This is a genomic window from Acidovorax sp. FG60 (genome assembly GCF_057808995.1).
In genome coordinates this window covers 168942-276245 of the sequence record NZ_JBMDJC010000009.1, presented here as the reverse complement: position 1 = coordinate 276245, position 107304 = coordinate 168942, and the positions used below count along the sequence as shown (strand labels likewise).

The 107304-nt window shown below is 62.4% G+C and carries 99 protein-coding genes, 5 tRNA genes and 2 pseudogenes (1 of these 106 cut by a window edge); 46 read left to right on the top strand and 60 right to left on the bottom strand.

All coding sequences use genetic code 11. The features are described from left to right. Nucleotides 1–195 precede the first annotated feature (195 nt). On the top strand, nucleotides 196–1497 hold the full coding sequence (locus ACODS0_RS15895) for a UDP-N-acetylglucosamine 1-carboxyvinyltransferase (protein WP_488835942.1): 1302 nt from the start codon (nucleotides 196–198) through the stop codon (nucleotides 1495–1497). Between the two features lie 14 nt (nucleotides 1498–1511). On the opposite strand, the gene ACODS0_RS15890 is transcribed toward ACODS0_RS15895, so the two are convergent. After that, nucleotides 1512–2576 carry a sensor domain-containing diguanylate cyclase gene (locus ACODS0_RS15890; RefSeq protein ID WP_121507372.1) on the bottom strand — a complete coding sequence of 355 codons (1065 nt, stop codon included), beginning with the start codon at nucleotides 2574–2576 and terminating at the stop codon, nucleotides 1512–1514. 22 nt (nucleotides 2577–2598) lie between these two features. After that, nucleotides 2599–3783, bottom strand: coding sequence for an S-methyl thiohydantoin desulfurase domain-containing protein (locus ACODS0_RS15885; protein ID WP_488835941.1), 1185 nt, complete (start codon nucleotides 3781–3783; stop codon nucleotides 2599–2601). 268 nt (nucleotides 3784–4051) lie between these two features. Here ACODS0_RS15885 and ACODS0_RS15880 point away from each other — a divergent pair, with 268 nt between their 5' ends. The 3 genes from ACODS0_RS15880 (at nucleotide 4052) to ACODS0_RS15870 (ending at nucleotide 5991) form a co-directional block, all read left to right on the top strand. After that, nucleotides 4052–4738, top strand: coding sequence for a DUF3334 family protein (locus tag ACODS0_RS15880; RefSeq protein WP_218298656.1), 687 nt, complete (start codon nucleotides 4052–4054; stop codon nucleotides 4736–4738). Between the two features lie 283 nt (nucleotides 4739–5021). Beyond that, on the top strand, nucleotides 5022–5528 hold the full coding sequence (locus tag ACODS0_RS15875; RefSeq protein ID WP_488835940.1) for a phytanoyl-CoA dioxygenase family protein: 507 nt from the start codon (nucleotides 5022–5024) through the stop codon (nucleotides 5526–5528). A 136-nt stretch (nucleotides 5529–5664) separates the two neighbouring features. Then, entirely contained in the window at nucleotides 5665–5991 is a 327-nt protein-coding gene (locus tag ACODS0_RS15870; RefSeq protein WP_228898665.1) for a plasmid stabilization protein, read from the top strand. Between the two features lie 98 nt (nucleotides 5992–6089). On the opposite strand, the gene ACODS0_RS15865 is transcribed toward ACODS0_RS15870, so the two are convergent. The 3 genes from ACODS0_RS15865 to ACODS0_RS15855 all read right to left on the bottom strand — a co-directional run bounded on the left by ACODS0_RS15865 (nucleotide 6090) and on the right by ACODS0_RS15855 (nucleotide 11793). Next, on the bottom strand, nucleotides 6090–7022 hold the full coding sequence (locus ACODS0_RS15865; RefSeq protein ID WP_488835939.1) for a DMT family transporter: 933 nt from the start codon (nucleotides 7020–7022) through the stop codon (nucleotides 6090–6092). An 89-nt stretch (nucleotides 7023–7111) separates the two neighbouring features. After that, on the bottom strand, nucleotides 7112–8182 hold the full coding sequence (locus ACODS0_RS15860) for a response regulator (protein ID WP_488835938.1): 1071 nt from the start codon (nucleotides 8180–8182) through the stop codon (nucleotides 7112–7114). Further along, nucleotides 8182–11793 carry a hybrid sensor histidine kinase/response regulator gene (locus ACODS0_RS15855; protein ID WP_488835937.1) on the bottom strand — a complete coding sequence of 1204 codons (3612 nt, stop codon included), beginning with the start codon at nucleotides 11791–11793 and terminating at the stop codon, nucleotides 8182–8184. The genes ACODS0_RS15860 and ACODS0_RS15855 overlap by 1 nt, the downstream gene beginning before the upstream one ends. A gap of 224 nt (nucleotides 11794–12017) precedes the next feature. Here ACODS0_RS15855 and ACODS0_RS15850 point away from each other — a divergent pair, with 224 nt between their 5' ends. The 9 genes from ACODS0_RS15850 to ACODS0_RS15810 all read left to right on the top strand — a co-directional run bounded on the left by ACODS0_RS15850 (nucleotide 12018) and on the right by ACODS0_RS15810 (nucleotide 17923). Continuing rightward, on the top strand, nucleotides 12018–12320 hold the full coding sequence (locus ACODS0_RS15850) for an urease subunit gamma (RefSeq protein ID WP_055399013.1): 303 nt from the start codon (nucleotides 12018–12020) through the stop codon (nucleotides 12318–12320). A gap of 41 nt (nucleotides 12321–12361) precedes the next feature. Then, entirely contained in the window at nucleotides 12362–12976 is a 615-nt protein-coding gene (locus ACODS0_RS15845; protein WP_291518597.1) for a HupE/UreJ family protein, read from the top strand. A gap of 25 nt (nucleotides 12977–13001) precedes the next feature. After that, on the top strand, nucleotides 13002–13307 hold the full coding sequence (locus tag ACODS0_RS15840; RefSeq protein ID WP_121507378.1) for an urease subunit beta: 306 nt from the start codon (nucleotides 13002–13004) through the stop codon (nucleotides 13305–13307). 90 nt (nucleotides 13308–13397) lie between these two features. After that, complete coding sequence (gene ureC, locus ACODS0_RS15835) at nucleotides 13398–15116, top strand: urease subunit alpha (RefSeq protein WP_487255643.1); 1719 nt, start codon at nucleotides 13398–13400, stop codon at nucleotides 15114–15116. Nucleotides 15117–15128: 12 nt separating this feature from the next. After that, nucleotides 15129–15617, top strand: a complete 489-nt coding sequence (locus ACODS0_RS15830) for a GNAT family N-acetyltransferase (protein WP_228898679.1) — start codon at nucleotides 15129–15131, stop codon at nucleotides 15615–15617. A 70-nt stretch (nucleotides 15618–15687) separates the two neighbouring features. Next, nucleotides 15688–16362 (top strand): urease accessory protein UreE, encoded by a 675-nt coding sequence (ureE, locus tag ACODS0_RS15825; protein ID WP_488835936.1) that lies wholly within the window; start codon nucleotides 15688–15690, stop codon nucleotides 16360–16362. Between the two features lie 11 nt (nucleotides 16363–16373). Next, nucleotides 16374–17084: an urease accessory protein UreF gene (locus ACODS0_RS15820; protein WP_488835935.1), complete on the top strand. Its 711-nt coding sequence runs from the start codon at nucleotides 16374–16376 to the stop codon at nucleotides 17082–17084. Nucleotides 17085–17134: 50 nt separating this feature from the next. Continuing rightward, complete coding sequence (gene ureG, locus ACODS0_RS15815) at nucleotides 17135–17815, top strand: urease accessory protein UreG (protein WP_488835934.1); 681 nt, start codon at nucleotides 17135–17137, stop codon at nucleotides 17813–17815. 18 nt (nucleotides 17816–17833) lie between these two features. Continuing rightward, nucleotides 17834–17923: transfer RNA gene (locus ACODS0_RS15810), tRNA-Ser, on the top strand. 149 nt (nucleotides 17924–18072) lie between these two features. On the opposite strand, the gene ACODS0_RS15805 is transcribed toward ACODS0_RS15810, so the two are convergent. From ACODS0_RS15805 to ACODS0_RS15780, 6 genes are all read right to left on the bottom strand, one after another. Next, nucleotides 18073–18804, bottom strand: a complete 732-nt coding sequence (locus ACODS0_RS15805; protein WP_488835933.1) for a hypothetical protein — start codon at nucleotides 18802–18804, stop codon at nucleotides 18073–18075. Nucleotides 18805–18876: 72 nt separating this feature from the next. Beyond that, nucleotides 18877–19284 carry a hypothetical protein gene (locus ACODS0_RS15800; RefSeq protein WP_488835932.1) on the bottom strand — a complete coding sequence of 136 codons (408 nt, stop codon included), beginning with the start codon at nucleotides 19282–19284 and terminating at the stop codon, nucleotides 18877–18879. A 7-nt stretch (nucleotides 19285–19291) separates the two neighbouring features. Beyond that, nucleotides 19292–20212, bottom strand: a complete 921-nt coding sequence (locus ACODS0_RS15795) for a hypothetical protein (protein ID WP_488835931.1) — start codon at nucleotides 20210–20212, stop codon at nucleotides 19292–19294. Next, on the bottom strand, nucleotides 20209–21546 hold the full coding sequence (locus ACODS0_RS15790) for a tyrosine-type recombinase/integrase (protein WP_488835930.1): 1338 nt from the start codon (nucleotides 21544–21546) through the stop codon (nucleotides 20209–20211). The genes ACODS0_RS15795 and ACODS0_RS15790 overlap by 4 nt, the downstream gene beginning before the upstream one ends. Then, a complete protein-coding gene (locus tag ACODS0_RS15785; protein ID WP_488835929.1) occupies nucleotides 21543–21800 on the bottom strand; it encodes a hypothetical protein in 258 nt (85 codons plus the stop codon). The genes ACODS0_RS15790 and ACODS0_RS15785 overlap by 4 nt, the downstream gene beginning before the upstream one ends. A 328-nt stretch (nucleotides 21801–22128) precedes the next feature. Beyond that, nucleotides 22129–22626: a DUF1643 domain-containing protein gene (locus ACODS0_RS15780; protein ID WP_121943641.1), complete on the bottom strand. Its 498-nt coding sequence runs from the start codon at nucleotides 22624–22626 to the stop codon at nucleotides 22129–22131. A 119-nt stretch (nucleotides 22627–22745) separates the two neighbouring features. On the opposite strand from ACODS0_RS15780, the gene ACODS0_RS15775 reads away from it, so the two are divergent. Continuing rightward, the gene (locus tag ACODS0_RS15775; RefSeq protein ID WP_063463050.1) at nucleotides 22746–22979 is read left to right on the top strand and encodes a helix-turn-helix domain-containing protein; all 234 of its coding nucleotides are present in this window, start codon (nucleotides 22746–22748) and stop codon (nucleotides 22977–22979) included. 275 nt (nucleotides 22980–23254) lie between these two features. Here the strand turns inward: ACODS0_RS15775 and ACODS0_RS15770 are convergent, their stop codons facing one another. Further along, nucleotides 23255–24376: a hypothetical protein gene (locus tag ACODS0_RS15770; protein ID WP_488835928.1), complete on the bottom strand. Its 1122-nt coding sequence runs from the start codon at nucleotides 24374–24376 to the stop codon at nucleotides 23255–23257. Nucleotides 24377–24750: 374 nt separating this feature from the next. On the opposite strand from ACODS0_RS15770, the gene ACODS0_RS15765 reads away from it, so the two are divergent. Continuing rightward, entirely contained in the window at nucleotides 24751–25461 is a 711-nt protein-coding gene (locus ACODS0_RS15765; protein WP_488835927.1) for an MOSC domain-containing protein, read from the top strand. A 456-nt stretch (nucleotides 25462–25917) separates the two neighbouring features. Here the strand turns inward: ACODS0_RS15765 and ACODS0_RS15760 are convergent, their stop codons facing one another. Beyond that, on the bottom strand, nucleotides 25918–27351 hold the full coding sequence (locus ACODS0_RS15760) for an AAA family ATPase (protein ID WP_488835926.1): 1434 nt from the start codon (nucleotides 27349–27351) through the stop codon (nucleotides 25918–25920). 126 nt (nucleotides 27352–27477) lie between these two features. Continuing rightward, nucleotides 27478–27738: a hypothetical protein gene (locus tag ACODS0_RS15755; RefSeq protein WP_488835925.1), complete on the bottom strand. Its 261-nt coding sequence runs from the start codon at nucleotides 27736–27738 to the stop codon at nucleotides 27478–27480. A 562-nt stretch (nucleotides 27739–28300) separates the two neighbouring features. On the opposite strand from ACODS0_RS15755, the gene ACODS0_RS15750 reads away from it, so the two are divergent. Genes ACODS0_RS15750 through ACODS0_RS15740 form a run of 3 tightly spaced genes read left to right on the top strand, consistent with a single transcriptional unit; the run spans nucleotide 28301 to nucleotide 30448 of the window. Further along, a complete protein-coding gene (locus ACODS0_RS15750; protein WP_488835924.1) occupies nucleotides 28301–28972 on the top strand; it encodes a hypothetical protein in 672 nt (223 codons plus the stop codon). Further along, nucleotides 28953–30167, top strand: coding sequence for an XRE family transcriptional regulator (locus tag ACODS0_RS15745; RefSeq protein WP_488835923.1), 1215 nt, complete (start codon nucleotides 28953–28955; stop codon nucleotides 30165–30167). The genes ACODS0_RS15750 and ACODS0_RS15745 overlap by 20 nt, the downstream gene beginning before the upstream one ends. Nucleotides 30168–30199: 32 nt before the next feature. Then, nucleotides 30200–30448, top strand: coding sequence for a DUF2188 domain-containing protein (locus ACODS0_RS15740; RefSeq protein WP_121943646.1), 249 nt, complete (start codon nucleotides 30200–30202; stop codon nucleotides 30446–30448). A 149-nt stretch (nucleotides 30449–30597) separates the two neighbouring features. Here the strand turns inward: ACODS0_RS15740 and ACODS0_RS15735 are convergent, their stop codons facing one another. Both ACODS0_RS15735 and ACODS0_RS15730 read right to left on the bottom strand, forming a co-directional pair. Beyond that, nucleotides 30598–32280 (bottom strand): hypothetical protein, encoded by a 1683-nt coding sequence (locus tag ACODS0_RS15735; protein WP_488835922.1) that lies wholly within the window; start codon nucleotides 32278–32280, stop codon nucleotides 30598–30600. 163 nt (nucleotides 32281–32443) lie between these two features. After that, nucleotides 32444–33409: a hypothetical protein gene (locus tag ACODS0_RS15730; protein WP_488835921.1), complete on the bottom strand. Its 966-nt coding sequence runs from the start codon at nucleotides 33407–33409 to the stop codon at nucleotides 32444–32446. Between the two features lie 37 nt (nucleotides 33410–33446). Between ACODS0_RS15730 and ACODS0_RS15725 the strand changes: the two are divergent. Together ACODS0_RS15725 and ACODS0_RS15720 are read left to right on the top strand one after the other, a co-directional pair. Continuing rightward, nucleotides 33447–33641, top strand: a pseudogene (locus ACODS0_RS15725) (urease accessory protein UreG); the annotation flags it as partial. Between the two features lie 19 nt (nucleotides 33642–33660). Beyond that, nucleotides 33661–33748: transfer RNA gene (locus ACODS0_RS15720), tRNA-Ser, on the top strand. A gap of 63 nt (nucleotides 33749–33811) precedes the next feature. Here ACODS0_RS15720 and ACODS0_RS15715 read toward each other — a convergent pair. Both ACODS0_RS15715 and ACODS0_RS15710 read right to left on the bottom strand, forming a co-directional pair. Next, complete coding sequence (locus ACODS0_RS15715; protein WP_488835920.1) at nucleotides 33812–33994, bottom strand: hypothetical protein; 183 nt, start codon at nucleotides 33992–33994, stop codon at nucleotides 33812–33814. A 357-nt stretch (nucleotides 33995–34351) separates the two neighbouring features. After that, nucleotides 34352–36103, bottom strand: a complete 1752-nt coding sequence (locus ACODS0_RS15710; RefSeq protein WP_055399028.1) for a GGDEF domain-containing protein — start codon at nucleotides 36101–36103, stop codon at nucleotides 34352–34354. A 317-nt stretch (nucleotides 36104–36420) separates the two neighbouring features. Between ACODS0_RS15710 and ACODS0_RS15705 the strand changes: the two genes are divergently transcribed. Then, complete coding sequence (locus ACODS0_RS15705) at nucleotides 36421–36750, top strand: I78 family peptidase inhibitor (RefSeq protein WP_082437489.1); 330 nt, start codon at nucleotides 36421–36423, stop codon at nucleotides 36748–36750. 80 nt (nucleotides 36751–36830) lie between these two features. Here the strand turns inward: ACODS0_RS15705 and hemW are convergent, their stop codons facing one another. From hemW to ACODS0_RS15680, 5 genes are all read right to left on the bottom strand, one after another. Further along, a complete protein-coding gene (gene hemW, locus ACODS0_RS15700; RefSeq protein WP_228898689.1) occupies nucleotides 36831–38081 on the bottom strand; it encodes a radical SAM family heme chaperone HemW in 1251 nt (416 codons plus the stop codon). Nucleotides 38082–38097: 16 nt separating this feature from the next. Further along, nucleotides 38098–38697: an RdgB/HAM1 family non-canonical purine NTP pyrophosphatase gene (gene rdgB, locus ACODS0_RS15695; protein WP_055399032.1), complete on the bottom strand. Its 600-nt coding sequence runs from the start codon at nucleotides 38695–38697 to the stop codon at nucleotides 38098–38100. Between the two features lie 76 nt (nucleotides 38698–38773). Further along, entirely contained in the window at nucleotides 38774–39508 is a 735-nt protein-coding gene (gene rph / locus ACODS0_RS15690) for a ribonuclease PH (protein WP_121507388.1), read from the bottom strand. A 203-nt stretch (nucleotides 39509–39711) separates the two neighbouring features. Next, a complete protein-coding gene (locus ACODS0_RS15685; RefSeq protein ID WP_431152021.1) occupies nucleotides 39712–40614 on the bottom strand; it encodes a PP2C family protein-serine/threonine phosphatase in 903 nt (300 codons plus the stop codon). Between the two features lie 28 nt (nucleotides 40615–40642). Next, nucleotides 40643–41659, bottom strand: coding sequence for a serine/threonine protein kinase (locus ACODS0_RS15680; RefSeq protein ID WP_008905072.1), 1017 nt, complete (start codon nucleotides 41657–41659; stop codon nucleotides 40643–40645). 75 nt (nucleotides 41660–41734) lie between these two features. On the opposite strand from ACODS0_RS15680, the gene ACODS0_RS15675 reads away from it, so the two are divergent. The 4 genes from ACODS0_RS15675 to ACODS0_RS15660 all read left to right on the top strand — a co-directional run bounded on the left by ACODS0_RS15675 (nucleotide 41735) and on the right by ACODS0_RS15660 (nucleotide 45909). Continuing rightward, complete coding sequence (locus ACODS0_RS15675) at nucleotides 41735–42652, top strand: YicC/YloC family endoribonuclease (RefSeq protein ID WP_121422508.1); 918 nt, start codon at nucleotides 41735–41737, stop codon at nucleotides 42650–42652. 36 nt (nucleotides 42653–42688) lie between these two features. Then, entirely contained in the window at nucleotides 42689–43309 is a 621-nt protein-coding gene (gene gmk / locus ACODS0_RS15670) for a guanylate kinase (RefSeq protein ID WP_055399040.1), read from the top strand. A gap of 17 nt (nucleotides 43310–43326) precedes the next feature. Beyond that, nucleotides 43327–43530, top strand: a complete 204-nt coding sequence (gene rpoZ / locus ACODS0_RS15665) for a DNA-directed RNA polymerase subunit omega (protein ID WP_005794722.1) — start codon at nucleotides 43327–43329, stop codon at nucleotides 43528–43530. 96 nt (nucleotides 43531–43626) lie between these two features. Further along, nucleotides 43627–45909 (top strand): RelA/SpoT family protein, encoded by a 2283-nt coding sequence (locus ACODS0_RS15660; RefSeq protein WP_488835919.1) that lies wholly within the window; start codon nucleotides 43627–43629, stop codon nucleotides 45907–45909. Between the two features lie 71 nt (nucleotides 45910–45980). Here the strand turns inward: ACODS0_RS15660 and greB are convergent, their stop codons facing one another. The 4 genes from greB to hrcA all read right to left on the bottom strand — a co-directional run bounded on the left by greB (nucleotide 45981) and on the right by hrcA (nucleotide 48041). Then, nucleotides 45981–46547 (bottom strand): transcription elongation factor GreB, encoded by a 567-nt coding sequence (gene greB, locus ACODS0_RS15655; protein WP_488835918.1) that lies wholly within the window; start codon nucleotides 46545–46547, stop codon nucleotides 45981–45983. A gap of 78 nt (nucleotides 46548–46625) precedes the next feature. Beyond that, nucleotides 46626–46702, bottom strand: a tRNA-Arg gene (locus ACODS0_RS15650). Nucleotides 46703–46908: 206 nt separating this feature from the next. Next, nucleotides 46909–46985: transfer RNA gene (locus ACODS0_RS15645), tRNA-Ile, on the bottom strand. A 51-nt stretch (nucleotides 46986–47036) separates the two neighbouring features. Next, a complete protein-coding gene (gene hrcA, locus ACODS0_RS15640; RefSeq protein ID WP_055399047.1) occupies nucleotides 47037–48041 on the bottom strand; it encodes a heat-inducible transcriptional repressor HrcA in 1005 nt (334 codons plus the stop codon). A gap of 28 nt (nucleotides 48042–48069) precedes the next feature. Between hrcA and ACODS0_RS15635 the strand changes: the two genes are divergently transcribed. The 3 genes from ACODS0_RS15635 to rapZ are packed head-to-tail and all read left to right on the top strand — an operon-like array spanning nucleotide 48070 to nucleotide 51502. After that, nucleotides 48070–48966, top strand: a complete 897-nt coding sequence (locus tag ACODS0_RS15635) for an NAD kinase (protein ID WP_055399049.1) — start codon at nucleotides 48070–48072, stop codon at nucleotides 48964–48966. A 2-nt stretch (nucleotides 48967–48968) separates the two neighbouring features. Beyond that, nucleotides 48969–50639, top strand: coding sequence for a DNA repair protein RecN (gene recN, locus ACODS0_RS15630; RefSeq protein WP_488835917.1), 1671 nt, complete (start codon nucleotides 48969–48971; stop codon nucleotides 50637–50639). After that, entirely contained in the window at nucleotides 50639–51502 is an 864-nt protein-coding gene (gene rapZ / locus ACODS0_RS15625; RefSeq protein ID WP_121422498.1) for an RNase adapter RapZ, read from the top strand. Before recN ends, rapZ begins: the two co-directional genes overlap by 1 nt. 27 nt (nucleotides 51503–51529) lie before the next feature. On the opposite strand, the gene mutY is transcribed toward rapZ, so the two are convergent. The 3 genes from mutY to mutM form a co-directional block, all read right to left on the bottom strand. After that, a complete protein-coding gene (gene mutY / locus ACODS0_RS15620) occupies nucleotides 51530–52600 on the bottom strand; it encodes an A/G-specific adenine glycosylase (RefSeq protein WP_488835916.1) in 1071 nt (356 codons plus the stop codon). Then, nucleotides 52597–54558, bottom strand: coding sequence for a dynamin family protein (locus tag ACODS0_RS15615; RefSeq protein ID WP_055399056.1), 1962 nt, complete (start codon nucleotides 54556–54558; stop codon nucleotides 52597–52599). Before ACODS0_RS15615 ends, mutY begins: the two co-directional genes overlap by 4 nt. Nucleotides 54559–54664: 106 nt before the next feature. After that, nucleotides 54665–55480, bottom strand: coding sequence for a bifunctional DNA-formamidopyrimidine glycosylase/DNA-(apurinic or apyrimidinic site) lyase (mutM, locus tag ACODS0_RS15610; protein WP_431152016.1), 816 nt, complete (start codon nucleotides 55478–55480; stop codon nucleotides 54665–54667). 29 nt (nucleotides 55481–55509) lie between these two features. On the opposite strand from mutM, the gene ACODS0_RS15605 reads away from it, so the two are divergent. From ACODS0_RS15605 to pth, 7 genes are all read left to right on the top strand, one after another. After that, nucleotides 55510–57288 carry a tetratricopeptide repeat protein gene (locus tag ACODS0_RS15605; protein ID WP_488835915.1) on the top strand — a complete coding sequence of 593 codons (1779 nt, stop codon included), beginning with the start codon at nucleotides 55510–55512 and terminating at the stop codon, nucleotides 57286–57288. 44 nt (nucleotides 57289–57332) lie between these two features. Then, a complete protein-coding gene (locus ACODS0_RS15600) occupies nucleotides 57333–57824 on the top strand; it encodes a lipoprotein insertase outer membrane protein LolB (protein ID WP_488835914.1) in 492 nt (163 codons plus the stop codon). Between the two features lie 30 nt (nucleotides 57825–57854). Then, complete coding sequence (gene ispE / locus ACODS0_RS15595) at nucleotides 57855–58712, top strand: 4-(cytidine 5'-diphospho)-2-C-methyl-D-erythritol kinase (RefSeq protein WP_488835913.1); 858 nt, start codon at nucleotides 57855–57857, stop codon at nucleotides 58710–58712. A gap of 30 nt (nucleotides 58713–58742) precedes the next feature. Continuing rightward, nucleotides 58743–58819: transfer RNA gene (locus tag ACODS0_RS15590), tRNA-Gln, on the top strand. 46 nt (nucleotides 58820–58865) lie between these two features. After that, nucleotides 58866–59840: a ribose-phosphate pyrophosphokinase gene (locus ACODS0_RS15585; RefSeq protein ID WP_055399067.1), complete on the top strand. Its 975-nt coding sequence runs from the start codon at nucleotides 58866–58868 to the stop codon at nucleotides 59838–59840. A 171-nt stretch (nucleotides 59841–60011) separates the two neighbouring features. Continuing rightward, complete coding sequence (locus ACODS0_RS15580) at nucleotides 60012–60647, top strand: 50S ribosomal protein L25/general stress protein Ctc (RefSeq protein WP_055399069.1); 636 nt, start codon at nucleotides 60012–60014, stop codon at nucleotides 60645–60647. A gap of 157 nt (nucleotides 60648–60804) precedes the next feature. Then, nucleotides 60805–61413 (top strand): aminoacyl-tRNA hydrolase, encoded by a 609-nt coding sequence (gene pth / locus ACODS0_RS15575; RefSeq protein ID WP_055399071.1) that lies wholly within the window; start codon nucleotides 60805–60807, stop codon nucleotides 61411–61413. 118 nt (nucleotides 61414–61531) lie between these two features. Here the strand turns inward: pth and ACODS0_RS15570 are convergent, their stop codons facing one another. Then, nucleotides 61532–61789, bottom strand: a complete 258-nt coding sequence (locus tag ACODS0_RS15570; protein WP_055399073.1) for a YfhL family 4Fe-4S dicluster ferredoxin — start codon at nucleotides 61787–61789, stop codon at nucleotides 61532–61534. Between the two features lie 208 nt (nucleotides 61790–61997). Between ACODS0_RS15570 and ACODS0_RS15565 the strand changes: the two genes are divergently transcribed. The 8 genes and pseudogenes from ACODS0_RS15565 to ACODS0_RS15530 form a co-directional block, all read left to right on the top strand. Continuing rightward, nucleotides 61998–62960: an ABC transporter permease gene (locus ACODS0_RS15565; RefSeq protein WP_055399075.1), complete on the top strand. Its 963-nt coding sequence runs from the start codon at nucleotides 61998–62000 to the stop codon at nucleotides 62958–62960. A 7-nt stretch (nucleotides 62961–62967) separates the two neighbouring features. Further along, complete coding sequence (locus ACODS0_RS15560; RefSeq protein ID WP_488835909.1) at nucleotides 62968–63840, top strand: ABC transporter permease; 873 nt, start codon at nucleotides 62968–62970, stop codon at nucleotides 63838–63840. A 33-nt stretch (nucleotides 63841–63873) separates the two neighbouring features. Then, nucleotides 63874–64908 (top strand): ABC transporter ATP-binding protein, encoded by a 1035-nt coding sequence (locus ACODS0_RS15555; RefSeq protein WP_488835907.1) that lies wholly within the window; start codon nucleotides 63874–63876, stop codon nucleotides 64906–64908. Beyond that, nucleotides 64905–65774: an ATP-binding cassette domain-containing protein gene (locus ACODS0_RS15550; protein ID WP_488835905.1), complete on the top strand. Its 870-nt coding sequence runs from the start codon at nucleotides 64905–64907 to the stop codon at nucleotides 65772–65774. Before ACODS0_RS15555 ends, ACODS0_RS15550 begins: the two co-directional genes overlap by 4 nt. A gap of 102 nt (nucleotides 65775–65876) precedes the next feature. Then, entirely contained in the window at nucleotides 65877–67367 is a 1491-nt protein-coding gene (locus ACODS0_RS15545; RefSeq protein ID WP_488835903.1) for an ABC transporter substrate-binding protein, read from the top strand. 263 nt (nucleotides 67368–67630) lie between these two features. Next, nucleotides 67631–69034, top strand: coding sequence for an amidase (locus ACODS0_RS15540; protein WP_487255632.1), 1404 nt, complete (start codon nucleotides 67631–67633; stop codon nucleotides 69032–69034). Nucleotides 69035–69137: 103 nt separating this feature from the next. After that, nucleotides 69138–69746 (top strand): hypothetical protein, encoded by a 609-nt coding sequence (locus tag ACODS0_RS15535; protein WP_055399085.1) that lies wholly within the window; start codon nucleotides 69138–69140, stop codon nucleotides 69744–69746. 23 nt (nucleotides 69747–69769) lie between these two features. Next, a pseudogene (locus ACODS0_RS15530) lies at nucleotides 69770–71107 on the top strand (tetratricopeptide repeat protein); the annotation flags it as partial. A 581-nt stretch (nucleotides 71108–71688) separates the two neighbouring features. Here the strand turns inward: ACODS0_RS15530 and ACODS0_RS15525 are convergent. From ACODS0_RS15525 to ACODS0_RS15490, 8 genes are all read right to left on the bottom strand, one after another. Continuing rightward, nucleotides 71689–72360: a histidine phosphatase family protein gene (locus ACODS0_RS15525; protein ID WP_209817548.1), complete on the bottom strand. Its 672-nt coding sequence runs from the start codon at nucleotides 72358–72360 to the stop codon at nucleotides 71689–71691. A gap of 132 nt (nucleotides 72361–72492) precedes the next feature. Then, nucleotides 72493–72711 carry a hypothetical protein gene (locus tag ACODS0_RS15520; protein ID WP_218298679.1) on the bottom strand — a complete coding sequence of 73 codons (219 nt, stop codon included), beginning with the start codon at nucleotides 72709–72711 and terminating at the stop codon, nucleotides 72493–72495. A gap of 84 nt (nucleotides 72712–72795) precedes the next feature. Then, a complete protein-coding gene (locus ACODS0_RS15515; protein ID WP_488835900.1) occupies nucleotides 72796–73644 on the bottom strand; it encodes a DUF429 domain-containing protein in 849 nt (282 codons plus the stop codon). Continuing rightward, complete coding sequence (locus ACODS0_RS15510) at nucleotides 73641–74522, bottom strand: EamA family transporter (protein ID WP_488835898.1); 882 nt, start codon at nucleotides 74520–74522, stop codon at nucleotides 73641–73643. The genes ACODS0_RS15515 and ACODS0_RS15510 overlap by 4 nt, the downstream gene beginning before the upstream one ends. A 208-nt stretch (nucleotides 74523–74730) precedes the next feature. After that, complete coding sequence (locus ACODS0_RS15505; RefSeq protein ID WP_055399097.1) at nucleotides 74731–75153, bottom strand: BLUF domain-containing protein; 423 nt, start codon at nucleotides 75151–75153, stop codon at nucleotides 74731–74733. Nucleotides 75154–75155: 2 nt separating this feature from the next. After that, on the bottom strand, nucleotides 75156–75884 hold the full coding sequence (gene folE, locus ACODS0_RS15500) for a GTP cyclohydrolase I (protein ID WP_055399357.1): 729 nt from the start codon (nucleotides 75882–75884) through the stop codon (nucleotides 75156–75158). Nucleotides 75885–76081: 197 nt separating this feature from the next. Further along, on the bottom strand, nucleotides 76082–77320 hold the full coding sequence (clsB, locus tag ACODS0_RS15495) for a cardiolipin synthase ClsB (protein ID WP_488835895.1): 1239 nt from the start codon (nucleotides 77318–77320) through the stop codon (nucleotides 76082–76084). Nucleotides 77321–77453: 133 nt separating this feature from the next. Next, nucleotides 77454–78191 (bottom strand): endonuclease/exonuclease/phosphatase family protein, encoded by a 738-nt coding sequence (locus ACODS0_RS15490; RefSeq protein WP_055399101.1) that lies wholly within the window; start codon nucleotides 78189–78191, stop codon nucleotides 77454–77456. A 176-nt stretch (nucleotides 78192–78367) separates the two neighbouring features. On the opposite strand from ACODS0_RS15490, the gene ACODS0_RS15485 reads away from it, so the two are divergent. After that, a complete protein-coding gene (locus ACODS0_RS15485; RefSeq protein ID WP_488835893.1) occupies nucleotides 78368–80128 on the top strand; it encodes a tetratricopeptide repeat protein in 1761 nt (586 codons plus the stop codon). 32 nt (nucleotides 80129–80160) lie between these two features. Here ACODS0_RS15485 and ACODS0_RS15480 read toward each other — a convergent pair whose 3' ends face one another. From ACODS0_RS15480 to ACODS0_RS15455, 6 genes are all read right to left on the bottom strand, one after another. Beyond that, nucleotides 80161–81006, bottom strand: coding sequence for an aldolase/citrate lyase family protein (locus ACODS0_RS15480; RefSeq protein WP_488835891.1), 846 nt, complete (start codon nucleotides 81004–81006; stop codon nucleotides 80161–80163). Nucleotides 81007–81016: 10 nt separating this feature from the next. Next, complete coding sequence (gene hpaH / locus ACODS0_RS15475) at nucleotides 81017–81832, bottom strand: 2-oxo-hept-4-ene-1,7-dioate hydratase (protein WP_121507406.1); 816 nt, start codon at nucleotides 81830–81832, stop codon at nucleotides 81017–81019. 148 nt (nucleotides 81833–81980) lie between these two features. After that, entirely contained in the window at nucleotides 81981–82976 is a 996-nt protein-coding gene (locus ACODS0_RS15470) for a Bug family tripartite tricarboxylate transporter substrate binding protein (protein WP_488835889.1), read from the bottom strand. Between the two features lie 59 nt (nucleotides 82977–83035). Next, complete coding sequence (locus ACODS0_RS15465) at nucleotides 83036–83995, bottom strand: fumarylacetoacetate hydrolase family protein (protein ID WP_488835887.1); 960 nt, start codon at nucleotides 83993–83995, stop codon at nucleotides 83036–83038. Next, the gene (locus ACODS0_RS15460; protein ID WP_488835885.1) at nucleotides 83992–84873 is read right to left on the bottom strand and encodes a DODA-type extradiol aromatic ring-opening family dioxygenase; all 882 of its coding nucleotides are present in this window, start codon (nucleotides 84871–84873) and stop codon (nucleotides 83992–83994) included. Before ACODS0_RS15460 ends, ACODS0_RS15465 begins: the two co-directional genes overlap by 4 nt. A 33-nt stretch (nucleotides 84874–84906) precedes the next feature. Continuing rightward, on the bottom strand, nucleotides 84907–86382 hold the full coding sequence (locus ACODS0_RS15455) for an aldehyde dehydrogenase family protein (RefSeq protein ID WP_488835883.1): 1476 nt from the start codon (nucleotides 86380–86382) through the stop codon (nucleotides 84907–84909). Nucleotides 86383–86537: 155 nt separating this feature from the next. Here ACODS0_RS15455 and ACODS0_RS15450 point away from each other — a divergent pair, with 155 nt between their 5' ends. Next, nucleotides 86538–87443, top strand: a complete 906-nt coding sequence (locus ACODS0_RS15450) for a LysR family transcriptional regulator (protein WP_488835881.1) — start codon at nucleotides 86538–86540, stop codon at nucleotides 87441–87443. A 47-nt stretch (nucleotides 87444–87490) separates the two neighbouring features. Here the strand turns inward: ACODS0_RS15450 and nudB are convergent, their stop codons facing one another. From nudB to serA, 15 genes are all read right to left on the bottom strand, one after another. Beyond that, nucleotides 87491–87958 (bottom strand): dihydroneopterin triphosphate diphosphatase, encoded by a 468-nt coding sequence (nudB, locus tag ACODS0_RS15445; protein WP_055399114.1) that lies wholly within the window; start codon nucleotides 87956–87958, stop codon nucleotides 87491–87493. Between the two features lie 18 nt (nucleotides 87959–87976). Then, the gene (locus ACODS0_RS15440) at nucleotides 87977–88792 is read right to left on the bottom strand and encodes a CsgG/HfaB family protein (protein ID WP_370628622.1); all 816 of its coding nucleotides are present in this window, start codon (nucleotides 88790–88792) and stop codon (nucleotides 87977–87979) included. Nucleotides 88793–88946: 154 nt separating this feature from the next. Further along, nucleotides 88947–90749: an aspartate--tRNA ligase gene (aspS, locus tag ACODS0_RS15435; protein ID WP_121507410.1), complete on the bottom strand. Its 1803-nt coding sequence runs from the start codon at nucleotides 90747–90749 to the stop codon at nucleotides 88947–88949. Between the two features lie 40 nt (nucleotides 90750–90789). Beyond that, nucleotides 90790–91413 (bottom strand): DUF502 domain-containing protein, encoded by a 624-nt coding sequence (locus ACODS0_RS15430; protein ID WP_055399363.1) that lies wholly within the window; start codon nucleotides 91411–91413, stop codon nucleotides 90790–90792. A gap of 9 nt (nucleotides 91414–91422) precedes the next feature. Next, nucleotides 91423–91767 carry an FmdB family zinc ribbon protein gene (locus ACODS0_RS15425; RefSeq protein WP_488835878.1) on the bottom strand — a complete coding sequence of 115 codons (345 nt, stop codon included), beginning with the start codon at nucleotides 91765–91767 and terminating at the stop codon, nucleotides 91423–91425. A 141-nt stretch (nucleotides 91768–91908) separates the two neighbouring features. Beyond that, nucleotides 91909–93639: a group II intron reverse transcriptase/maturase gene (ltrA, locus tag ACODS0_RS15420; protein WP_295937568.1), complete on the bottom strand. Its 1731-nt coding sequence runs from the start codon at nucleotides 93637–93639 to the stop codon at nucleotides 91909–91911. A 1098-nt stretch (nucleotides 93640–94737) separates the two neighbouring features. Then, nucleotides 94738–96189, bottom strand: a complete 1452-nt coding sequence (locus ACODS0_RS15415; RefSeq protein ID WP_488835875.1) for a high affinity choline transporter 1 — start codon at nucleotides 96187–96189, stop codon at nucleotides 94738–94740. 171 nt (nucleotides 96190–96360) lie between these two features. Next, entirely contained in the window at nucleotides 96361–97926 is a 1566-nt protein-coding gene (gene ubiB / locus ACODS0_RS15410) for a ubiquinone biosynthesis regulatory protein kinase UbiB (protein WP_488835873.1), read from the bottom strand. Next, a complete protein-coding gene (locus ACODS0_RS15405) occupies nucleotides 97923–98534 on the bottom strand; it encodes a ubiquinone biosynthesis accessory factor UbiJ (protein WP_121507413.1) in 612 nt (203 codons plus the stop codon). The genes ubiB and ACODS0_RS15405 overlap by 4 nt, the downstream gene beginning before the upstream one ends. A gap of 54 nt (nucleotides 98535–98588) precedes the next feature. Further along, entirely contained in the window at nucleotides 98589–99602 is a 1014-nt protein-coding gene (locus ACODS0_RS15400) for a Tim44 domain-containing protein (RefSeq protein WP_055399128.1), read from the bottom strand. A gap of 36 nt (nucleotides 99603–99638) precedes the next feature. Beyond that, entirely contained in the window at nucleotides 99639–100370 is a 732-nt protein-coding gene (ubiE, locus tag ACODS0_RS15395) for a bifunctional demethylmenaquinone methyltransferase/2-methoxy-6-polyprenyl-1,4-benzoquinol methylase UbiE (RefSeq protein ID WP_121507415.1), read from the bottom strand. A 214-nt stretch (nucleotides 100371–100584) separates the two neighbouring features. Continuing rightward, nucleotides 100585–101007, bottom strand: coding sequence for a gamma-butyrobetaine hydroxylase family protein (locus tag ACODS0_RS15390; RefSeq protein WP_488835870.1), 423 nt, complete (start codon nucleotides 101005–101007; stop codon nucleotides 100585–100587). An 80-nt stretch (nucleotides 101008–101087) separates the two neighbouring features. Beyond that, on the bottom strand, nucleotides 101088–101519 hold the full coding sequence (locus ACODS0_RS15385; RefSeq protein WP_488835868.1) for an HIT family protein: 432 nt from the start codon (nucleotides 101517–101519) through the stop codon (nucleotides 101088–101090). After that, nucleotides 101519–105445: a DUF3683 domain-containing protein gene (locus ACODS0_RS15380; RefSeq protein ID WP_488835866.1), complete on the bottom strand. Its 3927-nt coding sequence runs from the start codon at nucleotides 105443–105445 to the stop codon at nucleotides 101519–101521. The genes ACODS0_RS15385 and ACODS0_RS15380 overlap by 1 nt, the downstream gene beginning before the upstream one ends. Nucleotides 105446–105517: 72 nt before the next feature. Beyond that, a complete protein-coding gene (gene serA / locus ACODS0_RS15375) occupies nucleotides 105518–106747 on the bottom strand; it encodes a phosphoglycerate dehydrogenase (protein WP_306553523.1) in 1230 nt (409 codons plus the stop codon). A gap of 299 nt (nucleotides 106748–107046) precedes the next feature. On the opposite strand from serA, the gene ugpB reads away from it, so the two are divergent. Then, nucleotides 107047–107304: the start of a sn-glycerol-3-phosphate ABC transporter substrate-binding protein UgpB gene (ugpB, locus tag ACODS0_RS15370; protein WP_055399138.1), read on the top strand. It continues 1059 nt past the right edge of the window; 258 of the gene's 1317 nt are visible here — the first part of the coding sequence; the start codon lies at nucleotides 107047–107049; its stop codon lies off the right edge, out of view.

Below are 107304 nucleotides of genomic sequence, written 5' to 3'. Positions count from 1 at the left end.
AGACTGGGGGTCGCCCTTTCTTTGGTGACTTTCTTTCGGCGACGCGAAAGAAAGTTACCGCGCTGCCGGGCGCGCTCCCCGGCCTCCGCCCACAAACCAGGCACCCCGCCCCTAAACACACCAAAACCCCAACCCAGTTAGAGTATCGACCTCGCGCAACCCCTGGCCCGTCCAGGCCTCTTCTCCTCCCTCCCCATGTCCAACCTCGTCGTCCACGGCGGCACCCCGCTGCGGGGCCGCATCACCCCTTCTGCCAACAAGAACGCGGTACTGCCCGTGCTGTGCGCCACGCTGCTCACCAACGAGCCACTCAGGCTGCTCGGCGTGCCCGACATCACCGATGTGCGCAAGATCCTCGACATCTTCCGCACGCTGGGCAGCGATGTGCAGATGGACCACGCCACTGGCACGCTGAACCTGCACCACCACGCCACCACGTTCGACGCGGCCCACCACCGCCTGCCCGAGGAAATGCGCTCGTCCATCATGCTGGTGCCCCCGCTGCTGGCGCGCTTTGGCGTGGCGCGGCTGGAAGACAACGTCAAGGGTTGCACCCTGGGCGTGCGCGAGATCGATCCGCATGTGGAGGTGTTCCACCGCTTTGGCGGGCGCGTGGAACGGGCCGAAGGCTCGCTGCTGATCCGCTGCGACGGCAGGCTGCAGGCCAACCACCACTGGCTGGACTACGCATCGGTCACCACCACCGAGAACTTCGTGCTGTGCGCCGCCACGGCCGAAGGCACGTCGGTGCTGACCAATGCCGCGTCGGAGCCGCATGTGCAGGAGTTCTGCCGCTTCATGACCATGATCGGCGTGCGCATTGAGGGCATGGGCACGTCGCGCATCACTGTGCACGGCGGCACCACCCTGCGCGGTGGCGAGTTCCGCTTTGACGAAGATTTTCACGAGATCACCACCTTCCTCGCCTTGGGTGCGATCACGGGGGGCGACGTGGTGGTGAAGAACAGCGCGCCCGAGAACTTTCCGCTCATCGACCGCACCTTTGCCAAGTTTGGCGTCACGATCACGCACGAGGACGGCTGGTCGCGCGCGCACTGCGCGGGCCCGCTCAAGGTGCAGACGCCGTTCACCAGCAATGTGCTGACCAAGGTGGAGGCGGCGCCCTGGCCGTACTTTCCGGTGGACCTGCTGCCCATCTTCATCGCCCTGGGTGTGCGGGCCGAGGGCAATGCGCTGTTCTGGAACAAGGTGTACGACGGCGCTTTAGGCTGGGCGGGCGAGCTGTCGAAGTTTGGCGCGCATGTGTTCCAGTCCGACCCGCACCGGCTGGTCACCTTTGGCGGCAACCCGCTGACCCCGGCCGTGGTCGAGAGCCCCTACATCATCCGCGTGGCGATTGCGCTCTTCATGGTGGCGGCGAGCACCCCCGGGCGCTCGGAGATCCGCAACGCCACACCCATCCGCCGCGCCCACCCGCACTTCGTGGAGAACCTGCGCAGCCTGGGCGTGCAGGTGGAGTGGACGAGCGAGGAGTGAGGAGCGGACTGTGCTCAGGCGGTGACAACGCCGTCTGCGTCTGCGTCTTCGTCCGGCTCGATGAGTACATGGACCGCAGGGGCCCCACCCTGCTGCACATCGGCGCAGTACACGGCGTTGCGCCCCGTGCCCTTGGCGCGGTACAGGGCCTTGTCGGCACGGTTGACCAGCTCTTCAAAGCCGATGCCCGAGCCCTTGTGCATCGTGGCCACACCGATGCTCACGGTGACCGAAGCGCTCGCACCCTGCTCATTCACGGGCACGCTCAACGCGGCCACATCGTGGCGCAGTGATTCGGCCACACGCAAGGCGCTGACGCCATCGGTTTCGGGCAATACGATCACAAACTCCTCGCCCCCGAACCGCGCCACGATGTCCACACCGCTGCGCTTGCGCGCCGCGCAGGCCTGGGCCACGGCGCAGATCACGCGGTCTCCCGCAAGGTGCCCCCAGGCGTCGTTGACCGTCTTGAACAGGTCAATGTCCACCACCAGCAGGGACAGCGGGTGGTCAAAACGCTCGGTGCGTTTGCATTCGTTCGCGCCCAGTTCCATCAGCGTGCGCCGGTTTGCCAGGCCCGTCAGCGAGTCATTGGCGGCCAGCAGCTCCAGCGCGGTATTGAGCTCTTGCAGCAGCTTGTTCTGCTCCAGCAGCTGCTGGTTGATCTGCGCAATCTCGTCTTCCTTCTGCTTGCGGTCATGGATGTTGAAGGTGACGCCAATCAACCGCTTGCCGGGCGTGGCGCTGCTTCGGTCCATGATGCGGCCGTAGTTGGCAAACCAGATCCACTCGCCCGCCTTGGAGCGCAGCCGGAACTCGGCACGGTATTGCGGTGTGATGCCTGCCACGTGGTCGGCCACCGCCTGCTTGACGCTTTCCAGGTCGCCAGGGTGGAACAGGCCAAAGATGTCCTGCACGCCCGTCACGATTTCGTCCTGGGTAAAACCCAGCTCCTCAAAGGTCTTGGTGGCCTTGTGGGTGACCTGGCCGCTGACCAGATCGTTCTCCCACAGGTCCAGCCCGGCGGCCTCCAGCACCAGCTCCAGCCGCTCCTTGTTCAGGTCTGCTTCATCACCCATGGCGGCAAAAACCCTTGATTCTTCAGGCCGACGGCATCGCCCCGGCGTAACCCATGTTGCGCAGCAAACCGGCAAACGACGCCACGACTCCCGGGGTGTTGTAAAGCTGGGGGGCCGTCTGTACGGCGATCACGCTCACCATCTGGCCCGTGCTTTTGCCCGTGGCGGCGTCAAAGTACAGGGCCAGGTCGTCGCTGGCGTTGGAGAAGCCGCGGCCCGTGCTTTCCGAGTAGTAGCAGATGGAGTCGGGGGCGATGACATCGGGCGCCACGCTCGCAGACGAGTACATGATGAGGTTCTCGTTCAGGTTGTACAGATAGTGCGTCTCGGTGCTCAGGCTCGGGTCCTGTGTGTTGTCCAGGCGGATGATGCCCGAATCCAGCGACGCGCTGGAGGTGGACTGCGTGACCGAGGTGATGAAAAAATTGGTCACCACCGCGCTGGCTGGGCGGCCGGTGATCATGGTAATCACGTCCGCCACGGCAGCAGTGGCGGGCGGCGTGGCGGCCTGCAGCAGAAACTGCCCCAGCCCCCGCGCCTGCTCCAGCGTGCCCGGTATGTAGCTGCCCGACAACGCAAAGCCGTTGCCCGCGTTGGAGGGCCACATGGCAATGCCCGAATACCCGCCAAACCCGGCCACCACGCCACCCGCCAGGGTCTCCACGCGCGCAGCGGTAGAAGCGCCCAGCACGGCGGATTCCAGATCCACCCGCGTAGAGGCATCGCTGGCCAGCACAGCGGGGCACGGCGCAAGCTGCGCACCGCCGGTGAAGGTGGTCTGGGGCAGTTCGGGCACGGCACGGCCGGCGCCATCGCCGTTGACCACCCAGACCGCGCCCTGCGACATGGCTGCGCCAATGAGCGGCACCAGCGAATTGATGGGCCCGATCTCCACAGGGATCAAGGCGCCCAGCAGGGCACCGGTACTGGCCTCCATCACGGCCACGGTGTTGCTGACCGAGTTTTGCACCGCAGACAGCGTGAGGCTGTCGGCCGCATCGGGCGAGCCCATGATGGCGAGCACACAGGCGTTGGTGGCGCCGTCATAGTCCTGCACCGTGACCGTGCCGCTCCAGCCCTGACCAGCCAGCTCCTGAAGGATCGAACAAGCGTCGTGGTAGCTGCCGCCCCCCCCACTGGCCAAAACCGCTGCGCCCGCCGCAATCGATTGGAAATCGGCCAACCCATAGTTATAGACAACACCCATCTGGCGCCCCTCTCTTTTGGTATGGGAGGCACGATACGCCTGCCCGGTTGGTTGTCAATCCGCTGCATCCCATGCGGGCCCAGGGCACCAACGTGGTATGACCCGGATCAAGGGCACGCAAGTTCCACGCCCAAGAACCGCACGGCCAACACCCGCAGCTGAGCGCACCAGGGCGGAAAGCACTCTGGCCTCGCGGTGCGCCATCGCCTATGCTCTGTCTGCGTTGCAGTTTTGTTGTTGTTTTTCCTGGCAGATGCCTACCCACACCATGAGCCTCCCCGATAAATCCCCCGTCTACGGCACCGAAGATCTGCTGATCAGCCTGTGCAACTCCGTCACCCGGGTCTTGAACGTGGCCACCCACAGCCAGATCCACTACTCCGGCATGGTGCAGCGCATCAGCAAGACGTGCCTCAAGCCCGACATCGGCTGTTTTGTGCTGTTCGATGGCGGCTTCTCGGGGCTGGTCATCATCAACTTCTCGGCCCAGGCCGCGATGGAGCTGTATGCCAACTACCTGCTGAACATGGGCATGTCCAAGGACGATCTGGTCAGCTCCTACACGTCGGACGAAGTGAGCAATGTGATGGGCGAGCTGATGAACCAGGTGGTGGGCGACTTCACCGGCAAGGTGCGCCGCGAGCTGCAGACCCACATCACCCAGAACCAGCCCAAGATGCTGGTGCTGAACAAGCAGGTGATGCTGAGCGTGGACGCCAACCTGGACAAGCCCGAAGCCCGGCGTGTGACCTTCTACACCAGCAACAACAACATCTTCTACCTGGAACTGGCCATCGACCGCACCGAGTTCATCAAGCTCTACGACTTCGAGGCGCAGGAAGTGCCGGATGCCGACGCGCTGATGGCCCAGTCGCAAGAAGCCCCTCCCGTGCCTGCGCCACCGCCTGCAGGGCAGGATGACACGGAGGCGTTGCTGAAGTCGCTGGGGATGTAGTTGTTCAAAAACGATAGCTGCTAGCGCCTGTTATATAAGCGCTAAAGGCATATTTCAGCCATATTCTTTTGTCCACAAACCGGTGCAGCACAGTGCTGGAGACCCAGGGCTTCGTGCTGCTGCCCGGCCTGCTGACACCCGATGACTGCGAAACCCTAGCAGCGGAGGTTGACAAGTACCTCCCGCTGCGGGACGGCAACACCCCACGCCCCCCAGCTCTGGCGGCCAGCGCAACCTGCTGAAGTACCCCTGGTGCAAGGCCCTGGCAGAACGGCTGCAGGGAATGCCTGCGATTGCGCCCCTTCTACCCACATCGTCTGTCGCGGTGCAGTGCACCTACTTCGAGAAAACGCGAGCGCGCAATTGGCTCGTTCCACTGCACCAGGACCTGAGCATTCCAGTCGCTGAGCGGGTGGAGCATCCCGCGCTCCGAGGCTGGTCTGAAAAGGACGGCGCTCTTTTTGTGCAGCCCCCCGCCCGCTTGCTGCAAGAGTTGCTGGCGGTGCGCCTGCACCTGGACCCGTGTCAAGGTGAAAATGGCCCGCTGCGTGTGGTGCCCGCCACGCACCAACTGGGTGTATTGACGCCACGGAACGCCCAGGCGCTGCGCGATGCCAGCGGCGAAGTCCTCTGCGTTGCAGACCTGGGCACCGCGCTGGCGATGCGCCCGCTGCTGCTGCACGCCTCGTCCAAGTCCACGAGCAACCGTCCACGGCGCGTGCTGCATTTTGTATTTGGCCCGGCTACCCTGCCTTGGGGCCTGGCTTGGTCCAAGGCAGTGTTCAGCTGAAACCCGTCGGGCGCAAAGTCCTACAAGGCTGTACCGGTGCAGCCTACGGCTGAGCGCCGCTGACTGCATAAATTGTAGGCAACGCAGTCGCCCTCAGCCCGCGCTGCATTCCAACCGCATCCTGAGGAAAACCACCATGCCCCGAGGCACCTGGAGCGCCAAGCGCGAACGACAATACGAACACATCAAGGACAGTCTGCTGGACCGCGGCAAAGGTCAGGAAACAGCGGAGGAAATTGCCGCCCGCACCGTGAACAAGGAGCGGGCCCAGCATGGTGAGAGCAAGACGGCCAACCCCAAGACGCTGCGGGATACACCCGCGCCCGTGCGCGGTGGCAAGCGTTCACACCAAGGCGCACAAGGCCGCACCAAGGAACAGTTGTACGAGGAAGCGCGGCACCAAGGCATTGCGGGGCGTTCCAAGATGAACAAGCAGCAACTGGAGCAGGCCTTGAAACGGTGACATCTGCAGGCCACATCGAAAATCGAAATTGATAGCTGCCAGCGCTTTATCTATAAGCGCGGGAGGCTAAAAAGACCCAATTTTGAGCACCGCCTTCGTCAGCGCCGCGGACCCAACCGCTCTGCGATCCAGATGCCGCCAAGCACCATCGCCAGCGCCACCGCGTGATAGGCACCCACGGGCTCACTCAGCACCCACACAGCCAAGGCAGGCCCAAACACGGGGTTGAGGTTGAGGAACACGCTGGCACGCGCCGGGCCGATCAGCTCCACCGCGCGGATAAACAGGATCTGCGAGACGAACGACGGCAGCAGACCCACATACAGCAGGATGAGCCAGCCCTGCACCGTGGGCCAGAAAAAATGTCCGGTTGCCACTTCGGCCGCCAGCAGCGGCAACGAAGCCAGCGCCGCGACGCCCGCCACCGCCGAGAAGAAAACCAGGGGCGGCACCACAGGGCGGGACCGCAGCCCCAGCGTGTAGCCGGCGTACAGCACACAGGCCAGCAAAATCCACAGGTCGCCAATGTTGAAGTCAAGCGCCGCCACCACCGCCCAGGTGCCGCGCGAGGCGACGATGGCCACACCAGCGAGCGTGATGACCACCCCCAGCATCTGCAATGCGGTAACCCGCAGCCGCAAGAACAACACCCCGGCCAGCAACACCAGCACCGGAATCATCCCCTGAATCAGCGCCAGGTTGACGGCGGTGGTGTGGTGGGCGGCGGCGTAGAACAGCGCATTGAACGCGGTAAAGCCGCTCACACCCATGAGCGCCAGATACGTCCAGCGCCCCCGCAATGCGGGCAGGTGCTGCACCACCTGCTGGCGTGCGACAAACCACAGCGCAATGCAGGCAATGCTCCAGCGGGCCGTGGTCAGCATCATGGGAGAGACGTTCCCCACAGCCAAACGCGCCGCCACCGCATTGCTGCCCCAGATGAGGGTGGTGACGATGAGGAGAAGTGCGGGGCGCTGATAGAGACTGCGCCAAAAGGCACCGCGTGTGGCGGCAGAGGAGGATGCGGGCATGGGCACGAGGGTAGCAAACTCAATGGGTGCTGCTGTCCTGCGCCCTCTTCAGCGCGAAGACCCATGCGACGGGCCGAACCAACGGTTGCCTATCCCTCAAACTGCGGATGCAGCTGCCGAATGCGGTTCATGGCCATGCCTGCCGCTGCCGTGCGCGTCTCCACCCCCAGCTTGGCAAACACGCGCTCCAGGTGTTTTTTGACCGTGGCGGGGCTGGCACCCAGAATGTCGCCGATGTCGCGATTGATCTTGCCCTTGACGACCCAGTACAGCACCTCGGCCTCGCGCGCGGTGAGTTTGAACGATAGGCTCATGGATTCGATGATCTTCGCGTCGGACACCTCGCGCATCACGATGAGCCAATCGCCGCCGCCTGCACTGTCGCCCGCCTGCTGGTGCAGCCGGAAGGTGAGGCGGCGCGCGCCCTGCTCCACGGCCAGGCGCGGGGGTTCGGCCAGCGAAGCGGCCAGCAGCTCGGCGGCGTTGTCGGCCAGAACATGGCGGCGCAGCCAGGCCTGCACGGGCTCGGGCGCCCATTGGCCAAAGGCGGTGGGCGCGCCGTCCGGGCCCACTTCGCCAAAGTAACTTTGCAGCAGCTCGCGCGCCAGCGGGGTTTGCCAGACGATGCGGCCGTCCGACGCACGCACGGTGATGCTGGCGTAGCCAAACGCATCGAGCGCGTTGCGCGCCTCGCGGGCCTGGCGGGCGTCCTGCCGGGCCTTACGGGCTGCGCCCAGGTGCACGCCCATGCGCGCCATCACCTCGCGGGGCTTGATGGGCTTGGTGACGTAGTCCACGCCACCCGCCTCCAGCGCGGCCACGAGGTGCTCGGTCTCGGTCAGGCCGGTCATGAAGATGATGGGGATGTGCGCCGTGGCGGGCGATGCCTTCAGGCGCCGCGCCACTTCAAAACCGTCCATGCCGGGCATCATGGCGTCGAGCAGCACAATGTCGGGCAGGGCCTGCGCGGCACGCTGCAAGGCCGCCTCGCCATGCGTGGCGACCAGCACGGTGTAGCCCGATTCATCCAGCGCGTCGTGCAGCACGGCCAGGTTGTCGGGCACGTCGTCCACGATCAGCACCACGTCGCTGTCGGTGCGGTCCAGCGCTGCACCGGGCGCTGCAGACGCGTGCAAGGAAGATGGGTTGGCGGTGGTCATCACGAGGGTGCCTGCTCCAGGATCTGGCCCATGGCATCGAACTGGAACTGCTTGGCCAGCTGCCGCATGGTGCCCACAAAAGCGCTGTGCGCGGGCTGGCTGCGTTCAATGTCGTCCAGCGTGTTGAGGATGCCACGGTAGTAGCCCAAAGACACCGCCTGGGCCAAGGCGGCAAGGGCGGTGGTGTCGGGGTATGTGAGGGGCGCATCCGCTGCCGCAGGCAAGGCGGGGGTCGTATTGGCTTCGCCGTATTGCCACTGCAACCCCAAACGGCGCTCCAGCCAATCGAGCAGCTCGCTGTGGCGCACGGGCTTGACGATGAAGTCTTCGGGGCGGATCTCCACGTCGTTGTCCAGCGCCTTGTCAAACGCATTGGCGGAAACAATGGCGCAATGCACGTTCGGCAACCGCATCTGCCGCACGCGCCGCAAAGTCTCCCACCCGTCGATGCCCGGCATGGCCAGGTCCATGAAGATGGCGTGCGGCCGGTAGCCGGTGGCCAGCAGATCCAGCGCATCATGGCCGCTGGCCGCCTGGCGCAGCTCAAAGCCCAGGGGTTCGAGCAGTTGCACCAGCAGCTCGCGGTCGGGCTCTTCGTTGTCCACGACCAGGATGCGGCGGCGCTCGCCGGCATACCCTCTGCGCGCGCGCTGGGCTTGCACAGCCACAGGCGCCGCCGCCTTGCCCAGCGCATCCCCATGCACCTCGGGCAGGAACAGCTTGACGTGGAACACCGAGCCCACGCCTGGGGTGCTGCTCACCGTCAGCTCGCCGCCCATGAGCGCGGTGAGCATCTTGGCAATGGTCAGGCCCAGGCCTGCGCCCGGCGCGGCCGCGGTGTTGCCACCGCCCGAGCCGCCGCGCGCAAAGGGCTCGAAGATGCGCTCGATCTCCTCGGACGTGAGGCCTGGTCCGGTGTCCTGCACCTCGATGCGCGCCATTTCGCGTGCATAGCGCACGCGCAGCGTGACGGTGCCGTGCGCGGTGAACTTGACGGCGTTGCCCAGCAGGTTGATGAGGATCTGGCGCAGGCGCTTTTCGTCGGCACGCACCACTTCCGGAATCACGCCCAGCACATCAAACTGGAAGGCCAGGCCCTTGGCCGCGGCCTGCAGTTCAAACAGGCTGGCCATCTCATGCAGGCCATCGGCAAAACGCATGGGCGTCACGTCCAGCGTGAGCTTGCCGGATTCGATGCGCGCGATGTCGAGCGTGCCCTCGATGAGCGAGAGCAGGTGCTCGCCCCCCCGGCGGATCACATGTACCGCCTGCTTGCGGTGCGGGGGCACGCCCGCGTCCTCGCCCATCAGCTGCGCGTAGCCCAGGATGGAGTTGAGCGGCGTGCGGATCTCGTGGCTGATGGCGCTGATGTAGCGGCTTTTGGCGTGGTTGGCCTGGTCGGCAGCGCGCTTGGCTTCTTCGGCCACCTGGCGCGCCTGCTCGGCCACGCTGCGCGCGGTCTGCAGGGCCTCGTCGGTCTGGCGGTGTAGCTCGATCTCGCGCACCAGAAGGCCGGTCTGGCGGTTGGATTCCTCCTGAGCCACCTGGCGGCTTTTGTGCGCCAGCACCAGCCACCAGGCCACGATGCCCGAAATGACCAGCAGTGCAAGATAGGCCTTGAGCAGGCCCGAGCGCAGCGCCACTTCGGGTGCCGCCATCACCTCGGTGTCAGTGGCCGCCTGGGCGATGGTGTTGAGCTCCTGGTGGTACAGCAGCCCCATCACCGAGGCCAGCAGCGGCGCTATCACCAGCATCAGCAGCAGGAAGTGACCCAGGCCCGTGTCCAGGTAGCGCCACATGGCGCGCGGCAGCACCCAGCGCAGCGCGGCCGACCACTGCACCGCCATGCTCGCGTGGGGTTTGCACAGGTCGCCGCAGCGCGCATCGAGCGTGCAGCACAGCGAGCAGATAGCCCCCCGGTAAGCAGGGCACTGGGCCATGTCCGGGGCTTCGTACTCGCGCTCGCAGATCACGCAGCGCTGCACGGTGTAGCGCACATAGCTGCCCAGGTCAGCACCTTGTTTGCCGCTGACCGGACCGTGCATGGGCACCGCCACCACATCGGTCACCGCAGTGGGATCGGGCTGGCGCGCAATGTAGTAGCGCCCTCCAGTGGCCCAGGCAATGAGCGGTGCGGTGACAAAGGCCACCGCCATCGCAATCACCGCCGAGAACGCCTGCGGCAGCGGTCCGAACAGGCCCAGGTGCGCGCTGATGGACAGGATCGACGCGAGCGCCATCGAGCCCACGCCCACCGGGTTGATGTCGTACAGGTGCGCGCGCTTGAACTCGATGCCCTTGGGCGACAGGCCCAGCGGCTTGTTGATGACGAGGTCGGCCACCACCGACATGATCCAGGCGATGGCGATGTTGGAGTACAGCCCCAGCACCTCGCCCATGGCGCGGAACACGTTCATCTCCATCAGCATGAAGGCGATGAGGGTGTTGAACACCACCCACACCACGCGCCCCGGGTGGCTGTGGGTAAGGCGCGAGAAGAAGTTCGACCACGCCAGCGAGCCTGCGTAGGCGTTGGTCACATTGATCTTGAGCTGCGAGACCACCACAAACAACGCCGTGGCCGCCACCGCCCAGCCGTAGTGGGGGAACACGTATTCATACGCGGCCAGGTACATCTGGTTGGGGTCCACCGCACGCTCGGCAGGCACCATGTGCGTGAGCGCCAGATAAGCCAGCAGCGCGCCGCCCAGCATCTTGAGCACGCCCAGCACCACCCAGCCCGGCCCACCTACCAACACCCCGAGCCACCAGCGTCCACGCGTGGCGGGTGTGCTGGCGGGCATGAAGCGCAGGTAGTCGGCCTGCTCCCCCATCTGGGTAATGAGCGCAATACCGACCGTGAGCGCCGCACCAAATAAGGGCAACTGAAATGTGGCGCCCCGCATTGATTCACCACCGTAGTGCACGATGCCGGAAAACGCACCAGGATCGCGCACGATCACATACACAAACGGCACCACCAGCATCACCAGCCACAGCGGCTGTGTCCACACCTGCAGGCGGCTGATAGCCGACACGCCATGCGTGACCAGCGGAATCACCACAATGGCGCAGATGAGGTAACCCCAGGTGGGCGGGATGTCGAGCGCCAGCTCCAGCGCGTAGGCCATCACGGCGGCCTCCAGCGCGAAGAAGATGAAGGTGAAGCTCGCGTAGATCAGCGAGGTGAGCGTGGAGCCGATGTAGCCAAACCCCGCGCCGCGCGTGAGCAGGTCCATGTCCACCCCATAGCGCGCCGCATACACGCTGATGGGCAGCCCCGCCAGGAAGATGATGAGCCCCGTGGCCACGATGGCCCAGAAGGCATTGATGAAGCCGTACTGCACCAGCAGCGTGGCGCCCACGGCTTCCAGGATCAGGAAAGACGCAGCCCCGAACGCTGTGTTGGCCACGCGCCATTCAGACCATTTGCGAAAGCGCTGGGGGGTGTAGCGCAGTGCGTAGTCCTCCATGGTCTCGGTGGCGACCCAGCTGTTGTAGTCGCGGCGCACCTTGACGACCTGCTGCGGCGCTTGCGCGTCGGCATCCGGCCCCAATGCGGGCGCCGAGGCCACGTCGGGCGGGACAAGAGAGGCGGTGGAGGGAGGCATGGACAGGGGTTGCGACAAGCCCTGCAAGTGCAGTTTCCATGCCACGGCCGCCGCGGGTGGGCACCACCCCTGCGCCCTCTGGCGTATGGCGGGCACGGGGCTTGCTGCCTATGATGAATCCGCTGCCCTTCGGACCGCACGGCCATCGATGACGATTGCCCCGTGTGTCCGGCCTGGACAACCCGCCACACGAGCCCACCCCTCCTTACATTGAGCAGAACGACATGGAACTGACCCCTCGTGAGAAAGACAAGTTGCTGATCTTCACCGCCGCCCTGCTGGCCGAGCGCCGCAAGGCCCGGGGCCTGAAGCTCAACTACCCCGAGGCCATGGCCCTGATCAGCGCCGCCGTGATGGAAGGCGCGCGCGACGGCAAGACCGTGGCGCAATTGATGAGCGAGGGCCGCACCGTGCTCACCCGCGCGGACGTGATGGACGGCATCGCCGAGATGATTCCTGACATCCAGGTCGAGGCCACCTTCCCCGACGGCACCAAGCTGGTCACCGTCCATCAACCGATCGTCTGACCCCCTTTCTCTCTGTCCCTCGTTCTCTCTGTGGAGCCCCCATGCGCATCGCACTCTCACACCGCCACACAGCCGCTCTCCTTTTCATAGCTGCCAGCGCAATCAGCACGTGCGCCAACGCCCATACAGGCGCTGAATCCCACATCCACAACAGTTTCTTCAGCGGCCTTGCCCACCCCCTGTTCGGCCTGGACCACCTGGCCACCATGGTGGCCGTGGGCCTGTGGAGCGCCCTGGCCGCGCGCAGCGCCGGGCGCGAACTGCTATGGGGCCCCGTGGGCTTTGCGGCCATGCTGCTGGTGGGCGCCGTGCTGGGCCTGCAGGGCGTGGCGCTGCCTGCTGTGGAGCCGATGATTGCTGCGTCGCTGCTGGTCACAGGCCTGCTGGTCGTGTCGCGCCAGCGCGTGCCCGGACTGGTGGCGGCGCTAGGTGTGGGCGTGTTCGCTGTCTTCCACGGCGTGGCCCACGGCTACGAGCTGGCAGGCAGCGACAGCGCCTGGCAAACATTGGCGGGCATGCTGACCGCCACCGTGCTGCTGCATGGCACGGGCCTCGCGGCGGGCTGGGCACTGCGCCACCGCCATGTGTGGCTGGCGCGCGCCGCAGGTGCGGGCGTGGCAGTGTTCGGTGGTGCGCTGCTCGCGCAAATGGCCTGACCCGTTGACCCACCAGGAGCACGCAATGATCCCAGGCGAACTCTTCACCGAACCCGGTGAACACCCGCTCAACACCGGCCGCCGCACCCTCACGCTGGTGGTACGCAACACCGGCGACCGCCCGATCCAGGTGGGCTCGCACTACCACTTTGCCGAGACCAACAACGCCCTGGGTTTTGACCGTGCCGCCGCACGCGGCATGCGGCTGAACATTGCATCCGGCACGGCCGTGCGTTTTGAGCCCGGCCAGGAGCGCACCGTAGAGCTGGTGGACTACGCGGGCGATTGCCGCGTGTACGGCTTTCAGGGCCTGGTACAGGGCGCACTGTAAAAATTCAGGTCAAAACAGCCTCTAGCGCTTTATGGATAAGCGCTGGAAGCTATTAAAAACATAGTAATCAGTTTCTCGCGGAGCACACCCATGGCAACCATTGGACGACGCGCCTACGCCGAAATGTTTGGCCCCACGGTGGGCGACCGCGTGCGCCTGGCCGATACGGAACTCATCCTCGAAGTCGAGGCCGATCACACGCTGCGCGCAGGCAGCTATGGCGAAGAGGTGAAGTTTGGCGGCGGCAAGACCATCCGCGACGGCATGGCACAAAGCCAGCGCAGCAACGCCCAGGGGGCGGTGGACACGGTGCTGACCAATGCCCTCGTGGTGGACCACACCGGCATCTTCAAGGCCGACATCGGCTTGCGCGCAGGCCGCATCGCATCCATCGGCAAAGCCGGCAACCCCGACACGCAGCCCGGCGTGGACATCATCATCGGCCCCGGCACCGAGGTCATCAGCTGCGAGGGCAACATCGTCACCGCAGGCGGCATCGACAGCCACATCCACTTCATCTGCCCGCAGCAGATCGAGGAAGCCCTGGCCAGCGGCGTGACCACCATGCTAGGCGGCGGCACCGGCCCCGCCACGGGCACGCTAGCCACCACCTGCACCTCAGGCCCCTTCAACATGGAGCGCATGCTGCAGGCGGCCGACGCTTTCCCGATGAACCTGGGCTTTCTCGGCAAAGGCAACGCCAGCCTGCCCGATGCCCTGCATGAGCAGATCAACGCAGGCGCCATCGGCCTCAAGCTGCACGAAGACTGGGGCACCACGCCGTCGGCCATCAGCAACTGCCTGGACGTGGCCGAAGAAACCGACACGCAGGTGGCCATCCACAGCGACACGCTCAACGAATCGGGCTTTGTGGAGAACACCATTGCCGCCGTGGGTGGGCGCGGCATCTGCGCCTTCCACACCGAAGGCGCGGGGGGAGGACACGCACCGGACATCCTGCGCGTAGTGGGCGAGGACAACTTCCTGCCCAGCTCCACCAACCCCACCATGCCGTACACGCACAACACGCTCGACGAGCATGTGGACATGCTCATGGTGTGCCACCACCTCGATGCCAGCATTGCCGAAGACCTGGCCTTTGCCGAAAGCCGCATCCGCAAGGAGACGATTGCCGCAGAAGACATCCTGCACGACCTGGGCGCCATCAGCATGATGTCCAGCGACAGCCAGGCCATGGGCCGCGTGGGCGAAGTCATCCTGCGCACCTGGCAAACCGCGCACAAGATGAAGGTGCAGCGCGGCAGCCTGCAAGGCGACAGCGCCCGCAACGACAACACGCGCATCAAGCGCTACGTGGCCAAGTACACCATCAACCCCGCCATCGCCCACGGCATCAGCCATGAAGTGGGTTCGCTCGAAGTGGGCAAATGGGCCGACATCGTCATCTGGAAGCCCGCATTCTTCGGCGTGAAGCCCGCGCTGATCCTGAAGGGCGGCCTGATCGCCATGGCGGCGATGGGTGACCCGAACGCCTCCATCCCCACGCCCCAGCCCGTGCACTACCGGCCGATGTTTGGCGCGTTTGGCGGAGCGATTGCCAAGACCTCCCTCACCTTTGTCTCGCAGGCGGGTTTGGCGGCGGGCATCGGTGAGCGCTTCGGCCTGCGCAAAACGCTGAGCGCGGTGCGCAACATCCGCAGCGTGCGCAAGCAGCACATGGTGCACAACAGCTACACGCCCAAGATGGAAATCGACGCGCAGACTTATTCGGTACGCGCAGATGGGCAGCTGCTCACTTGCGAGCCCGCCACCGTACTGCCCATGGCGCAGCGCTACTTTTTGTTCTGAGGCCCACGTCCCATGAGCGCCGTATTGCAAGACCTGATGATCCGCCTGGACGACCTGAGCGACCCGCGCATTGAAGCCTTCATGCAAGAGCACCTGGTGGACATGCGTGCCGTTTCACCGCCTGAAAGCGTGCACGCGCTGGACATGGACCAGCTGCGTCAGCCGAACATCGCGTTCTGGTCTGCCTGGCTGACCGGAGTGGATGGCGACATGCTGGTGGGCACGGGCGCGCTCAAGCGGCTCGATGCCGGCCACGCTGAACTCAAATCCATGCGCACCAGCACCCGCCATCGCGGCCGGGGCATTGCGCGCCAGCTCCTGAACCATTTGCTGCAAGAGGCCCGTGCACGCGGCTTTGCCCGCGTGAGCCTGGAGACCGGCACGCAACCGTTCTTCGAACCCGCGCGGCAGCTCTACCTGCAGAACGGCTTCGTCGAATGCGGCCCTTTTGCCGGCTACTGCCTCGACCCTTACAGCTTCTTCATGACCCGTACGCTGTAAACAAACGCGCTGCCCAGGGTTGAGCCCCTGGCACACAATGCACGTTTGCCCGCTGCAACAAAGAATCTCCATGATCCAAGCCTCCAAACTCATCCCCCAAGGCAAGGGCCTTGCGCCCATACTGGTCAAGCGCGCCACCACCATCGAGCTGGACTGGGACGTGCGCCAGAAAAGCCGCTTTGCCGCCACCGACTCCGCCGGGCGCGAACTGGGCATCTTCCTGCCGCGCGGCACGCTGGTGCGCGGCGGTGACGTGCTGGTGGCCGAAGACGGCTCCATGGTCCGCGTCATCGCCGCACCGCAGCCCGTGCTGGTCATCACGCACAGCACACAGCACGGCACCCCCTTCGACCTGACCCGCGCCGCCTACCACCTGGGCAACCGGCACGTGCCCATCGAGCTGCAGCCCGACCACCTCAAGATCGAACCCGACCACGTGCTGGCCGACATGCTGCGCGCGATGCACCTGATCGTGACTGAGCAGAACTTGCCCTTTGAACCCGAAGGCGGGGCCTATGCGGCGGGACACGGTGGCGGGCACCACCACCATGGCGGGCACCACCACCATGGTGGGCATGATCACGGACATGACCATGGGCACGATCGTGATCACGATCACGATCACAGCCATGATCACAGCCACGCAGCAGCAAGCACCGCAGCCCCAGGCCCCGGGCGCACCGTGTCCATCCCCGTGGTGGCCCAGGGGCATGTGCACGGCCCCCACTGCAACCACGACCACTGACTCCCCGCTCCATGCGCCTGGACCGCCCCGCGCCCCTGCCCGCCGCCAGCTTCCTGCAGCTGATGTGGCTGGCCTCCCCCGCGTTGCCCGTGGGCGGGTTCTCGTACTCCGAAGGGCTGGAAAGCGCCATTGAAAACGCGGGCCTCGCCAACGAAACCGCCGTGGGCGACTGGCTGCTGGACCAGTTGCACATCACCCAGGCACGCGGCGACATGGCCCTGATCGCCAAGGCCGTGGGCGCCTGGCGCCGCACCGACTGGGACCACGTGCGCGAACTCAACAACTGGGTGCTGCACACCCGCGAAACCAGCGAGCTGCGGCTGCAGACCGAGCAAATGGGCCGCTCCATGGCCGACTGGCTGCGCAACCAGAACCTGGGCGATGAACAGGTGTTGCCCGCCATCCGCCACCTGGCCGCCCTGCCCCCCACCTACCCTGTGGCGTTTGCGCTGGCCGCATCCACCACCCAGGCGCCCGTGCGCGATGTGCTGCTGGCCTACGCCTTCGGCTGGGCCGAAAACATGGTGCAGGCCGCCCTCAAATCCATGCAGCTGGGCCAAAGCGCAGGCCAGCGCATCCTCGCAAAACTGGCCGATGCCATACCTGCCGCCGCCGACCACGCCATAGGCCTGATGGATAGCGAGCGCCAGGCCTTCTCGCCGATGCTGGCCATCCTGAGCGCCCAGCACGAAGTGCAATATTCAAGACTTTTTCGCTCCTAGCGCTTTCGAATCCTACGCTAGCAGCTATTGATTTGATAGTAAATAACGCCATGACCAACACACTGCACCACCACATCCCGAACCGCACCAAAAACCTGCCGCCCCTGCGCGTCGGCATCGGCGGCCCCGTGGGCTCCGGCAAGACCACGCTGCTGGAAATGCTGTGCAAGACCATGCGCGATGACTACGACCTCATCGCCATCACCAACGACATCTACACCAAGGAAGACCAGCGCCTGCTGACTGTGAGCGGTGCCCTGCCCGCCGAACGCATCCTGGGTGTGGAAACCGGCGGCTGCCCCCACACCGCCATCCGCGAAGACTGCTCCATCAACCTCGAAGCCATCGACCGCATGTTGGGCGAGTTCCCCAACGCCGACATCGTGTTTGTGGAAAGTGGCGGGGACAACCTGGCCGCCACCTTCAGCCCTGAGCTCTCGGACCTCACCATCTACGTGATCGACGTGGCCGCTGGCGAAAAAATCCCCCGCAAGGGCGGCCCCGGCATCACCAAGAGCGATCTGTTCATCATCAACAAGACCGACTTGGCCCCCCACGTGGGCGCCAACCTGGACGTGATGCACGCCGACACCACCCGCATGCGCACCAACGCCCAGGGCCTCAAGCCGTTTGTGATGACCAATCTCAAAACCCTGGCAGGCGTGGCCGATGTGGTGAAGTTCATCGAGACCCGGGGCATGCTGAAAAAATCAGCACCCGCAGTCGGCTAGAATTCGCGCCTTCCCTCCCGGAGACTTGGGTGAGTGGTTTAAACCAGCAGTCTTGAAAACTGCCGACGGGCAACCGTCCGTGAGTTCGAATCTCACAGTCCCTTTCCAGGATTCATGACAAACGGGCCCGAGCGGCCCGTTTTGCATTTCTACCCAGCGTTTTATCTATCGCTTGAGTTGGCATTCCTAGCCCCCCGGTGGCCTTGCAACTCTCTACTGACGTGAGAATAGTGCCGACGTATCTATGGTGGATCTGCTCAACGATTGGCAGCGTGTGCTGCCTTTTTCTTGAGTTGCTCCAACTTACCCGCAACCGTCCATTTGCTCATTTCTTTCTGGTCTTGCTCGAATTTGTCGAGGTGGGTCCAGTAGTCTCGATGGTGTGCACGATTTGGAGACTCTAGGATGTCTTCCACGATGGCTGCGAGTCGCAGCAATGCTGCTTCTCTTCGGTAGAGTTCTACTATGTCTAGGTTCGCGATTTCGCTCGTCATCGCAGCGTTTTCAGCATCGTTTTCGCGGTTCAGAGCGACGCACCACTGACCGTGCGCGAGCTTGTTTCGCAGCAGGCTTGGGTCAAAGATGTATTCTTGAATTAAATCATTTAGCCGTTTCTTGACATTCGGCACGTGATTACTCTTACCACCTTCGACGCTACGCAATCCGAGCTCAACGCATTTAATCCACCCGGCTTTGACACCGTCAGCGCGGTTGGATCGCTTTACTTGCTCAATTTCGTCCAGTGTGAGGGCTTTTGGAGTATGAATCAGTTTTGAGAAACTGGCTTCTGCGAGAGCACAATATACGAGTGCCAAGAGCTTGGTATTGATTTGAACAGCCGCTTCATTTTTTGCTAGCAGCAGTCCATTTAGCTGGCGATTTATGTGTTTCCATGTACGCTGAAGTTCGCGCACGTTCGCCGTCTGGGCCCGGAATACTTCAAGTCGTTGATGTTCTTGCAATTCTCGCCCTCGGTAGATAAAGAGCACTTGGATCGAAATGCTCTTTATCTACCCGGAATCGAACCGGGATCCGCGCAGGAGTGCGGGTGTCTTACCAAATTAGACGATAGATCCACAAATATTGTCGCTTGACCAGTCTTGCGCCGTCAAGTTGCTGGGGGGCCACATCGCTAGGTCGAGCCGACTCCGCTTGGCATTACGTCTCAGGTCAAGACTATCGCGCGCCCGAGCCAGACACGCCTTGCGGTTGTCCTGGTCTTTGATGGCGTAGCAGCGATCCCTTGATCCCTTGATTTCCGCTAGACACTGATTGCGGTTGTCACCATCCTTGATGCGGTAGCAGTACCCATGGTCCCGCTTGACCTGCGCCAGACAGTACGCCCGCCTGTCCGCATCCTTGATCGCGTAGCACTCCGAGGTGCCTGCCATGGCCTCCCCCATCCAGGCCATTGCGATCATGCAGAGCGGCACGAGTAGGTAGCTTCTCGCTATGTTTGTGATGGTCATGGTGTCCTCATTCGCAGATGCTGTGGAACATGGCCTGCTCCTCGCCAGCGGTACATATGGTCAGTTGTTGCCCATCACGTTGCCAGCGGAATCTGCACATAGCCAGCCCTGATCCGCTACAGGTCTGCATTTCCGGACGGCCCTCACATCGGGTGTCACCCTCCATACATTGATCTGCATCTTTGGAGGTCACAGGCTGCCAGCCATCACGCATGAGCACCACCCGTACCTGTTCATAGGATTTGTTGCGAGCGAATGGCGGGACAGGACGCCGTTTGATGCTGGTCTGGGCCTGGGTTTCGTCCACCACTGGCGGCGGCGAGCGACCATTCCCGTCTGGTGACTTGCGAGAGATCATGAGTGGCGCGCGATTCTCTGCTGCCACAGCGTTGCCCGTGACCTTCTGCCATTGCCCGGCATATGCCCAGTATGTCTTCCCTTGGTAGGTGACCAGCATGCGCTTGGGTTTGAGGTGATCGGCATCCTTCGATGATTGCCATTCCATCCAGTCCGCTGTCACGGGATCACCATGCGTCACCTCACGGCATTGCCCGCGTGCGATCTTGCGCATCAGTTCTTGCTGGAAGACCCAGTTACTGCGTTGCATGTAGCTGTCGCTGGTGACGATGCGCGTCAGCACCTCCGGTCTGTGGCGAAATTTCTCCAGCAGGGCTTGGTTGGTCACGTCCGTGGCACCAAAGATTTCATCGAATGATTGCTGCTGATGACACAGCAGGGCAGGCTTTGTTATGTCAGAGCGCAACTCCAGCTGCACGCCCGGCATGAGTAGTGCGACAGGGGCCATGACCGCCACCGCGAGCCCATACCACGCCAGGATCACCTTCGCCTTGCCGACGCGGCCCTGTGCCCATGTGATTGATGACCACCCAGTGAGAGATTTCCAGTTGGTGGCGAGATAGTTCTTCATTGCATTGCTCCCTCTGTGTAGTTGTGTTGATCGGCTGTGTTGGCCCGTGTTGATGCGAGTGGTTCAGAGCTATGACCGACAGTCATATTTCCTGCGCGGCGACCGAGGGCGTAGTCCGCCCAGTCCTGCATGAGCTGCTGCCGTTTAGCAAGGAGGTCACCACGCCGGTACGCTGCCTCCACCTTGTTGCCCACCGCATGGGCCAGTGCCATTTCCGCGACCTCGTTGGGGTAGTCGGTTTGCTCCGCGCACCAGTCGCGGAAGGTGGAACGAAACCCATGGGGCACCGCCTCCAGCTTCAGACGGCGCAGCACCGCTGTGAGCGTCATGTCTGAGAGCGGGCTACCCAGTTCAGGATCACGGCTGTTAGGACTAGGGAATACATAGGCTTTGCCGGTAGTGCGTCCCGCTGCGAGTGCGAGTGCTTTCATTTCTTGCAGGAGTGCAATGGCCGCATCCGACAGCGGCACCCGATGGGCCTTACTGGCCTTCATGCGTTCGGCAGGGATCGTCCACACCCGCCCAGCCAGATCGATTTCCTCCCAGGTGGCACCCCGAACTTCTCCGGATCGAGCAGCCGTCAGGATCAGGAATAGCAGGGCCTTGGCACCCATCCCCTCCTGCCCCACCAGTTGCTCCATGAATACTGGCAACTGCGCATAGGGCAGCGCCTGAAAATGCATCGTCTTCGTCACCTTGCCCGGAGCAGGCAACAGCTTGTCCAGCAGCCCCTTCCAGCGCGCAGGATTGGAGTCGGTGCGGTAGCCCCGCGCAATGGCCCAGTCGATGATGGACTCGATGCGACCGCGCAGGCGGGTGGCCGTCTCCGTCTTGCTGGACCAGATCGGCTCCAGCACCTTGAGCACCATCGAGAGCGATATGTCCCGCACAGGCATCTTGCCCAGCACAGGGGTGGCGTACATGTCCAGTGACCGCTGCCACTGCTGCGCGTGTTTGGCGTTCTTCCAGCCCTTCTCATGCGAGGCGATGTAGCGCTTGGCCGCTTCACCGAATGTCATGCTGGTGTGGATTTCCGCGACCAGACGGGCACGCGCTCTGCGCGCATCCTCGATGGGGTCGATGCCCTGTGCCAATTTGGCACGGGCTGACCGAGCCGCCTCCCGTGCATCCGCCAACGTGACGGACGGATACGAGCCCAGGCCCAGATCGCGCCGTTTGCCTGCCACCTGATAGCGCAGCACCCAGCTGCGCGAGCCGTACATCGTGACGTTGAGGATCAGGCCACGCACGCCGCCGACATGGTTAGTGCCACGGCGCCAGAGGGCTGCGACTTGGGCCGCGCCCAGCTCTTTGCGGGGTTCGCGGGGCATCATGGCTGCACCTCCGCTGACGCAGGGCGAGGATAGCCAGGGGGCTCATAGATCAGTACCTGCCACTCGCACACCGAGGCATGAGTCAGGGCCTGGGCAGGGTCACCCCCATCCATGGCGATCAGCTCACTCTCGACGGCGCGAGTGCGGCCATCTGCGAGCCAATTGGCCCAGGTGCGGTAGCGGGCGATCATCCCGGCGTCGCGCTGGTGGAGATAGACGACCTGCAATGGCGCAGGTGGGTTCGGTCCAGTCAATCGAGTTTCCTCCTTGACCGCCACTCTGGAGAAATTGGAGGACTCGCGGGAAATTTCGATTTCATCGTCCCGTAACCCGCATGGGGCAAGGCGATGCTCTCCTCTCCCCAATTTTATTGAGTTCGTTGCTATCAATTTCATATCAATGACTCCTATGTCATTGATTTTCAATAGCTTTTTTCAGGTGCGAGAGGGGGTGTCTGGAGCGCGCACGCTGTCTTCAGGGACGAGACAGAGGACGCGTTTTCTTGCCGCGCGAGACACGGAGACTCCCCGTCGATGGGGAGCATGGAGGGGAGAGCAGCGGGTAGACCTACCCGCCATCTGTTCAGGCCAATTCGTAGGGTTCGAGCGTCCAGCTGTAGTCCAGGTACAGAGGATGCCTAGGATGGCCATTGACCGTCAGCTCACCGAATCTGCGCCATTGGGGCTGGTACTGCGCCAGCCGTTCATGCAATGCATCACGCGCCCGGAGGAGATAGGGCCGGTTCACTACAGACGTACCCCAGGCCGCCCATATGGTTGGCGTGGGGTATTGCGCGACGGTCTTCTCGATGGCTTCCAGATTGCGCTCGTAGGCCACGGAATCAGCCTTGGGTGGCAGGTCTTTGGGATCGGTGGCCCGTTCTGGGTAGAGATTGAGCATTACGAATCCATCGAATCCGCATTGCTGGGCGACCTTCTCCACGCGGGTCACGGTGGGGTCGAGCTTCTCTTGGGTGGCGGTGCTTGGATTGAGGCCGATGATCAGCAGCGGACGGGCACCGGAGCGGCCCAGCGTGTAGCGCCATTGGTCGTTTTGGTCGGAGTGGTAGATGTCGTACATGGGAACTTTCAGGCATGCATTCGTAGCGTCTGCCCAGCTCTCTCCGGCGCAGGCATCAGATTATTTTGTACCACATATGCGGGTGCATAGAGTCGTCAGGCAACGGACAGTCCCTGCCCATGACCAGGGACGAGGCATTGATCGCAGCGTTCGCCGACGAGCTTCGCTCGCGGCGTGCTGCGTTGCGCTTGTCTCAGGAGGAATTGGCCCATCGCGCGGGTATCAACCGGACGTACATCGCCAAGTTGGAACTGGCGCGCAATCAGCCTACATTGACTGTGTTGCTGCGCGTGGCTGAGGCGCTGGAGGTGCCGCTTCCGGAGTTGATTGCTGGGGCTCTTGGGCGGCGGTAGCTTCGCGCTTCCGCCCATGTGGGATTTGTCTGCTGATCGATGAGTCAGCCGGGGAGCGGAGAGGTAGTATCAGGAGTCTCCCAGTTCGATAGAGCTGACCTTCGTCTACTGCCTTGCCGGCGTCCCGCCCGGCAGTCCCGAAATCCGGGAGGAAGCATCCCAGGCTCTACCCGTTCTGCCCGCATAGCCGTTCACAGGGGCAAAAGGGCGGGAAGGAATAGTCACGAATTGGCTAGAGCTGTCGTCCGTCGCTAAGGGCTCATATGTGCAACGGACTAGTTGATCGTGCTCGCCACCATAGCTTCCAATAGCTGAGCGCGTTCGAGGACCTTGCCCTGATAGCGCACTATGCCGAAGGTATCGTCGACCAAGTATTGACCGTCTTTGTAGACGTGCACATGGATACCACGCTCCTGTGGGCGATCTGCCGTCCAGAGGACTGCCGGGGTAGATGCCCAGACCTGGTAAGGCAACCCCTGGTAGTCGTCCAAGTTGATCTCCTTGATGACGTCCACGTAGTTGTTGGCCTTGCTGAACTGGTCGTGCAATGGCTTGAGTGGGGTGGATGCAATCGGCTCCTTACTTCGAGTGTTGTCCCGTCCGCAGTTGCCACAGAGGTGCTTTGTGTGGGGTTTGCGGGCGAAGTCGCCCAGGTCCAAGTGTGGATAGCCACAGTCGCGGCAGTTTATGCAGCCCATCACCTTGCCGCTTTCGAGCGCGAGCACGAACTCCAAAGCCGAAGGCGGCGTGAGATGAACTCGGGTAATCTCATGGTTGCCGAATAGATTGTCGGTTGAGTTGTAGTGAAGCGATAGCGCTTTGAAGTCGCTATCCACTACCTTCGCCTCACCCGGCTTCTTGCGGACGTGGACGTGAATCTTGGGCCGCCGAGGCTTCGATGGCCCCTGGTGACTCAAAGCTGGCGGCATCGAGCACCAGATCCCTACCTCCGCGAAATCCTGGATGTCGATATGCTCCGGGTCGACCACATACGACATTGGTTGATCGTGATTCGCGCACTGCACCTTACCGCTCGCTTTTGCGCCAGCGATGTCCCCATTTGTTCCCCAGTGACGCTGGTGGGTGCGGCACCACCAGCGGGCTGCTCCGTTGCGCATCTTGCCCGCATCGACGATGTCGCAATCTAACTGCGCATCGTCGCCCTCCTTTCCTGGGAATAGGCCCAGCAGATCCTCGCTCGACATCGCGATGTTGCCCAACGTCCGGCCATATGACCAGCAGATGGCCTCTCGCATGACCGCAGCTTGCCCTTGCACCGGTTTCTCATAACCCAAGAACCTGTGAGCAGTTTTCTTTGCAGGCTTCTCTGTGAGATCCCACTCGTAGCCCCAGAGTTCGATCCGGCCAGCTGCGCCGACCCTCCGTTCGATTTCCATCCCTCGCCCTCCTAGAGGCGGTCACAACGAAAACTGCTGTGCCACTTGTTGTGTTCGAAGTAGGTGCGATTATCCTGCCCGCCGCGTCCTAGCCGCCCCATCAAGCTTGACATAGTGGCATACCGCATCCGTGGAGGTTGCGTTACTTGACCGTAGCCTCTCCACGCGCCTAGTGAGTATGCTGTAGGCTCCATCCAGGATAACGCCATCTGGACCTGCCGAATCCGTCCTCTAGATACATGAATCAAGGCTTGCTGCTCAGCTCCTCCCACAGAACAATAAACCAACAGCCTAGCGGTGCTTCAAGTTGGCAGCCCGTTGGTTCTGTAAAAGCGGCTTATATCCGAGCCCCAAAAGAGCCGGAGCCGAGACGATTGCTGAAAGTCGATGCGGTGGCCAACTACGGAATCGTTAGTGACCGACACGCATGCCCGCATTCGCCACGACAACTGCTGATCGCAGGGGATGCTGCTTACGATCGATTTAGGCTGCCCGAAGCCACTTTGCGCGAGAATTTACGCGTCGATTTCTCGACCACATCTGTTCGTTCAGGGGACCTTCTTCGTATTGGCTCACAGGTGGTTCTATGGGTGACCTTCGATTGTGAGCCCTGTAGCCTGTTGGAACGCCGGCATCCAGGCACCGTCAAAACCATAGGTAGACACCGAGGCGTGCTGGCCCGCGTGCTTCGCAGCGGAGCCTTTGGCGTCGGCGATGAAGTCTCGCTGGTTCGGGGGGTGCTGCCAGTCATGAGTAATGATTGGCGGGTACGGGTGCTCAACGTTGCACACGCTATACCTGCAGGCTATTACATTAGCTACAGGCAACTCGCTGAAATGGCGGGCGTAGCCATAGCCTATTGCCGCGCATTCCCCAGGATCCTATCCGGGCTACCGATCGATGTATCAAGTCGGGTCATCAGTGCCACAAAAGCACTGCCCGGACCTCAATGGAATGGTGCTGAGCTATTTGACATGGCGCATCACTTCGACAGCGAGCAACCAGCGTTTTCGCTACAGCAATCTTCCGCCAAGCATGTCGAGTTCAGGCTTCCCGTTGGATCGGTGAGGAGCGCCTCCGTTTAGTATCAAACCATTTCTGTCGCCTGCTCTTTGTACTGTGCGCAAGCCCTAGATAACTTGCGGTAGCGACTCTCCTGCTCATCCGTAAGACCATCCGGCTCGATCACCCGCCCCCCCATCCCCCTCCCCCCACCTAGGGGAGGGTACGGGGGCAAACAGGCAATCCGGCGGAGCTGCTCAGGGAGGGCTGTCTATAGAGCCAAGAGGGCAGCAGGAGATACGCCCCATGACCTGCGATTTGCCCGCTGCTCCCTGGATCTCCTCCGGGCCAGGAGATAACCAGACGGCCTATCGCCGACGGTCAGGGTGTCGGGACCAGTCGTTCGCTCCGGTCTGGATGACTTCCCGGGATTGCAAGACCCAGCTTTCCGACGGTCCAACTTCACCCCTGCAAGTCCCCCGCTCCCCCGCCCCCTCTCCCCCTTTAGGGGAGGGGGCGTGGGGAGTTGGGGGCTAGGCTCAGTGTGGCAGACGCACCTTACCCTCATGCAGAATCAGGAGTCTGGCATCGATCAGGGACTGGATCGCTTCGCGCACATTCTTTGCGCGGTGGTTGCTGCCATAGCCTTCTTCTCCGCTGTCGCACTTGTCCTTGAATGCTTGCGCGACAACCTTGCCGATGGCCTCATGGGTCGCCTCTCCGGGAGACTGTTCGCCATCGACGCCGATGCCTGCCACGCGCAGATGCAAGGTGATTGCCTTCAGTGCCTCATCGGCTCGCTCCTGTGCCTTGGTCTTGGGGGATGGTAGGGCCGCCGGAGCCTCTGCATCCTCGACATGTCGCACTACGATGGATTTCAGGGGCTCCGCTTCATGCGCAGGCTGGAAACTGATCCCCTCGATCTTGAACCGCCCGCCTGCCGGTTCACCATCACGGCCCTTATCCAAGCGCCAGTAGCGATCTTCGCCCGAGCGGCCCACTTCGATGGACACGTCCGGATTCGCGTGCAGCGCATACGCGCCGCGCGCTCCCCGCCGAGGGTCATTGCCGCAATGGTGCACGAGCAGCACCGCCGCCCCGGTCATCTGGGTCAGGCGCTGCATGTTAGCGATTACCCCGGCCATGGCGGTGTTGCTGTTCTCTTCCGCCATCCCGGCGATGGACGCTGACAGCGTATCGATCACGATGAACTTGGCATCGTGCTTTAGCGCCGTTAGCGCCAATTCGTTGACGTCCTTCTCGCTGGCGACATTGCAGGGATTGAAAACGTAGTGGATGCCATCCAGGTGGCCGACGCCCTGGTCATGCTCCAGCGCCTGAACACGTGTGCGCACCCCGATCTGCCCTTCCAGTGCTACATAGATCACATTCGTACGGGTCACAGGACGCCCTGCCCAGTCCACCCCACTGGCGATAGCAGCCACCATATCGAGCAGCAGCACCGTCTTGCCCGCCTGGGACTCACCCCAAAGGATGACGACCTCACCACCATGGAACACATCGCGCACCAGCCAAACATGGCGGGGCATGTGACGGAAGTCCTGGGAAGTATGCGTGGGCAGTCCCCCTGTTACTCCAGCCGGGAGCGAGAGGGTGGGCTTGGGCAATTGACGCAAGGGCAGCGACAAAGGGGGCGCGAGCACCTCCTCCGATGCGTTTGCATTAGCCGCCGTCGAGGAGGTGGGCGGTGGTTCAGCGTCCAGTTTGGACGTCGTGCAAGGGACTTCGGTCTGTGCGTTATCAACGGGACTTGGCTCGGTTTGGCGCCCAGTCGCCTGGGCGACGACCAGTTTCGCCATGAAGTTGTTGTCACTGCGAACAGTCGGGCGCTTAGTGGCCAGGTTGTCAGCCTCCAGTTCCGCCTTGCGCTTATTGCGCTGCCACTCGATCGCGGCAGCTTGGATGCGATCGGTCCCGGGGTTGCCCGAGGGGTTGATGTGATGGTTCAGCATCGCTTGTTTCCTAGCAAATATTGGGGTGGGCATGCGCAGGACGTTGGGAGTCAGGCGTACTATTGCCTTGCCTTCTGGGCGCCTGCGGCATGCGGATGGCGAGGGACTGGGCCCCATCGCGTTAAGTCATGGTTGCTTGCCCGAGCGCTTGCGAGCGGCGGATTGCACACGGTCAAGCGGGCGCTTCTTCGCCACTCGCTTGTTCGCACCGACCTGATCTGCATACTGAGTAGCGGTGCGACGTTCCATCCGCCACAGCCGGTCGCCCACTGCGTCCACGCGATCCATCAGTTCGCGCTGCATGGCGTTCTGCTGCGTCAGCAGTTGGTTTTGCTGCATGACACACGCGGTCAGCAGAGAGAGGGTGAATTGATCTTCGTAGATCATGATTTGCTCCTATTAATGCCAGGAGACAAAGGGCCCCTGACTAGGTATAAGTGCGAAATCAAAATTGATAGCAGCCCTCTAAACCCCCAAAAAATACCAAAAATCGTGCTCAAATTTTCAGCAAATTAGAAAATTTGCATACAAATCAATGACTTGCGATACTATATACATTATTTTTATATGAATGCATGCTCAAATAAATTGACATCATTTTTATAATTAATACATGATTTCCGAAATTATTCATCCATAAATTCGATGCAATTGCGTGAGTGTGTGCTCGCACTTATCCGGAGTTGATTGTCTAGTCTTGCGCGCATCGGACGGAGGGGAGATCGCGAAAGTACGCTTGCCGCTTGCTCCCTCCCGAGCCATCGGCACGGTCGCTAAGGACAACCGAGGGGTAGCTTGAAGGGGAGAGGCGCCAGACTCGCTGCAGTACGATGCCCAGCACCCACTGCAGGAGGAGGGGATGACCTCAATAAAACCATGAAAAAATCTCTCAACGCGAAACTTAATCATGGTAAATTCCGACCATACGAAACACTCAAGGAGTTCGCAGATGAGCGCCCCTTTTGCCGGAAGCAAGAAAGAGCTAGAACAGCTTATTGTGAAGAATGTCCCCAAGGACATGCTCATGGCATGCGAGGATGCCTACCGAACGGGTGACCAGCAAGGGCGTCAGCACTCCGCCACGTACCAATCTGGTCACAGGGCGTCGGCAGCAGGGCAGAGCAAGCATTTCTTCATCAACGAGACGTTCTATGAGGCTTTGCAGGCTCATGGAGCAACGCCCTCCCCGTTGTGTGGCACGCGACTCGTAGTTGGTCGGGTAGGGATTTTTAATATTGCCCGCCTGAATGTGCCGGGGCACAAATGGGTCAACCTGCGCCGTAGTGCTACTCGGAGCCGCCTTGCCGAGCTCAACAGCACCATCGAGAGAAAGTATGTCCAGGGTGACATGTTTGCCCAACAGCCCCGTGAAGTCGCTGTAGGCACAATTTTCATCCTTGGTGTGATGGATGGCGTTGATGCCAACGGCCTTGCTCAGTTGACTCAAGTAATGGTCGCGCTGCCAGCTACTGACATGAAGTCTTGGCTCTATATCAGTTCCATGGCTGACTTCCTCAAACTCTACGATCAAACTAGCGCCAACGTTCAACCTGACAACGCTGTGCCCAAACTCAAAGTGCAGCGCAAGAAGCAAAACGACAATGACCAAGGGAATCCGTGATCTTCAGCCTGCTCGCCTTGAGCAGGCTCTTGCCGCTCGCCAATTGACAAAGGGGCAATTGGCGAGTCTCGTGGGTGTAGCTGCATCCACTGTCACGAAATGGTGCCAAGGCACCCAGGCGCCTGAGGCAGGTGCATTCGAGCGCATTGCGTCTGTACTCAATGTACAAACTGAATGGCTGACACGCCCAATGCTTCTGCCGGTATCCAAGCCGCTGTTTCGCAGTAACGCAGCCGCTCTCAAGGCGGCCCGGGCAAAACTAGAAGCACGCACGGAATGGGTGCAAGAAACAGCAGTCTTGCTGAGCGACCATGTGGACTACCCAGATGTAAATTTGCCTGCGCGCGATTTCCGCGAGCCTGAGCAGATTGGCAATGCAGATATTGAGGCTGCAGCCGAAGAATGTCGTGCGCTTTGGCAGCTCGGGACCGGCCCTATTCAGGACTTAGCCCTAGCAGCGGAGGGTGCTGGGATCATTATTGCGCGCGAAGAAACCGAGATATCAGCAATCGAAGGACTGTCGAGTTGGAGCGCAATACTTGGACGTCCGATCATTTTTCTCTCTGCCGACAAGGCCAATGGGTTTCGTAGCCGATTTGACTTAGCGCATGAAATCGGACATCTCATACTGCATCGGCACATACCGAGGGCTGATGACCGAGATCGGCACAATCAGATGGAGAAACAAGCGCACCGGTTTGCTGGTGCGTTGCTACTTCCTGCCGAGACCTTCGCCAATGAAGTGCGTGTTCCGACCAACTTGGATAACTTACTCACCCTAAAGAAAAGGTGGGGGGCATCTGTGGCAGCAATGATGATGCGCTTACATGCGCTAGGTCTGCTCACCGACGAGGAAAAGCTAGTCCTCTTCAAGCGCCGATCTGCTCGCTGGGGGGCCAAGTCAGAGCCCGATGATGACCAGTGGAAACCGGAAGAACCTCGACTGTTGCGTAGAACACTAGAGCTTCTCGTCAGTGCAGGCATCCTTTCTACTGAGGCCATCCCGCGCTATCTAGGTCTATCTGCTAGAGATATTGAGCACTTGTGCAGATTGCGAGATAACTATTTCGCCAATCCGTCGGGTGTTGTGGATTTCGCAACGCTTCGGTCCGCTAGAGCACCAATCCAGCAAAGCCCCCAGGTCAATGACCTGCAGCTAGGTACCGTGGTGTCACTTATAAATCGCAGAAAGTGACTCGGTCAACGGCAAGTGAACAGGAGACGCAAATGAGCAAAGGTCAAGATCGGATGGTATTCCGCCGCGAGGACGGCTCGTGGGTGAACAAGCGCAATGATGCGGAACGTGCCTCAAGTTTGCATGCCACGCAACGTGAAGCTGAGCAAGCTGCGCGTGAAATGCTCAGTAAACAGGGAGGCGGAGAACTCACCACCAAGGGCGTCAATGGCTTGATCCGGAGCAAGGACACCATTGCCCCCGGAAATGACCCGGTCCCTCCACGGGACAGCGAGCACTGAGTAGTCAGCGCTCCGGCGCAATGATTGTCTCTGCGAGATAAGCATGGACAGTCCCGCTCCAAGGCTCAGGGAAATTTGGGGTAAAGCCAGCCCGCCAGTATGTTCCGCCGTTAGGTTGTAGCTGGAAGCCAAGATCAAACAGGCTTTGGTCAATGCCTTTTGACGTGGCTAAACAGCAATCCGGTAGGCGATTCTCGGCGAGTCTTGTCTTCAGCCGATATCTGCTTGAACTTAGTCTTGATGTCCTTGAGATTTGGGAGACCGGCAACGCCCAGCGCACCAGAAATTGCCCCTAAGGTCACGTTGCCCGTCAACGCGGCTGCTACGGCAACCGCTCCAGTAGCTGTACACGCGGCAACGTCAATTCCATAAAGCTGAAGTTTCTTCTGTCGCGCTTCTCTTAGGGACTGCTGGTGTTTGCTAAACGCCGAGTTCAAGTTCTCAACGACCTGATCGGCCGTCCGGAAGTAGTTATCGGGGTTGATGCCAATAAGGTTTGGTACGCCGTGTCCCAGGAGCTCACGCAGTTCGCTAGCCAAGCCGCGTTTGCGAATCTCCAACACGGTCTCTGGCGGAACATTGCCTAGCCACTCAAGATTTTTCTGCGACTCCGAAACCAATGCCCGCACCACATGCATGCTTTGTCGGTTGGTCAGGGCATCTTCGCGGGGGTTACCTTGGTACTCCAGCAGCCAAGTGAAATGCAGCCAAGCGGTTTCAGCATTTATGAACGGTGACCCACCAAAATGAATCGCAGCCTGTTGAGCCCCCATAGCCTGAGGCATTCTGCCGATGCTTCCGGAAAAAACATGCAGGCCTGCATTTGTCGCGCCCATCCCTGGATAGTGGGAGTTTTCCTGGAGCGACATCGAAAGCTGCTGAACTGGATTTTTCCCCCACTCTACGTCGAAGATCAACCGGTCCGGGCGCTTCAACTCCTTAATCACTTGATCCACTGTCTTGAGATGAGCACAGAACTCATGAAAGGCGTCCACGCTTTCGAAGGTCCGGTCGAAGAGATACCTTGCGTGAGCACAAATGGCGGGTGTTGCCCGAAGAATCAAACCCTTCCGATCTTCTTCATCTGCATCATCGGGGTTGGGGACAATCATTGCTATTGGAGGTTCGACATCCGCAAGAGCAATGTCTCTGTAGGTCATTGCAGTAAGGACGTGCTTGATGATCGCCTTGATAATCTGCGTGGAAGGTTCGGCTTTCAGCAGAGCACCTAGCCTAGTAATAGGGCAAGGCAAGATGATCGTGTCGATATAGAGCCCTGCCGTAGACACAGCATTCTCCCAGTGCGCTGGGAAAATATCCCCTGCGAAAACAGCCTTAAGTTGTCGACTGTCTTGAAGGTGATAGCCAGCCGCATCGCCGACTGCAGACCAGAACTCGCGAACCGCATCGACCATGTCCGGCAAAGCGCCGGAGAGACTCTGCATGATGTCGCTGTCCCGCGATGCAACTTCGGCCGCCTCCCACGGCGTTGCCTGCGCTTTGTTCATCTGCTCATATATCCATCCAAACTCTCTGAAGAGAAACGCAAAGTAGGTTTCCTGGACTTCTGCCAAGCTCAAGGAGTTCTTAGCATCTTCGCGCTGCCTCATCGCAACCAATGCGAGGGTTGACGCGCGGATTTGTCCATTGAGAGAAGTAGGATCGACTTTGCCATCGGGTCGGAGCCGAATGGCTTCGTAGCTACGCCAGAATCCGTCCGCCAAGTCCTGGCGAGCAAATCGCATCTTGCCAGCCTCTACGTGCTCCTTCAGGAGGAAAACACGGTCGGTAAGGTCTTGAACTTCTTCTTCGGTATAGGTCCTGGATGACATAGTTCTTGCGTAATCTCTGTCGATGACTGGAGCAAAGCAGGGTTCGCCTGGATAGAAGTTCTCGGGGGAAACCGCTTGTCGTCTCGGCGAATCGCTCGGGATGATGCGTAAGTTTCGAGTGGCAAGGTGCCACCCATCTCAAATTACAAGGAAACAAGATAGGTCATTGCTGAAGCCCTAGCCTGCCCCGGAGAAGGGCCTTCACCGTATGGAAAATGGTGTCGTGGGCTGTATAAACATCGTCGTCGCTAGCAACACCGGTGTGCACAATCGTCCCTCTGAGGTCATAGGCTCGCACAACTTCACGAGCTAGCTGACTGCGATCTACGTGTGCCAATCCTGCGCCAGTCCTGACCAGTTCGCGTACGCGCCTGCGTATTGAAGTCTCTTTACGGAAATCGAACTCTCTCTGTAGCGACTCAAGAGCGACACGTTCCTCTTCATCGATATCCTCAAGAAGGCGCTTGTTGATATCCAGCATCATCTTCTGCAGCATCGCGACAGCGGCTTCGTGCTTGGGCAAGTCTGGAGCTAGAACTTCCAACACCATCATCAACGTCAGCAATCGGGCCCTCATGGAGGTCTCCAGAAATTGCCCCAAGTACAGCGAAATAGCAGTTGCAATTTTGGTATCCGTGAGCACGCGCTCATCACACTCCGTCACCGCCTCTTCTAGCAGGGGCGCCAATGTGGCAAAGGCTGATGCGGTGTGCAAAGACGCTTCGCCAAAGGCAACAAACTTGATGTTCTCGTCCGTCTTGAAAATTGTGTATCCCCCCGCATTGCCGAGTCCATGAACCGGGGCGTCATCTTCCAAGTCGAAACCTCTGGCCAAATTTTTTCCGGCTTGGACTGGGTCATCGGCATAGGTGATGTCTCCCCTGCCCTGCTCCAAGACGAACGGTAAGTTCCGGACTAACGCGATGTTCCACAGTCCGGCATGAATACGTGGCAAGAATGCCTCTGCTTCAGCTTCCGTCGCAAACTCTGAGATCTTTACGATCAAACTTCGGTGCTGCATCACGAATGTTGCGGGCTTCCCGGCTAGCTGTATCTGCACAGGAGTCTCGATACCGGTGATGCCCAATGTTTCTAGAGTCCTTGCCGAGACACGCAGTGTGTATGTCATATCCGCCCCTCCTACCCATCAGCTTACCCATCCTCGCCGCAGCTCGTTGGCCCCCCACGTGGGCGCCAACCCGGACGTGATGCATGCCGACACCACCCGCATGCGCACCAACGCCCAGGGCCTCAAGCCGTTTGTGATGACCAATCTCAAAACCCTGGCAGGCGTGGCCGATGTGGTGAAGTTCATCGAGACCCGGGGCATGCTGAAAAAATCAGCACCCGCAGTCAGCTAGAATTCGCGCCTTCCCTCCCGGAGACTTGGGTGAGTGGTTTAAACCAGCAGTCTTGAAAACTGCCGACGGGCAACCGTCCGTGAGTTCGAATCTCACAGTCTCCGCCAAAACATCCAGCACAACGGGCCTTCACGGCCCGTTGTGCTTTGTGCGCCACCCCCTTCCCGCCGTCAGTGGCGGCCTTCGGGCAAGCCAGAAGCATGGGGCGAAATGGGTGTCAGATCTTCTGGTCGGCACACCTCCTCACTGCCGGCCAATCGGACCCACAGGCCCGTTCTTCGGATGATGACGTAGTCCACGCTGACACGTCGGCCCTTGTAGATGAATTGCGCCCCGGGCTTGTACAGAATCATTCTGGTTTTGTAATCAAAAGCGGTGGCCCCACGATGACACCCCACCTGGCTGTGAATGATGCAGCCCCCTAGCGCAACGTGCAGAGGATGGGGTCAAAGAACCCAGTATTCACCTGCTCATTCATGACAAGTCCCATGTCTTGCGGTTAGCGGTGCAGGCAATGGCAGGACGGGAAACGGGCAAAAAAAAGCCCGCTGGGTGCGGGCTGAACACTTGCTTGTGCAAGCGGGAGGGATGTCGACGGGGTATCGACGGACAAATAGTAGGCCGCCCCGTGACCGAGGTGTGTAGGACATCTTCGACTTTCTGAAGGACGTCTTCCAAGCCCGCTGACCCGGCGCGTGCACGCTGGGCGGTCACGCACCATAAATCCGCACACAACCGCGCCCAGAGGCTTTCGCCAGGTACATCGCGGAATCGGCCTTGCGCAGCAGCTCTTCGGCGTTCGTGGCGTCGGCGGACGACATCACGATGCCTACAGAGGCTCCGATCTGGATGAAATGCGATTCAATCTCCGTCGGCTGGGCAATGGCCTGCACCAGGCGCTCGCCCAGCCGGAGAGCGCTGTCGCGGTCAGAGACGCCACGCTGCAGCAGGGCAAATTCGTCGCCCCCCAGCCGCGCCACCACGTCGTTTTCGCGCGCCGCCTGGGCGAGCTGCCGGGCCACCCACGCCAGCAATTGGTCGCCCACGGCATGTCCGAAGCGGTCGTTGATGGGCTTGAAGCCGTCCAGGTCCACATACAACACGGCAAAGCCCTGGCCCTGGCGCCGCGCATCGGGCACCGCCGCCTGAAGGGTTTGCAGGAAGGCCGAGCGGTTCAGCAACCCCGTGAGTCCATCGTGTTCGGCAACATGCCGTATGCGGTGCTCGGCCTGTTTGCGCTGCGTCACGTCGGTGAAGGTGCGCAGCGCACCTCCACCTTTGATGGGCACGGTCTGGACCTCCAGGATGCGCCCGTCGGGCCGGGGGCGGTCATAGACCTGCTGCTGATCGACCCCGCCGTCACTGTTCAGCAGCATGTCTTGGATCTCTTGCGAGGCCCCGTCAAACTCGCCCCGTGCGCGCAGGTAGGCCAGTACATTCACCAGCGAGGGCTTGGAGGCCATCAGTTCGACGGGCAAATCCAGCAGCTCTAGCGCGCGACGATTGCACAGCTCCACAATGCCCGTGGCACTGATCTTGGCCACGCCCTGGTCCATGTTTTCCAACGTGGCCTCCAGCAGGATGGACTTCTCACGCAGTTGTGCCTCGCTGTCGCGGGCACTGCGCTCTGCCTGGGCAAGCCGACGTTGCTGGCGCTTGAACTCGGTGATATCCACATGTGCATAGAACACGGTCCCGTCCAAGCCCTGCTTGGCGATCACGCGGCTCCAGCGGTTGCGGGGCAAGGGCACCTCAAACGGTGCGCCTGCAAACCGCATGTGTTCGTGCAGGATGGTGAGCCCCTCGTAAAAGGGCGCCATGTCACCCGGCCCATCCGCAGCCCAGGCCCCCCGGTAAATGTCCTCAAAGCTCAGGCCCGTTGCAGCGGCGCGATCAACAAGGCTGTACATCTGCATGAACGGCTCGTTGACCCATTGAATGCGCTGGTCCTCCCCACAGATCATCAAGCCATCGGGAATGCGGTCAAAAAGCTCTGTGCTTTCCACCATGGGGCTGCGCGGATAGCCGGGCTCGTGGATGTTGACATCGCCCACCTTCTCCAGCTTTTCCTGTTCTTGTGGACTTTGGACCGCCTCTGCACGCCAGACCCGCACGCGCCCTACACCGGCGATCGGCAACGACGATACGTGGACCCGCAGGCCCCGGTGCTCAAAGCTGTAGGGGCGCGTCTGTGCACGGTGCCGCTCCACGCCTGCCGCGATGTAGCGGTCGATATTGGGCAGCTCCTGCGCATCCAGCCGCTCGGTGTAAAAGCGCCGCAGATTGGCGTGGTAGGGCTCGCCCACGTAGACATGCCCCTCATGCTCCGGGAAGAACTTGAAGAACGTACGGTTCCATGCGAGCGTGCAATCGTTTTCGTCAAACGCGCACAAGGCAACGTCCAGACCATCCAGGGTGTCGCCGAGAGAGTGGATGAGGCTGAAGATGGGATCGTCGGACATGGTGGTTCGGGGATGCACAAACTCGGTTGCCAGAAGCCCGTGCGCTCCACACTGGCCCCGGTGTTCTGTCTACCCAGTGCGGGGCGCAGACCACCAACAGTCCATTGTGCGGACAGGGCCTTACGGCAAACCATCGCCGGGCACCCTTCGTGCAAGGGAGGCGCGCGGCCTGTCGCATTCAGTCAACATTTTCTTGACCCTCATCAAGTCATCCAACCAGCTGGAGGGACAACCGCCCTCCCCCCGTGTTACGCGTGGACACCCGCGCTCACAGTGCTTCCGGTATGGTGAGGGTCTTGTTTTCTGGAGCCTCCCCCATGACGAAAATCCCTTTTGGCATCTCTGGCAGCCTGGTGGTTGCGGCGCTGATGACGGGTTGCGCCAGCCAAGGCCAGCCCCCGGCCCCCTCTGGCAGCCCGGCGCCGGCAGAGCCCGCGCCAGGCGGCCTGTGCAACGCCCAGCCGGCCCAGTCGGCGGTGGGGCAGAACAGCACGGCATCGGTGGTGGAACTGGCCCGGGTGCGGTCGGGCGCACAAATGGCCCGCGTCCTGCGCCCCGGCCAGATCATCACCAAGGAATTCAATGCCCAGCGGCTCAACCTGGAGGTGGATGCCAACGGCCGCATTGTGGCGGTGCGCTGCGGCTGACCACGCGGGGGACGGTGCGCTGCACACAGCGCCAACCATAGGCAGGTGCGGCGGCGCCACGGCATCAGTGGTAGCCCCGGTCAGTCTGCCAGGAACAGCTCCTGCAGGTCGCTCAGAAAATCAAAGCCCCGCTCTGTCGGGCGAACATGGGTCAGGTCGCGCTCGATCAAACCTTTGCTTTCGGCCGCCTTCAACCCCTTGGCGATGGTGGTCAGCGGCAAACCCGTGCGATCCATGAAATCCTGCAGCGCAAAACCACCGCGCAGGCGCAGGGCGTTGAGCATGTATTCAAACGGAAGCTCGGCCCGGCGCACGTCTTCATCCTGCGCCACAGCCCTGCCGGCCAGGGCGTTGTCCATGTAGCGGCCTGGGTCGCGAAAGCGCACCTGGCGCACCACGCGGTGCGCAAAACTGAGTTTGCTGTGTGCGCCCGCGCCAATGCCCAGGTAGTCACCAAACTGCCAGTAGTTGGTGTTGTGGAAACACTGGTGGCCGGGCTGCGCATAGGCCGATATTTCGTAGCGCGCCATGCCCGCCTGGCCCGTCATCTCGGTGATGCGGTCGAGCATGGCGTAGGCCTGGTCGTCCTCGGGGATGGCTGGGGGAAACTTGGCGAAGTAGGTGTTGGGCTCGATGGTGAGGTGGTAGATGGAGATGTGCGGCGGCTTGAAGGCCAATGCCGTCAACATGTCCTGCTCCAGCTCCTGCGGCGTCTGGCCCGGCAACGCGTACATGATGTCGAGGTTGTAGGTGTCAAACGACGCGGCAGCCTCTTCCACCGCCGCCAAGGCCTGGCTGCGGTCATGCACGCGGCCCAGGGCCTTGAGGTGCTGGTCGTTGAAGCTTTGCACCCCCACCGACAGCCGCGTAACGCCCGCCGCCCGGAAGGCGCGGAAGCGGTCTTTCTCGAACGTGCCGGGGTTGGCCTCCAAGGTGATCTCGCAGTCGGGCGCAAGGAGCAGGCGGGCGCGGATGTCGCCGATCAGCCGGTCAATGGCGGCTGGTGAAAACAGGCTGGGCGTGCCGCCGCCGATGAAGATGCTGTGCACCGTGCGGCCCCAGATGAGGGGCAGCGCGGCTTCCAGGTCGGCCATCAGGGCGTCGATGTAGCGCTGCTCGGGCACCCCGTTGTCACCCGCTCCGTCGCCACGGGCCTCGTGCGAATTGAAGTCGCAGTACGGGCATTTTTTGAGGCACCAGGGCAGGTGCACATACAGCGACAGGGGCGGCAGGCTGGGCAGCTGCAGCAGGCCGGGGCGCATGTAGTGCTGGATGTCGCGCACCACGGCGGGTTCGGCCTCAGCCTGCGGCGTGATCGGGATGTGGGCCACGTTCTTGTCGTCCCTTCTACAGCCAGCGTTCGCGCATCAGCGCCAGCATCTGCGCGGCCGAGCGGCCCCGGTGGCTGTGGGCGTTCTTCACTTCCACAGGCAGCTCGGCAAAGGTCTTGCCGAATTCGGGGATAAACATCACAGGGTCAAAACCAAATCCGTTGCTGCCCCGGGGTTCGGTGGTGATCTCGCCCACCACCCGGCCCACGGCAATCAGCGGCTCAGGGTCTTGCGGGCTGCGCACGGCAACCAGAGTGCTGACCATGGCGGCGCGGCGGTTGGCGACGCCGTGCAACTGCTCCAGCAGGGCGCGCACATTGTTGTCGTCGCTCTTCTCGTAGCCAAACTGGGTGCAGTAGTAGGCGGTATCGACGCCCGGCAGGCCGCCAAAGGCATCCACACACATACCGGCGTCATCCGCCAAGGCGGGCAGGCCGGTGTGGGCCGAGGCAAAGCGGGCTTTGGCCAAGGCATTCTCCACAAAGGTGCGAAATGGCTCTTCGGCCTCACCCACGCCCAAGTCGGCCTGGCGAACCAGCTCGACCCCGAGTGGCGCGAACATGGACTGCAGCTCGGCCAGCTTGCCACGGTTGTTGGATGCTAGAACGATTTTCATGATTCAAATTGGCATCTAGCGCCTATCCATCAAGCGCAAGCAGCTATCAATTAGTGAGCAATATCAGGTTAGAGGGTTAGGGGGTTTCCAGCAGCGCCCGTTGCTGCAACTGCACCAGCTCTGCGATGCCTTTTTCGGCCAGCGCGAGCAGCTGGTCCATCTCCGTCCGGGTAAACGCCACGCCTTCGGCCGTGCCCTGCACTTCCACAAAGTGGCCTGCGCCCGTCATCACAACGTTCATGTCGGTGTCGCAGTCCACGTCTTCCACATATTCCAGGTCCAGCAGCGGCGTGCCCTGCACGATGCCGACCGAGATGGCGGCCACGGGCTGCACCAGGGGGGACTGCGTGATCTTGCCACTGGCCAGCAGCTGGTTGACCGCATCCTGCGCTGCCACCCAGGCGCCGGTGATGGCAGCGGTGCGGGTCCCGCCATCGGCCTGGATCACGTCGCAGTCGAGCTGGATGGTGCGCTCGCCCAGCAGCTTGAGGTCAAACACCGCGCGCAGGCTGCGGCCGATGAGGCGCTGGATCTCTTGCGTGCGGCCGGTCTGTTTGCCCCGCGCGGCCTCGCGGTCACTGCGGGTGTGGGTGGCGCGGGGCAACATGCCGTATTCGGCCGTGACCCAGCCCTCGCCACTGCCGCGCTTGTGGGGCGGCACGCGCTCTTCCACCGAAGCGGTGCAGAGCACTTTGGTGTTGCCGAACTCGATCAGCACCGAGCCCTCGGCATGCATGGTGTAGTGGCGGGTGATGCGCACAGGGCGCAGCTGGTGGGCGGCTCGGTCGCCGGTGCGGGTGAAGGTGGTCATAGAATTTTCAGTAGAAAAACGGGCGAGCCTCATGCATGACCAAAGGCTCGCCCGAAACGCGCGGCCAAGGCCACCGACCGCCGCGCAAGGGCCGCCCAGGCTGCGTAGCTGCGTCTCCCTTGCGTGCACTGGCAGTGTCCCTTTTCCCGAATCGCACAGCGATTCGAGAGAAGGTGGAAGGCGCGCAGCGACTCAGGGGGGTGTCATGCTTTCCGTGCGGCCGAGCGGCGAATGGCTTCGTTGATTTCGGCGATGGACCGCTCGATGGCGGCATCGTCCAGGTCATCCACCAGGCCATCGAGTGGCCCTGCCTGGATAGTGGACGCAAACACGTCGTCGCTGATGCTGTCGGTCGAGACGCCCTGGGTGGATTCGAATGCGTCGGGCGTCTCCCACTCCAGAGCTATCACGGTCACGTTGTCGCTGCTGTCCCCCGCCTTGCGCAGTGCGTCTTCCACCAGCTCGGGCACAGCATGCGACACGGTGTTGCGGCCGAGTTGGGTGGAAATCTCCTCGTCGCTGAGGGTGCCCCACAGCCCATCCGAACACAGCAAAATGCGGTCGCCCTGCTCCAGGTAAACCGGGCCGGTGATGTCATAAATGGGCTTGGTGGGCGAGCCCAGGCAGGTGAACAGCACGTTGCGGTTGATGCGCTCCAGGCCCGGCGGTGGGGAGTTGCGCAGCTCCATGTAGGAGTGGTCGCGGGTGCGTGTGAGCAAATCACCGTCGCGCACCATGTACAGCCGCGAATCGCCACAATGCACCCAGGTGGCCGTGCCGCCCTGCAAAACCGCTGCCACCAGCGTGGTGCGCGGCGTGTCGAGCATGCCCTTGTCGGTGGCGTAGCGCAGGATCTGGTGGTGCGCCGCCAGCAGCGCGCCCGACAGAAACTCCTGCACATCCTTGAGCTGCGGCTTGGCTTGGCGCTGGAACAACGCCGAGATGGTCTGCAGTGCAATCTGTGCAGCCACTTCGCCTTCCGGGTGGCCACCCATGCCGTCGGCCAACACAAACAGGCCCGATTCGCGCGTGTAGCAATAGCCCATGCGGTCTTCGTTCTTCTCGCGGCCACCACGGCGGCTGATCTGGAAAACCGAGAATTTCATAGCGACTCACGCAAAGAGGGCTTCGGGTTCATTTGGGTTTGGCTCCGATACCGGTGGCTTCACCCACCTTTTGCACATTCTTCTTGGTGTCGGACACCAGGGTGTCGAGCTGCAGGCGCATCTTCTCGGCCACCGTCAGTTTGGTGTAGCGGCGCTCGCCCTCGCGGCTGAGTTCCTTTTGCAGAGCAAACACCGACTGCGGGCGCGACAGCGGATCGAGCGCCATGCACCACTCCACCACCTCGATGAGGTTGTCGGAGTACACGCCACGCAGCTTGGTCAGGGCCAGCGAGAGGCGGTCCTTTTCGATGCGCTGGGGCGCCTCGTTGGGCGGAAAGCCTTGCATGCAGGCGTAGATGCAGGCACCTATCGCGTAAATATCGGTCCAGGGGCCCATGGACGAATCGCGGCGGTACATCTCGGGGGCGGCAAAGCCGGGCGTGTACATCGGGCGGATGAAATTGCCCTCTTTGGACAGCACCTCACGCGCAGCGCCAAAGTCGATCATCACGGCCTTGTTGTCGTCGGTGATGAAGATGTTGGCCGGCTTGATATCAAGATGCAGCATCTTGTGCTGGTGCACGATGCGCAGCCCGCGCAGCACCTCGTCGAACAGCGAGCGGATGGTGGATTCGCGGAAGACCTTCTGCGTTTTCAGGTCGCGCGCGGTGATGATGAAGTCCTGCAGGGTCGCACCCTCCAGGTAGTTCATCACCATGTAGACGGTTTCGTTTTCGCGGAAGAAGTTGAGCACGCTCACCACAGAAGCGTGCGAGATCTGTGCCAGCGCCCGGCCTTCTTCAAAGAAGCTCTTGAGCCCCAGCCGGTAGAGCGAGAGTTTTTCGGACTGCACCTTGGGCAGCAGCTCGCCCGGTGCACGCGTGGCCAGCGACGAAGGAAGGTATTCCTTGATGGCGACCTGCTGCCCTTCGGCATCCAGGGCCAGATAGACCACACCAAAGCCGCCAGAAGACAACCGGCGCACCACGCGGTAGCCGCCAATTGCGGTATCGGGCGGCAAAGGAGCCGGCTTGATTTTTGACATATTTTGCGAAGATGACTCGGGGGTGGAGCGGAACCCGGATAATCGCCGGATCGCAAGCAACCATCAAAAAGTCCAATGCCAGTTTACAGCATGACCGGATACGCCAGCGCACAGCATGGCGCATCTGCCACTGGCGCTGAAAACGACACCCGCGCGCCCCAATCACGCAGACTGGGGCTGGAAATCCGCTCGGTCAACAGCCGCTTCCTGGACCTTTCGTTCCGCCTCCCCGATGAACTGCGTGCCATGGAGCCCGCGCTGCGCAGCCTGCTGACCGCCCGCCTCAAGCGCGGCAAGGTTGAAGTCCGCGCCGCCCTGGAGAACGAGGACAGCAACACCCTGCAAGACCCGCCCGCGCGGCTGCTGCAACGGCTCAATTCTTTGCAAGATTCCGTCAAGGCATGGCTGCCGACCGCGGCGCCCCTCACGGTAGCCGACGCCCTGCGCCTGTGCGCCAACGCCCCATCGGGCTCTGAGGACTGGAGCGATGCCGTTCCTGCTTTGGCCGAAGAAGCCCTGACCGCCCTGATGGCCGCCCGCGAACGGGAGGGCAAGCGCCTGGCCACCATGCTGCTGGACCGGGTCAAGCAATTGCGCGCCCTGGCCGAACAGGCCGTCCCCATGGTGCCGCTGCTGGTCGAGCAGCAACGGCTGCGCTTCATGGAGCGCTGGAAGGAAGCCATGGCGCTGACCGACGGTGCCACCCTGCCCGAGGCCGCCCGCGACCGCGCGCTGACCGAAGCCACGGCGTTTGCCATCCGCATTGATGTGGCGGAGGAAATCACCCGGCTGGACTCCCACCTGGACGAGATCGAACGCCTGCTCAAGAAGGGCGGCGAGGTGGGCAAGCGCTTGGACTTCCTGATCCAGGAGCTCCACCGCGAGGCCAATACGCTGGGCTCCAAATCTGCCGCTCTTGACCTGACCCGCATCAGCGTGGACATGAAAGTGCTTATCGAGCAGATGCGCGAGCAAGTACAGAACATCGAATAACACTCATTTTTTGATAGCGCTTCGCGCACATCAACTATGGACTATCCCGGAAATCTCATCGTAGTTGCAGCCCCCAGCGGCGCAGGCAAATCCAGCCTGGTCAAGGCCTTGCTGGAACTGGACTCCCACGTCCACCTGTCGATCTCCCACACCACCCGCGCTCCGCGCGGGCAAGAAAAACATGGCCGCGACTACTACTTTGCGTCGCAATCCGAGTTTGATGCCATGGTGGAAGGCAACGCCTTCGTGGAATGGGCGCATGTACATGGCAACCGCTACGGCACCTCCAAAAAGGCGATCGAGGAGCGCATTGCACAAGGCTCGGACGTGATCCTGGAAATCGACTTTCAGGGCGCGCTGCAGATCAAGGAAGCCTTCGCGAATGCCATCCTCGTGTTCATCCTGCCCCCCAGCTGGGAAGAACTGCGTTCGCGCCTGGAACGACGGGGCGAAGACTCCCCCGATGTCATCGAAGTCCGTCTCAAGAACGCGGCTACCGAGATGGCCCAGGTGAGCAAATTTGACTTCGTTATAATCAATGAGTTGTTTGAGCGCGCGCTTTTCGACCTGAAAGCCGTAGTTCACGCCCAGCGACTCAAGTACGCCGCCCAGCGCCGCGCCCGTGCTGACACCTTCCAGTCGCTCAATATCACCTGAATCCCCGGAGTAAAACGATGGCACGCATCACCGTAGAAGACTGTCTGGAAAAGATCCCCAACCGCTTCCAGCTCGTGTTGGCCGCCACGTACCGTGCCCGCATGCTGAGCCAGGGCCACGCTCCCCGCATCGAAAGCCGCAACAAGCCTGCCGTGACCGCCCTGCGGGAAATCGCAGAAGGCAAGGTTGGCCTGGAAATGCTCAAGAAGGTTCCTGGTTGAGCTTTTTCCTGGGCGCAGCCCGCAAAGAGCACCGCGACAGCGGTGCTTTTTTTTGCCCCAAAGTCTCCTGATGCGCTCCCGCGCTACATTTAAGGCATGAACGCGGTGCTCAACTCACCTTCTGCAACGCAAGCCCGCCCCGGCGAAGTACCAACGGCGGGAACTTTGTCGGCAGCCGCAGCGGCCGCCAATGCGGCTGCGGCCAGCTTTGCTGCGCTGACAGACAGCCTCGACTACCTGGACGCGACCAGCATCGAACAGGTGCGCCAAGCCTATCGTTTCGCTGACGAGGCCCACCTGGGTCAGTTGCGCAACAGCGGTGAGCCCTACATCACGCACCCCATTGCCGTGGCTGCACAGTGCGCTACCTGGAAATTGGACGCCCAGGCGCTGATGGCCGCCCTGCTGCACGATGCCATGGAAGACTGTGGCGTCACCAAAGCAGACCTGATAGACCGCTTTGGCGCCCCCGTGGCTGAACTGGTAGATGGGCTGACCAAGCTCGACAAGCTGCAGTTCAACACCCGCGAAGAGAACCAGGCCGAGTCTTTCCGCAAGATGCTGCTGGCCATGGCGCGCGACGTGCGCGTCATCCTCATCAAGCTGGCAGACCGCACGCACAACATGCGCACGCTGTCGGACATGCCGCGCAGCAAATGGGGCCGCATCTCCTCGGAGACGCTGGAGATCTATGCACCCATTGCCCACCGCCTGGGCCTTAACCAGACTTACCGGGAATTGCAGGATCTGGCCTTTCGGCACCTGCACCCATGGCGCTACGCCACGCTGTCCAAGGCAGTCAACAAATCACGCAACCGCAGGCGCGATCTGGTGCAAAAGGTTCAGGCCGAGGTGGACACCGCCTTCTCCAAGATCGGTATGAAGGTCCGCCTTGCCGGCCGCGAGAAAACGCTGTACGCCATCTACCAGAAGATGGACCTCAAGCACCTGAGTTTTGCCCAGGTCACCGATATTTACGGATTCAGGGTGATCGTACCCACGGTGACAGACTGCTACACCGCCCTGGGCGTGCTCCACCAGATGTACAAGCCGGTTCCTGGCAAGTTCAAGGACCACATCGCCATCGCCAAGCTCAATGGCTACCAATCCCTGCACACCACCTTGGTGGGCCCTTCCGGCGTGAACATCGAATTCCAGATGCGTACGGACGAGATGCATGTCATCGCCGAGGCTGGTGTGGCCGCGCACTGGTTGTACAAGGCGCAGGACGGCGATGGCACATCGGCCGAGCGACTAGGGACCAAGTGGCTGCAGTCCCTGCTGGACATCCAGAACGAGACCCGCGATGCCGCCGAGTTCTGGGACCATGTCAAGGTGGACCTGTTCCCGGACGCTGTCTACGTTTTCACCCCCAAGAGCCAGATCATGGCCCTGCCTCGCGGAGCTACCGTGGTGGACTTTGCCTACGCCATCCACAGCAACGTTGGCGACCGCACCACGGCGGCAAAAATCAACAATGAGCAAGTGCCCCTGCGCACCGAACTCAAGAATGGCGATGTGGTGGAGATCATCACAGCCCCGGTATCCACGCCCAACCCGGCCTGGCTGGGTTTTGTGCGCACGGGCCGCGCACGCTCCAAGATCCGGCACTACCTGAAAACGCTGGCACAGACCGAATCGGAAGGCCTGGGCGAGAAGCTGCTGACCCAGGCCATCCGGGCGGAAGGCCTGGAGCAGCTCCCTCCCCAGGACGCAGAGACCCAACCGATGTGGGACAAACTGCTGCGCTTTACAGGAAACCGCACCCGCAGCGAACTGATGACGGACCTGGGCCTGGGCAGGCGCATCGCCAGCATCGTGGCCAAGCGACTCATGGTGCTGATGTCCGAACACGGCCATCGTCCTGATGCGCTGCTCATGACACGGGAGCGCTACACATCCCACGAGACGCTTTCGCAAGGAGCGGTAACTCTGGATGGCAGCGAAAATGCCTCGGTGCAGTACGCATCCTGTTGCCGCCCAGTACCTGGCGACAGCATCGTGGGCTATCTGGGCCGTGGCGAGGGCCTGGTGGTGCACAACGCCCACTGCACGGTGGCCAAGCGGCTGCAGCACAAGGACAGCGAGCGCTTCATTGCGGTGGACTGGTCGGACGAGCCCACGCGCATGTTCGAAACCGGGGTCGTGGTGACTGTCACCAACGGCAAAGGTGTGCTCGCCCGCGTGGCCGCTGAACTGGCCAATTCAGAAGCTGACATCACCCATGTGGATATGGATGACGAGGCGGCCCTCGACACCACGGACTTGCGCTTCATTGTGGCGGTGCGAGATCAGACCCACCTCGAAACCGCACTGCGCAACTTGCGGCGCACCCAGGCCGTCATTCGCGCTGCACGCATCACCCCGCGGGCCACGTAAGCACTTCACAGCGCTGAGCGGCGCAATCAACCCATGCTGGGCTTGGCGTAAAGCGGCGTTGCGGACCCCGCTCAGTCCGCATGCGCGGCGCGCTGCGGATACTGCACTGCCACCACTTCAAGGCTTCGCACGCCTCCTGGCGTAGGCAGCATCACCTCGTCACCCACATGGGCCTTCAAGAGCGCACGCGCCACCGGCGAGATCCAGCTCACCTGCGATTCCCGGCTGTCTGCCTCATCGATGCCCATGATGGTGATCGTGCGCTCTATACCTTCGTCATCGATGTACGTGACTGTGGAGCCGAAAAACACCTGATTGCTGCCCGCATGCAGGCTGGGATCCACCACTTCGGCAATCTCGAGCCGCTTGGTGAGAAAGCGGATGCGCCGATCAATCTCTCGCAAACGTTTCTTGCCGTAGAGATAGTCGCCATTTTCAGACCGATCACCGTTGCTGGCAGCCCAGTGCACGGCTTCGACCACTTTGGGCCGCTCGTTGTCAATCAGGTCCAGCAACTCATCACGCAGGCGCGCGTATCCTGCCGGAGTGATGTAGTTCTTGCCGCCCGCAGGCAACGCAGGCAACACCAATTCATCCTCGTCGGAAGCATCGGTTTCTTTGGTAAAGGCCTTGCTCATGGAAGATCTCCCCCGTCAGCGAGAAACGCTTTGACAAATGAAAAAGCCTGCAATCTTTCGATTGCAGGCTTTAAACATTGGTGCGGCTGGCAGGAATCGAACCCACGACCCCTTGGTTCGTAGCCAAGTACTCTATCCAGCTGAGCTACAGCCGCTAAGCTTCGAATTATAGCATGATTTCTTGGCAACCCCTGAAATCAACATTTTTACTATCACCTGCCACATGGGCCTGATCAGCAAAAGCTCAATTCAACGCAAGCCGCAATTGTAATGCACTCCAGAGACTCCAAAAGAAGAAAGGCGCACATTGCGACAAGAAAACTGGCCGTGATCGTGATGATCGCCCATTCGAATGAATGGGTGGTAGGGCGTGTTGGACTTGAACCAACGACCAAAGGATTATGAGTCCTCTGCTCTAACCAACTGAGCTAACGCCCCAAGCCATGCTCCAGCGCTATACAACGGGGCAAGCGCCGTATTGTAGGGGCTTTACTTGCGATGGCTGAGTGCGTTGGACACCAGCTTTGATGTGATGTCCACGATCTGAATCATCCGGTCATATGGCATGCGCGTGGGGCCGATCACGCCCAGCGTCCCGACCACTTTGCCGTCTACCTCATACGGAGCACTGACGATGGACAGCTCCTCAAAAGGCACGACATGGCTTTCACCGCCAATGTAGATGCGCACTCCCTCGGCCTGGCTGGAGATATCCAGCAACCGCAGAATCTGGGTTTTCTGTTCGAACAGATCGAAAGCACGTCGCAAGTTGCCCATGTCGCTGGAGAAATCACTGACCGCCAGCAGGTTGCGCTCACCAGAAATCACGACCTCGTCCTGCGCTTGGGACAAAGCCTCAGACCCCACATTCACCGCAGCCTGCATGAGCGAAGCGATCTCGCCGCGCAGCACATCCACCTCAGATTTCAGGCGCTCACGCACTTGCTCCATCGCAAGCCCCGCGTAATGCGCGTTCAGAAAGTTGGAAGCCTCAATGAGTTGCGACTGGGAGTAGTCCACGTCCGTGAAGATCACTCGATTTTGAACGTCGCCCTCGGGCGAAACGATGATGACCAAAAATCTCCGCTCGGACAGCCTCAAGAACTCAATATGGCGGAAGACCGATGTTCTGCGTGGTGCCATAACGACACCGACGAACTGAGAAAGATTGGATAGCAACTGGGCAGCGTTGGCGATCACCTTTTGCGGCTGTTCGGGCGCAAGCTGGGGAGGGGTCAGAGGGTCCCGCTGCACTGTCAGCATGGTGTCCACAAACAGCCGATAACCTCGTGCAGTAGGAATGCGACCGGCTGAGGTGTGGGGACTCGCGATCAGCCCTAACTCCTCCAGATCCGCCATGACGTTACGGATAGTGGCTGGAGACAAATCCAGCCCAGACGCGCGCGACAACGTGCGGGATCCGACGGGCTGCCCATCGGCGATGTAGCGCTCGACCAGCGCTTTGAGCAACAACTTGGCACGGTCATCGAGCATGGAATGATTTTAATGATGTAATTTCGCGATGACGTCCAATTTCCGCCATGTCGCACTGATAGGCAAGTACCAAGCTTCTTCGGCGGGCTCCATCGGTGAAAGCTCCCGCCAGGCCCTGGAAGACATCGCCCATTTTCTTGAACGCCAGGGTTGCGAAGTGATGCTGGAAGCTGAGACCGCAAGCAACACCGGGCTCACACACTATCCAGTCCTGAATGTAGACGAGATAGGCAGTCGATGCGATCTGGGCCTGGTGGTCGGAGGCGACGGCACCATGCTGGGCATAGGTCGGCGGCTCGCCCGGTTTGGGACGCCCCTGATCGGCATCAACCAGGGACGGCTTGGCTTCATCACCGACATTCCTTTCGATACCTATCAGGCCACTCTGCCCCCCATGCTCCAGGGCGAATACGAGGAAGACTTGCGACCGCTGATGCACGCAACGGTCGTGCGCGACGAGCGCGTCGTCTTCGAAGCCCTCGCGATGAACGATGTCGTTGTGAACCGAGGCGCGACTTCAGGCATGGTGGAATTGCGGGTCGAGGTCGGCGGCCGATTTGTGGCGAACCAACGCGCAGACGGGCTCATCATCGCCTCACCCACAGGGTCAACGGCGTATTCGCTGTCAGCCGGTGGCCCCATGCTTCATCCCTCCATTCCTGGATGGGTGCTGGTGCCCATCGCCCCTCATACGCTCTCCAACCGACCGATTGTTCTGTCGGATGCCACCGAGGTGGCGGTTGAGGTTGTGAGTGGCCGGGATGTCAGTGCCAACTTTGACATGCAGTCACTGGCCTCACTGCTACATGGTGACCGCATTCTGGTGAAAAGGTCAGAGCACTGCGTGCGGTTTCTCCATCCTCAAGGCTGGAACTACTTTGCCACCCTGCGCAAAAAATTGCGCTGGAACGAAGGGGGCTCCTGACCATGGCGCTCCGGCGGATTACCCTGCGCGATTTTGTGATCGTTCAAGCGCTTGAACTTGACCTAAGTTCCGGCTTCACCGTGCTGACGGGAGAAACAGGCGCTGGGAAATCCATCCTGATTGATGCACTGCAACTCGTTTTGGGCGCACGCTCCGATGCAGGTGTGGTTCGCGAAGGCGCTGACAAAGCGGATCTTTGCGCTGAGTTCGATTGCCCACCCCATCTCCAGCCATGGCTCGAGGACGCGGGTTTTGACATTGATGAGCTGTTGCTTTTGCGTCGGACCGTGGACTCTCAGGGCAAAAGCAGGGCTTGGATCAATGGCACCCCAGCCACTGCTGCCCAGCTGCGGACTTTGGGAGACAGCCTGCTTGACATCCACGGGCAGCATGCTTGGCAAAGCCTTACAAGACCCGACTCGGTACGCGGCCTGCTGGACGCATTTGCAGGGGTGCACACATCAGAAACCGCAGCGCTCTGGGCACAATGGCGAAAGGATCAAAAAGCCCTGGAGCAAGCACGCCTGGCCCAGGCTAATTTGCAGCAGGAAAGTGAGCGTCTGCAATGGCAGATCAACGAGGTGGACAAGCTCGCACCCATTGATGGCGAATGGGAAGAACTCGACGCACAACATAAACGCCTCTCACATGCGCAGGCGCTGCTGGAAGGGGCAGAGGGCGCTATCCAAGCCCTCCAAGATGAAGATGCTGGTGCACTGACTGGGCTTGCACGCGCGCACGATCTTATCCAAAGCCACGAGCATATTGAGCCCGAGTTCGCACCGCTCGCAGACATCCTTTCTTCCAGCCTCGCACAAGCCAGCGACGTGCTCCACTCGCTGCAGCTGTATCTGAGGCACGTGGAAATAGATCCACAGCGTCTGGCCGAACTCGACACCCGCATTTCGCTCTGGATGACCTTGGCACGCCGTTACAAGCGCACGCCAGCAGAGCTGCCGGCTCTACACCAGAGCTGGAAGGAGGAGATGCGCCGGCTGGACGCAGCGACAGATCTGGAACGACTGGAGACCGCCGAGGCCGCCAGTGCCAAGGCCTACCACGCGTCGGCACGTGCGCTGTCTCTGGGTCGCGCCAAAGCCGCCCCGAAACTGTCTCACGCCATTACCCAAGCCATGCAGGGCCTGGGCATGGAGGGAGGAAAATTCGAGGTTTCCATGACCAAGGCCTCAGAGCCCTCGCACCACGGCATCGATGACGTGGTATTCCTCGTCGCGGGCCATCCCGGGATGACACCCAAACCCATCGGCAAAGTCGCATCGGGCGGCGAACTCTCCCGCATTTCGCTGGCCATCGCTGTAACAACCAGTGAATTGGGTATGGCCCCCACGCTCATCTTTGATGAAGTGGACTCTGGCGTAGGGGGGGCGGTGGCTGAAACAGTGGGGCGGCTGATGCAACAGCTTGGCAGCGACCGTCAGGTGCTCGCGGTCACCCACCTGCCGCAGGTGGCGGCTTGCGCACACCACCACCTCAAGGTGGCCAAACGCAAGAGCCCGAATGGCTCCACCAGCGCCGTATCGACGGTGCAGGGCGAGAACCGTGTGGCAGAAATTGCCCGCATGCTGGGCGGCGAACGATCCACCCAGACTACGCTCGCCCACGCGAGCGAGATGCTGGATCTCGCGGCCGTTGCACGAGAAGGACATGGCTGATGGCACTTGAAATCGTTTTAATCACGGGTATGTCGGGATCAGGAAAGTCCGTGGCGCTGCATGCGCTGGAGGACGCAGGGTATTACTGCGTAGACAACCTGCCCCCAGAACTGCTGCCAGCTTTTGTGGCGCTGGAACACCGTCACCACGGCAACCGCGTTGCTATCGCGATGGACGTTCGAAGTGCCACCTCATTGCATCAGGTTCCACAGGAGCTGAGTCGGCTCAGGAGCGAGGGCGTTTCGGTGCAATCGGTTTTCCTCGACGCCACCATCGATACGCTTGTCAGGCGTTTCTCAGAAACACGCAGACGCCACCCGCTGTCGCACGACGATCTTCAACAGGGTCGAAAAGCACTCGTGCAGATTATCGAATTGGAGCGCGAGTTGCTGGCGGAACTGCGAGAACAGTCGCATGTGATCGACACAAGCACCATACGGGCTTCACAGCTCCAAAGCTACGTGAAGAGTTTGCTTGTCACCACCCGGGGACAGATGACCCTGGTATTCCAGTCTTTTGCATTCAAGCGTGGCATACCGATGGACGCTGACTACGTCTTTGATGTGCGAATGTTGCCGAACCCACACTATGAACCTGCGCTGCGGGATCTGACGGGGCTGGACGAACCTGTCGCCCATTTCCTGCGCCAACAACCCGATGTGTCGCTGATGCAGGCGCATATCGAGCAATTTCTCGCGCACTGGCTGGAAATGCTTGACCGGAACCACCGCAGTTATGTCACGGTCGCGGTGGGCTGCACTGGCGGCCAGCACCGCTCGGTCTACTTGGTGGAACGACTAGCCGATGTTTTGAGCAGCCGCTGGGCAACCCTGAAGAGACACCGAGAGCTGGACGGACGCTGATATCTACGCAACAAAGCCTGGGCACGCTCACCACAACTGAGCTTGGGTCGAATCAAGCAGCTTGCGGATGGGGGCAGGCAGGCCGATAGAGGACCACTCATTGACCCCAAACCACGCCCCTTCTTCAGTGGGCTGATCCGGAATCTCCCCCGTGACCAACACGGGGTGAAGATGCAAATCCCTGTGTGTCAGCACATGGAGAAAAGGCTGGAGTTCGTTGCAGGAGATGCGAGAAGCATCACCTAAGAATTTGACATATCCGTTCAAAGAGGCGCCGTCGGCGAAGACCGGCACACAATGCATGCCAGCCCATATCCCAGCAGAGGGGCGACGTTGCAACCACACCTGACCAGCAGAATTTCGAAGTACCAGAAGCTGCCAAGACTCAGACCGGCGTGCCAGCTTGCGCGTCTTGACGGGGTAGCGTTGTGGGTCTCCGTCTTTGAATGCCACACAGCGGCCCGCCAAAGGACACCGGTCGCAACGTGGCAATCGTGGCGTACAAATCGACGCTCCCAGATCCATGAGTCCCTGGGTATAGCGGGGCATGGCCGTAAGCAGATTTTTCTGCGGCAGCAGTGACTCCGCCTCCTTCCAGAGCAGACGCTCGTTTCCCGACGACGCGAGGTCCTTTTCAAAGCCGAGCAAACGCGTCAAAACCCTGCGCACGTTGGCATCAAGAATAGGCACGCGTTCAGAGAAACAGAATGCGGCAATCGCTCCAGCGGTGGAACGACCAATCCCCGGCAAGGTAGCCAGCATCTCGGCGGAGCGAGGAAAGGAGCCTCCGTGCTCTGCCACAACCTGCTGGGCGCAGCGATGCAGGTTGCGAGCCCGGGTGTAGTAGCCCAGCCCGCTCCAGAGACCCATCACTTCATCCTGCGCTGCCTGCGATAGGGCCACTACGTCGGGAAAACGCTCCAGAAAGCGCGCGTAGTAGTCAAGTACCGTCGTAACCTGCGTTTGCTGCAGCATGATCTCGGACAGCCAGACCCGGTACGGATCGCGCGTCTGTTGCCAAGGCAGGTGATTGCGGCCATGAGACGCCTGCCATGCGACCACGAGCCCAGCCACATCCTCCCGCCCACCGCTGCTCATGCAGATACCAGATGGCTACCCGATGTCACGGAGTCAAGACCGGGCAGAGCAACAAGCTGAGAGGTCAGCTCCTGCAGCCTTTGCTCCAGTTGGACCAACTCATCCTCACTCGCTTCAATTTCCGCAATGCGCTCCACCAAACCGCTGGCAGCCTGCTGAATGCGATCCACAGCCTCGATGCGACGCGCAAAACTACGGCGACGCTCACGCAGCTGCGCATCCAGTTGGGCCGTAGCAGATTTGCTCCACAGTTCAAGATCGTTCGCGGCCGATTCATACACGGTGCGCAAACGCATGGCAAGAGCCCGGACCAGACGTTCCGCAAACTCAGGCTGGGCCAGCTTGAGCGCGTTCCCCATGCCGAGGTATTGGAGATGGCTCTGTTCGATCTGATTGAGATCGTGCGTAAAGTGCTCCAGCTGCGGAGGCGAGGGGACCTGCAGAGAAAAGCCGAACTCGGCATTGAGTTGCCTGAAGGTGCCACCCAACATGGCCTGAATCTCAGTGCCTGACGCTTGTGCTTTGTCCAGCGTACCGCGCAACTTGTCGAAAGTCTGAAGATAGATTTTCTTCACACCCAGCTTGAGCCCTTTTTGCTGCAGGGTCTGTGCCAATTCCGAAAGCTCGACTTTGAGCGCCTTGGCTCCCAACTGCTGAAATACATCTCGAAGCAGCTTCAGATGGACCGCACGCACCGCCTGGATTTTGGAAGTGCTCAGGTCAAACTCCCGCTGTTCCTGTTCGATGCGGTGCCGCATCGATTCGATCACAGACGCATTCTTGCCGCGCAAGCTTCGCAATTCGGCCATCTGGTCGTCAAGATCTCGGCGTCGGATATTGATGACCCTAGAAGTCTCAGTGCGCAAACTGGCCACGCCGTTGGCCACAGCCGCCCGCAAAATAGACTGCCGCCGCCCCATGATTCCTTTGGCCAGCGCCTCTTCCAGAACAGGCAGGCCGCTGGTCTCCAGCAGCAGATCATCAGCAGTGATCTTGGCGACCAGCCCTTTTTGCGCAGACACGGGCACAACCCTGTCCAGCGGAACACCCAGCATTTCTGCAGACGTACTGCACTGGCGCTCCATCTGCGCCTGCACCTGCTCTGCAGAATTGAGCGTGTCCCACAAGGTGTCTATCTTGTTGAGCACCACCAGCCGGGCGTCCATGCTGTCCGCCGAAATGGCAAGGTGCTCGCGCCAGATGGACAAATCAGAGCGGGTAACTCCGGTGTCAGCGCTCAGAATGAAGACCACCGCATGCGCCTGCGGAATCAGGTTGACGGTAAGTTCAGGCTCAGCGCCCACGGCATTCAGCCCTGGTGTGTCCAGAATCACCAGCCCCTGTTTCAGCAAAGGATGGGGAATATTGATGAGGGCGTGGCGCCACATGGGCACCTCCACCAAGCCCTGGGCATCAGGCACAGGGTTTTCATCGGTCAGATCATCGTGCCAAAAGCCCAATGCCCGCGCGTTGTCCAGGCTGACCTTTCGTACTTCGGCCACCTTTTCGAGCGCCTTGGCAATCTGGTCCGCGTTTCCGACATCCAGGGGGATCTCCTGCCACCGGTCCGTTTTAACCCGCCACTCCGCCAGGCTCTGCATCTGCAGTCGGGTTTCAATGGGCAGCAGCCGAAGGCTGGGCGCCACGCTGGCATCGTACCCAAGTTCGGTGGGGCACATGGTGGTGCGCCCTGCACTCGCAGGCATGATGCGGCGGCCATAGTCTGCAAAGAAGATCGCGTTGATCAACTCAGATTTGCCGCGCGAAAATTCGGCAACAAACGCCACCATGACCTTGTCGCTGCGAACCTGCTCCTCCAGGCGTTGCAGCCGCTCCTGGACGGCTGCGTCCATGAGTTCGTGCGAGGACATCCACTCGGCCAGCCGCTTGAGTTGCTGGGCGAACTCACGCCGCCAGGCACCATGCTGGTCGAACTGTTCGTTGAATGAAGGTCCCACTTTGCTCCCAGAGATCTAAGAATGGCCTGCAGGGCAGGCATACACAAAATATAGCATCGACCGCTCGCGGGCCGTCATGCCACGGCGAATTGGTGCTTGACCTGATTCAAGGCCGCTGGCACATCGGGCAAAAATAGCTGCTCCGCTGCCCCTGGCGCAGCACCTTTATCGAAGTGCCACAAACATGGCATGGCGCTCCATCGCGTCCATAAACGTTGGTCTGGGTCTGAAAGTGGCCTGCCATTCCATCTGCATTGGAAAAATCGCGCAGCGTGCTGCCCCCCATATCCACGGCCCGCGCCAATACAGACCGAATGGCAGCGTGCAATTTGAGCACCCGCGCAGGCCCGATACGCGACGCACTCGTCGTGGGACGGATTCCAGCCAGAAAAAGCACTTCTGACGCGTAGATATTGCCAACCCCCACCACCAGCCGGCCAGCCAAGAGCAACTGTTTGATGGGCATCTGGCTCTTTTTCAGACCAGCCTGGAAAACAGCAAGAGAGAATCCGTCAGACAGCGGCTCCATTCCCAGCCCGCCCAGAAGCTTGGTCGCAACAGGGTCTTGCTCCCCATGAACGTACACCACGGCACCGAATCGGCGCGGATCGTGCAACCGCAGCGTCCCCTGGCTGGTCAGCATGTCAAAGTGATCGTGGACTCCGGCCGCCGGTAACCCCTGGCCGAAGCGCAGGCTGCCCGACATCCCAAGATGCACAAGCAGAACTCCTCGACTGGTATCGGCCAGCAAATATTTTCCGCGGCGGCGCAGGCCCATCACCTGCTGCCCCACCAAAGTCTGTGGCGCGCACCCCAGAGGCCAGCGCAAGGATTTGCCGAGGGTGACCGCCTCAATGCGGGCGCCAGTGATGGCCTGAACCAAACTGCGGCGGGTCACTTCCACTTCGGGCAACTCAGGCATACAAAGACCCCGGCAATGGGTTAACAGGCATGGATTATTATGACCCGATGGTGCTATTTCACAGCTTTCGGATTGCCGCATTGACGACCGTGATCGCGGTATCCGCCCACTCAGCATGGGCACAACAGACCGGCAGTGACAGCCGCCCCGCCACAGATGAATCTCCAGTGGTATCCAACCCGGCACTGGATGCTGAATTGTTCTACGAGATTTTCCTGGGCGAAATCAGCGCCCGGACAGGCGACCCCGGTGCTGGTTATGCCTTCATGCTGGAGGCTGCACGCCGCAGCGCAGACGGCCAACTCTACCAAAGGGCCGCAGATATCGCCTTGCAGTCACGATCGGGTGAATATGCACTGGCAGCTGCCAAGGCGTGGAAAGAGGCCCTGCCACAGTCGCGCGAGGCAAATCGCTATGTGCTGCAAATTCTTGTTGCACTGAACCGTATTGGCGAAACACCCGATCTGCTGCGCCAGGAGCTCGCCCAATCATCCCCCCGCGCAAAGGCTTCGACCCTGTCCGCACTGCCCCAGATGTATGGGCGTGCCAGCGACAAGGCGCTGGCAGCGAAGGTGGTGGAAGCCGCCCTCGTGGACGAGCTTTCCCACCCTGCCACCGGCCCTGTGGCCTGGGTATCCCTGGGTCGCCTTCGCCTCGCTGCGGGCGATAAATCGGGGGCACTGGATGCCGCTCGGCGCGCGCAGGCTCTTGACGACGCCAATGAGGGGGCCGCCAGGCTGGCGCTGGAGCTGATGGAAGAGAACACCCCCGAGGCCGAACCACTGGTAACACAAGCACTTGCCAAGCAACCCGTGCCAGAGTTGCGAATGGGCTATGCGCGGGTTCTTTTGGGCTTGCAGCGCTATCCCGATGCTGCCCGTCAACTGGAATACGTCACCAAAGAGAAACCAGACTTGGTAGAGGCCTGGCTGGTGCTGGCCACCCTGCAGTTGCAAGACAACAGGCTCTCCGCTGCAGAGAGTGCGCTGCAGCGCTTCATGGAGCTCACCTCCGCCGCGACCGATCCTGAAGTGCGTCAGAAAGGGCTTACGCAAGCCTATTTGCTGTCCGCACAGCTCGCAGAGAAGAAGGGCGATTTTGCCGCTGCAGAGGCGTGGCTCAACCGCATCGACAACGTGGACGAAGCGTTCAGTGCGCAAAGCCGCCGCGCGTCGCTGCTGGCACGGCAGGGCAAAGTGGCCCAGGCGCGGGAACTGCTGCGAAACCTGCCAGGAACCTCTGCTGACGACAAACGTATGAAGCTGCTGGCCGAGGTGCAGCTACTGCGTGACCTGCGGCTTTACGAGGAAGCCTACCAAGTCCAGAGCGAGCTTGTGGCGCTCGCACCTGATGACGCCGAACTGGTGTATGACCAAGCCATGCTGGCCGAAAAAGCGGGTCACCCGGAGACTATGGAGAAGCTGCTGAGGCAGGTGATTTCCCAGAAGCCTCAATACCACCATGCTTACAACGCCCTCGGTTATTCATTGGCAGACCGGGGCGTGCGACTGGACGAAGCCAAACAGCTGATTCTGAAAGCACTGGAGTTCGCCCCCTCCGATCCCTTCATTACCGACAGTCTGGGCTGGGTGGAATTTCGCATGGGCAACAAGGCAGAGGCCAAGCGGCACCTGGAAACCGCCTACAAAGCTCGCCCGGATGTAGAAATCGCAGCGCATCTCGGTGAGGTGCTTTGGAGCCTGGGTGACAAGGAAGCTGCTCTCAAGGTCTGGAAAGAAGGCGCGCGGACAAGCCCTGACAATGAAACGCTGAAAGAAACGCTGAAGCGCCTTGGGGTGAGCCTTTGATGTACGGAGGTTCAAGAACTCCTTTTCAACACGTTGCGCGCCTCATGGTCGGCCCCCGTCTCGCCGGGCTGCTGTTGTGGGTGGCCTGCGCACTGTGGCTGGTCGGCTGCGCGCAGCCGCCACAGGTACCTGCAGGCGAAGAAGATGCCTGGAATGGGCGTATCGCCCTGCAGGTGGAAGGACAGGCATCGCAGTCGTTCTCTGCAATATTCGAACTGCGGGGCAATGCACAGACCGGGGGGCTTGCACTGATCAGCCCGCTCGGCAGCCGCATCGCACAGCTGGAATGGAAAGATGGCCATGCACAGCTGACCAGCGCGCAAGAATCGCGGACCTCTGATTCGCTCGACGCACTGCTGCAGGATGTGACGGGCGCGCGCATCCCCGTGGCCGCCCTCTTCGCTTGGCTCAAGGGTGTACAAACCACCGTGCCAGGCTGGAGGGCCGACCTTTCGGCCCTGGAACAGGGGCGACTGGTGGCACACCGCGACGACCCCGCCCCCCAGGCCACTTTGCGCATTGCACTGACCCGCTAGCCGCCCTCCTCACGCGCCCTATTCGTTGCCATGCAATCCCTGTATGACGTGCCGGCTCCGGCAAAGCTCAACCTGTTCCTTCACATCACAGGCCAACGCGCGGACGGGTACCACCTGCTGCAGTCGGTCTTCATGTTGATCGACTGGTGCGACACCCTCCATTTCGAGCGCCGCGCCGGTGGCGCTATCACACGCGAAGACCTGGGCACGGCACTGCCAGAGCTAGACCTGACGATCAAGGCCGCGCTCGCACTGCAGCGAGCCACCGGCTGCACCCAGGGTGCACACATTGGCGTCGTGAAAAACATCCCCTCGCAGGCGGGCATGGGTGGTGGCTCTTCCGATGCAGCCAGCACCTTGCTTGCCCTTAACAGGTTGTGGGGTCTGAACCTGTCGCAATCGGCACTGGAAGCTATTGGTCTGAAGCTCGGTGCAGACATTCCATTTTTTTTACGCGGTCACAACGCCTGGGTCGAAGGAATTGGTGAGACAATCACGCCGCTTGAGAAAGCACAGCAACTACCGCAAGCGCGCTTTGCCATCGTGAAGCCCGCTGCAGGCTTGGAGACAAAAGCAATTTTTTCGTCACCAAGTTTGAAACGCGATTCAGATAGTGCTACAATCTTAGGCTTTGCTGCAGCACATTTTGACTTCGGTCGAAACGACTTGCAGCCAGTTGCCCAGGCACTTTGCCCCGAGGTTACCGAAGCCATTGAATGGCTCGATGCCCGAGGATTGCAAGGCAGGATGACAGGCTCAGGAAGTGCAGTGTTTGCGCATATGTCACATGCAGTTGACTTGAGTGGAGCCCCACAGGGCTGGCAAGTTAAGGAATGTGAAAATCTGATGGTTCATCCTCTGGCAGGTTGGGCATCAGGCAAGAATTAAGGTTAGCTGCCTTCGGTAGTTGACCTGTGTAGGGGAGTCGCCAAGCTGGTTAAGGCACCGGATTTTGATTCCGGCATGCGAAGGTTCGAATCCTTCTTCCCCTGCCAAACGCTTTCCGCGTACGGGCTTTTATTTCAGACTGCTGGGACGCTCATGCAAGCCAACCACCCCGACTTCATGGTTTTCACCGGCAATGCCAATCCAGGCATGGCAGCTGAAATTGCCCAACACCTCGGCACCACCCTCGGTGCGGCTGACGTGGGTCGATTCTCCGACGGTGAAGTCACCGTTGAAATCAAGCAAAACGTGCGTGCACGCGATGTTTTCGTGGTGCAGTCCACCTGCGCCCCCACCAACGAAAACCTCATGGAACTGCTGATCATGGTTGATGCGCTCAAGCGTGCATCGGCTGAGCGCATCAGCGCCGTGATCCCCTACTTCGGCTATGCCCGCCAGGACCGCCGCCCGCGTTCGACGCGCGTGCCTATCACCGCCAAGGTGGTGGCCAACATGCTGCAAGCTGTGGGCGTGGCACGCGTGCTGACCATGGACTTGCATGCCGACCAGATCCAGGGCTTTTTCGACATCCCGGTGGACAACATCTACGCGTCGCCCGTGCTGCTGGGCGACCTGCGCCAGAAGAACTATGAAGACCTGATTGTGGTCTCGCCCGACGTGGGTGGCGTGGTGCGCGCCCGTGCACTGGCCAAGCAGCTCAACTGCGACCTGGCCATCATCGACAAGCGCCGCCCCAAAGCCAACGTGTCCGAAGTCATGCATGTGATCGGCGAAATCGAAGGCCGCAACTGCGTGATCATGGACGACATGATCGACACCGCCGGCACGCTGGTAAAGGCCGCTGAAGTGCTCAAGGAGCGTGGCGCCAAGAAGGTGTACGCCTACTGTACGCACCCTATTTTTTCGGGTCCTGCCATCGAACGCATCGCCAAGGGCTCGGCCCTCGATGAAGTGGTGGTGACCAACACCATCCCGCTGAGCGACAACGCCCGGGGATGCGCCAAGATTCGCCAACTTTCCGTGGCCCCGCTGATCGCAGAGACGATCCAGCGCATTGCCAAGGGTGAGTCGGTGATGAGTCTGTTCTCGGACCAAGACAACCTGTTCTGACAAACGCGGGGCTCGCAAGAGGCCTTTGGCTTGGAAAGACGGTTGATCAGGACACCAAGCCTCCTTCGGGAGGCTTGTCTGTTGGTTCGGGAACGAAGTGTGGCCTGCTATCGCGGGCCTTTTTAAAACAGGGCAAGACTGGTCGCGGTCTGTCCTTTTCAGGAGCTAGTTATGAACTTCGTCGCTTTTGAGCGCGCCAAGCAAGGTACGGGTGCGAGCCGCCGTCTGCGCAATTCGGGCAAGACGCCTGGCATCGTCTACGGTGGCACCGCCGAACCCCAACTCATCGAGGTGGACCACAATGCACTGTGGCACGCCCTCAAGAAGGAAGCTTTCCACTCCAGCGTGCTGGACATGGAAGTTGCCGGCACGACCTCCAAGGTTCTGCTGCGTGACGTGCAATACCACCCCTACAAGCAACTCGTGCTGCACATCGACTTCCAGCGCGTGGACGAAAAGACCAAGCTGCACATGAAGGTGCCACTGCACTACAGCGGTGCTGACGAGTCCAACGCCGTCAAGGTCGACAAGTGCATGGTCAACCCGATCGTGAACGAGTTGGACGTGACCTGCATGCCTTCGGACCTGCCTGAGTTCATCGCTGTGGACCTGTCCAAGCTGGAAAAGGGCGCATCCCTGCACCTGAAGGACATCAAGCTGCCCAAGGGCGTGACGGCCAAGATCCGTGGCGGTCAGAACAACAACCCCGTGCTGGTGTCCGTGGTGCCTCCAGTGGTGGTCGTTGAGACCCCTGCCGAAGCCGCTCCTGCTGCCGATGCCAAGGGCAAGGGCAAGGGCAAGAAGTAATCGGTCAACGACCTCGATGACTTCACCCGGTCAGCCCGCCCTGCGGCGTTGACCCCCAACGGCCCACCTTGTGTGGGCCGTTTTCATTGGCGCAAAGCCATTCGCATCTGCAAACCGTCTGGCTCTAACCACCCCACACCCACCGATAATCCCGCCAATGATCAAGCTGTTTGTAGGCCTTGGAAACCCCGGGCCAGACTACGAAGCCACCCGCCACAACGCCGGTTTCTGGTGGATTGATGCGCTGGCGCGCGAACTCAAGGCCACGCTGGTGCCCGAGCGCAGCTACCACGGGCTGGTAGCGCGCACGACGGTGCATGGGCAAAGCGTCTGGCTGCTGCAGCCACAGACCTTCATGAACCTCTCCGGCAAGTCGGTGGCTTCGCTGGCGCGCTTCTTCAAGATCCAGCCCGAAGAAATCCTGGTGGTGCATGACGAACTGGACATTCCGCCAGGGCAGGTCAAGCTCAAGCGCGGCGGCAGCCATGCAGGGCACAACGGCCTGCGGGACATCCATGGCCAGCTCGGCTCCCCTGACTATTGGCGCCTGCGCGTGGGCATCGGCCACCCGGGCGTGAAAAGCGAAGTCGCCAACTGGGTGCTCAAAAAGCCCTCCCCCGACCAGCGCACGCTGATCGAAGACAGCATCGTCCATTCGCTGAAGGCCTACCCGGCCATGCTGGCGGGCGAGATGGACAAGGCCACCTTGCTCATCCACACCACCAAACCGCCGCGCCCCAAGCCCCCCCGCCCTGCAGAAGACTGAGCGGCGCGGCAGGGATAAGGGGAACGACGGTCCGTCGCATCCCTTTCTGTCAATAGCTATTATTTTTATAGCTTCTTGCGCTTAATAGATAAGCGCTAGAGCCAAAAAACACTACAAACTAACTCGAAGCTGGTGCCTGCAACCGCTGGAACTTCTGCCACAGGGTTTCGCGGTTCTCGACGTGCTGCGGGTTCACGGGGATGCAGGCGACGGGGCAGACCTGCACACATTGGGGCTCGTCAAAGTGCCCCACACATTCCGTGCACTTGTTCGGGTCGATCTCGTAGATCTCCTGCCCCAGATAGATGGCCTGGTTAGGGCATTCGGGCTCGCACACATCACAGTTGATGCACTCGTCGGTGATCATCAGCGCCATACGGCCTCCCTGGGCACAGGGCCAAAAACAATGGAGACGGGGTACGCGGCGCGGTTCATGCTCCGTATTATCCCGCGCTGGTGGCATGTGCCTTGCATGCCACACTGCAACCCACCACCGCTGACGGGGATGTTTTTACCGTTATGCTGTGTATACACATTAATTTTGACGCCCGCGCGCCCTAACCCTCTCCTCACCCACCTCACCCATGGGCCTGTTTTTTCTCAAGCGGTTTATTACCCTCCTGGCCACGCTTATCGGCGCGTCCATTGTTGTGTTTCTGGTGCTGGAGATCCTTCCGGGCAACGCCGCCCAGATGCTCATGGGACCCGACGCCTCGCCCGAAGCCGTGGCTGCGCTGGCCAGCAAGCTGGGGTTGGACCAGCCCGCCAGCCTGCGCTACTGGCAATGGGTGAGCGGGCTGGTGGTGGGCAACATGGGCGACAGCTATGCCTACAGCTCACCCGTGCTCGACCTGGTGCTGGAACGCCTGGCCCTCACGGTGCCGTTGGCACTGATGGCCATGGTCATCACCACCGTGCTGGCCCTGGTGGCAGGTGTGTATGCAGCATCGCGCCACAACAAGATCGGTGATGTCGGCGTGATGGGGCTGGCGCAGATCGGAATTGCCATTCCCAATTTCTGGTTCGCCATCCTGCTGATCCTGCTGTTCTCCGTGAAACTGCAGTGGTTCTCGGCCGGTGGCTTCCCCGGCTGGACCGAAGACGCTGGTGGTAGTCCACTCGAAGCCCTCAAGGCCCTGCTGTTGCCCGCGATTGCGCTGGCCGTGGTGCAGGCCGCCATCCTCGCGCGCATCACGCGCTCGGCCGTGCTGGAGGTGCTGCGCGAAGACTTTGTGCGCACTGCCCGCGCCAAGGGCCTGTCGCAGCGCGCGGCGCTCTGGGGCCATGTGCTGCGCAACGCCATGATCCCGGTAATCACCGTGATGGGGCTGCAGTTTGCCAACCTGCTGGCGGGCACCATCGTGGTGGAGAACGTGTTCTACCTGCCCGGCCTGGGGCGCCTGATCTTCCAGTCCATCTCCAACCGCGACCTGATCGTGGTGCGCAACTGCGTGATGCTGCTCGCCGCCATGGTGGTCATCGTGAATTTCGTGGTGGACATCCTTTACGCCGTGATCGACCCGCGCGTGAAGGCCTCCGACATCTGATCCCCCCATGAACGCTGTCATTCCTTCGCCTTCTGTCACCTCTGCCCCCAGCTGGCTGCACCGCGCGCTGCGCCACCGCAGCTTCGTGATCGGCGCCATCCTGTCGCTGCTGCTCCTGCTGGCCGCTGCACTGTCGCTGGTCTGGACACCCTGGTCGCCCTACGAGATGGACCTGGCCTCCAAGCTGCAGCCGCCCACGGGCACACACTGGCTGGGCACCGATGCCTTTGGGCGTGATGTGGCGTCGCTGTTGCTGGTGGGTGCGCGCAATTCCATTCTGGTGGGCGTGATCGCCGTGGGCATCGGGCTGACCGTTGGCACGGCGCTGGGCCTGCTGGCTGCGGCCAAGCGCGGCTGGGTCGAAGAACTCATCATGCGGCTGGCCGACTTTACGTTTGCCTTCCCGGCCATCCTGTCCGCCATCATGCTCACCGCTGTGTTCGGCGCGGGCATCGTCAACTCCATCATTGCCATCGGCATCTTCAACATCCCGACGTTTGCGCGCGTCACCCGTGCATCGGCCAACGCGGTGTGGTCGCGTGAGTACATCCTGGCGTCGCGCGCCTGCGGCAAGGGCAGCTTGCGCATCACGCTGGAGCATGTGCTGCCCAACATCCTGTCGGTGCTCATCGTGCAGGCCACCATCCAGTTCGCCATTGCCATCCTGGCCGAAGCCGCCCTCTCCTATTTGGGCCTGGGCACCCAGCCGCCCCAACCCTCCTGGGGCCGCATGCTCAGCGAAGCACAGACGCTGATGTTCCAAGCCCCGCTGCTGGCCGTCTGGCCTGGTGTGGCGATTGCGCTGGCCGTGCTGGGGCTGAACCTGCTGGGTGACGGTCTGCGCGACCTGCTGGACCCACGCTTGTCGCGCAAGCGCTGAAACCTCCGCCGAACCTTGCACGAACTGTTCTCCATGTCTTTCCTGCTCGAAGTCTCCAACCTCCGCATCCGCCTGCAGACGCACCGCGGCCCGGCCGATGCCGTGCGCGGCGTGAATTTTTCTCTGGCGCGCGGTGAAACCCTGGGCCTGATTGGTGAATCGGGCTGTGGCAAGTCCATCACCGCCATGTCGCTCATGGGCCTGCTGCCCGAGAGTGCACAAGTCACCGGCAGCATCCGCTTTGATGGGCAAGAGCTGGTGGGCCGCACCGATGCGCAGATGTGCAAGATGCGCGGCAACCGCATTGGCATGGTGTTCCAGGAGCCCATGACCGCCCTGAACCCCGTGCACACCATTGGCCGCCAAGTGGCTGAGCCCCTGCGTCTGCACCGGGGCATGGATGCGGGCAGCGCCCGCAAGGAAGCCATCGCGCTGCTGGACCGCGTGGGCATTCCCAACGCGGCGCAGCGCATCGATGCCTACCCACACCAGTTCTCGGGCGGGCAGCGCCAGCGCATCACCATTGCCATGGCCCTGGCCTGCGGGCCCGACCTGCTGATTGCCGATGAACCGACCACGGCGCTCGATGTGACCATCCAGCAGCAGATCCTGGACCTGATCAGCGACCTGGTGGCCGAGCGCAACATGGCCATGATCCTCATCTCGCACGACCTGGGCGTGATCTCGCAGAACGTGGACCGCATGATGGTGATGTACGGCGGCAGTGTGGTGGAGAGCGGCTCCACCGCGTCCGTCTTCTCGGCCATGGCACACCCCTACACACGGGGCCTGTTTGCGGCACGCCCCCACCTGGGTGCCGCGCACACGCCCGGCCAACGCCCCCGCCTGTCCACCATCCCCGGCACGGTGCCTGAGCTGGTGGACCTGCCCGCAGGCTGCCCTTTTGCGGGCCGGTGCAGCTACACCATCGACGCCTGCCACCACGAGTCCCCCCCGGCCACCCTGGTGGCCACCGATGCCGATGGCGACCACGTGGTGCGCTGCCTGCGCCGCGAAGCCATCGCCGAAGCGCGCGGCGCAGTGCAAGGTGTGGAGGTGGCTGCATGAGCGACAAAACACACAACGCCAGCAACAGCCCCCTGCTGCAGGTGAAAGACCTGGTGCGCGAATACACGCTGCCGCGCGAGCACCTGTTCCAGCCCCCAGGCAAGGTGCAAGCCCTCAACGGCGTGAGCTTCTCGATTGCCGCCGGGCGCAGCCTGGGTGTGGTGGGCGAGTCGGGCTCGGGCAAATCCACCCTGGCCCGGCTGGTGATGGCGCTGGATGCGCCGACCGCTGGCACGGTGGAGCTGCTGGGCCGCAACCTGCACCAGCTGCCCACGGAAGAACTGCGGCAGGCGCGGCGCGACTTTCAGATGGTGTTCCAGGACCCCTATGGTTCGCTGGACCCCCGCCAGACGGTGGAGCGCATCGTGACCGAGCCACTGCAGGCGCAGGGGCTGACCACGCGTGCCGAACAGCGCGAGCAAGCGGGCCAGGTGCTGTCGCAAGTGGGCCTGCGCACCAATGACCTGGGCAAGTACCCGCACGAGTTTTCTGGCGGCCAACGCCAGCGCATCGCCATAGCGCGTGCGCTCATCACGCGGCCCCGCCTCATCGTGGCGGACGAACCCGTGAGCGCGCTCGACGTGTCGGTGCAGGCCCAGGTGCTGAACCTGATGCAGGACCTGCAGCAGCAGTTCGGCATCACCTACATGCTCATCAGCCACGACCTCGCGGTGGTGAATCACCTGTGTGATGAGGTGGTGGTGCTCTACCAGGGCCGCATCGTAGAGCGGGGTTCTCCCGGAGAGCTGTTCCGCAACGCGCAGCACCCGTACACGCAATCGCTGGTGGGTGCGGTGCCGCAGGTGCTGCCGGGCCGTGCAAGGGCGCGCCGTGCCGCTGCTGCGGCCGCAGCAAAAATCGTGTAACCAAATACCGATGTGATGGTGTAAAAAGCTTTTGTGCTCCCCGGTAACCCATTGCAAAGGCGCCGGGGTCTTCGTCTGGTTTTTTGTCTGGAGAGTCCGAACATGCTGAACCGCCGTACCGTCCTTGCCACTGGCGCCATCGCCGCTGTGCCCTTGACCACCTCGCTTGGCGCCCTGGCGCAAAGCCGCAAAGATGCGGTGACGCTGGCGATGACGCTGGAGCCCCCAGGCCTGGACCCGACAGCCGGTGCCGCGTCTGCCATCGCCGAGATCGTGCAGTACAACATCTTCGAGACGCTCACCAAGATCAACCCCGACGGCAGCGTGTCGCCCCTGCTGGCCGAAAGCTGGGAGGTCTCGCCCGACCTCAAGACCTACACCTTCAAGCTGCGCCGTGGCGTGAAGTTCCAGAACGGCGAGCCCTTCACCGCTGCGGCCGTCAAGTTCTCGTACGACCGCGCGGGCGGTGAGAAGAGCACCAACAAGGACAAGCGCACCTTTGCAGGCATCACCACCCAGGTGGTGGACGACTACACCGTGGTGCTGCTCAACAAGGAGATCGACCCCGACCTGTTGTTCATCCTCGGCCAGGCCACCTCCATCATCGTGGAGCCCAAGAGCGCCGACACCAACGCGAACAAGCCCGTGGGCACCGGCCCCTACCAGCTGCAGGCCTGGAACAAGGGATCATCCGTGGTGCTGACCGCGTGGGACGGCTACCGCGACGCCAAGGCCATCAAGATCAAGCGCGCCACCTTCCGCTTCATCTCCGACCCCGCCGCCCAGGTGGCCGCCCTGCTGGCCGGTGACGTGGACGCCTTCCCGCGCGTCACACCGCGCAGCGTGGCACAGTTCAAGGCCAACCCGAAGTACCAGGTGATCGTGGCAGGCTCGCGCGCCAAGACCATTCTGGCCATCAACAACGGCAAGAAGCCGCTGGACGATGTACGCGTGCGCCGCGCCATTGCCGCAGCCATTGACCGCAAGGCCGTGATCGAAGGCGCGGGCGACGGCTACGGTGCGCCCATTGGCAGCCACTACGTGCCTGGCGCCTTTGGCTATGTGGACACCACGGGCGTGAACCCCTACGACCCCGAGAAGGCCAAGAAGCTGCTGGCCGAAGCCGGCATCAAGACGCCGCTGGAGCTGACCATGACGCTGCCCCCCACGCCTTACGCCCGCCAGGGCGGCGAGGTGGTGGCCGCCCAGCTGGCCAAGGTCGGCATCGTCGCCAAGATCCAGAACGTGGAATGGGCGCAGTGGCTCAGCGGCACCTACGGCAGCAAGAACTACGACCTGACCATCATCAGCCACGTGGAGCCCTTCGACCTGGGCAACTTTGCCAAGCCCGACTACTACTGGGCCTACAACTCGCCCAAATTCAACGACCTGTTCACCCAGATCAAGAACGCTGCACGCCCCGCCGACCGCGCCAAGCTGCTGGGCGATGCGCAGCGCCTGTTGGCCAACGATGCAGTGCACGCCTTCCTGTACTCCAACCAATGGATCACGGTGGCCAACAAGAACCTCAAGGGCCTGTGGAAAGACATGCCCGTGTTCGTGAACGACATCTCCGCGCTGTCCTGGTCTTGAGATGGGCCCCCCCCTGAGGCCCTTCGGGCCTTCCCCCCGCTCTCGCATTGCTGCGCAATGCGGGCAGGGGGACGCAGCCCTCGCTGCGGGGCGGCCCTTGCTCGGCTGTCCACGCCTGGGCCGCGCCAGTTTCGCGGGCAGCGCACAACGCAATGAATAGCTGAAGCACGCAGAAGCAGACAGCTCCCAAAATAATAGCTGCCAGCGCTTTACCAATAAGCGCTAGCAGCCTTTTTTATTGATAAAACTCCCCAAACCCCGCCATGACAGCCCTGCACGACCTGCCCGCCCACGACCTCCTTGCCGCCTACCGCCAGCGCACGCTGTCCCCCGTCGAGGTCACGCAGGCCGTGCTGGCCCACATTGAGCGGTGGGAGCCCCACATCCGCGCCACCTACCTGCTGCGCCCTGAGATGGCCCTGGCGCAAGCCCGCGAATCGGAAGCCCGCTGGCTGCGTGGTGAGCCCAAGGGCGCGCTGGACGGCGTGCCCAGCACCATCAAGGAAAACATCGCCACCGAAGGCGATCCAACGCCCCTGGGCACGGCCGCCGTCGAGCTGGTGCCCGCCGCAGCCGATGCACCGCCCGCCGCCCGCATGCGCGAGGCGGGCGCCGTCATCGTGGCCAAGACCACCATGCCCGACTACGGCATGTTGTCCTCGGGCCTGTCCACCTTTCACCCCCTGTCGCGCAACCCGTGGGACACCCGCAAGGGCCCCGGTGGCTCCAGCGCCGGCGGTGGCGCTGCCGCAGCCGCAGGCTACGGCCCACTGCACATCGGCACCGACATAGGCGGCTCGCTGCGCCTGCCCGCCAGCTGGTGCGGCATCTTCAGCCTGAAGCCCAGCCTGGGCCGCATTCCGATCGATCCACCCTACACCGGCCGCGCCGCTGGCCCCATGACCCGCACCGTGGCCGACGCCGCACTGATGATGCAGGTGCTGAGCCAGCCCGACGCGCGCGACAGCATGAGCCTGCCCTACCAGGACATCGCGTGGAGCCAGTTCAACAAGGGCGCCGAACGCTTGCGCGGCCTGCGCATTGGTTTGCTGCTGGACGCCGGATGCGGCCTGCCGGTGGAGCCCGAGGTGAAAGCCGCCGTAGAACGCGCAGCAAAACTCATGGAGGCGGCGGGCGCCACCATCGTGCCCATGGCGCCTTTCATGACCCAGGCCATGCTCGACGGCATGGACCACTTCTGGCGCATGCGCTCGCACATCGACCTGCAGGCCCTGCCCGCCGCGCGGCGCGACAAGGTGCTGCCCTACATCCGCACCTGGGCCGACAGCGCAGCGGGCATGAGCGGCACCGAAGTCTTCAACGCCAGCCACCAGTTCCACCTGACGCGGGTCAACACCGTGAAGGCCTGCAGTGCCTTTGACTATGTGATCTCCCCCGTGGCGCCCATGCCCGCCTTCCAGGCCGAACTGCCCTCGCCCACCAACGACCCGCTGCGCCCGCTAGAGCACATCGGGTTTACCGTGCCCTTCAACATGTCCGAGCAACCTGCCGCGTCGGTCAACTGCGGCTACACCACAAGCGGCCTGCCCATTGGCCTGCAGATTGCGGGTGCACGTTTTGACGACCTGGGCGTGCTGCAGGTGGCACATGCATTCGAGCTGATCCGTGAACCCCAGCGGGCTTGGCCCCAGCCGCCAGCGGGCTGAAAGCATGGCCGGAGGTTGTTGGTAACCTTGGGGGTTTGTTGGCAGACACCGGGCCACCCTGGGCCACCACTCTCCCACCCCCTGTACGAACGCACCACACCGCATGGACATCCTCATCCTGGCGATCCTGATCGCCACCGGCACCTACATGCTCAACGCCAAAGAGCAGCGCAAGCGCATTGCGCTGCTGGGCAGCCACCTGGCCAACTACCAGATCGAAAAGCTCATGGAGGCCCTGACCGACGGCTACCTGCGCGCCCTGGGCGAAAGCACGGACGAGCGCCGCCAGCAGATCTGGAGCCTTCTGAGCACCACCGAGGCGCAACTCACCGAGCAATTCAGCCGGTTTGCCGCCGACTTTGCCAAGGAGCCCGAGGCCACCACACGCGTCAGCCGCCTGGCAATGGCGATCCCCTTTGCCGAGAAGATATTGCCCAGCTTCACCTTCGACATGCGCAAGGCCCTGGCCATTCACGCGCGCGGCATTGCGCACGTGGTGCAGAACACCAGCCACCTTGCGCCCAAGGACCGTGCCTTCATGATGACGGCCGAACTGTTCCTCATGCAGCACACCTGCCACTGGTTCTGCAAATCCAAGACCATTGCAACCGCCCGCATGCTGGCGCGCCACCAGACGCCGCACGAGCAGCTCGTGGCCTCGGTGTCTGCCGACACCCGCAAGGCCTATCTGACGCTGATCAAGGGCGGCTGATCCACCACCCCTAACAATGCCCCATGCCATCCTCCACGCACACCCGCACGACCGATAGCCTGGGCAACCCCGTCACCTTGCAGGACACCGCCAGCGCGGCGGCCTTGAATGACTTTGTAGAAGGCTTCATCGCCTGCGAAGCCCGCGCGGTGAATGTACTGAACGCAGCCGCAGACACCAGCCCCATCGTGCAGGCCAGTTGCGCGGCGCTGCACATGTTTGCCGAATCGGCCGACGCGCCGCGCAACGCGCGCCCCTTCATCAACCAGGCGCTGGCCAACGCCCCACAAGCCAGTGACCGCGAGCAACGTTTTGTCGCCGCTGTGGCTGCCTGGGTGGACGGTGACCTGCCCCGTGCGATTGCGCTGCATGAGGAGCAGGCACGCCTGTTTCCACGCGACCTGGCATCGCTCAAACTCGGTCAATACCATCTATTTAACCGGGGGGACTCGCCCGGCATGCTGCGCCTGGCCCTGCAGGCTGTACCTGCCGCCGCCGATGTGCCGTACCTGCACGGCATGCTGGCCTTTGGCTGGGAGCAATGCCATTTGCTCGACCGCGCCGAGGCCTCCGCCCGCCACGCCATCGCCCTTTGCCGCAAAGAGCCCTGGGCCCACCACGCCCTGGCCCACGTCATGCTGACGCAGGGACGCATCCGCGAAGGAGGCGACTTCATGGCCAGCATGAGCGACACCTGGACGGGCCTGAACTCCTTCATGGTCACGCACAACTGGTGGCACCAGGCGCTCTTTCTGCTGGAGCAGGACCGGCATGCCGAGGTGCTGGCGCTGTATGACAGCCAAGTCTGGGGGGTGGTCAAGGAATACACGCAGGACCAGATCGGCGCCGTGTCACTGCTCGCTCGGCTGGAGCTGGCGGGCGTAGACGTGGGCGACCGCTGGACCGACGTGGCTGACCACCTGGCACTGCGCCTGGCCGACCACGTGTTGCCCTTCCTGGACCTGCAATACCTCTACGGCCTGGCCCGCGCCGGGCGCATGGAGGCCGCACGCACACTGCAAAGTAACCTTGAGGCCCACGCAAACACCCGCACCGAGGCGCACGAGCGCACTGTGTGGCAGCAGGTGTGTGTGCCTGCAGCGCACGGCCTTCTGGCACATGCGCAGGGCGACTGGGCCACGGCGGTGGAGAAGCTGGGCGTGGCCCTGCCCCGGCTGGTGGAGATTGGCGGCAGCCATGCGCAGCGGGATTTGTTCCACCAGATCTGGGTGGATGCGCTGCAGCGTAATGGGCAGTGGGGGGCGGTGCAGAACGTGTTGCAGCCGTTGGTGAATGGGCAGCCGGAGTCGGTGCGATTGGCGAAGCAGGTGCGGTTAGTGAACAAGCAATTGGGGCTACCTGAAAAGTACAAAAAGCCCGCCTCACAGATCAACAAGTTGCGTCTGAGACTGATGCACCAGCAGGCACTTCAAAGATTGAGTGACTCGGAATTACTCCATAACGCATCAGACGACGGCGATCAATTTGATTCCCAGTATTTGCTGCGCTTGCTAGGCATGGAGCTTTTGCTCAAAGTGGTTTTTGAGAAAACGCTCCATGAAAAGGCACACGGGCATAGATATGACAAGCTGTTCAAACGCTTGCCGGAAGATCTGCAAGATCGCCTTATCCGCCTGGCAGGAGAGCGAATTGGGCCGTCCGGCTTAACGGACAATGCCCAAAGCCTTTTCAAGGAATGGGGACAGAACTTTGTCGCCTTACGGTATCCATGGGAGCGCTATGATGGGCTATCAGAAGACCAGTACGCAACGCTTGAAGAAAAGTGGATTGCTGAGGGCGCCCCACTAAAAAAGGCAACTTTTCGGTATCACCCCGAAGAGCTCTTCGGCATGCTTTACGCACTTCAAACCGTCGCAGATGAGTTGCGCGAGTCTTGATTTATGACGCGTGACCATCCGAGCCGACTTCCCACTCTCTGACCTCACCGCACCACCAACTTCGTCTGGTCATACACCGGCTGCTCCGGCAAATCCGCCAGGTGCCGCACATCGGCCCAGTCCAGCACTTCCACCGCCTCGCCACTCACCCGCACGCGGTTGAGCCCCGCGTTGGGGATGTCGCTCTGGCGCGGGCCGTCCAGCCCGGTGCCACGCGCAGTGCGCCAGATCATGTCGAGCACGCCGCCATGGGTGACCACCATCACCGTCTGGCCGCTGTGCTGCTGCGCGATGCGGTAGACAGCGTCCATCACGCGGGTGTGGAACTGGCGGGTGGTCTCGCCGCCGGGCATGCCGTAGTCGGCTTCAAAACGCAGCCACTGGTTCCATGCGTCGGCGTGCTCCAGCTTGACGTCATCCACGCGCTTGCCGTCCACCACGCCAAAGTTTTGCTCGCGCAGGGCGCTGTCGGTGAGGGTGTCGATGCGGGCCTCAGGGAACAACACCTGCAGGCTGGGCGTGGCGGTCTGCTGGGTGCGGATGAGGTCGCTGCAGATGAGGTGGTGCACCACGGGGCGCTCTGCAGCCAGACGCTCAGCCAGGCGGCGGGCCTGTTCGTGGCCAGTGGCGTTGAGGGGTACGTCCACATGGCCCTGAAAACGCAGCTCGCGGTTCCAGTCGGTCTCGCCGTGGCGGATCAGGATCAATTCAGTCATGCGTGCCATTATCGAATGTACACACATTAATGCAAGCAATTTTGGCCTCTAGCGCTTATCCAGCAAGCGCTAGTAGCTATTATTTTTATAACAAGCACCGCAATCACAGAAGCCATTGGCAGCCAGCCACAGCTACCGCATGGGCACGATCAGCACCTTGCGCCGGGGCTGGCAGCCAGGGCCTTCATAGGCAGCGCTGTCGCGCTCCCAGCCGTGGCCGGGCGAGGTTTGTGCACACACGCGCTGGCCATCGACCAAGCTGCGCCAGTAAAACCAGGGCGCGGGGGCGGCCTGCACCAGCAGCGGGTCCAGCAGGACCAGCGCGAACAAAAAGCGGGGGGCGAAAGGCATGGGCAAACAAAGCATCCAGCGACTGCACCCCATGCTACTGAGCCTGCGCAGGGCCGATGCCCTGAAAAGCGGCGGAATCGTTGGTCAGGGCTTGTCCGCTGTGACGATCCAGCCTTCGAGCGGGTCCAGCCCTGGGGGCAGGCCATAGAGCGCATCGCCCTCGGCATGGCGCTGCTCGGCCCAGGCGGCCTGCAGCAGGCACAGCACGGCGTCCAGGCTGTCGCCGCTAGCGTCATCCACCAGGGTGTCGCGCTGGGCGTGGCTGAGCTTGAGGCGCAGGCCCAGGCGGGTCTGGCCCAGCTCCAGCGCGTTGACCAGGTCTTTGCGGGCGATGAGGCGGTCGGGGGTCTGCTTGGCGCGGTCGTCGCTTTTGTAGCTGCGGCGCTGCAGTACCTCGCGCGCCAGCAGGCCGGGGTAGGCCTCCAGCGCCACGCGGTGGGGGTCGCCAGTGTGCAGGCCGGGCAGATGCACACCCGCATCCAGCAGCAGAGGCAGGCCCGCGTGCAACATGTAGGCCACGGGCGGATTCACCCATTTCATCGAGGGGCTGGAGCCTGCGGGCCCGTCGGTGGCGCGGTGGGCAAACTTGCCGCCCACGGGGCGGGCATCGCAGAACGCCGCAAACTGCGCGCGGATCTGCCCGCGGCTGAGGCTGCGGTAGTGCAGCATGCAGGCATGCCAGTCGGTGGGCCAGCCCAGCGCCTGCACCAGCTCGCGCGGCAGGCCAAAGGGCAGGTCGAACCCGCCCACCCAGTCGCCGGGCTGGGCCAGCCACTGGCCGAACGCGGCCAGGGTGTCGAACGGCTGCAGCGCGGTGAGCGACACGCGCGCGCCCTGGCGCTGGCCCAGCGCCAGCACGATGGGTTTGCGCCGCGTGGGGCTGCTGGAGAAGTCGCAGCCCAGCAGCAGGGTTTGTGGTGCGGCGGCCGTCATCCCAGTGCCAACGCCGTGACACCGGCCGCAATACACAGCGCGCCAAAAATGCGCGCCACGCGGTCACCCTCGCCCAGCAGGTGCCCGCCAATCAGCGCTGCAAACAGCATGGACACCTCGCGCGCTGGGGCCACGTGCGACAGGGGCGCCTGCTGCATGGCGTACAGCACCAGCACATAGGCCACTGGGCTCACTACCGCCACCAGCAGCGCAAAACGCCACTGCGCCAGCCAGAGCGTGCGGGCCGTGGGCAGGTCGCGCAGCACCACGGGCGCGAGCAGGCCCACACGCACAAAGTTGCCCATGTAGTCCACCAGAATGGGCGACATCAGCAGAAACTTGACCGCATAGCCGTCGACCACCGTGTAGCCGGCAATGAAGGCCCCCGTGAGCAGGCCGTACAGCATGCCCTTGTGCACCCGCGCCCGCGCGGCAGGGTCATGAGCGGCGCGCAGCAGGCCCGGGCCGCCCGCGATCAGAAACACGCCCCCCACCACGCCCACGATGCCCAAGGCTCCCAGCGCCGAGATCTGCTCGCCCAGCAGCGTGATGGCCACCAGCGACGACAAGAGCGGCCCCGAGCCGCGCGCCAGCGGATAGACCACGGTGAGGTCCGCCACACGGTAGCCGCGCAGCAGGATGACGAAATACGCCACATGCAGCAGCCCGCTGGCGGCGACAAAACCCCACTCCACCGCGCCCCACTGCGGCACCGCATCGCGCCCCAGCCACCAGCCCAGCGGCGCCCAGACGACCATCATGATCACCGAGGTGAAGAACGCGAACCGCGAGTCCCCCCCGGCCTTCTTGGCCACGATGTTCCAGCACGCGTGGATGAGGCCAGCGAGGATGATGAGGGCGAAGGCGGTGAAGGTCACGGGCGGGAAAAAGAACGGCCTGAACAGAAAAGCCGCAGCGCCTTCTGGGCGGCTGCGGCTGCAAAACGTGATTGCTGGCTGCGAAGAAAAGTGGGGCGATTTGCGTAGCGAGCCAGCCTAGTCTGGGTCGATGCGCGCAGCCGTACTCTCGTACGGCGAGCACAGCAGGCCCGGAATCGGCTGGCGCAGTAGCAAAGCGCCCCGCTTTTCAGGCTCGGCCGATGATGGAGGCCGTGGCCATCAACTCTTCGAGCAACGCAAACGACACCTTGCCCGACACCGCATACGGGTCCAGTTCGGGCTTCTCTGAATACTTGAGCAGGATCGAGTGGTTGATCTTGGACAGGTTGACCTGCCCCATGGTCCAGCCACCAAAGCGGCGCTCGGCAATTTCTTCGTAGTGCAGCAGTTCCACGTTCTTGTGGCGCGGGTCCTTCTGGATGTGGCCATACAGCTCGCTCACCGCAGAGCGCCCGCCCTCGATGGCTTGCAGAAACACGCCGCCGCCGTAGCACAGCACGCCGGTGATGCCGGAGCCTGGGTTGTGCTGGCGCGACTGCGTCAGGATGGCTTCGATGGCGGCGGGCGAGGTATCGACCGCGCGACTGGCGTAAAGCAGGCGTACCAGCATGGTCAGTTCTTTCCAGGAATGAGGGACAAAAATTCACGACGCAGAGCGCTGTCCTTGAGGAACACGCCGCGCATGACCGAGTTGATCATCCGGCTGTCGTTGTCCCGCACACCGCGCCAGGACATGCAGAAGTGGCTGGCTTCCATGACGATGGCCAGGCCGTCGGGCTGGGTCTTTTCCATGATCAAGTCGGCCAGTTGCACCACGGCTTCTTCCTGGATCTGGGGGCGGCCCATGATCCAGTCCACCAGGCGTGCGTATTTGCTCAGGCCGATCACGTTGGTGTGCTCGTTGGGCATCACGCCGATCCAGATCTTGCCGATGACGGGGCAGAAGTGGTGGCTGCAGGCGCTGCGCACGGTGAGCGGGCCCACGATCATCAGTTCGTTGAGGTGCTCGGCGTTGGGGAACTCGGTGATGGGCGGCTGCGCCACGTAGCGGCCCTTGAACACCTCGTTGAGGTACATCTTGGCCACGCGGCGCGCGGTGTTGTTGGTGTTGTGGTCGCCCTGGGTGTTGATCACCAGGCTGTCGAGCACGCCCTGCATCTTGACTTCGACCTCGTCGAGCAGCTTTTCCAGCTCGCCGGGCTCGATGAATTCGGCAATGTTGTCATTGGCGTGAAAGCGCTTGCGGGCGGCGGCAAGGCGTTCGCGAATCTTCACGGAGACAGGCGTGCCTTCATCATCCGGCGGGGTGGGCGTCATATCGGCGGCGGGTTGGCTGGACATGGCCAGAATCGTAACAGCGAACGCTGGCGCATGGATTTCAAGGGTTTTAGGCATCCAGCGCTTGATGGACAAGCGCAAAAAGCTATCAAAACAATAGCACAATGCCTTGCAGGATTCCGTCGTTCATGCCACCTGCCCACGGCCCAGGCGCAGGCAAATGGCGCGTGCGGGGCGCGCAGCGCCCTATGGTGGCCTGCTCAATACCTGTTTCCGGTAACCCACAACGCCAGCCGCATGAGGCCAAAGGCAACGCGGTCGAGCACGCGCTGGCGCAGGGGGCGGCCTGCGTACCGGGCCGGGTCCATGCGCCGGCCAGCATGCTGCATGGCATGCACCAGGCGCTGGCGCAGGTCGGTGGCAAAGGCGGCGTCTTCCACCACCACGTTGGCCTCGCGCGCCAGCAGCAGGCTCAGGGGGTCGAGGTTGGACGAGCCCACGGTAGCCCAGGGTTTGTCGCCCAGCGCGTCGATGACAGCCACCTTGGCGTGCAAAAAGCTGGGCGCGTATTCATGAATCTCCACCCCCGCCTCCAGCAGCGCGCCATACACCGGCCGCGCCGCGTGGTACTGCATGAAGTATTCATAACGCCCCTGCAGCAGCAGGCGCACGCGCACGCCCCGGCGCGCTGCCATCACCAGCGCACGGCGCAGCTTGCCGCCGGGCATGAAATACGCGTTGGCGATGATCACTTCGTGCCGCGCCGCGCCAATGGCCTTGCGGTAGGCCTTCTCGATGCGGCTGCGGTTGCGCACGTTGTCGCGCAGCACCAGCGCAGCCCGCATGGGCGGGCCTGCCTGGGCGACCCGGGCCGCGTGCTGGGCGGCGCTGGCCGCGCGCAGGGCCTGCAAGGCCTCAGGCAGGCGGCGCTGGCGCGCGTCGCGCACGGCCTGCATGCGCCACCACAGCTGGTCCATGGTCTCGCTGGCCGACGCCACCAGGCTGCCCGTGGCCAGCACCGCAAAGTCGAAACGCGGCGCATCCAGCGTGCCGTAGTTGGGGTCGTGAAAATCATCCAGCACGTTGATGCCGCCGCAAAACAGCATGCGCCCATCGACCACACACAGCTTGCGGTGCAGCCTGCGCCACCGGTGCGGCAGCAGCAACCCCAGCGGGCCGAGCGGCGAGTACACGCGGTATTGCACGCCGGCCGCCTGCAGGCGCTGCGCCCAGTCGTGCGGCAAGGCGCCGGTGCCCACGCCGTCCACCACCAGCTGGGTGCGCACGCCGCGCGCGGCAGCCCGCATCAGCGCCTCGGCCACTGCAGCGCCTGCACCAGTGAAGTCAAAAATGTAGGTCTCGAACTGGATGTCCGACAAGGCCGCATCCATGGCCTCGATCAAGGCAGGGAACAGCTCCTCGGCCCCCTGCAGCAGGCGCACCTGGTGGTCATCGGCAAACTCGAATCCACGCAGCGTGGCGGAAGACTTTCTTCTCATCTCTGCAGGCCGCCACCAACTCGCGGCGAAACTCGCGCGACCAAGGCGCGGGACACCAAGCAAGGGCCGCCCCGCAGCGTGGGTGTCGTCCCCCTCAGGGGGAAGGCGCCGGAGGCGACACAGGGGGGGAGCATCACAGCCTGAACTCGGCAATCAACGGCAAATGGTCGGACATGCGCCACCAGATGCGGCCCTTGGGCACGTGCAGGGACAGCGGCGTCAGGCCCCGCACATAGACATGGTCCAGTTGCGCCAGCGGCAGCCGAGCCGGGTAGGTGAAGGTGCGCGGTGCATCAAACTCGTACAGAAAATAGCCCGCGAGCATGCGCTTGATCTGCTGGCCCCAGTCGTTGAAGTCTCCGGCCACCACCAACGGGGCGCCACCGGGAACCTCGCGTTCGATAAAACGCTGCAAGCGTTCGATCTGGCGAATGCGGCTGCCAGGGATGAGCCCCAGGTGCACCACGATCACATGCACGCGGCGGCCATGGGCATCCACCTCCACATGCAGCAGCCCCCGCTGCTCGAAGCGGTGGTCGGAAATGTCTTCGTGCTGGTGGCCGATCACGGGCCAGCGCGATAGCAGGGCATTCCCGTGCTCGCCGTGTTTGGTGATGGCGTTGGTGCGGTACACCGCCTCGTAGCCCTCGGGGGCCAGGAACTCGGCCTGGGGCAACTCGGGCCAGCGCTGGAAATACGCCTGTTCCCGCCGGTGAAGTTTGCGCACCTCCTGAAGGCAGACGATGTCGGCGTCGAGCTGCTCCACCGCCAGCCCCAGGTTGTGGATCTCCAGCCGGCGCGCCGGGCCGATGCCTTGTACGCCCTTGTGGATGTTGTAGGTGGCCACCCGCAGAATGTCGTCGTGTTCCATGAGCCTCATCGGAGTAGTTGAGCGCGCTTGCCAGTCCCCATGCCGGGCCTGCGATGGGGGATTGTGTCGCAAGCCGCGCACGCAGCGGGTTTGCCCGGCATTTGCGCCGTGCGGGTCGCCCTTACACTGGGGGCTTCCCCTATCCACGCCAGCAGCAGGGCCGGTACACACCACCGATGGCAACCGAGAAAGAACAATCCGCCCCACCCCAGGTGCTGGCCTTGATTGTTGACAGCAATGCCACATCACGCAGCATTCTGGTGGGGCAGCTGCGTGAGTACGGCGTGACCCGCATCGTGCAATGCAGCCGTGTGCAGGACGCACGCAACCGGCTGGAGCACACCGTGTTTGACTACGTGCTGTGCGAACAATACTTTGGCGAAGGCGGCTACTCGGGCCAGACCTTGCTGGACGATCTGCGGCGCGCACAGCTGCTGCCGTTTTCCACCGTGTTTTTCATGGTCACGGCCGAGGCGTCGTATGCCGCCGTGGCCGAGGCCGCCGAGTCGGCGCTGGACGGGTATCTGCTCAAGCCCTTCACCCCCAGCGCGCTGTTTGAGCGGCTGAGCTTGGCGCGCCTGCGCAAGATCCACCTCAAGCCTATTTTCGATGCCATCGAGGCCGAGGACTTCGAGCAGGCTGCAGCGCTGTGCGTGGAGCGTTTCGAAGCTCGCAAGCCCTACTGGCTGTACGCCGCCCGCATCGGGTCGGAGCTGCTGCTGCGCCTGGGCCGGCACGACGAGGCGCGTACCCTGTTCGAGGCCGTGATCGCGGCACGGGCCCTGCCCTGGGCCAAACTGGGCGTGGCACGTGCGCAGATCGAGTCGGGCCAGGCGGCGCGCGCCGTGACCACCTTGCAGGAGCTGATTGGCGAAGACGCCTCGTTTGCCGATGCCTACGACGTGCTGGGCCGTGCGCAGGTGGAGCTGGGCAATTTCTCGCAGGCCATCGAAACCTACCGCACGGCCAGCGGCCTGACCCCGGACTCGGTGGTGCGGCTGCAGAAGCTGGGGATGATGTCGTACTACATGGGCGACCGCGAAACCGCCACCAAGGTGCTGGCGCGGGCTGCCATCCTGGGCATCGACTCCAAGCTGTTTGACTTCCAGTCGCTGGTGCTGCTCACGTTCTCGTACTTTGCCGAGAACGACCGCAAGGGCATCGAACGCTGCATGGCCGACTTTGGCCGCATTCTGGAGCGCCACCAGGGCAGCGCCCGCGTGCAGCGTTTTGCCGAGGTGGCCCGCACGCTGCAGCTCATCCAGCAGCGGCAGTTCTCGCAAGCAGTGGAGTCGGTGCGCAGCATGGCACGCGAGATCACGGCCAGCAGCTTTGATTTCGAGGCCGCTTGCAACCTGGGCAGCCTGCTGGCGGTGCTGGCCGTCACGTCGATTGATCTGGCCGACGGCGAAGGCTGGGTGCGTGCGCTGGGCATGCGCTATGCCAACACGCGCGGCCTGACCGAGCTTCTGGCCAACGCCTGCAACCTGCACACGCCGTATGGCGACCTGGTGCGCGAATGCCTGGTCCACATCAACAAAACCGCCGAGGCCGCCATCGCGCAAAGCCTGCACGGAGACCCGACCGGTGCCGTCCATCATCTGCTGGCAGAGGCCGAGCGAACGCTCAACTCCAAGCTGGTGGACATGTCCCAGCAGGTGCTGCTGCGCCACCGGGCACGCATGGCCTCGCCCGAGCCATTGCAGGAGGCCATTGACGCGCTGCGCGCCCGCGTGGGCTCCACCCCGGCACGGGCTATCCTGGGGCAGGACAGCGAGCGGCACCCAGGGGGCGTGGCCATCCGCTCGCGCAACGCCGCCGAGCCAGCTTCAGCGGCCCGGCCGCCGCTGGGCGACGATCCCAGGGCTCCTGCCAGCGCTGCCAGCGCTGCGCCAGACAATCCAGCGGACAAGCTTCGGCTGCGGCCACCAGGGTAGGCCCCCGGTCGCTGGCCCTGCGCCTGCCAGGATCAGTACACGGCCACCGATCGTGCATTGCTGGAGGGAGCCAGGCTCACCGGCCTGCCGTAGCGTGCCGCCAGGTCCCGCGTGGCCGCCACCAGAACGCTGGTGTCCACCCCCACAGCGACGAAGACGGCGCCCAGCTCCAGATAGCGGCGTGCCAGCTTCTCGTCGGCCATCAGAATGCCCGGGGCCTTACCCGCTGCCAGCACGCGGCGTATTCCGTCTTCGATCACGGCCTGCACATCAGGATGGCCTGGATTGCCAACGTGACCCATGCTGGCTGACAGATCCGCCGGGCCAAAGAAGACGCCATCCACCCCCGGCGTGGCAGCGATCGCATCCAGGTTCTGAATGGCCAGCGTGCTCTCGGCCTGCACCAGCAGACAGACCTGGGCATTGGCCTCCGTGAGGTAGCCCGGGTAGCGCATCCACTGCGAGGCACGCGCCAGGCCTGCACCCAGGCCACGGATGCCACCTTGCCCGTCGTCTTGCGGGTAGCGCATGGCGCGCACCAGTTGCGCGGCCTGTTCGGGGGTATCCACCATGGGCACCAGAAGCGTCTGCGCACCAATGTCCAGGTACTGCTTGATCAACGCCGCGTCGCCCACGGGCACGCGCGCCACCGGGTGGGGCCCGGTGCCCAACAGGGCACGCGCGCTGGCAATACCTTGCAATTGGGCAAGCATGAGCGGCACATCGTTGGGGGCATGTTCGCCATCGAGCAGCAACCAGTCAAAACCGGCACCCGCCACCAGCTCGGCCGCATAACCATGGGCCAGGCCAAACCACAGACCGATCTGCGGCGTGTGCGCAGCCAGGGCTGCCTTGAAGGTGTTCACAGGGGTGTGCATACCCAAGCCCTCAAACAAAGCGAAAGGCGATATTGCCCAGCGGCCCGTAGTCCGCATGGAAGGTGTCGCCCGCTGCGGCGGCCACGGGGCGCGTGAAGGAGCCACCCAGCACCACCTCCCCCGCCGCCAGGCCTTCTCCATACGGGGCGAGCTTGTTGACCAACCACGCCACGCCCGTGGCCGGGTGGTTGAGCACGGCAGCCGCCAGCCCGGACTCTTCGATCACGCCGTTCTTGTAGAGCAGTGCGCCACACCAGCGCAGGTCCACCGCATCGGGGCGCACCGGGCGTCCGCCGGTGATGATGCCGGCGTTGGCGGCGTTGTCGGAGATGGTGTCGAACACCTTGCGCATCACACCCGTGTGGCGGTCGTGCTGTTCGATGCGCGCGTCGATGATCTCGATGGCAGGCACCACGTACTCGGTGGCGGCCAGCACGTCGAAGATGTTTAGCGGAGGGCGCCCAGGTTCTCCACGCAGCGGCTTGTTGAGCACGAAGGCCAGCTCCACCTCCACGCGCGGCAGGATAAAGCGCTGCAGGGGTATGTCGCCACCTTCGGCAAAGAACATGTCGTCCAGCAACGTGCCGAAGTCAGGTTCGGTGATCTGGCTGGCGACCTGCATGGCGCGCGAGGTCAGCCCGATCTTGTGGCCGCGCACCGTGCGGCCCTCGGCGATCTTCATCGCCACCCAGGCCCGCGAGATGGCATAGCCGTCCTGCACCGTCATACCGGGGTAGCGCCTGGAGAAATGCTCTACCTGCACGCGGGTCTTCTCGGCCTGGTGCAGTTCACGGGCCAGTTGCTGGATCACTGCGTCGTCAAACATCTGTTGTTCTCTCTTCAGGGTTGTGCACCGTGGCAACCGCGCGAAGACCGGCGCGACCAAGGCCAGCGGCCGCCGCGCAAGGGCCGCCCCGCCGCGCTGGCGGCGTCCCCCTTGAGGGGGAAGGCGCGAAGCGACTCAGGGGGTGCATTCAAGACTCAGCGGTGAAGCCGATGGCCTTCACGATGGGGCCCCACTTCTCGCCATCGGCCTTGAGCAGCGCCGCCAGCTCGGCCGGCGTGGACGAGCGGGCCTCCAGCCCCATGGCAGCCAGCCCGGCGATCACCTCCTTGTCGGCCAGCGCGGCACGAATGGCGGTGTTGGCCTTCTGCACCAGATCCGCAGGTGCCTTGCCCGGCAGGAAGAAACCAAACCACTCGCCGTAGACCATGTCCTTGAAGCCCTGCTCCACCAGTGTGCTCACACCGGGCACGAACTTGTTGCGTGTGGCACCCGAAGTGGCCAACAGACGCACCTTGCCGCCCGCCAGGTGGGGCAAGAACTCGCCCACGGGGGCCGACACAGCGGCAATCTGGCCGCCCATCAAATCCAGAATGGCAGGCTGCGATCCGCGAAAGCCCACGTGCCTCATGTCCACCTTGCCGGCGCGGGCGATGAGTTCACCCACGAAGTGAGGGACCGAGCCTGGCGCAGGAGAGCCAAAATTAGCGCCGTTCGAGTTGGCCTTGCACCACTCCAGAAACTCCGGCAGGGTCTTTACCGACGCTGGCACCTGTGGCCCCACGGCAAATCCCATGTCGAACACCACGCCCAGCGAGACGGGAGTGACATCGACCGCCGGGTCGTAGGGCAGCTTTTTGTAGGTGTGGGGGTAGATGCCCAACATGGACATGGGGGTGACCAGCAGCGTGGCACCGTCTGCCGGAGCCGCCTTGAGGGTCGCAATGGCGATCTGCCCGCCTGCCCCGGTCTTGTTCTCCACCACAGCCGACTTGGCGTAGGCCGGTGCCAGCTGGGTGGCCACACGGCGGGCCAGGGTGTCTACCGTGCCGCCAGCGGCAAAACCGGCCAGTATCTTGACGGTGTCGATGGACTGCGCACGGCCCATCAGCGGCAAAGACCCAGCTGCACCCGCCAGTGCAAATTGCAAAACATTGCGGCGCGGAGCGGAAAAGGAAGGTTTCATGGTTTGTCTCCAGGTTGTTGTGGCGTGATCACGGGGGAAGCAAAAGCAAAGGCGGAGCACTAGGGCGATGGGGTCTGGCCTCTTGCCGCCTGCCGGTAGTTCGCTTTCAAGGGGTCGGGCACCCGTTCGTCAAATCCAAAGGCGACGCGCCGCACTTCGGGGCTATCGGTGGGCTGGTGGCCTACGCCCAGGGCTGACGCGCGCGGCGCCGGGATGGCAACCACCGTGCCTGCCAGGCGCCCCAGGCCTGTGATCTCGCACTCCACCAGGTCGCCCGGGTCTACCGAGCGCGAATGACAAGGCGTCCCCATCAGGATCACGTCGCCCGGCACCAGGGTGATGTGGCGTGCGATATCGGCCACCACGTAGTGCGGGCCCCAGATGGTCTCGTCGCCGATGTGCGCCTCCTGCACCACCAGACCGTTGCGATAGGTGCGCAGCGTCTGTTCGAAAATGTTCACGCCGCGCACAATGCCGGGGCCGATGGGCAGCAGCGTGTCCGCGCCTTTGACACGCAGCATGCTGCCCTGGTCGGTGTCGCGGTAGTTCTGCAGGCCCATGTCCAGGGCAGAGCAAAAGCCTTCGATGTAGTCCCAGGCTTCATCGGGCAACACGTTGCGGCAGGTCTTGCCAATGACAATGGCGTATTCGCCTTCGTAGTTGAGGTACAGGCTGTCAGCGGGCTTGTGGATCTCGCAGCCATGGCCGTTGACCGAAGTCGGCGGCTTGGTGAAATAGGTGGGCGTCTCGGTCGGCCTGGGCTGGTTGCGCGTCTCGAAGCTGCGCGAGCTGTACGAGATGTGCACGGCGATGATCTTGCTGGGCGACACCGGTGGCAGGTGCTGCACGGTCGCCAAGTCCACCACGCGGCCATCGTCCAGGCGCAATTGCCCTTGTTGTGCGCCCTCTTCCACAATGCTGCCCCAGCAGGCACTGCCACCCACCAGAACGCGGCGGCGCTCCATGCGCGGTCCACGCATCACGGCGGGCAGTTCTTTCAGCGGGAATTCGAAATTCATGCCGCCACCTCTTGCATATCGAACCACATATGCACATTGCCGGTGCCGCGCGCGTTCTCGTAAGCGGACAGCGTCTCACCCCGCGCGCGGCAGTCCGCGCCCCCCATGGCACCCACCATCTGCAGGTAGTGGGCGCCAAAGGCCTCCCAGGGGAGCTTTCGGTATTCGCCTTGCCAACGGTCGAGCACAGTGCCATGGCGGCCCTGCTGCAGCAGCTCGATCGCACCCTTGTCACTCGCGATGTTCTCTGGGCGCGAGACATTGCTCTCATGGAAGATACGCGGGTGGTTGGGCTTCCAGTCGATGGGGTTGAACTTGTGGCTGAGCGCCCCGGAGGCAAGCAGCGCCACACGCAGGTTGCTGCGGCGCACGGCCTCGCCAATGGCCTCTCCCGATTTCACGAAATGCGTCCAGTCGCAGTTCTGGCATGAACTCACGGTGACAACCGGCGTGTCGCTGTGCTCCAACCGCAGGTGCTTGACCAGGTTGATGGTGGCGTACTGTCGGCCCAGTTCGGGATGGTTGATGACGCGGTTGTAGCCCCCCAGTTCGCGCGAGACGGTCTCGATCTCCAGCGCCAATCCTGGATGGCCCCGGTAGTTGTAGGGCACGCCGTGCAGATACCAGGGCATCTCATCCGAGATGTAGTTGCCCTGATAGCGTGAGGCCCCATCCACCAGGTGGTAGCCCGTGGTAAACCAGTGTGAATCGAAGATGACGACCACGTCAGGCCGGGCTTCGGCGAGCTTGGCGCGCAGCCGGGCATAGCCGGGGATAAGGTCCGAGTCGGCCCCCGCGCCCTGCAGCACGCGAAACTCTTCGCATTGCATCAGGCCGGGATGGTGCGAGACGATGGCTGCGCCAACAATGCTTCCCATGGTGGTGTTCTCCTGCATGTGATTGGGGTGGGGTCAGCGATGGCTGAAACTTGCGCGGAACGGCTTTTTGGGCAGCACCACATCCTTGACATCGCAGAAGAACTCGAAGCTCCAGTCCCCACCCTCGCGGCCCACACCGCTGCGCTTGATGCCACCAAACGGCGCAGCCAGGTCGCGGATGCCAAAGCTGTTGACCCAGATGAAGCCGGTGCGCACCTGCTGCGCCACGGCGCTCGCATGCTCCACCTCGCCGTAGCAGACGCCACCCAGGCCGTAGTCCGTGCCGTTGGCCAGGGCGATAGCGTCTTCGTCGCTGTCAAAGACCTGCAGGGTGAGTACAGGTCCGAAGACCTCGTTCTGCACGATCTCGCTGTCCTGGCGCACCCCAGCCAGCAGCGTGGGCTGGTAATACTGCGCACCGAAGGAATGGTGCGCGCCACCCCAGAGCAGCGTGGCGCCATCGGCCACGGCGCGCTGCACAAAACCGTGCACGCGCTCGACCTGGCGCGGGTGAATGATCGGCCCGACCTCGGTGGCCTCCTCGCGCGGGTCGCCCACGGTGAGCTTTTCCACATGGCCGCGCAAGGCAGCTACGAAGGCGTCGCGCACCTTGCGGTGCACCAGGAGGCGCGTGCCTGCCAGGCACACCTGGCCAGCGTTGCGGTACATCAGTGCGCCGGTGGCAGCGGCATTGTCGATGTCAGCGTCCTCCAGCACGATGAAGGCCGACTTGCCTCCCAGCTCCAGGCTGCAGGGCACGAGGTTGGCGCCGGCGGACTGGGCAATCCACTTGGCCGTGGGGACCGATCCGGTGAACGAGATACGCGCCAGGCGCGGGTCGCTGACCAGGCGCGCGCCGGTGCTGGCGCCCCCGCCCTGCACGATGTTGAAAACACCAGGCGGCAGGCCGGCGGCGTGCGCACAGTCGGCCAGCAGACTGCTGGTCAGCGGTGCCCATTCCGGTGGCTTGACGACCACACAGTTACCCGCAGCCAGCGCAGGTCCTAGCTTCCAGGTGGCCAACATCAGCGGCGCATTCCAGGGCGTGATGATGGCCACCACACCGGCCGGATCGTGGCGCACGAGGTGGGTGGCCTGCTCGGTCTCGATGGGGCGGTCCTGCAGCGTGAGCGCATGCTCGGCGAACCAGCTGATGTTGAGCATGGCGCGCGGCACCACGCCGTGCTTCATGCGCGAGAGCAGCACGCCAGCGTCGTTGGATTCGAGCGTGCAGAAGGCCTCGGCGCGTTTTCCAATCTCGGCTGCGAAACGATCCAGGTAGGGTTTGCGCTCCGCCGCCGTGAGCGCGCTCCAGGCGGGGAAAGCGCGCGCCGCAGCGGTGACGGCGGCGTCCACATGGGCGGGCGATCCTTCGCTGATGGAGCCCAGCAGCGCCTGGTCGATGGGCGAGTGCAGATCGAAGCGCATCTCGGACGCAACGCGCCGGCCGTCGATGTAGTGGTGGGGCGACACCGCGATGCCGGCGACATTCAGCATGTCATTGCTCAAGGGAGTTCTCCAGTCAGACAACAGAGCAGGGCAACCTTGCCCGATCCGTCGCGAAGTATCTGCAGCGCCCTTCTTGACCACAATCAATGCTTCATGACGGATTGTGAAGATGCTCTAATGAATGACATGATCCCAGCGATTCAACCGCAACAGCCATGTCTCTGCCCCATTTCACGCCACGCCAGCTCGAAGCCTTTGTCAACGTGGCAGAACTGCGCAGCTTCGCGGCCACCGCAGAGCGTTTGGCACTTACGCCGTCTGCTGTAAGCCAACTCGTGAGCGAGTTGGAAGACGCGCTCGGCTTCAAACTGTTTGAGCGCAGCACGCGCAGGGTTGACATCACCAGCGCGGGGCGGGAGTTTCTGGCCTCGGCAGAGTCGGTGCTCAAGCACCTGCGCATAGCGCAGTCGGCCGCCAGCGATGTCCGCAACCGCGCAGCGGGCATCGTGCGAATCGCAGCACCACTGGTCGTCGCCAGCGTGATCCTGCCCAAAGCCATCAAGGCCTATACACAAACCAGGCCCAAGGTGCACATCCGCATTCGCGACGTGCCGGTGGAAAAACTCGTCGATGCAGTCGCCAGCGGCGACGCCGATCTGGCCCTGGGTCCGGATCGCGCCTGTGGCGATGACATCGTGCGTACCCAGCTGTTCGAGAGCCCCTGGGTGTTGTGGTGTGCGCCCACCCATCCCCTGGCCCACAAACGCAACGTGACCTGGGCGCAGCTGCACGCCTACCCACTGGTGGCTGCCGGGCGGGATCACGAACGCAGCGTGGCGCAGATGCACACCGGGCTGCCCAGCGAGCAGCGTGTGACCCCCGTAGAGATCGTGGACAACATCTCCACCGCCATGGGCCTGGCTGCCGCCGATGTGGCCGCTACGCTGGCGCCCGACTATGTGGGTGCACTGGCCAAGCCACTCGGACTGGTGCGCCGCCGCATCCTGTCGCCCGAAGTCATGCGCTACGTGTGCCTCTACAGCCCCGCACGGCGGGCCACCTCGCCTGCAGCGGAGGGCTTCGCAGACCACCTGATCCGCATCCTCGCCCAGCGCAAGTGAGCTGCCGGCGCCGCCGCGCGCAGTGCGGGGCGCGCACCAACGTCTGCCTACACAAAACGAGGAAGCAGTAAGCAGGCCTCAGCATTGGAGGCCGAGAAGCAGCGCTCGGCCGCGCGCTGCCACGGCAACCATTCGAAAGCATCGTGTTCACGAGGACTCAGTACCACGGGCGTAGCTGCTGGCACACACAAGCCAAACACCCGCTCGCGATTGCGCACGACCCCCGGGGCGTATCGGTGCAGCCATTGCGGCCAGATGTCGTAGACGTTCTCCAAGGCCCAGTCGGTCAGCAGGCAGCCGGGCGCCCGCGCGTCAATGCCGGTCTCCTCGGCCACTTCGCGGCGGGCGGTTTCTTCAAACGACTCATCAAGGCGGTCTTTGCTCCCGGTAACAGATTGCCAGTGCCCATCACCGCCCGTGCGGCGGATCAGCAGCACCTCCAGGGCGGGCGTGTGGATGACCACCAGCACCGACTCTGGAAGCTTGTAGGGCCGGTGCTGCGCTGTCGGCACCATGGGCGACACCTTCCCTCTTTACCCGGCCTTGGAACGCGGGGCTGAAGTGGTGGGAACGGGCGGCGGCAGCTCCTTGGCCTGCAGCGCCCTGACCTGCACCACCAACTGGTTGTGCGCGTCCAGGAAGGCAGCGGCAATGACCTTGCCCTCGTTGGTATTGCTCCAGCCCGCACCCGCTGCGCCCCCGAGCTTGCCGAACACGAGCCCGCCCACGCCCAGGTCAGTGGTGCGTGCAGACCCGGTGGCGGCGGCAACCTGCTCGGTGGTTTCGTTGTCGGACAGCAGCAGTGCCGTTTGCGCCTCTTTGAATTTGACTTGCTCCACCATGCCGGCCAGACCCGCGATGTCGCGCAGCACCGGAATCATGGCAATCACGCCCGCCAGGCCCCGTCCCGCGTCCTGCTCACTGAACGTGAGGCTGGGTGTGAGCGTGTACTGCGCCTCATAGCCCTTGCCCTTTGCCACGGTGGAGTTGTTCTTGCGCAGCACGCCGGAGTCCTTGAGATCCTGCTCCTGTATGGTTCCGCGCAGCCCGGCCGACCGGTCCACCACACGAAAGCAGCCACTTTGCTGGGCCAGCAGCTTGACCAGGGGCACGGGGGATGCCGGGAGGCTGTAGCCCGAACCCATGGTGTAGCCGCTGGGGTTTTCTGCCAGCGCCAGCGTGGCCACGGGCGCCTCGCAGCGCACCAGTTCGCGCGCAGCGTTGCTGGCCCCCGCCGGCCCTGCCGAGCCAGTGACCACAGAACCGCCCTGGCCCAGTTCGGTCTTCTTTTCACCGCAACCTGCCAGGGCCAGTAGCACGGCGCCCATCCACAAAGCCCGGGTCGTCATTGAACGCATGGAAAGTGTCCTTTCAGTGCCAGCGCCACATCGCCGAGGGCGCGGGCTGGCCAAGAAAAAAGCGGCGCAGGCTGCCAAGCCCTTGCCGCTTTGTCGTGCGATGCCACGAGAGTGGATCCGCGCCGGGTTCGGGGAAAGCCCCGGATCAGGCTGCCTTGACAGCGTCGATGTTGCGCAGGCGGATGTGCAGCTCGCGCAACTGCTTTTCGTCCACGGGCGAAGGCGCCTGCGTGAGCAGGTCCTGGGCGCGCTGGGTCTTGGGGAAAGCGATCACGTCACGGATCGATTCCGCACCGGTCATCAGCGTGATAAGGCGGTCCAGACCGAAGGCCAGGCCACCGTGTGGGGGCGCGCCGTACTGCAGGGCATCCAGCAGGTAGCCGAACTTGGCCTGTGCGTCTTCGGGTGTGATCTTGAGCGCATCGAACACCTTCTTCTGCACATCGGCGCGATGGATACGCACCGAGCCACCGCCCAGCTCCCAGCCGTTGAGCACCATGTCGTAGGCCTTGGCGATGCACTTGCCGGGATCAGTGGCCATGAACTCTTCATGGCCGTCCTTGGGGCTGGTGAAGGGGTGGTGCACGGCCGTCCAACGGTCTTCTTCCTCGTCGTGCTCGAACATGGGAAAGTCCACCACCCACAGCGGCGCCCAGCGGTTTTCAAAGAGACCGCTCTTCTTGCCGAACTCGCTGTGGCCGATCTTCAGTCGCAGCGCGCCGATGGAATCGTTGACGATCTTTTCCTTGTCGGCACCGAAGAACAGCAGGTCACCGTCCTGCGCACCCGTGCGCTTGAGGATTTCAGCGATGGCCGCGTCATGCAGGTTCTTCACGATGGGCGACTGCAGCCCTTCGCGGCCCTGGGCCACTTCGTTGACCTTGATCCAGGCCAGGCCCTTGGCGCCGTAGATCTTCACGAACTCGGTGTAGGCATCGATCTCACCGCGCGAGATCTGTGCGCCGCCGGGCACGCGCAGGGCAACCACACGGCCGCCCTTGGTGGTGGCGGGAGCAGAGAAGACCTTGAAGTCCACGTCCTTCATCACTTCGGTCAGCTCGGTGAATTCGAGCTTTACGCGCAGGTCGGGCTTGTCCGAGCCAAAGCGGAAAGCCGCTTCCTGGTAAGTCATGATCGGGAATTCGCCCAGGTCCACGCCCAGTTGCTGCTGGAACACCTCGGTGATCATGCGCTGGAAGATCGCACGGATTTCTTCTTCGCCCAGGAACGACGTCTCGCAGTCGATCTGCGTGAATTCGGGCTGGCGGTCGGCGCGCAGGTCTTCGTCGCGGAAGCACTTGGTGATCTGGTAGTAGCGGTCGTAGCCAGCCACCATCAGCATCTGCTTGTAGAGCTGGGGCGACTGGGGCAGCGCGAAGAACTGGCCGTCGTGCACGCGGCTGGGCACCAGGTAGTCGCGCGCGCCTTCGGGCGTGCTTTTGCCCAGCATGGGCGTTTCGATGTCGATGAAGCCTTCCTTGTCCAGGAAGTTGCGCACCTGGATGGAGGTCTTGTAGCGCAGCATCATGTTGCGCTGCATGTGCGGGCGGCGCAGGTCCATCACACGGTGCGTGAGGCGCGTGGTTTCCGACAGGTTCTCGTCGTCCATCTGGAACGGAGGCGTGACCGAGGGGTTGAGCACGTTCAGCTCATGGCACAGCACTTCGATCTGGCCGCTCTTGAGCTTGTCGTTGGTCGTGCCGTCAGGGCGGGGGCGCACCAGGCCCACCACCTGCACGCAGAACTCGTTGCGCACGTCTTCGGCGGTCTTGAACATCTCGGCACGGTCGGGGTCGCACACCACCTGCACGTAGCCTTCGCGGTCGCGCAGGTCGATGAAGATCACGCCGCCATGGTCACGACGACGGTTCACCCAGCCAGACAGGGTAACGGTTTGGCCCATCAGGGCTTCGGTCACAAGACCGCAATAGTGGGAACGCATGGCCATGGCAGAAACTTCCGGCGCCCAAGGGGCGCGTTAAAGGGATTTACTTACTGTGGGAAACAAGCGTGGGGTCAGCCGGAGCGACCACGCCCATCGAAACAATGTATTTGAGGGCGGCGTCCACGCTCATGTCGAGCTCGACGCAGTCGCTCTTGCGCAGCATCACAAAATACCCGCCGGTGGGGTTAGGCGTGGTGGGCACATACACGCTCACGAATTCATCGCGCAGGTATGCCGCCACCTCGCCATTGGGCGCGCCAGTGACGAAGGCCACGGTCCAGACGCCCTCGCGCGGCCACTGCACCAGCACGGCCTTGCGAAAGGCATTGCCGCTTTCGGAAAAAAGCGTGTCGGACACCTGCTTGACGCTGGAATAGATCGAACGCACCACCGGGATGCGGTGCACCACCGCATCACCCCACTGCACGAGCTTGCGGCCCGCGAAGTTGCTGGCGACGGCACCGACCACCAACAGGATCAGCAGCGTGAGAACCACTCCAAAGCCCGGGACGTGAAAGCCCAGCAGCTTGTCGGGATGCCATGCAACAGGCAGGATTTGGAGGGTCTGGTCCAGCGTGCTCACGATCCAGTTGAGCACCCAGGCCGTGATAACCCCCGGCACGATCACCAGAAGGCCGGTCAACAGCCACTTGCGCAAGGCAGCCATGAGAGTCACTCAGCTCGCAGAGGAGGTGGAAGTGGTAGAACTGCCACCAGCGCTTGATGCTGCTGCACCAGATGCTTCTTTTTTAGGAGCATCACCAGTACTTGCCGGCGCCGCGGTCTCGGTTTTCGGTTCCGTCTTGCTGTCCGTCGCAGGGGCAGAACTGCCACCGCTGCCACCGCGAAAATCGGTCACATACCAGCCCGAGCCCTTGAGCTGGAAGCCGGCCGCTGTGACCTGCTTGGAAAATGCTTCCGCGCCGCAGGCGGGGCACACCGTGAGGGGCGCATCAGAGATTTTTTGCAGCACATCCTTGGCATGGCCGCAGGAGCCGCATTTGTAGGCGTAAATAGGCATGTCAGTGTGTTGAGGGAAAGTGGGAGGGTAGGGACAGCCCATTACTGGACCATCCCCCCCTAAGAACCGTGCGTGCGACTTTCACCGCACACGGCTCAAGCACAACTTAGTACAGCAATAAGCAAAACACGCGATTTTACTCTACGCGCCTTTCTTATCCTGGACCCTAAGCCTTGTTGAGGCCGGCTTCGCGACCGGCAACCCAAGGGCATGCAGCCTCTGATGGCACACCGGGTGCAGGAGCACCCGGTTAGACATAGCGTCCGACCCGCCATTCACCTTGTAAACAATGTGATGATCGTGCCAACCGCCCTCATGATCGAGCAGTTCCGTGCAGAGTGCACAGCGCCCGTCCTGGGAGATATACAGCATTGACGCTTCGTAACGATGGCGCAGGCTCTTTGCCGTGCGTTTCGTCCGCAACGTCTCTCCATACTCCTCCCAGACAGGATCAAAGGGGTTGTAGTCTCCTTTGATCTTTTCATGCCTTTCAATCACTGTGTCGCTTAATCGCGCCAACCGTTTCATGATCGGTTCGTCTTCTGTACCTACTTTGGCTGCGAACTCTGTCCTTTCACCAATGACCTTCCAGTAACGTTGGGTGCACCAGCTTGGGGACTTCTTCGGATGTCGCCTCCTCGCCCAGCGGACAAGCCGCCAGTAGATGAGGTAGTCCAGCCGACTGAACGTCTCTTTCGCGACCACCGGTTGGTGATACCTAGCCCAGCCCCGAAGGATTGGGTTCAGTTGCGCAATGAGATCCTCCTGTTTCGTCGATAGATGCGTCCGTACGATTTCCGATACCTTTCGGTAAAACGCTTTCACGTTTTTCTTGCTAGGCTTGATTAGCAACTTTCCACGGTATTTGCGGAAGTTCCATCCAAGGAAATCGAAGCCTCGGTCAATGTGCGTGACGCAGGTCTTTTCCAGCGATAGTCGCAATCCTCGTTTTGCAAGGAAGGCTTCTACCCATGGTCGAACTTCAATCTCTAACAGCTCTCGTGAGCTCCCAGTGATGACGAAGTCGTCCGCGAAGCGGACCACATTTACTTTGGCTCTACGGGCTTTCACGACACCCAGCCGCGCCTTTAAGTGCGCGGTGAGATCCGTTTCCAACCCATTCAGAACGCAGTTCGCCAGGGTTGGCGAAATGACACCACCTTGCGGTGTTCCCTCATCTGTCGGCGAGAAGCGACCCTGATGGACCACTCCGGCTTTCAACCATTTCCGCAGCACTGCCCTGTTTGTGAGAACACGATCGAGCATCCAGTCATGATTGATATGGTCGAAGAACCCCTGAATGTCGGCTTCCAATACCCATTTGGCCGAGGCCTTCTGAGACAAGGAAACGAACAACTGGCTCATGGCATCGTGCGTTGAGCGCCCAGTCCGAAAGCCGTAGCTGTTCGGGTCGCTGGTGCTCTCTGACACTGGCTCCAATGCCAGTAGGTGCAACGCCTGCATAGCCCTGTCAAACATGGTCGGAATGCCAAGCGGCCTTTCCTTCCCGTTTGCTTTGGGAATGTAGACCCGCCGCAGGGGCAGCGGTTTGTACCCTCGAAGATTCTTCAACCGACCGATCGCCGCCCATTTGGAGGCAGGCGAATCCCAAAGTTCGCGATCGACGCCACTCGTTCGTTTGCCCTGGTTTTCGGTCACTCGTCTCACGGCCAGCGCTCTGGCCGAGAACGAGTGAGTTAGAGACCTTTGCAGCGCTTTCACGCGGCGCCAGTCTTTTTCTTGCGTAGCCTTCGCTAAACGGGTCTGCGTCGTCCGCACGTTCCGCGCTACTAGACCCCAATCGATGGAGTGCCAGTCTTGCGGTTCGCGTGGGGACGCAGACTCGTCGCGCGAAGCGACGTGTTTTCTCATGCTTTCCTCCAGGTTGAACCCCTGGAGACGCACACCTCCCCCGAAGGGGAATTGAGCATCCCTTCGGGGTCGGTTTGAACTTAGTCAGTCGTGTAACGACGATTGCACCACGCGGAAGTCAGCACGCTTTCGCGTCAGGGCACGGGCCCCTATGCCACCCATTACAGGTAACCATTCGCTTTCTCCGCTATCCCATACCCCCTCATCCAACAGGTCGTCTCGCGACTTCCCTGCCCTTGCGCAGAGCGCTTAGGCGGACAGTGGGGCTTACCACGTTCCCTGTCTTGCCGACGAATGACAACTTGCGTTGTTTACGTCTATCCGTTTAGGGCTCATCTCTCCAGGGGCTGCATGTATGACGACGAACACCTAGTTTTGACAGGTGATGCCAGCAGCGTACCGTTTGGTTACGGCCTATCAGCAGATTTGGCCGCTCAATTGTTACCCTGGTTCAAACGATGATTCACTTATGTTGCCCATGCGGAACTAGCCTAGCGTCCTATATCACCTCTGCTGGCGATGGTCCTGACGCCCCCCTCGCAGGGGACTCCAGCCGTGTTACGGGGACGCATTGTCGAGCGGGCTTCCTACGGAGACGTTACCGTCCCCGCATGCCACTCTAGGCTACTCATGGTCGTACAAGAGGTCACAGCACTTCGGACGAAGGTGTGACAAGGCAAAACAGAGCAGAGCACTCTGAGAGTCAGAGATGCGCAGCGCAATTTACAAGGTGACCAATCCGTGGACGGATTTGGTCATCCCATTGGCGAGTTCCGCTTGTGGCGGACTCGTCGGCAAGTTGCGCGAGCGCCACAGACGGCATCACTGCCGCGATGAAAGCAGGTTTAACCCTGCATTGCAGTCGGTTTTACCCGCTGCAGTTATCAAAACCGCAACTAGGTTGCGGTCTGTAGAGGACCGTTTTACCGGCTCTCAATCTCTAAATAAAAGCACCGTAAGTGCTTGATTTAATTGCTAATTATTTAGTGAGGCTAGCTACCTCTCTCAGAGCAACACGTTACGTGTCGCACCAAAACCCTCAATTATAGGCGGCATGCCCATCCTCAAGCCCCACGCACTGGGCATGGGGCGATGCAATCAGCTGGCGCTGCCCTCGTAGTGGGTGACGTGGCCTTTGTGGTCGTCGATCCACTGCGGCGCCAGCGAGCCCCCGATCATGCCGACCAATGCCGCCAGCACCCCAGCCAGTTGCTGCGGGAACGCTTCGGACAGCATGGGGCTGGCCACAAACAGCAGCCACACACCCAGGCCCATGGCCACAGCCAGGATGGCGCCCTGGGTGGTCGCGCGCTTCCAGTACAGGCCGAACACCAGGGGGACAAAAGCCCCCACCAGCGGTACCTGGTAAGCGCCCGACACCAGTTCATAGATCGACGTGCCCTGCATGGTGATCGCGTAAGTGAGCACGCAGGCGGTAAACACGAGCACCGAAATGCGCATGGCCTTCAGTGTCTGGGCATCGGTCATGCCAGGCCGCAGGTTGTGCAGGATGTTCTCCACAAAGGTGGTGGACGGTGCGAGCAACGTGGCAGAGGCGGTGGACATGATGGCCGAGAGCAGCGCGCCAAAGAAGGCGATCTGAAGAATCAGCGGCATGCGTTCCATCACCAGCGTGGGCAGCACTTTCTGGGGATCGTCCTTGAGCAGCGCCTGGGCGGTTTCGGGCATGACCAACACGGCGGCCGTAACGACAAACATGGGGATGAAGGCAAACAGCAGGTACAGCACCCCTCCGATGACCGGGCCGGTGCGCGCTGTCTCGGCGCTGTTGGACGACATCACGCGCTGAAAAACATCCTGCTGGGGTATGGAGCCCAGCATCATCGTGATCGCGGCGGCAAAGAAAAAGGTCCACTCCTTGAGCCCACCCGCGGGAAAGAACTGGAACTTGCCTTCACGCGCGGCATATTCCACGACCTTGCCCGCCCCTCCGGCCAGGTCCGCCGCGTACCAGGCGATGGCCAGCAGCCCCACGGCGATCACAATCATCTGGACAAAGTCGGTCATGGCCACCGACCACATGCCGCCATACAGGGTGTAGACCAGAACGATGACCGTACCGATGACCATGCCCATGGTGACGGACACATACCCCTGCGTCAGCAGGTTGAACACCAGCCCAAGAGCCGTGATCTGCGCAGCCACCCATCCCAGGTAGCTGAACATGATGATGGCTGAACAAGCCACTTCGATCACACGCCCGTAACGCTGGCGGTAGTAGTCACCCAGGGTGATGAGGTTCTTCTTATAAAGCTTGTAGGCAAAGAACAGCCCCACAAGAACCAGGCACATGGAGGCGCCAAATGGGTCCTCCACCACCGCACCCAGCCCACCATCCACAAACCGGGCTGACACGCCGAGAACGGTTTCCGATCCAAACCAGGTCGCAAAGGTCGTGGCTATCACCACAGCCAGGGGCAGGCTGCGGCCCGCCACCGCATAGTCGGCCGTGTTGTGCACGCGCGTGGCGGCATACAGGCCGATACCAATCGAGACCAGCAGGTACAGAACGATGAATGTGATCAGCATGGCGCCGCTCCGAAACTCCAAGGAAGGTTACAAAAAGCAGGTGTGCGCCCGGCGTGCCGTGGGCCGACACGCCGAGGCCCCTGCAGATCCAGGGGTGACCACTTTGCTACAAAATTCGTAACAAAAGTTGCAGCGGATTATGAAGGCAACTTTCGTGCCGTTCGCACCGTTTCAGAAAATCCGCATCCGCACAAACAACTGCATCGCCAGAAGGCCCAGCACAAAACCGACGCCGCCATAAATGATGGACTGGAGCAGCCGGTTGGTACGGTGCTGGACTTCCAGCAGTTCGCGCAAGGCTTGCTGCTGGTCGGCCGGGCGCTGCCGCAAGGCGTCGTGCAGCAGGCGCGGCAGCTCGGGAATCAGCTTGGCATAGTGGGGCGCCTCGGCCCGCAGCTCCCGCCACAGGCGCTGCGGCCCCATCTGCTCCAGCATCCACTTTTCCAGGAAGGGCTTGGCCGTGCTCCACAGGTCCAGCTCCGGGTCCAGCTCGCGGCCCAGGCCTTCGATATTGAGCAGGGTTTTTTGCAGCAGCACCAGCTGGGGCTGAATCTCGACGTGGAAGCGGCGCGAGGTCTGGAACAGGCGCATCAGCACCATGCCCAATGAGATCTCTTTGAGCGGGCGATCAAAGTACGGCTCGCACACGGCGCGGATGGCCGATTCGAGGTCGTTCACCCGCGTCTCGGGCGGCACCCAGCCACTTTCAATATGCAGCTCCGCCACGCGCTTGTAGTCGCGCCGGAAGAACGCCACGAAGTTCTGCGCCAGGTACTCCTTGTCAGACTCGGTGAGCGTGCCCACGATGCCGAAATCCAGCGAGATATAGCGCCCAAAGGTGGCCGGATCCAGGCTCACCTGGATGTTGCCGGGGTGCATGTCGGCATGAAAGAAGCCGTCACGGAACACCTGGGTGAAGAAGATGGTGACGCCGTCGCGCGCGAGTTTGGGGATGTCCACCCCGGCTTCCCGCAGGCGCTCGATCTGGCTGATGGGCACACCGTTCATGCGCTGCATCACCATGACCTCGGGGTGGCAGAAGTCCCAGAAAATCTCAGGGATCAGCACGAGGTCCAGCCCCTGCATGTTGCGGCGCAACTGCGCAGCGTTGGCGGCCTCCCGCACCAGATCCAGTTCGTCGTGCAGGTAGTTGTCGAACTCGGCCACCACCTCGCGGGGCTTGAGGCGCTTGCCGTCGGCCGACAGGCTCTCCACCCACCCGGCCATCATGCGCATGAGACTCAGGTCTTTCTCGATCACGGGCAACATGCCCGGGCGCAGCACCTTGACCGCCACCTCGCGCTCGATGCCATGGCGGTCCCGCAGCGTGGCGAAATGCACCTGCGCAATGGAGGCGCTGGCCACCGGCACGCGGTCAAAGAACGTGAAGACCTCATCCACCGGCCGCCGGAATGCCCGCTCGATCGTGGCGATGGCGATCTCCGGGGCGAAGGGCGGCACGCGGTCCTGCAGCCGGGCCAGCTCGTCGGCCACATCGGGCGGGAGCAGGTCGCGGCGTGTCGAAAGCACCTGACCAAACTTGACGAAGATGGGGCCCAGGCGCTCCAGCGCCAAGCGCAGCCGCTGGCCGCGCGGTGCATCCAGGTTGCGTCCGAACGACAGGACGCGCGATACCGATCGCAGCCAGGGCTTCTGGAAACTGTCCAGCACCATGGCGTCCAGGCCGTACCGGAACACCACCCACAGGATGGCGCCGCCCCTCAGGAACTGCTTCATGCGCCAGCCCGGTCGGAACCGCTGTTTGGCGCGGAAGGCGTGGAGGGTCCGGATGGCATGGGCGCGACGGCTGAAGACGTTGGTGCAACGCGCGTGCCCACGAACTGGCGCAGCGCTTGCGCAGCGCGGCTCGCCACCTGCGCCACAGTGTGGGCGGGAGCGTCACCGATCACACGCGCCAGGTCCTCCTCAACATCCCAGCGCACGTGATCGACCAGCCAGTTGATTTCGGCGGCCAGTTGCACATCGCCCTCGATGCGGATGGCGGGCTTGTCACCCCGCAGGGCCGTCTGGGCCAGCGCAAAGGGAGAGGTCTCGGTGACGTGAAGCTGCAAATCGGGCGCGGCAGTTTCGGGCGCCAGGTTGAACAGCCCAGCGGGCGTGATGACCAGGGCCATCGAATACGCACGCCACTGCACGCGGGCGATGCGGCCCTTCTGACGCACCAGGCGGTCCATGGCCTCTTTTTCCTGCATCAGTACATGGTTGAGGAACAGCACCATGCGCTGCTGCATCTCATGCACGAGCCACTGGGGGGGTTGGGGGCCGGCGGCCACCCGCTCAAAGAGGCCGTCCAGAAACGAAAAAGGGGACTGTGGTGTTGCCATAGTCCCCGATTATTCCCTGAACTGGGATAGCCCCACAGCGGGGCATTTCCTTTATTACTGCAGGGCCTGCACGCCGGCCACCAGCCAGCCGCTGCTGCCGGCCTTGGGCTTGGTCATGTTCCAGACCTCGCGGAAGGGGCTCGGGCCGGCTGAGGGCTCTTCGCGGATCATGCCGGAGAACTCGACGCTGGCCATGTAGCCGTCGCCCAGGTCTTCAATGCCCAGCAACTGGGCTTCGATCATGACCACATCGGTGTGGTTGGGCTGCATGCCACGGTGGTCTTCGCGCTCCGTGAGCTGGGTGCGAATCTCGCCGAGCATGCTGTCGGTCATCATGGAGCGCAGGGTGGCGATGTCCGAACGGTCCCAGGCCGCTTGCAAGGTGACGAAGTTGCGCTTGGCGGCAGACAGGAAGCCCTCGGTATCAAAGCCTTCAGGAATCCCCCAGTTCTGCGAGCCGGACAGGCCCGAGCCGATCACCACGCCCGAACCCGCACCGCCTTGTGCAGCGCGCGAGGCATCAAACGCCATGCTGCTGCGCTCCCAGGGGCGCGCCGAGGCGTCGTTGCCCACGTTGTTGGGGCTGTACTGCGGAGGCACCTGCGCTGCGGCGGGCGTGGCAGCACCCGCGCCCTGGAACGCGAACGGCGCACCACCGGCAGCAGCGCCACCGTTGCCACCGCCACTGCGTGCGCGCATCACCATCTTGAAGATGGCAAACGCGGCCACGGCCAGCAACGCAATCATCAGAATGTTGGCAAACCCTGCACCGAGCCCCAACGAGCTGGCCAGCCAGGCCAAGCCCAGGCCAGCGGCCAGGCCACCCAGCATCGCGCCCCAAGGCTTCTTGGCCGCTGCCGCAGCCGGAGCTGCACCCGCAGCAGGCGGCTTGGCAGCCGCCGCATTGGTCGCATTCTGGGCGGGCGCACCCGGCGCTGCCGACTCACGCTGCGTAACGTTGCTCGATTGCTGCCCCGTCGATTTACCACCGCCCAGTCGCCGGGCGTCGGCATCGGCGTGCGCAAACGCCAGCATCGCAACCAACACCACAGACCACAGTTTCATCATGACTTCTCCGTCTCCGTTAATGACTGAGCGAAACGCTCAGCACTTGATTCCAACATGCAAGGCCACAATGCCCCCAGTCATGTTGTGATAGTCCACATGCCCAAAGCCATTTTTTTGCATGAGGCTTTTGAGCTCTTCCTGCCCGGGGTGCATGCGGATGGACTCGGCCAGGTAGCGGTAGCTGGCGTCGTCGCCCGCCACCAGCTTGCCCAACTGGGGCAGCACCTTGAACGAATACCAGTCGTACACCTTTTCGAGTGGCTTTGCGACCTTTGAAAACTCCAGCACCAGCAGCTTGCCGCCGGGCTTGAGCACGCGGCACATTTCGGCAATCGCCTGGTCCTTGTGCGTCATGTTGCGCAGGCCAAAAGCAACGCTCACCACATCGAAATGTGCGTCGGGGAACGGCAGCTTCTCGGCATCGCAGACCAGTGTCGGCAACACCACACCCGCATCAATCAGGCGGTCGCGCCCCACGCGCAGCATGGCTTCGTTGATGTCGGTGTGCACCACACGGCCGGTGGCGCCCACCTTCTTGGAGAACGCCAGCGCCAGGTCGCCCGTGCCCCCTGCAATATCGAGCACCTGGCTGCCTTCGCTGAGGTTGGCCACCATCACGGTGTAGGCCTTCCAGGCACGGTGCAGGCCCGCCGACATGAGGTCGTTCATCACGTCGTACTTGGAGGCCACGGAGTCGAACACGCCGCGCACGCGGCGTGCTTTTTCCTGCTCGTCCACCGACTGAAAACCGAAATGCGTGGTGCTCATAAGATTCATGCTAGGCGCGTGAACGCCAGAGGTACAGCGACAACCCCGCACTGAAATGGGGCATCTGTCGCAATTTGGACAACGCTATTGAAAAGAAATCAGCCGCCAGCGCTTTTCTACATTGCACCAACAGCTATTATTTCAATAGCACCTTGACAGACAAGGGCTTCCGCCGTGTTCTGTGCTCCTCCAGAAATACGCCCGGCCCGCAGCCTCAATGGCTGCCACAGGCATGGCCACCGGCACCACCCTGAGGCGCCATCGGCGCATCGCGGTCCGCCCCCGCAGCGGCCAGCCGCTCGGTGTACTGGGTCCACAGCGCGTCTTGCTTGTCGCCCAGTTCGTAGAGGTAGTCCCAGGTGAAGATGCCGCTGTCATGCCCGTCAGAAAACGTGGGCTTGACCGCATAGTTACCCACGGGTTCCAGGTTGACCAGCGTGACCTCCCGCTTGCCCGTCTGCAGCACTTCCTGGCCTGGGCCATGGCCCTGCACTTCGGCCGACGGTGAATACACACGCATCAGCTCGAACGGAATGCGGAACGTGGCGCCATCGGAGAAGCCTACTTCGAGCACCCGCGATGCCTCATGCACCGTGATTGCCTGCGGCGTGGGCGCACCCGCTTTCAAACCTGCCATGGATTCACCTGTGAGAAAACTGTTGTCAGAAACGACCTCTGCGATTGTCCCACCCGCTCTGGGGCACACCGCAAACAGGGTTACCGGGTAGGCAACTGGGCCAGCCGCGATTGCAACTGCGCCTCCAGCGCGGGCAGCAGGGTCCGCACGCCGGCCTCTTGCGCCGCCGGGCTGGGCCGCTGCGCCGCCGCCCACACAGGCGATGGAAAGTGACTGTCCCAGTCAAACCGCGCAATCACATGCCAGTGCAGGTGCGGCACCATGTTGCCCAGCGCCGCGATGTTGACCTTGGTGGGCGACAGGTGCTGGCGCAGGGCCAGCTCCACCAGGGCCACTGCCTCCATGCAGTGCACACGATCAACGGCAGCCAGGTCCGAGAACTCGGCCACATGTGCATTCCACACCACGCGATAGAAGGCAGGAAACCCCGCCTCCTGCGCACGGATGACACGCAGGCGCTCACCACGCCACACCAATGCGCCACCGTCTTCAGCGCACAAGGGGCAGGCCATCAGACCAGCACCCGCTCGATGCCGCCGTTGTTGGCACGCTGTACGTAGTCGGGCATCCAGTTCTCGCCCAGAATCTCGCGCGCCATCTCGACCACGATGTAGTCGGCTTCGAGCAGGCCGTTGTTCAGATCGCCTTCGTAGCGGTTCAGGCCCTGCAGGCAGCTGGGGCAGCTGGTGAGGATCTTCACGTTGTCCTGCGCGCCGACAGCACCGCTGGCACGCAGCTGGGCTTCGCCCTTTTTGATCTCTTCTTCCTTGCGGAAGCGCACCTGCGTGGACACGTCGGGCCGGGTCACACCTAGCGTGCCCGATTCGCCGCAGCAACGCTCACTCTTCAAGACCTGCTCGCCCACCAGCGCCTTCACGGTCTTCATCGAGTCCTGCAGCTTCATGGGGTTGTGGCAAGGCTCGTGGTACAGATAGGCGCCCTTGCCTTGCAGCTGGATACCCTTTTCGAGCAGGTACTCGTGGATGTCGATGATGCGGCTGCCCGGGAAGATCTTGTCAAACTCGTAGCCCTGCAACTGGTCGTAGCAGGTGCCGCAGCTCACCACCACGGTCTTGATATCCAGGTAGTTGAGCGTGTTCGCCACGCGGTGGAAGAGCACGCGGTTGTCCGTGATCATCTTCTCGGCCTTGTCGAACTGACCCGAGCCGCGCTGCGGGTAGCCGCAGCACAGGTATCCGGGCGGCAGCACGGTCTGCACACCGGCGTGCCACAGCATGGCCTGCGTGGCCAGGCCCACTTGCGAGAACAGCCGCTCCGACCCGCAACCGGGGAAGTAGAACACCGCCTCCGTCTCGGCGGTGGTGGCCTGCGGGTTGCGGATGATCGGCACGTAGTCCTTGTCCTCGATGTCGAGCAGCGCGCGCGCCGTCTTCTTGGGCAGGCCGCCCGGCAGCTTCTTGTTGATGAAATGGATCACCTGCTCCTTGATCGGAGCGGTGCCCACCGTCGCAGGCGGCTTGGCCGTTTGCTTGCGGCCCACCTTGCGCAGCAGGTCCACGGCCAGGCGCTGAGCCTTGAAGCCCACATCCACCATGGCCGAACGCATGAACTTGATGGTGTCCGGGTTGGTGGCGTTGAGCATGGTCATCGCCAGCGCGTTGCCAGGCCGGAACGTCTTCTTGCCCATCTTGCGCAGCAGGTTGCGCATGTTCATGGTGACGTCGCCGAAGTCGATCTTCACCGGGCAGGGGCTTTCGCACTTGTGGCACACCGTGCAGTGGTCGGCCACGTCCTCGAACTCCTGCCAGTGCTTGATGCTCACGCCCCGGCGGGTCTGCTCTTCGTACAAAAACGCCTCGACCAGCAGCGAGGTGGCCAGGATCTTGTTGCGCGGGCTGTAGAGCAAATTGGCGCGTGGCACGTGCGTGGAACACACGGGCTTGCACTTGCCGCAGCGCAGGCAGTCCTTGACGCTGTCGGCAATCGCGCCGATGTCGCTCTGCTGCATGATCAGCGACTCGTGGCCCATCAGCCCGAAGCTGGGCGTGTAGGCATTCGTCAAATCGGCGTGCATCAACGCAGCGTTTGAAGCATTCGAAGCATTTTTGGCCTGCAGCGCTTGTCCATCAATCGCTGGCAGCTCCTGATTTCGGAGCAACTTACCCTTGTTGAAACGACCTTCCGGGTCCACCTTGCGCTTGTACTCGGCAAAGGGGCGCAGCTCTTCGTCGGTCAGAAACTCCAGCTTGGTGATGCCAATGCCGTGTTCGCCCGAGATCACGCCGTCCAGGCTGCGCGCCAGCACCATGATGCGCGCCACGGCCTCGTGCGCGGTCTGCAGCATCTCATAGTCGTCGCTGTTGACGGGCAGGTTAGTGTGCACATTGCCGTCGCCCGCATGCATGTGCAGCGCCACCCACACCCGGCCCTTGAGCACGCGCTTGTGGATGGCCACAGCCTCGTCCAGGATGGGCTTGAACGCCGCGCCGGTGAAGATGCCTTGCAGCGGCGCCCGCAGCTGGGTCTTCCAGCTGGCGCGCAGCGTGTGGTCCTGCAGCTGGGGGAACAGCGTTTCCACATCGTGCAGCCAGCCTTGCCACAGCGCGCGCACCTCTTCCACCAGGGCGATGGCCTGGGCTACGCGCTCCTGCAGCAGCTCGGGCGATGGGACTTCGTCGTCGGCGTCATGCTTGCCCAGGGGCAAGTTGCCGCGCTCGAAGAACTCGGTCAGCGCATCGCACAGCTTGATCTTGTTGCGCAGGCTCAGCTCGATGTTGATGCGCTCGATGCCGTCGGTGTACTCGGCCATGCGCGGCAGAGGGATCACCACGTCTTCGTTGATCTTGAAGGCGTTGGTGTGGCGGCTGATGGCCGCCGTCTTCTTGCGGTCGGCCCAGAACTTCTTGCGCGCATCGGCCGTGATGGCCACGAAACCTTCACCGCTGCGGGTGTTGGCCAGGCGCACGACCTCGCTGGTCACGCGGGCCACGTCGTCGGCGTTGTCGCCCGCGATGTCGCCAATCAGCACCATCTTGGGCAGGCCGCCGTTGCCCTTCTTGCTCTTGGTGGCGTAGCCCACGGCCTTCAGATAGCGGTCATCCAGGTGCTCCAGGCCCGCCAGCAGCACGCCACTGCGCTTTTGCTCGGCGAACATGAAGTCCTTGATCTCGACGATGCTGGGCACGGCGTCCTTGGCGTTGCCGAAGAACTCCAGGCACACGGTGCGCGTGTGCTCGGGCATGCGGTGCACCACCCAGCGTGCGCTGGTGATCAGGCCGTCGCAGCCTTCCTTCTGGATGCCGGGCAGGCCCGCGAGGAACTTGTCCGTCACATCCTTGCCCAGGCCTTCCTTGCGGAAAGTCTTGCCTGGAATGCTCAGGCGCTCGGTGCGCACGGGCGTCTTGCCATCGGCCTCGAAATACTGCAGCTCGAAGGTGGCCGTCTCGACGTCATGGATCTTGCCCATGTTGTGGTCCAGGCGCGTCACTTCGAGCCACTGGGCGTCGGGCGTGACCATGCGCCAGCTGGCCAGATTGTCCAGCGCCGTGCCCCACAGCACGGCCTTCTTGCCGCCCGCGTTCATGGCGATGTTGCCGCCAATGCAGGAAGCCTCGGCACTGGTCGGGTCCACCGCAAACACAAAACCTGCACGCTCGGCCGCATCGGCCACGCGCTGGGTGACCACGCCGGCTTCGGTCCACACCGTGCCCACCTCGCGGTCCATGCCCGGCAGGCGGCGCATTTCCACCTCGGTCATGGCTTCAAGCTTTTCGGTGTTGATGACCACCGACTTCCAGGTCAGCGGGATCGCGCCGCCGGTGTAGCCGGTGCCGCCCCCACGCGGGATGATGGTCAGACCCAGCTCGATGCAGCCCTTGACCAAGCCGGCCATCTCGACCTCGGTGTCGGGGGTCAGCACCACGAACGGGTACTCGACGCGCCAGTCGGTCGCATCGGTCACATGGCTCACGCGCGAGAGGCCGTCGAACTTGATGTTGTCCTTGGCCGTCAGGCGGCCCAGGGTCTTATGGATCTGGCGGCGCAGCTGCGCGGCCTGCTCGAAGGTGGCATTGAACTCGGCCACTGCGCGGCGCGCAGCGACGACCAGTTCACCCACCAGACGGTCGCGTCCGGCGTCATCGGCGGGGGTGCGGCGCTTTTCGATCTCGCCCAGGCGGTGCTGGAGGGCATCGACCAGCAGCTTGCGGCGGTTGGGGTTGTCCAGCAGGTCGTCCTGCAGGTAAGGGTTGCGCTGCACGACCCAGATATCGCCCAGCACTTCATACAGCATGCGAGCCGAGCGGCCGGTGCGGCGCTCTTTGCGCAATTGGTCCAGCACCTCCCAGGATGAGGACCCCAGCAGGCGGATCACGATCTCCCGGTCGGAGAACGAGGTGTAGTTATAGGGAATTTCTCGCAGACGGGCAGGCTCGGCGGCCTGCGTCTGCAAGGCCGCCAACGCGATCGGAACATTCATGGGGGTCTACCTGGGGTGGGGGCGTGATTTTATGCCACGGTGCCCTCCCCGCGTCGGCCCCCACTCTGGCGCTCAGAACAGCACGCGGCTGCGCAGGGTTCCGCCGACCTGCGCAAGCTTGTCCAATGCCAGGTCCGACGAGGCGGCGTCGATGTCGATCACCACATAGCCGATCTTCTCGTTGGTCTGCAGGTACTGGGCCGAGATGTTGATCTGGTTGTCCGAGAAGATGCGGTTGATTTCGGACAACACACCCGGCACGTTGCGGTGGATGTGCAGCAGGCGGTGCTTGCCGGGGTGGGCGGGCAGCGCGACCTCTGGAAAGTTCACCGACGAGGTGCTGGTGCCGTTGTCGCTGTATTTCACCAACTTTTCCGCCACTTCGAGGCCGATGTTGGCCTGTGCCTCCATGGTGGAGCCGCCGATGTGGGGAGTCAGGATCACGTTGTCCAGGCCACGCAGGGGGGACTGGAACTCGTCCTTGTTGGTGCGTGGTTCGACCGGAAACACGTCGATGGCTGCACCCAGCAGCTTCTTGGCCTTGAGCGCTGCGGCCAGCGCTTCAATATCCACCACCGTGCCCCGCGCGGCGTTGATGAGGATGCCGCCTGGCTTCATGGCCGCGATCTCGGCGGCGCCGATCATTCCCTCGGTGGACGGCAACTCGGGAACGTGCAGGCTCACGATGTCGCTCTGGCCCAGCAGGTCGTGCAGGTGCTGCACCTGGCGGGCATTGCCCAGGGGCAGCTTGTTGACCACATCAAAGAAGGCCACGTGCATGCCCATGGCCTCGGCCAGCACCGACAGCTGGGTGCCGATGGAGCCGTAGCCCACGATGCCCAGGGTCTTGCCCCGGATTTCATACGCGTTGTCGGCCGACTTGAGCCAGCCGCCCCGGTGCGCCACCGCGTTCTTCTCGGGGATACCGCGCAGCAGCAGGATGGCTTCCGCCAGCACCAGCTCGGCCACCGAGCGGGTGTTGGAGTACGGCGCGTTGAACACGGCTATACCGCGTTCACGCGCTGCATTCAGGTCCACCTGGTTGGTGCCAATGCAAAAGCAGCCCACGGCCACGAGCTTGTGGGCCTGGGCAAACACTTCCTCGGTGAGCTGCGTGCGCGAGCGGATGCCCACAAAGTGCACATCCGCGATCTTGCGCTTGAGCTCATCGTCGGGCAGTGCGCCAGACACCGTCTCGATCTGCGTATAGCCCGCCGCGCGGATCACATCCACCGCAGAGGAGTGAATGCCTTCGAGCAGCAGAAATTTGATCTTGTTCTTGTCCAGCGAATTGGTGGCCATGGCAATAAGAAAGAAGGAAATGGAGAAGGAAGAAACCGGCGCGCTGCGGCGCGAACGAACCGGTGCGACAGGGACCAGCGAACAGTCACCAGCATGGTGCATTGCACAAAACCTTGCAAGCCTCGGCAAATGCGCCACACCTTGTCACAAAAGAGTCACAATCGCTCCCCTTGCGGGTTACCCAAGGGGTTTCCCGGTTGTTGCAAGCGCTGGGGTCATGCGACAACGACATATCAATGTCACATCGGCTGCATAGCATCCAGCCTTTGTGCTTTTCGTCATCCTCGGAGGAAATATTCATGCAAACGAAGCATCTGGCGGTCTGCGCTGCCATTGCCCTGTCGGTCTGCGCACCTGCGCAAGCCCAGGCGCAGCAAGTTGAGATTCAGTGGTGGCATTCGATGAGCGCAGCGCTGGGCGACTGGGTCAATGACCTGGCCAAGCAGTACAACGCCAGCCAGACCAAGTACAAGGTCGTGCCCACTTACAAGGGCACTTATGACGAATCCATGACAGGCGCCATCGCCGCCTTCCGTGCGGGCAACGCCCCCCACATC

Bases quoted from the DNA above. Each gene is read 5' to 3' on its own strand.
- ACODS0_RS15560 (WP_488835909.1), top strand. From the start codon at position 62,968: ATGAACGCTGTCATTCCTTCGCCTTCTGTCACCTCTGCCCCCAGCTGG.
- ACODS0_RS15470 (WP_488835889.1), bottom strand. From the start codon at position 82,976: ATGAAACCTTCCTTTTCCGCTCCGCGCCGCAATGTTTTGCAATTTGCA.
- ACODS0_RS15710 (WP_055399028.1), bottom strand. From the start codon at position 36,103: ATGTCCGACGATCCCATCTTCAGCCTCATCCACTCTCTCGGCGACACC.
- ACODS0_RS15705 (WP_082437489.1), top strand. From the start codon at position 36,421: ATGACGAAAATCCCTTTTGGCATCTCTGGCAGCCTGGTGGTTGCGGCG.
- ACODS0_RS15730 (WP_488835921.1), bottom strand. From the start codon at position 33,409: ATGACATACACACTGCGTGTCTCGGCAAGGACTCTAGAAACATTGGGC.
- ACODS0_RS15845 (WP_291518597.1), top strand. From the start codon at position 12,362: ATGCGCATCGCACTCTCACACCGCCACACAGCCGCTCTCCTTTTCATA.
- ACODS0_RS15685 (WP_431152021.1), bottom strand. From the start codon at position 40,614: ATGAAATTCTCGGTTTTCCAGATCAGCCGCCGTGGTGGCCGCGAGAAG.
- ACODS0_RS15540 (WP_487255632.1), top strand. From the start codon at position 67,631: ATGACAGCCCTGCACGACCTGCCCGCCCACGACCTCCTTGCCGCCTAC.
- ACODS0_RS15485 (WP_488835893.1), top strand. From the start codon at position 78,368: ATGGCAACCGAGAAAGAACAATCCGCCCCACCCCAGGTGCTGGCCTTG.
- clsB (WP_488835895.1), bottom strand. From the start codon at position 77,320: ATGAGAAGAAAGTCTTCCGCCACGCTGCGTGGATTCGAGTTTGCCGAT.
- ACODS0_RS15635 (WP_055399049.1), top strand. From the start codon at position 48,070: ATGACGTCCAATTTCCGCCATGTCGCACTGATAGGCAAGTACCAAGCT.
- ACODS0_RS15515 (WP_488835900.1), bottom strand. From the start codon at position 73,644: ATGACGGCCGCCGCACCACAAACCCTGCTGCTGGGCTGCGACTTCTCC.
- ACODS0_RS15390 (WP_488835870.1), bottom strand. From the start codon at position 101,007: ATGGCAGGTTTGAAAGCGGGTGCGCCCACGCCGCAGGCAATCACGGTG.
- mutY (WP_488835916.1), bottom strand. From the start codon at position 52,600: ATGAGCAGCGGTGGGCGGGAGGATGTGGCTGGGCTCGTGGTCGCATGG.
- ACODS0_RS15465 (WP_488835887.1), bottom strand. From the start codon at position 83,995: ATGAATTTCGAATTCCCGCTGAAAGAACTGCCCGCCGTGATGCGTGGA.
- hrcA (WP_055399047.1), bottom strand. From the start codon at position 48,041: ATGCTCGATGACCGTGCCAAGTTGTTGCTCAAAGCGCTGGTCGAGCGC.
- ACODS0_RS15755 (WP_488835925.1), bottom strand. From the start codon at position 27,738: ATGATCTACGAAGATCAATTCACCCTCTCTCTGCTGACCGCGTGTGTC.
- ACODS0_RS15570 (WP_055399073.1), bottom strand. From the start codon at position 61,789: ATGGCGCTGATGATCACCGACGAGTGCATCAACTGTGATGTGTGCGAG.
- ACODS0_RS15425 (WP_488835878.1), bottom strand. From the start codon at position 91,767: ATGCCTATTTACGCCTACAAATGCGGCTCCTGCGGCCATGCCAAGGAT.
- nudB (WP_055399114.1), bottom strand. From the start codon at position 87,958: ATGGTGCCGACAGCGCAGCACCGGCCCTACAAGCTTCCAGAGTCGGTG.
- ACODS0_RS15885 (WP_488835941.1), bottom strand. From the start codon at position 3,783: ATGGGTGTTGTCTATAACTATGGGTTGGCCGATTTCCAATCGATTGCG.
- ispE (WP_488835913.1), top strand. From the start codon at position 57,855: ATGCAATCCCTGTATGACGTGCCGGCTCCGGCAAAGCTCAACCTGTTC.
- ACODS0_RS15850 (WP_055399013.1), top strand. From the start codon at position 12,018: ATGGAACTGACCCCTCGTGAGAAAGACAAGTTGCTGATCTTCACCGCC.
- ACODS0_RS15580 (WP_055399069.1), top strand. From the start codon at position 60,012: ATGAACTTCGTCGCTTTTGAGCGCGCCAAGCAAGGTACGGGTGCGAGC.
- ACODS0_RS15775 (WP_063463050.1), top strand. From the start codon at position 22,746: ATGACCAGGGACGAGGCATTGATCGCAGCGTTCGCCGACGAGCTTCGC.
- ACODS0_RS15440 (WP_370628622.1), bottom strand. From the start codon at position 88,792: ATGACGACCCGGGCTTTGTGGATGGGCGCCGTGCTACTGGCCCTGGCA.
- ACODS0_RS15750 (WP_488835924.1), top strand. From the start codon at position 28,301: ATGAGCGCCCCTTTTGCCGGAAGCAAGAAAGAGCTAGAACAGCTTATT.
- ACODS0_RS15385 (WP_488835868.1), bottom strand. From the start codon at position 101,519: ATGGCCTGCCCCTTGTGCGCTGAAGACGGTGGCGCATTGGTGTGGCGT.
- ACODS0_RS15740 (WP_121943646.1), top strand. From the start codon at position 30,200: ATGAGCAAAGGTCAAGATCGGATGGTATTCCGCCGCGAGGACGGCTCG.
- ACODS0_RS15450 (WP_488835881.1), top strand. From the start codon at position 86,538: ATGTCTCTGCCCCATTTCACGCCACGCCAGCTCGAAGCCTTTGTCAAC.
- ACODS0_RS15675 (WP_121422508.1), top strand. From the start codon at position 41,735: ATGCCAGTTTACAGCATGACCGGATACGCCAGCGCACAGCATGGCGCA.
- ACODS0_RS15715 (WP_488835920.1), bottom strand. From the start codon at position 33,994: ATGATTCTGTACAAGCCCGGGGCGCAATTCATCTACAAGGGCCGACGT.
- ureC (WP_487255643.1), top strand. From the start codon at position 13,398: ATGGCAACCATTGGACGACGCGCCTACGCCGAAATGTTTGGCCCCACG.
- ACODS0_RS15430 (WP_055399363.1), bottom strand. From the start codon at position 91,413: ATGGCTGCCTTGCGCAAGTGGCTGTTGACCGGCCTTCTGGTGATCGTG.
- ubiB (WP_488835873.1), bottom strand. From the start codon at position 97,926: ATGAAGCAGTTCCTGAGGGGCGGCGCCATCCTGTGGGTGGTGTTCCGG.
- ACODS0_RS15415 (WP_488835875.1), bottom strand. From the start codon at position 96,189: ATGCTGATCACATTCATCGTTCTGTACCTGCTGGTCTCGATTGGTATC.
- ltrA (WP_295937568.1), bottom strand. From the start codon at position 93,639: ATGAGAAAACACGTCGCTTCGCGCGACGAGTCTGCGTCCCCACGCGAA.
- ACODS0_RS15600 (WP_488835914.1), top strand. From the start codon at position 57,333: ATGGTCGGCCCCCGTCTCGCCGGGCTGCTGTTGTGGGTGGCCTGCGCA.
- ACODS0_RS15870 (WP_228898665.1), top strand. From the start codon at position 5,665: ATGCCCCGAGGCACCTGGAGCGCCAAGCGCGAACGACAATACGAACAC.
- rdgB (WP_055399032.1), bottom strand. From the start codon at position 38,697: ATGAAAATCGTTCTAGCATCCAACAACCGTGGCAAGCTGGCCGAGCTG.
- ACODS0_RS15840 (WP_121507378.1), top strand. From the start codon at position 13,002: ATGATCCCAGGCGAACTCTTCACCGAACCCGGTGAACACCCGCTCAAC.
- ACODS0_RS15480 (WP_488835891.1), bottom strand. From the start codon at position 81,006: ATGCACACCCCTGTGAACACCTTCAAGGCAGCCCTGGCTGCGCACACG.
- ACODS0_RS15880 (WP_218298656.1), top strand. From the start codon at position 4,052: ATGAGCCTCCCCGATAAATCCCCCGTCTACGGCACCGAAGATCTGCTG.
- hpaH (WP_121507406.1), bottom strand. From the start codon at position 81,832: ATGTTTGACGACGCAGTGATCCAGCAACTGGCCCGTGAACTGCACCAG.
- rph (WP_121507388.1), bottom strand. From the start codon at position 39,508: ATGACCACCTTCACCCGCACCGGCGACCGAGCCGCCCACCAGCTGCGC.
- mutM (WP_431152016.1), bottom strand. From the start codon at position 55,480: ATGCCTGAGTTGCCCGAAGTGGAAGTGACCCGCCGCAGTTTGGTTCAG.
- ACODS0_RS15505 (WP_055399097.1), bottom strand. From the start codon at position 75,153: ATGCTGGTACGCCTGCTTTACGCCAGTCGCGCGGTCGATACCTCGCCC.
- ACODS0_RS15660 (WP_488835919.1), top strand. From the start codon at position 43,627: ATGAACGCGGTGCTCAACTCACCTTCTGCAACGCAAGCCCGCCCCGGC.
- ACODS0_RS15830 (WP_228898679.1), top strand. From the start codon at position 15,129: ATGAGCGCCGTATTGCAAGACCTGATGATCCGCCTGGACGACCTGAGC.
- ACODS0_RS15795 (WP_488835931.1), bottom strand. From the start codon at position 20,212: ATGAAGAACTATCTCGCCACCAACTGGAAATCTCTCACTGGGTGGTCA.
- ACODS0_RS15490 (WP_055399101.1), bottom strand. From the start codon at position 78,191: ATGGAACACGACGACATTCTGCGGGTGGCCACCTACAACATCCACAAG.
- ACODS0_RS15380 (WP_488835866.1), bottom strand. From the start codon at position 105,445: ATGAATGTTCCGATCGCGTTGGCGGCCTTGCAGACGCAGGCCGCCGAG.
- aspS (WP_121507410.1), bottom strand. From the start codon at position 90,749: ATGGCCATGCGTTCCCACTATTGCGGTCTTGTGACCGAAGCCCTGATG.
- ACODS0_RS15520 (WP_218298679.1), bottom strand. From the start codon at position 72,711: ATGCCTTTCGCCCCCCGCTTTTTGTTCGCGCTGGTCCTGCTGGACCCG.
- pth (WP_055399071.1), top strand. From the start codon at position 60,805: ATGATCAAGCTGTTTGTAGGCCTTGGAAACCCCGGGCCAGACTACGAA.
- ubiE (WP_121507415.1), bottom strand. From the start codon at position 100,370: ATGAGCACCACGCATTTCGGTTTTCAGTCGGTGGACGAGCAGGAAAAA.
- ACODS0_RS15405 (WP_121507413.1), bottom strand. From the start codon at position 98,534: ATGGCAACACCACAGTCCCCTTTTTCGTTTCTGGACGGCCTCTTTGAG.
- folE (WP_055399357.1), bottom strand. From the start codon at position 75,884: ATGTCCAGCCAACCCGCCGCCGATATGACGCCCACCCCGCCGGATGAT.
- ACODS0_RS15535 (WP_055399085.1), top strand. From the start codon at position 69,138: ATGGACATCCTCATCCTGGCGATCCTGATCGCCACCGGCACCTACATG.
- ACODS0_RS15550 (WP_488835905.1), top strand. From the start codon at position 64,905: ATGAGCGACAAAACACACAACGCCAGCAACAGCCCCCTGCTGCAGGTG.
- ACODS0_RS15860 (WP_488835938.1), bottom strand. From the start codon at position 8,182: ATGACCACCGCCAACCCATCTTCCTTGCACGCGTCTGCAGCGCCCGGT.
- ACODS0_RS15555 (WP_488835907.1), top strand. From the start codon at position 63,874: ATGTCTTTCCTGCTCGAAGTCTCCAACCTCCGCATCCGCCTGCAGACG.
- ACODS0_RS15460 (WP_488835885.1), bottom strand. From the start codon at position 84,873: ATGGGAAGCATTGTTGGCGCAGCCATCGTCTCGCACCATCCCGGCCTG.
- ACODS0_RS15565 (WP_055399075.1), top strand. From the start codon at position 61,998: ATGGGCCTGTTTTTTCTCAAGCGGTTTATTACCCTCCTGGCCACGCTT.
- ACODS0_RS15400 (WP_055399128.1), bottom strand. From the start codon at position 99,602: ATGATGAAACTGTGGTCTGTGGTGTTGGTTGCGATGCTGGCGTTTGCG.
- ACODS0_RS15895 (WP_488835942.1), top strand. From the start codon at position 196: ATGTCCAACCTCGTCGTCCACGGCGGCACCCCGCTGCGGGGCCGCATC.
- ACODS0_RS15865 (WP_488835939.1), bottom strand. From the start codon at position 7,022: ATGCCCGCATCCTCCTCTGCCGCCACACGCGGTGCCTTTTGGCGCAGT.
- ACODS0_RS15745 (WP_488835923.1), top strand. From the start codon at position 28,953: ATGACCAAGGGAATCCGTGATCTTCAGCCTGCTCGCCTTGAGCAGGCT.
- ACODS0_RS15800 (WP_488835932.1), bottom strand. From the start codon at position 19,284: ATGACCATCACAAACATAGCGAGAAGCTACCTACTCGTGCCGCTCTGC.
- ACODS0_RS15820 (WP_488835935.1), top strand. From the start codon at position 16,374: ATGCGCCTGGACCGCCCCGCGCCCCTGCCCGCCGCCAGCTTCCTGCAG.
- ACODS0_RS15545 (WP_488835903.1), top strand. From the start codon at position 65,877: ATGCTGAACCGCCGTACCGTCCTTGCCACTGGCGCCATCGCCGCTGTG.
- ACODS0_RS15780 (WP_121943641.1), bottom strand. From the start codon at position 22,626: ATGTACGACATCTACCACTCCGACCAAAACGACCAATGGCGCTACACG.
- ACODS0_RS15875 (WP_488835940.1), top strand. From the start codon at position 5,022: ATGCCTGCGATTGCGCCCCTTCTACCCACATCGTCTGTCGCGGTGCAG.
- ACODS0_RS15890 (WP_121507372.1), bottom strand. From the start codon at position 2,576: ATGGGTGATGAAGCAGACCTGAACAAGGAGCGGCTGGAGCTGGTGCTG.
- ureG (WP_488835934.1), top strand. From the start codon at position 17,135: ATGACCAACACACTGCACCACCACATCCCGAACCGCACCAAAAACCTG.
- ACODS0_RS15735 (WP_488835922.1), bottom strand. From the start codon at position 32,280: ATGTCATCCAGGACCTATACCGAAGAAGAAGTTCAAGACCTTACCGAC.
- greB (WP_488835918.1), bottom strand. From the start codon at position 46,547: ATGAGCAAGGCCTTTACCAAAGAAACCGATGCTTCCGACGAGGATGAA.
- rpoZ (WP_005794722.1), top strand. From the start codon at position 43,327: ATGGCACGCATCACCGTAGAAGACTGTCTGGAAAAGATCCCCAACCGC.
- ACODS0_RS15760 (WP_488835926.1), bottom strand. From the start codon at position 27,351: ATGCTGAACCATCACATCAACCCCTCGGGCAACCCCGGGACCGATCGC.
- serA (WP_306553523.1), bottom strand. From the start codon at position 106,747: ATGGCCACCAATTCGCTGGACAAGAACAAGATCAAATTTCTGCTGCTC.
- ACODS0_RS15680 (WP_008905072.1), bottom strand. From the start codon at position 41,659: ATGTCAAAAATCAAGCCGGCTCCTTTGCCGCCCGATACCGCAATTGGC.
- ACODS0_RS15855 (WP_488835937.1), bottom strand. From the start codon at position 11,793: ATGCCTCCCTCCACCGCCTCTCTTGTCCCGCCCGACGTGGCCTCGGCG.
- ACODS0_RS15605 (WP_488835915.1), top strand. From the start codon at position 55,510: ATGGATTATTATGACCCGATGGTGCTATTTCACAGCTTTCGGATTGCC.
- rapZ (WP_121422498.1), top strand. From the start codon at position 50,639: ATGGCACTTGAAATCGTTTTAATCACGGGTATGTCGGGATCAGGAAAG.
- ACODS0_RS15525 (WP_209817548.1), bottom strand. From the start codon at position 72,360: ATGACTGAATTGATCCTGATCCGCCACGGCGAGACCGACTGGAACCGC.
- recN (WP_488835917.1), top strand. From the start codon at position 48,969: ATGGCGCTCCGGCGGATTACCCTGCGCGATTTTGTGATCGTTCAAGCG.
- gmk (WP_055399040.1), top strand. From the start codon at position 42,689: ATGGACTATCCCGGAAATCTCATCGTAGTTGCAGCCCCCAGCGGCGCA.
- ACODS0_RS15770 (WP_488835928.1), bottom strand. From the start codon at position 24,376: ATGGAAATCGAACGGAGGGTCGGCGCAGCTGGCCGGATCGAACTCTGG.
- ACODS0_RS15585 (WP_055399067.1), top strand. From the start codon at position 58,866: ATGCAAGCCAACCACCCCGACTTCATGGTTTTCACCGGCAATGCCAAT.
- ureE (WP_488835936.1), top strand. From the start codon at position 15,688: ATGATCCAAGCCTCCAAACTCATCCCCCAAGGCAAGGGCCTTGCGCCC.
- ACODS0_RS15790 (WP_488835930.1), bottom strand. From the start codon at position 21,546: ATGATGCCCCGCGAACCCCGCAAAGAGCTGGGCGCGGCCCAAGTCGCA.